Origin of the sequence: Cryobacterium psychrophilum (assembly GCF_004365915.1) — a bacterium.
Lineage (GTDB): Bacteria > Actinomycetota > Actinomycetes > Actinomycetales > Microbacteriaceae > Cryobacterium > Cryobacterium psychrophilum.
Map to the genome: position 1 here is coordinate 2,973,041 of NZ_SODI01000001.1, position 113,398 is coordinate 3,086,438.

Here is a 113,398-nt window from a genome sequence, read left to right on the forward strand (position 1 = left end):
GAGGATCAGACAGCATCGTGGGGGCGATTGAGCACGGACATCACAGATTATGTTTCATCTCTGCGTGACAGCTCCTTCATCCTCAGGGAGATGTCCGATCCCCAAGCTGCATTCGAGTCGTTCGAAAATAAGCAGGAAAAAGAGCAGGCGCGCCTCAATTTGGCAGCGCTGAGTCGTACGAGAATAGTTGCGCCGTACCGTCCGTTGTTGCTGGCGGCGCGGTTGCGGCATCCGCAGAATGGCGCGTTCTATGCGGAATTGGCCGATCTCTGCGAACGATACTCGGCAAGGGTCTTCGTCATCGAACAACGACGTGCGAACGCCGGTTCCGCGGGCCTAGCGAGAATCGCTCACAAACTCTACCGAGGAATCATCGGTCCATCGGATGCGATTGATCAGGTTACAGCTTTGCTATGGCGCTACGCGCCTGATGGGCGCCTTGCCACAACGCTCTATTCAACCGAAGAGGACTGGTACGGCCGACGCGGTCACAAGTACTTCCTCTACGAATATGAGCGAAGCTTGTGGGGTTCGCGGCCAGGATTGAAACTGCCTGCGTTCACGGAGTTCTCTTCCTCGCAGGCTTCCCAACGAACGACGGAACATATTCTGCCTCAGCACCCTCGCCGGGGGCGTGGCTGGAGCAAATTCTTCACTTCCCGGGAGCGGGCCTTGCTCGTGAATTCGTTGGGAAATCTGATTTTGACACTCGACAATTCGGTCTACTCCGACAAGGGTTTCGCTGGCAAGCGGGGGATACCTGGCCAAGTCGGCGTTGCCTGCTACGCCAACGGCAGGCTTCAGCAGGAACGTGCACTGGCTGCCTTTGTCAACTGGACTCCGGAGACGATCGCTGCCCGGCAGCAATCCCTTGCGGCCTGGGCGATGGAGCGGTGGGCGGTTACCGCGCCCTCGTCGATGGCTATAACTGCAACGGACGACGACGATGACGGCGAGGAGGAGGTTGAGGACGAGGCTGAACTCGAAATTGAGGTCCAACCCGATTGAACGTGCGTGCCAATCCGATCCTCACGCTGGACCGTCTGTTGGATCAGGAGCACGGCTGCCGTCGCCTCCTCACACACACGCAGAACTGGAGAATTCTCCCTCCAGACGTCTCGAACATGACGTCGTTTCCTGATCACGAATCCGATCAGCAGATCGCCGAGACGCTCGCTATTCCCGGGATGGTTGCGACCCGCCGATCGGTGGGAACCAGAACTAGATCGTCTTGAGCCCGGCGATTGCAGCCAGAAGGTCTTGTCGGGCGGCATCGCATGCCGCCGTGTCCTGGTCTTCGACGTGGTCGCGAGCGAGAACGGTGGCGGCTGCGGTGAGTAATTCCGTCATCGTCGTAGTACCGCCGACGGGCCGAGGGGCACCAGCGCGCGGACGCTTCGCAGGCGCGACCCTTCCGCCCGGGCGCTGCTCGAGGCGAGCGGGCGCGATGATCACGGGAATGCGGCCGTCGGCGTCGGGTGCGTCGCGCTCGCCGAGGATCTGACACCGTTCCAGTCCGAACTGGCCCCATAGCGCGGCCGTCCACGCGCAGAGTGCGGCGTCGAGCAGATCCTCCCGGTGCTTGTAGGCGGTGTCCTTGAGCGGCGAGCGCTCGTCTATGAGCGCGGCCGTGACCGGGTGGGAGCGGAGGTCGAGGGCCGGCCGCACGTCGTTGAGGCGCAGCATCCGGCGGAGGAGCTCGTCGCACTCGGCGGCGCGAAAATCGCGTCGGGCGGCCGGAGTGGGGAGCGCGGGGTTGAAGCGTTTGTAGCGCGGCCGCTCGGTGTCGTACCCGAACTCGGCCGCGCCGACCAGGGTCGTGTATGGGTAGCACTCGAAAAACTGCACCTGGTGGGGGAGGGGCGGCGCGCTGCCATCCGTGTAGAAGAACCCGGCGGCCTCGAGTCGCCGACGAAGCGTGACGCCACCGAGGATCGGACGCCCCAGATTCGAGGGGTTGGCGGCGACCCGCCACTGCCCGTAACGCTGCGCGACTTCGCGTTCGCACTCGCGCATGCCGGTCGCATTCTCGATGACCAGCGGCGCATCAATCGCGATCACGTCGCCGGGAGCACACCGCGCGATGACCCAATCGGCGACCGCGCCGATGCCCCGGGCCCAGCCCGCGTCGAGAACGGTGCCCGCCTCGTCAATGTGCACGAGCCCGGTTTCGTTGGCAGCCCTGGTCGCGGTGCCCTCGCCCCACGCGAGGTCGACGCCGATGTAGTTCATCTGCTCACGGTACACAGCCGAACTTCGCCGCGCGCCAGCCGGTTGGGGGAGGCGGCGGGCTGACCCTGCACCGTTTCGACCTCCCGCACGCAGCGGATGTGCACGCCCCGGTTGAGAGCGGAGCCGCCGGTAACGTGATGTTCGATGTCACGGCCGACTACCTGACGCTGGGGCATCCCGAGCATGGCTTACGGCATATCGACGATCTGCTTGCCCAGCGGCATCAGCGCGACTGGGATCATTTTGAAGTTGGCAATCCCAAACGGGATGCCGATGATCGTGATGCACAGTGCGATGCCGGAGAGCAGATGCTCGAGGGCGATCCACCAGCCGGCCAGCACCACCCAGATGACGTTGCCCAGGAAAGACCCGACGCCTGCGGTTGGTGTGGGGACCACGGTCTTGCCGAACGGCCAGAGCGCGTAGACGCCGATGCGCGCCGCCGCGATACCCCAGGGGATGGTGATGATGAACACAAACATGATGACCGCCGCCAGCATGTAGCCAAGGAACAGCCAGAAGCCCGAGAGCACGAGCCAGATGATGTTGAGAAGGGTCTTCATGGTGGTCCTATTCTCTCAGATAGCGTTGCTCGGCCGTCGGATTCCTGAGGAAGACGCCGATCGACATCACCGCAGAACGGCGGCGCGATGTCACACCGAGATGGCGACCTTGCCCCGCGCGTGGTGCTCGATGAGATGACTCACGGCGGCTTTGGTCTCGGCGAGAGGGTAGGTGCGCTCGATCGCCGGGGAGACTCGACCGGCCTCGATGTGCTCGCGCAGCACGTCGAGGTCAGCGGCGCTCGCCGTGGCCACCAACGGGCGTAGTGTCTGCTCGACAAACATCGACCGCACCGAGGCCCCGAGAATGCGACCCATCGGCCCGAAAACGCGGCCACCTGCTCCGGAGGACAGCACGAGTGTTCCGTGCCGTTTGAGAGCTCGGCGGCACTCGTTAATGGTGCGGTTGCCCACGAGATCGAACACCGCGTCGTAGGTCGTGTCGCCCGAGGCGAAATCCTGCGTCGCGTAGTCGATGACGTGATGGGCGCCGACGGAACGCACCAGGTCGACGTTGCGGGTGCTGCATACGGCGGTGACTTCGGCTCCGAGCGCCCGGGCGAGCTGCACCGCGAACGACCCCACTCCACCCGCTGCCCCGTTGATGAGCACGGAGTCTCCCGGCCGCACTCGCGCCACATCGCGCAGACCCTGAAGCGCCGTCGTTCCGGCGACGGGCACCGTTGCCGCGGACTCGAAAGAGACCGTGGTGGGCTTACGGGAGACCACGCGCTCCGGCGCGACGGTGTACTCCGCGAAACTCCCCGCGCTCACCTCCGCGAACACCTCGTCGCCGACCGTGAACCGGTGCACGGCAGATCCCACCGCTTCGACCACGCCCGCGGCATCCCTCCCGCGGATCGTAACGCGCGGTCCGCGCAGGCCGAAAGCGAGGCGTAAGAGATACGGCTCACCGCGCATCAACAGGATGTCTGCGGCGTTGAGTGATGCCCCGCGCACCCGGATGAGCACTTCGTCGGTGTCCGGTACGGGCTTCGGCAGGTTCGCCTGTTCGTAGGTTTCTGGCCCACCGTATTGCCGCTGGATGATCGCTTTCACCATTGCTCCTTCGCGAGTAACACTATAGTGTGTGAGACACAGTACCAAATAATCTCTGAGACCGAAAGGACCCACCATCATGACCCGCACCCTGATCACCCCTCTGCACCGCCCCACACTGCTCTCGACCCTCTGGATCGTGCTGATGTTCAACTACATCTACGCCGATGTGCTCGGGCTGAACGATCCGGCACACCTCATCGCCCTCGAGTCAGGCACAATCGGTGGGCTGCCCTTCTCGCCCGACAAGCTTGTTGCTGCGGGTCTGCTGATGCAGGTGCCGATCGCGATGGTCTTGCTGTCACGCGTGCTTCGTCAAACCCCGAACCGGGTGCTCAACATGCTCGCGGCTGCGTTCATGGCGGTCACCCAGGTGGCCACGCTGTTCTTCGGCACTCCGCCGACTCCCGTCTACTACCTCTTTTCCGCAATCGAGATCATCCTTCTCGTCGTGATCCTGGTCGTTGCGGCAGCCTGGCGTCGTACCGCCCCGGCGACCGTGCCCGACAAAGCGCTGGCCACCGCGTGAACCAGTAGCGTGAGACCGTGCTTAAAGATGAGGAACTGGCTACCCACCGGCAGGAATTGCGCCGTGGCACCGTCGTGCTCGCCTGCCTCATGCTCCTGGAGAAGTCGAACTACGGTTACGCCCTACTCACGGCGCTCGATTCCTCCGGGTTCGCGGTCGACGCGAACACCCTTTATCCGCTACTGCGGCGCCTCGAAAAGCAGGGGCTGGTGCAGAGCGAATGGAATACCGACGAGTCCCGGCCCCGCAAGTTCTATGCCACGAGCCCCGAAGGCAGGCAGCTTGCCGCTACTCTTCGCGGAGACTGGGACGAACTCGCTGCTGCGATTACGGCACTGACGGAGGAACCATGACGACAGCATCCACGCTCACCGATCGCTACGTTGCGGAAGCCGTTCGCAGCCTGACCCGTGGCCAGCGTCGGGACATCGAAGCGGAGCTGCGCGCCTCGATCGCCGATGCCATCGAGGATCGCCTTGGGGCGGGAACGGATGCTGCCGCTGCGGAACGCGAAGTGCTCACGGAACTCGGTCCGCCAAGAAGCCTCGCAGCGAGCTACTCGGACAGACCCACCCACCTGATCGGGCCGGATTTATTCAGCGACTATGTGCGCGTGCTCGCGGTGCTGCTCTCGACAGCCGTTCCACTCTGGTTCGTGTTCAGCGGCGTCGTCACCTTCGTGGCCGGTTCATCGCCACTCGACTCACTGTGGAGCGCCCTGTGGGGCTCGCTGGAGACAGCAATGTCACTCGTCTTCGCCGTGACACTGGTGTTCGCGATCATTGAACGCACGCCGGCATTGCGCTCGCGCCGCACAGCGAAGTGGGACCCGCACTCCCTCCCGGTCGTGCCCGACCAGCGGGGCTATGTGAGCGAGCTCGTCGGCGGGGTGGTCTTCCTGGTGGTGATTGCGAGCGTCATCATCGTGCTGCAGTCCGTGGGTGCCGTGGACGGTCCCGCTGGAACGCCGATTGGGCCCTTCGACGCTTCGTTGTGGGAGTCGGGCGTGTTCTCGGTTGCCCTCTTCTATTCAGCGGTGAGTATCAGCTTCCACGTCTTCGCCCACTACACAGGATGGTCGGTCGCCAACGCCGTGGCCACGATCGCGCTCGATGTGCTCTTCGTGGTTCCCGCCGTCTGGATCGTCGCCGGCGACCGACTGCTGAATGCCGACTATTTCGCGGCGATCGGGTGGCCGAACGGAGTGGAGGTCGTCGGCCTCATTGCACTGGCTGTGGTCGTGCTGTTCCCTCTGCTCGACACGGTCGATGCGATTGCCCGCACGGTGCGCACACGACGTGTTCGACCAACGGCCGACGTCAGCGGCTGAGGTCGGTCTCCTTCGCCAGCGATTCGAAAAACTGGAGTATTTTTCATGGTCACACCACAACCCCCATCCGCCTCGCCGTCGACCTCCAGGTCGAAGTTCTCCGCCACGGACTTCACCAGGAAGCTCGACCGACATCTTGACCGGATCACCCGGGCTCGCGGTGAGCTCGGGGCACCCCAGGTGCTTGTTCGGTCGCGTCTGCATGGAATCGACTATTCCTACGGTGCGCGCAGAACCCCGTTCCACGCGGCGAGCATCGGCAAGGTCGCGACGACAGCTCTCATGATGCAGCTCGTCGACGAGGGCGCGGTGAGTCTCGATACCTCTGTGCAGTCTGTTCTCGGTCCTCTCGACGGTGTGCTGATGGCCGAGACCACGGTGCGCCAGCTCCTGGACCATACGTCCGGTGCCGCGGACTATTTCGAAGGGCCGGTTACCTCCGGACCTCCGTTTCTCGAGCTCGTCGTGGGCAACCCAGACCGCTTCTGGGAACCGCGCGACCTGGTCGAGTTCAGCCGCACACGGCAGGTGCCGATCGGGATGCCTGGTGAGCGATTTCACTATTCGGATACCGGGTACATCCTCGCGGGGCTCGTGATCGAGGCCGTGGCGGGCGCGCCATTTCACGAGGTGCTGCGCGACCGGATCTTTCGCCCACTCGGGATGAACGACAGCTGGATGATGTGGCGTTCGGATCCGGTGGCATCCGCTGGGCGGAATAATGGCACGATCGCGCCGCTGTGGCTCGGTCGCGTCGAGGCGAGCGGCTTCCGGAGTGTGAGCTGCGACTGGGCGGGCGGCGGAATCGTGTCGACGGTCGATGATCTCGCGACGCTCAGCGAGGGACTCCAGTCGGCATTGATCAGCGCGGGGGCGCTCGTCGAGATGCGGCGGATTCGCCATCGGTTTCGCCGCGGCATTCACTACGGAACGGGGCTCATGGAGCTGCGATTCGGCGAATTCTCGTTCCTGCTGCGCGGATTTCCCAGCCCGACCGGGCACATCGGAGTGCTGGGCACCCACATGTTCTACGACGCGGTGCACGACGCCCACATCGTGATGAACTTTCATTCAACCCGTGAGATGGTGCGGAGCTTTCGCACGCTAATCCGCATTGAGCAGCTGCTGAGTCACCGGTGAGGATGCGCCCGGACAATTTCGCTTTCCATCGAGCCCGAGCGTGTCGGACTCGTCACTGTGCGCAGTCCCGGTGCCGACGTGCTTGGAGTCAATCTTCTCGCCGTTTTTGATCACATGCACCTTGGTCAGGATCATGTTCGTGCTGGCGAGCGTAGCGAACATTGCTTATCGTGTCGGTGGATCATGATGCAGAGATCGTCTCAGCACTCGCCGAAGCTGCCGCCACCCTTCCCAAGTGGACCGTAGTCGAGCGGCGGCTCGGGGACACTCAAACCCGGGGCCGCTGGATTGCTGGCCCGCCCGGTGCGTGAAGAGGCCCAAGTCGAGGTGTAAAAGCTACGGCAACGAGTCGACTCAGGGGGGAGACGAAGTCTAACCAGCCAGCCTAGTGCCGTCGTTGGCGATATCCCCGGCACGGTTCTGATCGCGAAGCAGGGCTATGCCGTTGACGTGCTGCATCGTCTCCCGTGGCTTTCCACCGCCAGGGTCCTGTACTGGGGCGATCTCGATACCCACGGATTCGCCATTTTGAACCGTTTTCGCACTTATTTTCCGCGGGCCGAGTCCATCCTCATGGATGAGGCTGAGTATTAGCGCTTCTGGGGGCCACCGATATTGACTTTGGGGGCCACCGGGCCGTGTGGCCAGTAGCGCGCTCGGGAGCCACCGGATATTTGTGTTGGGGGCCACCTGCTTACCTCCTTTCGTCCAGAGCTCGCAGAGGCCTGGTAGCTGGCCCGCGGCAGACCCTCTGCGGCCACGAGATTCTTGAACAAGCACGCCGCGTCGTCGCGGTTTGTGATCGATGGGTCGTGGCCCGCAGTAGGAGGTGACTGGTCAGGCGCTCGTCAGCCCGATAGACCTCAGCATCGTGTCTGTCGTGCGAAGGTCAAGATGGGCGCCGATATGGGTGACATCGACTCGCGGCTATTGACGAGCGAGGACTGAGCGAGTTCAGCCGGACTGATTACCTCAACTAAAGAGTTGAAAGTCTCCTTGTCAGAGGAGAGGAGGCACCAGACGAATTGTGCGTGACCAGGCGATTACTCAAGAGGCATTCGGCTTAGGGTACCGCAGCTAGCCAAAAGTGGCCGCCCACGTCCGCCCGTCCGCCTCAGCCCGCTGCCGCAGGCCGTCCCACGACGGCGGACCGGACGCGACAGCATCGAGGTCCTGGTCGATCGCGGACAGAGCTGCCTGAACGAACTCGGACCTCAGAGCGGTTCCGTCCTCGTTCGGATCGGCGTCCGGGTTCGCCTGCCAGAACGCGTAATCGGCCGCCTCGTACACCTGCAGGGCCGCCCAAACAGCGTTCTGCGGATCATCCGTACGCCATGTACTGAGCGCGTAGGAGACGGCCGCTGCACCGTTCTGACCGTATGCCGACTCGGGGACCCACCCATCCTCGTCTTCGTCGGGAACCATCGACGTCGCGTCGGCCTCCATCGCCATCACTTCGCCCGCTGGTTGTGATGTGAGATCCCAGGCGGCGGCCAAGATGGACGCCAACCGGTCGGCTGCCGCTGGGACACCGGCGGCCTGCGCGTAACGCTCGAACAGCGGGGACAGCCGTTGGGCGCAGGACGCGGCGAACGCTGTCCTTTTGCGTCGGTCCAATGGCTCCAACCGCGCCATTAGGACGCGCTCGTCGTACGTTCTCATGGGTTCCATCTTTCTCACCACCACCACGCTGTTGTCGGACTTGTGATGGTGGCGCCGGACTGCTTGAGGAAATCTTGGCATGAACCACAGATCGGCCGGGATATTCCCAAGCCTTTCGGAGTCAAACCTGCGTTGAGAGCACCGTTCACAGCGGTCACTTCAGCGTGCGCCCTTGGAGAGGTGGCGACGATGTCATCTACGCCAGCCAACGCCCGTTGTGCCGGGCTCAAGTCGCGACCGCCTGCAGCGAGTACGTTGACGCCCTGATTCGTGCTGAGAACGGCCGTGGATCTCGAGTTCCGGGCTATGGGGTCGAGGACACTGTGAATCGTTGTGGCTCTCGTAGCTAGGCTTCCAGCCGCTCCACCCATGCCGAACTTGCCAGCACCCGCGACGATAGCGGCACTGACAAGAGCCTCGGGACTGGATGAGTGCCCGGAGAGGCACGAGTCGGTCTGTTCGCTGGTGGCGACTGCGACGGCGGAGGCAGCCCAAGAAAGCGGGGCTGCGATGGGGACGACTTCGCCGCAGATCACCAAAGCGATCGTGCAGGTGACGGCGACAACACCGGCGACGCCCGCGGTGCCTTCCGCGAGTTGGTTAACCATCTCGCGCCAGTCGTAGTCGCTGAGGCCACTCGGGTCGAGGTTGGCCATCGGGTTCCCACCGGCGTAGGTGTCGCCGCGTCCGGGGATACCGGCCGGGTCGGGGGCAAGGAACCGGCCGTCGACGGGGTTGTAGTCCCGGGCGCCCATTTGTAGCAGTGGTGTGGTCAGGTAAGCACCGGTGAACTGCAGCGGATTCTGCAGCGCGGTCTTACCGATGGTGGTCGCTCGCGTGTCCCCGAACGGGTTGTAGCTATAGCTGTGGGTAAGTGTTCCGGTTGAGGATGTGACTCCGCGAACTGACCCGAGAGCGTCGGTGATGTAGCTGTTCGCGGCGGTCCCGGCTGTCATGCTCAGCAGGCCTAGACCGTAGTCGTACCTCCGGAGGGTCTTAGTACCGCTCTGTTCGAGCGCCAGACTCCCGTTGAGCGGGTCGTAGGAGCTGGTCGTGGTGGTCCTGCTGACAGTGCTGCTCGTGCGGTGGTTGTCACCGTCGTATGTGTAGCTGGTCGTGCTGGACCCCGCGGTGACCTTGGCCAGCTGACTGGCTGCGTTCCAGGTGTACGTGGCGGCGCCGTCCGATGTCGTGTTGCCATCGGCGTCGTACTGGTACGTCACAGCACCTTTGAGCCCGGATCGGCTAATGGCGCGTCCGGCGCTGTCATAAACGTAGGTCGTTGTCCCTGTTGGCTGGATGACCGAGGTGATGTTGCCATCGCCATCGAAGCTGTATCGGAAGGCTGCTGTCGACGTGCTCGGCGAGCAGGTCGCGGCGTTAAAGCAGACTGCGAGCAGTCTGCTTTGGGGGCTGTAAGCGTAGCTGTCCGAGCTGCCGTCAGCGTTCAGTATCTTGGTGGGGTTGCCAAGTTCGTCGAGGGTGTACTGGCTTCGGGTTAGTGTTGTCGTGCCCTTCTGGGCTTGCGTGGAGACCGGGCGCCGCGCGGCGTCGATTTGTAGGGTGCTGACCACGCCGCCAGGCAGCGCTGTCGTGACCGCCCCCGTAGCATTGCTGTAGGTGTAGGCGGCCAGCGTTGCGCTGCCGGACTTCACGCTGGTAAGGCGGCTATCCCGGTCGTAGGCGTACTGCGTTGCTGCGCTCCCGTCGGGGAGCGTCCGTGTTGACAGCTGGCCGGCCTCGTCGTAGGTGTACTGGAACGCCGCCGTGCCGCTCGTAACCGAGGTGACTTTGTTGATCACGTTGTACGAGTAGGACGTGAAGCCACGGGCGTCAGCCATGCTCTTGCGGTTGCCTGCCGCATCGAACGTGTAGGTGACGGGTGGCGTGCCGTCATTGTAGGTGAGCTTGGACACTTGACCCTTTGATGTGCGCATCAGGGTCATGGTCCGATTGCTGGGCGCTGTCGACTTGGAGAGCCGTCCCGCGGCGTCATAGTCGTAAGTCCACGTCCCGGTGCCTGAGGACGAAACAGTCCGCTGCGTGTTGCTGGCGGTGTACGTGTACGTGGTGGTGACACCGGCCGATGACGTTGCCGTGGCAATGTTGCCGTTCGGGTCATAGGTGTACCGCTGTGGGGCGATTGCAGGGTCAGATCCTTGGACCGTGAGCGGGCTTGCCGAACTGCCGTAGCTGTACGTAACACGGCCACCCTTGGCGTCGACGGTGTAGCTCACCCTGCCACCCGGGTCAAAAACCGTGGCTGAGGTGTGCCCCAAAGCGTCAACGGTGCTCGAGATTCGGTCCAAAGCATCCCAAGCCTGGGTGCTGCGGTATGTAGCAGCGTCAGCCCCGGCAACGTTGCCACGCGCTTCGACGGTGGACAGTGTCCGTCCCGCCGCGTCGACCGCAGCAGTGGTCACCCGACCCTCTGGACTGGTGGTTGATGTCAGGTCCCCGTTGGTGTTGTAGCCGTACTGGGTCGTCCGGCCGAGCGCGTCTGACGCCGCTTGCAGCGTCCCGTCAACGTTGTAGGTATAGCGCATGGAGACCACGGGACTGGCGGCGCCAGCGATGCTGGCGCGGCTCACTGTTGCGAGATTTCCCGCCGGGTCGTAGCTGAAGGTGGATTTCCTACCGTTGAAGTCGGTGGAGGCGGCGATGTCGTTCTTGCTGTTGTACGCGAAAGTCTCGCTGGCGAAGTCCGGACCGCGTCGCAAGGCGAGATTGCCGTTGCCGTCATAGCCGAAAGTGGTGGTGTTCCCGAGCTGGTCCACAGTCGATGAGAGCTGCGCATCGCCATCCCACACGAACCGGGAGATGTTCCCATCGGGGTCGGTCCGCGAGACCAAATACCCACTCTCGTAAGCGTCGGTGATCGTCATCCCCCGCGCGTCGGTGACGGCTGCGTTGCCGGTTCGGCTGTCGGAGCCGGACTGCGTCCAACCGAACCTGCTCATTTGGCCGTCCGGGCCCTGCTGCTGAGTTACCCGGCCCGTTGACGAGTCGTAGGTGCTCCGGATGGGGAAGTTGCCGTTGGGGTCTTGCACGGATGCAAGAAGACCATTCGCGTCGTAACCGTATGTGGTGGTGAAGCCGGCGGCATCAGTGAACAGGTGGAGTTGGCCGGTTGCGTCGTACTCGTACGCGACGGATCGCCCGTCGGATCCTGTGAGGCCGCTCACGAGCCCGGCGGCGTTGTACGACAACGTCACGGTCCGCCCGGATCCAGAAACGGAACTGAGCCTCCCAGCGTTCCAGCTGAGGGTGGTCCCTTGGCCGCTGCGGTCCAAGATACTGACGAGTAGGCCGTTACTGCCGAACGAGTAAACGGTTTGGTCCTTCAGCGTCAGCGTCCACCCGGAGCCAGACGCCTTGAGGGCAGACCTCACCCCGAGTGGTGGCGCGTAGGATAAGCCGGTTTTGGTGAAGACCTGAGTCGACCCACTCGGGTCGTGGTAGGCCACCTTTCCCGTGACCCCGTCCACCACGAGTTTCGCGTCGGCTGAATCCGACCATCCAAGACCGAAGCGGTTCGCGCGCGTGGCGTCTGACGCGTAGCTGCGTGCTAAACCCACACCGCCGCCCCGCGCCTCGTACGCCAAATCCGCGCGGTCCGGGTGGTAGTTGAACGCTCCGGTCAACGAGTCGACCGGGTCACCCTGCGGGGAATGCCATGGGCTGGCGTCGCCTGTGGTCTGTTCAGGGTCAAGCGGCGGTGGCGGAGGTGGCGGGCTGGTGTCCACTTGGAGGCCGTAGGTCTCGTTCACCGGCGTCCCGCTGAGGGTGGAACCGGAGAAAACCAGTGTCAAGGTCCAACCGGCCGAACATCCGCCCCAACGCGGGGTGAATATGCCACTTGCGATCCCGACGAGGTCGTCCAGGGAATTTGAGGTTGTGTTGTACACGTTGGTTCTGGTCACGTCCGAGACGATCGACCCACAGCCGTCCCTGATTGTGAATCTGGATGTGTTGACCGGTGAGAAGGTTGTGGGTGCTCCGGAGGCGTCCCGCGGATCAGGCACCGCACAAATGACGGTGGACCGACCTTGGACCAGTTTGACGTACGCGCTACCCCAGCAGATGACGGGGTTCTGGCCGTAATACTCCCGGCTTTCAAAGCTCAGTCCAAGAGTTGGTGCTCCGGCGGCCAATGCGGTCAGCCGCTGGGCCTCCACACGCACCTGGCCGTCGCGGGCTTCGGGGTCCTTACTTTTCGATCTAGTCGCCTTGGGGCTGACAGGTTCGTTGGGTGGCTGCTCGACCGAACTCGGTGCGCTGACATTCTGGGACGAGATGGAGTCAAAAGGTGCGGGCGGCGACGCTTGCGCCGTGGTCGCCACCCCCAGAACTAGTGAGAGGGAAGTGATGAGTGCCAGGGCGCCAAGGAGCTGACGGCCTTTTACGCGTGCCAAACCGGTCCGTCTTTGTCCACGCATGAACTAGCCCCCCCCCCCCCCCCCCGCATTAATGCATCCATGAAGTCGCGTAATGCGGACATGCTACTCGGGAACGCAGCCGCGTCAATGGGGGTTACGTTTCTGTCAGTGGTGTGGTTTCCGGCTCTTGAGTGTTGCTTCGTCAACGTGAAGAGCCACCGTGGGGTGGTTACGCCGTGAAACGCAAGTGGGACACCGGATCTTCCACTCGGATTATGCCGGGGATGACGTTAAGCCGAGGAACCGTGCCGATCCTTGTTGTTTGCTGGGGAGAGACATGGTTTTGTCGGCTTAGCGTTTTGGCACTCGCGCGGTCAGGCTGTGCCACTGGCCCCCGACCGCGCGACTGCGTGGCGCCCAAAGGCGATACCGGTGGCCCCCAAACGCAATATTCACTGGCCCCCAAACCCGCAAATACTCATGAGGCGACTCTCCTCGACAACCGGGAACTGTGGAGTATCGAGGGGAAGCAGAGCGTACAGTCACTCTCGCTCCTGACAGAAAGCGAAATGGAGGCTGCGGACTCCCTGCGGTCTGATCGCCACGGGGTAGGCGTTCGGCTGGAGCAGGAACGAATCCCTTGGGCCAGCGTTGATGCCGCCGCCGCGGAAAAGCTTGCGCAGCCTCCTGAATCGAGTTTCGCAAGCGCTGCGAAATAACGGGCTATGCTCCGAACTTTCCGAGTTGCAGTGGCAAAGACATGACCGCCAAGTGGAGGCGAACGGCTTGGACGTGCCCCGAGCGGATGCCGTGGGCTGGTTCTTCCCCTGTGGTACTCCGGTCGATGGACGGGGTGGCCGTGCAGTCAGCCAGATACTGAACGTTGCAACTCCCAAACCTGTGTGATTTTAACGGCAACAACGGTACGCAGACAGTGTGGGAAGGAACGGATGCGATCGTGGACTTCTCTACGCGTAGCGGCCACGGCCCGACCCGAACATTCATCGACCGAGCCGGCATCGCCTCGTTCTAACGCGGAATGAACCGTCCGGATGCAATGTCGGCCGCACACCCCGCGAGCAACAGCCCGACGGCCGCCGCGACAAGTGCCGCGGCACGCATGCGCCGCCACCGGGTCCGACTGCGCGGGTGCATCGACGTGGGACATTGCGCCGCTGGAGGTTGTCCGGTAACGCTGCAGGCGAGCGGGATCGCGGTTCCTTTGTCACGGCCAACGTTCGGCAGGGCCATCTTCCCGTTTCGGCGCCGGCGTTACCTGAAGGGGGGCCGAGGGAACTTCGCCGTGGTCGGTCGGTGGCGTTGTGGAGGTGGTGCCGCGCAGGAAGTAGGCGCCCAGGGATCCGGCCAGGGTTGCGAAGACGGCGACGGAGTAGACGGCTAAGACCACGTGAAGGATCCTCGAGAAGGGATCGGCTGTGGTGATGCCAGTTCCGGTGACCGTGGCCAGGGCGGTTTCGTAGAGGGCGTCTCCGTAGCTGGTCTGTGATCCGAAGGCGTACAGAAGTTGGCTGGCCGCCAGCACGACGACGGCGGTTAGCGCTATGAGCCATCCGATCCGGCTGGACAGCAGGCGCGCCGCCGAGCGGGACCCCCGAACGCTGGCGGAGAGGATTCCCCCGACCCGAGCGACGCGCACCACCCGCGCGAGCCGAAGGATCTGCAGGGTGCGGAAGAAGCGGAGGAAGGGCACGAGCAGGAAGACCACCTGCCACCAGTTGCGCTTCCAGAAGGCACGCTGGAAGCCGGCGACGTAGGCCCGCAACAGGAATTCCGCCACGAAGATCGCCCAGAATGTCCATCCCAACAGCGCGAAGACGAGACTCCAGCTGGCTTCGCTGATCAGCACCTGGCCGAGGACAACGAACAGGAACATGATGCCCAGAAACCCCATCGGGCGGTCCAGCCGGTGCGACAGGATCTCGGCCGACCTGAGCCGGTCGGGGGAGGCACCGCTCTCATCGGGCTGCCTCACAGCTGAGCGCCCCCTTGAACGTCATTCAGTGCCGAGCCGTCATGCATCGTGCTCGAGGCAATCACGCTCAACGTGCCGTTGGTCTCGAGGGCCACGGCGGCGATCGCTGAAAGGTCGCTGCCGCTGCCTCGCGCCGCGTGGCGAATTTCCGACTCCGTCGGACGATTCGTCTTCAGCGCCTCGCGCCGCAGAACTCCATCGGCTCCGAGGGTGCGCTTTCCCGAGAGCCGGAGCACGACCAGGAGGGTCAGGTACGCCGCCGACCCGACGATGAGGATCTGAAGGACGTCTGCCCGGTTGTCGAACCCCATGGCGATCACCTTTCTTCTGTTGGCAGACCAGACGGCACCCTTACTGTTCATCGGTGCTGTTTCTGCTGATGAAGCTTGCCGACCGGGTTTCGAAGGGTCGTCCTGATAGTAATCCGCCCGGCGCTCCGGTGCCGAGCGAATCCGTTCCGCACATCAGGCAGTGACCGTCTGAAAAGAGAGAAGTTTCGAGCATGAGCCACCAAACTCCGACCAGGTGGCCGGGATCGTCCACGAGTTAGCTCCACAGGCTCTCCGCCCTCTCTGCGTTTGGAGGAAAACTGCCGGGCCGGGAAACATTCTGCGCCCGGATGCGTTGCCCCTGACATGAGAGCCATTGTGTACAGCCAGACCGGTGAACCGTCCGTGCTTCAGTTGGTCGATCGGCCGGTGAACGAACCCGGAGCCGGGGAGGTGCGGGTGCGCCTTGTGGTGGCCGGCGTGAACCCCACCGACTGGAAGTCGCGCCGCGGCTCGGCACCGGGCCAGGCGCTTGCGTTCGAGGACGTCGTGCCCGGCCAGGATGGCGCCGGAATCGTGGAAGCGGTTGGCGACGGCGTTGAGAACGTCGCGGTGGGTGACCGGGTGTGGCTGGCGCTCGCCGCGTATCAGCTGGCGCACAGTGGCACGGCGCAGGAACACTCCGTGCTTCCCGCCGACCGCGTCTTTCCGCTGCCAGCGAATGCGAGCTTCGACCAGGGGGCGAGCCTCGGGGTTCCGGCGATCACGGCGTACCGCGCGTTGACGGTGGCCGAAGACGGTCCAAGCCGACTGCACCCGGGCGCCCTGCACGGCAAAGTCGTGCTCGTGGCCGGCGGTGCCGGCGCGGTCGGGCACGCCGCGATTCAGCTCGCCCGGTGGGCGGGGGCAACCGTCATCACGACCGTGAGCTCTCCGAGCAAGGCCGAGCTCGCCACGGCCGCCGGCGCGCAGCACGTGCTCACCTACACCGATTCGGACATTGTCGGCCAGATCCGACGGATCGCGCCGGAGGGCGTGGACCTCATCGTGGAGGTCGCCCCGGCCCAGAACTCGCATCTTGACCTTGCCGTCATCCGTAATCGCGGGTCGATCGCGGTCTACGCCAACAACGGCGGCGACCAGGTGACTCTCGACGTGCGCCGGCACTTCAGCCTCAACGTGCGCTACCAGTTCGTGCTGCTCTACACCGTGGGCGCCGACGTGATTCGTGCGGCGGCTGAGGCCATCAACGCTGCGCTCGTCGATGGCGCCCTGGCTGTGGGGGAGGAGACGGGGCTGCCCCTGCACCGCTTCGACCTGGCACAGACAGCGGATGCCCACGCCCTGGTGGAGAGCGGAGCGGTCGGGAAGGTACTGATCGACGTCACTGCCGAGTGACGGCACGCCACACTTAGGGCAGGGCAGGGCAGGGCAGATCAGACGCCGCTCTCATCGACCCGACCGCAGCGGTGCCGGCGGGAATGCTGAGCGGCAGCGTCGAGGCCAAGGGAAGTCGTGGAATGTGTCCCTAGTTGGTGACGAGTTCGGGGGGTCCGTGCGGCGTGGTGGGGTCGCCGGCGGGCGTGGCGAGGGTGGCGTGCGCTGCCGTGATCACCGCATCGAGGTGGATGCCGCGGCGGCGGAGTACCTCGGGGCCGCTGCCCGATTCGCCGAACTGCTCCACCGACACCACCCGTCCGTCGAGACCCACCCAGCGGTACCAGGCGTCGCCGCGGCCGGCCTCCACGGCGACCCGGGCGCGGAGTGCTGCGGGCAGCACGGACTCGCGGTAGTTGGCGGTCTGCCCGGCGAACCACTCGACGCAGGGCATCGATACGACGCGTGCGGAGATGCCCTCGTGTGCGAGGTGGGCGGCGGCGTCGATGGCGAGGTGAACCTCGCTGCCGGTGGCGAGGATCGCCAGGTCGCTGCCGTCCCCGTGCTGCCAACGCACGTAGCCGCCTGCCGTCACACCGGCGGGCGTGACCTCGGTGCTCGCCAGCACGGGCAGGTCCTGCCGGCTGAGGATGAGCGCCACCGGGTGGTCGGGGGAGGCAAGGATGCGGCGCCAGGCCGCGACGACCTCCACGGAGTCGGCGGGGCGCACCACATCCAGCCCCGGAACCGTGCGCAGCGACGCGAGCTGCTCGACCGGCTGGTGGGTGGGGCCGTCTTCGCCCACGGCGACGGAGTCGTGGGTGTAGACGTACACTGCGCCGAGCCCCATCAGCGCGCCGAGGCGGATGCTCGGGCGCATGTAGTCGCTGAACACCAGGTAGGTGGAGGCGAACGGCCGCCACGGGCCCTGCAGCGCGATGCCGTTGAGGATGGCGGCCATGGCGTGCTCGCGGATGCCGAACCTGATGAACTCGCCGCCCGGGTTCGTGGCCGAGAAACGATCGCCGTGGACCTCCACCGTGGTGGACCCGGCGAGGTCGGCGGACCCGCCCCACAGGGGAGCGGTGCCGTTCAGGGCACGCAGCACGGCGCCGTTGGTCTTGCGGGTGGCGATCTGGTCTCCGGTGCTGCCGACGTTTACCGTGTCGAGAGCGGTGGTGCTGAACTCGCCGCCGCGGAAGGCGCGCCAGCGCGCCACGGCATCGGGCTCGCAGGCGCCCCAGGCGGCACGGTCGGCCTCCCACTCGCGGTACAGCTGCTCGCCGCGGGCGACCGCACCCCGGGTGTACTCGAGGGTCTCGGGGGCGACGAGGTCGTGGAGCGGAGCATTGGGCGCGAACCCCAGGGTGGTTTTCACTGCCGCCAACTCGTCGGCGCCGAAGCCGCCGGCGTGCGCAGCCGAGGTGCCGCCGAACCGCACGGAGGGAGCGCCGATCACGGTGCGGAGGGCCACAAGGGTGGGGCGGCCGGTGCGCTCCACCGCCGTCCGCAGGGTGGTCTCGATTGCGTCGAGGTCGTCGGGGGTGTCGATCTCGAGCACGCGCCATCCGTAGGCCCGATACCGGGCCCGCACATCTTCGGAAAAGGTCTCGGCGGTGCCGGAGTCGATGGTGATGCCGTTGTCGTCCCAGATCAGCACCAGGTTGTCGAGGCCGAGGGTGCCGGCCAGGCTCGAGGCCTCACCCGAGACGCCCTCCTGCAGGCAGCCGTCGCCGGCCACAACCCACGTGGTGTGGTCGAGGAGGGCGGATGCGGGGGTGAACACGGCGCTCTCGTGCCGCGCGGCCATGGCCATGCCGACCGCCGAAGCGACGCCCTGGCCGAGTGGACCGGTGCTCATTTCCACGCCGACAGTGTGGTGCACCTCGGGGTGCCCCGGCGTTTTCGAACCGAGCGTGCGGCTTTTGGCGAGGTCGTCGAGGGTGAGTCCGTAGCCGGTGAAGAAGAGCTGGGTGTACAGCAGAAGACTGGCGTGACCGGCAGAAAGAACGAAGCGATCTCGGCCAAGCCAATCTGGGTGGGCGGGGGCGTGCCGCAAAACTCGGGAGAACAACACGTGGGACAATGGCGCCAATGCCATGGCAGTGCCGCCGTGTCCATGCCCCTTGGCCTGCACGACGTGCGCGGCCAGGGCGCGGGCGCTCGCGACGGCGCGAGCGTCGAGTTCGGGATGCGTCGTCAGTGACGGGGAACTCGTTGATTCAGTAGCCATGCGAGACACTTTGGTGTACTAATGTACTTAAGTCAATAACAGGCTTGGCGCCGCCTGCAGCACCGGCGGCTTCCTCTGAAGGTTGGGAATTCCATGGCACACGCTCTGTCCACCGGCTCGGGTGTGGTGCTTGACCTCATTCGGTCAGGCCGCGCCACCACTCGCACCGACCTGATCGAGCACCTCGGCTGGTCGCGCATCACACTGGCGCGCCGCCTCGACGAGCTGCTGCTCGCGTCGATTGTGATGAGCGTGGGGCAACTCGATTCCCGTGGCGGCCGCCCGCCCGAGGAGTTCGCCGTCAATCCGAACGTCGGCCTGCTGCTCGCCGTGGACATCGGCGGGTCACACACCCGGCTGGCCATCACCGATCTGGTCTCCACCATCCTCAGTGAAGATGAGGCCGATATCGGATTGGACGAAGGGCCGGCGGAGATTTTCGAATGGGCCGGGCAGGTCTTCGACCACATGCTCGATCGGCTCGGCAAAACCCGCGCCGACGTGGTGGGGATCGGGGTGGGGGTGCCCGGCCCTATTGACTTCGTGACCGGGCGGCTCGCCACCCCGCAGGTCGACGCGCAGTGGGACGGCGTGCTGGTGAAGGACTATTTCGCCGGACGCTACGACCACGCCGTCTTCGCCGTGGACCGAGACGTGAACATCATGGCGCTCGCCGAGGCCCGTCGCGGGTGGAGCGAATACCGAGACGTTGCGGTGCTCAAGGCTGGCATTGGGGTGGGCCTCGCCTTCGTGCTCGACGGATCGATTTACCACGGCTCCCGAGGCGGAGCGGGGGACCTCACCTGGGTGCGTGCCCGTGGTGAGCGCACCGAGCGGCTCGAGACCATCGCGAGTGGCGCGGTGATCCGCCGTGAGCTCCTCCGCACCGGCCGCCGCGTGCGCACGAGCGGCGACATCGTGAGCCTGGCAAGCCAGGGCGACCCGGAGGTGTTGAGGCTGCTCGCCGAGACCGGCACCGCCATCGGGCAGAGTCTTGCGCATGTCGTGGACCTGTTGAACCCGCAAGCCGTGGTGGTCGGCGGCAACCTGGCCCAGGCCGGCGAGCCCTTCCTGGGGGCGATTCGGGAGGCGATCTTCGCCGGAGCCCGGGACTTCGCCCTGCAGGACCTGGTGGTCGAGGCGTCCCGACTCGGACGCATTGCCGGTGTGACGGGTGCGTCGCTCATCGCGCAGGACGCGCTGTTCGAGGCCGACCGCATCAGCCGACTCACGCGCGGAGGCGCGCCACGAGAGTCGCTCAGCTCCCTGTCGATCTGATTCTGCACGGGTGTTGGGGCGGGTGTTGGGGCGGGTGTGCCGTCGTGTGCGCCCGCGTTTCGCTGCCGCTGGTGACATCTCAGAAAACTTTGGTTTACTTATAGACATAAGATCGTTTACGTAATAAAGTCATCCCAGTCGCCTTTGCTGGCAAAGCGGCTCGAATCCAAACAAGGGAGTTCATTCGTGGCATTCAACCTGACCGAAGCGCTGTCGTCGATCGTGACTCAAGCGAATGCGGCCGACTGGCGTGCCGCCATCCGTCTTGCCGGCGATGGGCTGGCTGCCAGTGGGGCAACGACTGAGACCTACACCGACGAAATGATTGCGGCCGTCGAGAAGCACGGGCCGTACATCGTCATCGCACCGGGTGTCGCCCTCGCCCACTCCCGTCCGTCACCCGCGGTTCTCACCGGCGGACTCAGCTGGGTGAGCCTGGCAACCCCCGTGGAGTTCGGCAACGCGGCCAACGACCCCGTGAACCTCGTGATCGGACTCGCCGCAGTCGACCACGACGCTCACCTGCAGGTGATGCGAGCGCTCGCCGGAGTGCTCTCCAACAGCTCGGCCATGGAGCGGCTGCGCGCCGCCAGCACACCCGATGACGTTCGGGCCGTGCTCGGCGACCTCGCCGCCGCCTCGTAACGCCTGCCACCGGCATCCGCCCCTCTTTTCTCACATAACTCACTCAATCGAAAGGCACCCCATGAAGATCGTCGCCGTCTGCGGAATGGGCATCGGAACGTCCGTGCTCCTGAAAATGAACGCCGAGAAGGTTCTCGCCAAGCTCGGTATTGATGCGGATGTTGAAGCCGCCGACATGGGCGTTGCCCGCGGCGCCGCGCAGACGGCCGAAATCGTGCTCACTTCTCAGGAGCTCGCCGAAGAACTCGGCGATGTTCCCGCCGAGGTCATCGTCATCAAGAACTTCTTCGATCTCGATGAGATCACCGAGAAGCTCACCGCTGCAGTCGAGTAACCCCGTCACTGTCTCTCTCTCACAGAATAAGGAGCACCCACAATGGAGTGGCTCGTCGTCATACTGAATTTCATTGGCCAGCAGATCCTCAATGTACCCGCCTATCTGATCGGTATCATCACCGCCATCGGGCTCATGGCGCTCAAGCGCAACGCCGGACAGGTTGTGGGCGGTGCTCTCAAGGCGGCCCTCGGCTTCCTGATCCTCGGCGCCGGCGCCGGCGTTGTGGTGGGGTCCCTCGATCCCCTCGGCAAGCTGATCCTCGCGGTGACCGGAGCCCAGGGCGTCATCCCCACCAATGAGGTCATCACCGCCATCGCGCAGGAGCAATTCGGCGCCCAGAGCGCCTACGTGCTCACGCTCGGGTTCCTGGTGATGCTCGCCCTGGCGCGCTTCACGCCCCTCAAATATGTGTTCCTCACCGGGCACCACATGGTCTTCATGGCCACCATGCTCACCGTGGTGCTGTCCGTCGGTTTCGGCGACGGATTCAGCTGGCTGGTTGTCATCATCGGTGCCCTCCTGCTCGGCGTGATCATGGTCGTGATGCCCGCCTTCGTGCACCCGTGGACCAAGAAGATCACCGGCAACGACACCATCGCCATCGGCCACTTCGGCACGCTCGGGTACATCGCCGCCGGTGCCGCAGGCCAGGCTGTCGGCCGCCGCAGCAAGTCGACGGAAGACATCAATTTCCCGCAGGGGCTCAAGTTCCTGCGTGACTCGATGGTGTCCACCTCGCTGTCGATGGTGCTCATCTACATGGTTTTCGCCATCTGGGGACTCATCGCCCTGCCGCTCGAGGAAGCACTCGCCATCTTCGGCTCCGCCGACGCCGGCGCGTTCATCATGGCTGGCTTCGGTCAGGCCCTGATGTTCGGTGTGGGTGTTGCGGTCATCCTCTACGGTGTGCGCACCGTGCTGGGAGAGTTGGTGCCCGCCTTCCAGGGAATTGCCGACAAGGTCGTGCCCGGGGCGCGCCCCGCCCTCGACATCCCGATCGTGTTCCCGTTCGGCGCCAACGCCGTGCTCATCGGGTTCCTGAGTTCCTTTGCCGGTGGTCTCATTGCGCTCGGGATTCTCGCGATCTGGCTGAACCCGGTCTTCGGACTCGCACTCATCCTCCCCGGCATGGTGCCGCACTTCTTCACCGGTGGTGGAGCCGGTGTCTACGGCAATGCAACCGGTGGACGCCTCGGCGCCATGATCGGTGGCTTCGTGAACGGTGTGATCATCACCATCCTCCCCGCCATTCTGCTGCTGGTACTCGGCGACCTGGGCTTCTCCAACAGCACGTTCGGCGATGCCGACTTCGGCTGGTTCGGAACGCTCGTGGGCGTCAGCGTCAGTGGCGGCGTCGGCATGGGCGTTGCGCTTTCGGTGCTCATCGTTGTCGTGCTCGTCAGCGCCGCCATCATCTACCAGATCCGGGTTGTGGACAAGGGGTGGGTGCCCGGTGCGAAGCGGGACGCCTGGATCGCGGAAGAGAAGGCAGCCGAGAAGGCCATCCTCGACGCCGAGAAGGCGGAACGGAAGGCTGCAAAGGAAGCGGCGGCCAGCGACAACTAGCTCGACAGAATCTCCGTTGCGTCAGAGAGGGCGGCTCCGCACGCGCAGCCGCCCTCTCTGGTGTTTGGCGGAAAACTGCCGGACAGGGAAACATTCTGCGCCTGCATGTGTCGCCCCTGCCATGAGAGCCAATGTGTAGAGCGCGGTGAACCGTCCGTGCTTCCCGCCGTCCGCGTCTTCCCGCTGCCGGCGAATGCGAGCTTCGACCAGGGGGCGATCCTCGAGGTTCCGGTGATCACGGCGTGCCGCGCGTTGACGGTGGCCGAAGACGGTCCGAGCCGTCTCCGCCCGGGCGCCTGGCCGGCAAAGTCGTGCTCGCCACGGCCGCTTCGGCGACGGTGTTCAACTCGCATCCCGAGGATGGCTTACGGTCTGTCGACGATCTGCTTGCCGAGCGGCATGAGCGCAACCGGGATCAGCTTGAAGTTGGCAATCCCGAACGGGATGCCGATGATCGTGATGCACAGCGCGATGCCGGAGAGCAGATGCTCGAGGGCGATCCACCAGCCGGCCAGCACCACCCAGATGACGTTGCCCAGGAAAGACCCGACGCCGGCGGTCGGCGTGGGGACCACGGTCTTGCCGAACGGCCAGAGCGCGTAGACGCCGATCCGCGCCGCCGCGATTCCCCAGGGAATGGTGACGATGAGCACGAACATGATGAGCGCCGCCAGCATGTAGCCGAGGAACAGCCAGAAGCCCGAGAGCACGAGCCAGATGATATTGAGGAGGGTCTTCATGATGCGCCCATCCTCTCAGGTCGCGGGGATACTGCCACGGCCAGCGCAACAACCCGGCCTTTATCGACCTGCTCGGCCGCTCGGAACCGGGTGGCGGGCTTGTCGTCAGTGGCCGCCCGCCGGGCCGAAGGAGGAGACACGTCCTACTGCGGCTCGCCTGCCAGGGTGTTCACCAATTTCTGGAGCGACTCCTGCAGCTCGCGGAACGGCGCGGGTTTGAGAGCCAGGGTGTCCTCATCCATGTAGAGGTCACGGCGAATCTCGAGCATGACCGCGTTCACGCGGGAATCCGTTCCGTAGTGCTCGAGGGGAACGTAGGCGCCAGCGAAGGGGCCGTTGGGGAGGGCGTGAAGGTGGGCGAAGGCATCCGTTACGGTGTGCACGAAGTCTGCCGGGGCGTGGAATTGTTCGAAACCGATGCACAGCTCGGGGCGGGGCCGGTCGGCGTGCAGCTCGTAGGCCAGCGCGTGTTCGGGGTAGGAGTGCATGTCGATGATGAGGGCCCGGCCGTGCTGGCGCAGGGTGGCGTTCACGAGGTCGGTGAGGGCCGCGGAATAGCTTTTGAAGTGGTGCATGAGTGCCGTCTGGTCAGTGCGGGCAAGGTCGCGAATTTCCTGCCCGTGGGAGCCATGCGTGTAGAGCACGCCCATGCCGACCGCGTTCATCTTCTCGGCCTCGAGCTCGGCCGAGGAGATGACGTAGGCAGGGAGGTGCTCGGTTGGGATCAGCTGGCCGCCGTGCGGGGCGTGCAGAATGACCGGCGAGGTGGCCGACAGGTCAGTGACGCGGAAATACGTGGATGACATAAGAGTTCTCCTTCGCGCGGGCAGTGCCCCATCGTTTCGCCTACGAGCCCGGCTGAGGTGAGCATGCCCAGCGTGGCCGCGCCCGTTTTCGGTGGGCGCTACGCCGGTTACCGTAGCGACCACCGATTTTGGGGGCGCCGACGTGGGCGCGGCACGTGCGGCGTGAGAAAATCCGAAACGGATGCCGCGGGTTCCCTCGGCCATGCGCGGCTTAGCTTTCGACGACCTGCTTGAGCGAGGACAGCCCCTTGGCCAGGTCGGAGCCGATCATTTTCTCCATGTTCATCATGACCCCGAAGGCGCGCGAAGCGACCGTCTTCGGGATCGTCATGGTCCACACCACGGTGGTGGCGCCGCTGTGTTCGGAGAGCGAGAAGTGCACGGCGCTGCAGGACTTGAACGGGCGCGTGAACGCGAGCTCAACGTCAACGGCCGTGGGCGTGATGGCGGTCGCCGTCATCGTGCCGGCGCCGGCCTTGCCGCTGCCGTCCCAGGCATACGTCGCACCGACCGTTCCCTGAACCCCGCCGTAGGTTCGTTTGAGGTCGGGCTCACGGCCGTCCCACGGCGACCAGACGACCCATCGGCTGAAGTCCGAGACGAAGGGGTTGATCGAGTCGGCGGACGCGTGAATCACTGTCGATCGCTCGAGCGTGGTGTAGCTGGTCATGTTTGGCTCCAACGCTAAAACAACAAATATGCACTCATGTTAAATCAGTCGTGGGCCCAATGTCCGCTGCTGAATTCGTGCCATGGTGACATATTCTAATCCCGGGCCGCGTGAGTTCGATGCGGTGATCCAGTGCTCTGACGCGTCAGGGTCGGTGGGAATCGTGCATTTCCCGTGGAGCGTCTCGGATTTCCGCCGTCGGGCCGACATGGTCGCCACGGGAAAACGCGCCACGCAGCGTACCTAACGTCGCCAGCTGTACTCGTTCTCAGGGCGACCGGGGGTGCCGAAACGTGGGGCCCGCAGCACTGGGCCCGAGTCGGCCAGAAACTCCAGGTAGCGCCGCGCCGTGACGCGGGACATACCGAGCGCCTCGGTCACCTCGCTCGCCGATACGGGGGAGCGCTGCGCCTTGAGGTGGTCCGTCACCCGGTGCAGCGTGTCGTCGGCGAGGCCCTTGGGGCGTGGCACGTCGGTGGGGGAGCGCAGGCTCGCGAACGCCTGGTCGAGGTCCGTCTGCGTGGTCACGCTCGACGATGCCTCCAGCTGCTGCCGAAAATCGCGGTAGCTCACGAGCTTTTTCGCAAACGTGGCATACGTGAACGGTTTGATCAGGTACTGCACCACACCGGCCGCAATCGCCCCGCGCACGGCCTGCAACTCTCGCACCGCGGTGATCGCAATGATGTCCGTGGCCAGTCCCGCCGAACGGATGCGCCGACTCACGTCAAGTCCGTGCAGGTCGGGCAGGTTCATGTCCATGAGCACGAGATCGATCGGGGTGCCGGCGGCGGCCTGTTCGGTGAGGATGCGCAGCGCGTTCTGCCCGGTGCGCACGGTTCCGGCGAGCACGAAACCCTCGAGGCGGCCCACGTAAGCGGAGTGCGCCTCGGCGGTGAGCGGCTCGTCTTCGACAACGAGCACGCGAATCGGTGGGGTCATGAAGGCGCTCCCTGCGGCGGTCCGGCCGGCCCGGCGGCACGCTCGACGGCAGGGCCACCGATGTCGGTCCCGGCGGTGGCCAGCGGCACGGTGGGAGCAGTGGTCGTGGGGATCGTCACGGTGAACACGGCACCGTCGCGGCGGCTCACGGCGAGGGTTCCGCCCAGGCGCTCCACGGCCTGCCGCACGAGCGCGAGTCCGAGACCGCGGCCATAGCCGGCGCTGTCCTTGGTGCTGTAGCCGAGCTGCATCACACGCTCCGCGGCATCCGTTTCGATGCCGGGCCCGCTGTCGGCGACTTCAACGGTGACGCAGTCGGGTGAGCGGCTCACGCTCACGGTGACCCGGCGGGGTGGCGGGGCGGATGCCGCGGCATCGAGCGCGTTGTCGATGAGATTTCCGAGAACGGTCACCAGGTCGTGCACCGACAGTTCGGAGCCGGAGATCGTTCCTTCGGCCGTGACGGTGAGGGTGATTCCCAGCTCGTTGGCCTGCGCCGCCTTGCCCATGATCAGGGCGCTGATCACGGGTTCGTCGACGGAACTCACCATGTCGTCGGTGAGCTGCTGGCTCAGCTCAAGGTCGGTCGTGGCGTAATCGAGGGCTTCCTGCGTGCGACCGAGCTCCATGAGCGACACGATCGTGTGCAGGCGATTGGAGTGCTCGTGCGTCTGCGCGCGGAGGGCATCGGAGAGCGTGCGCATGGATTGCAGCTCGGTGCCGAGCGTCTGCAGGTCGGTGTGATCGCGAATGGTGGCGACCGAACCGATGCGAGCCGCTGGCTTGTTCTTGCCGGTGCTTGACGGGGGCACGGCCGGTTCCTGGTTGACGACCAGCACACGCGTGTCGGTGACAAAGACCTCGTCCTGCGTGCGGCGTCCACTCTGCAGTAAGGCGCCGAGCGCCGGTGGCAGATTGAGTTCGCCCAGTGCCGTGCTCGGGCGGTTCGTCTCGCTGGGCGGAATGCCGAGCAGGTGCGCGGCCTGGTCGTTGTAGAGCACGAGCTTGCCGGTGAGGTCCACGAGGACGAGGCCTTCGCGCACCGAGCGCAGCACCGAGTCGTAGTACACGAAGAGCTGGGCGAGCCGCTCGGGACCCCAACCGAGCGTCACCCGCTGCAGGTAGCGACCGAGCGCCAATGATATGAGCGAGCCTGCCACCAGCAGCCCGGCGGCGAGGGCGAGTAGGGCCGGCAGTCGGGCATTGAGAGCGATGGTGACGTTACTCGTGGTGACCCCAGCGGCCACGAGCGCCACGACCGACCCGCTCGCGTCAACGACGGGGGCCACGGCGCGAACGGATGGCCCGAGCGTTCCGGTATTGATCTCGGTGAACGGGCGGCCGGCGAGGGCGCGGGCAATCGTGCCAGAGTACGGTCGACCGATCTCGCTCGGGGTGGGGTGCGTCCACCGGGTTCCGTCCGGCGCCATGATCGTGATGAAGTCGAGCTTGGCGTCCTCCGTGACGGCGACCGTGTACGCCTGCAACACAGCACTCGGGTCGGCGGAGGCGCTGGCCTCCAGGGTGAGGGGGTTGTCGGCGATTGTTGCGGCGACCGACAGCATCCGTGTCCTGGTCTCGTCGAAGCCATGGTCGCGCGCATCGACGAACATGGCCGTGCCCACGAACATGGTGAGCACCACGATCGACAACGCGTGGGCGACGAGCAGGCGACGGGCAATGCTCCACTCGCGGCTCACAGATCTCGCCTCTCACGTGGAAAACAGAACATACCCGTGAACAGTATGACCGCAAGATCGGGCAATCGCACTGCGTCGGCCAGTGTGGGAGCCAATCAGGAAAGCCGCCCCGGGTGGGTGCGGTAGCGAACCAAGACAAAGGAGTCTGACATGGCGTTGTCGTCATCCCCTCGATCGGTCAAGCCGCGCAAGCGCATTGACCGGTCCCACTACCTCTACATGGCGGTCGTCGTCGCCGTGCTGCTCGGCATTGTCGTCGGGCTTGTCTGGGGCGGCCCGGATGGCTTCGCCGTGAAGCTCAAGCCCATGGGTGACGCCTTCGTCAGCCTGATCAAGATGATGATCGCCCCGGTGATCTTCTGCACGATCATTCTGGGCATCGGCTCGATTGCCAAGGCCGCAACGGTGGGCCGGGTGGGCGGACTCGCCCTCGGCTACTTCGTGATCATGTCGACGTTCGCGCTTGGCATCGGCCTCGTGGTGGGCAACATGATTCAACCCGGATCAGGCCTCGACCTCTCCGACGCGAGCTACGTGGCCTCGACGGCTCCGGAATCCAGCTTTCTGCTGAGCATCATCCCCACGACCCTGGTCTCCTCGCTCACCTCGGGCAGCATCCTGCAGACCCTGCTCGTGGCCCTCATCGCCGGTTTTGCCCTGCAGCGGATGGGGCCGGCCGGCCTGCCGATCCTTCAGGGCATCGCACACGTGCAGGCCCTCGTCTTCCGCATTCTCATCATGATCATGTGGATGGCGCCGCTCGGTGCCTTCGGTGCCATCGCCGCTGTGGTGGGTTCCACCGGAATCCAGGCCATCGTGAGCCTCTTCACCCTCATGGGTGCGTTCTACGCCACCTGCATCCTGTTCATCGTGGTCATCCTCGGGGGGCTGCTCAAGATCGTCACAGGCGTGAACATCTTCAAGCTCATGCGCTACCTCGGCCGGGAATACCTGCTCATCGTCTCGACGTCTTCGTCCGAAGCAGCCCTCCCGCGCCTCATCGCCAAGATGGAGCACCTCGGAGTGTCGAAGCCCGTCGTGGGCGTCACCGTTCCCGTGGGTTACTCCTTCAACCTTGACGGCACGGCGATCTACCTCACGATGGCGTCGCTGTTCATCTCCACCGCCATGGGCAAGCCCATGAACCTCGGGGAGCAGGTTGCCCTGCTCCTATTCATGATCATCGCGTCGAAGGGTGCGGCCGGCGTCTCCGGTGCCGGTCTCGCCACGCTCGCCGCGGGCCTGCAGTCGCACGCTCCCGACCTCGTGGGCGGAGTTGGTTTCATCGTCGGCATCGACCGCTTCATGAGTGAGGCGCGTGCGCTCACCAACTTCACCGGCAACGCGGTCGCCACCGTGCTGATCGGAACCTGGACGAAGGAGATCGACCGTGACCAGGTGGACCGCGTTCTGGCCAGGCACGACCCGTTCGACGAGACCACGATGGCGGCGCACCACTCGTTCGAAGCCCCGGTCGACGTAGACGCGCAGACCCTCGCGGAGAGACACAAGTCGGTAACGATTAACGCCTAGTCCCGCGTGAAACAGGGGTTCTGCCGGGCGTTTGTCTCCGGTGGTGCCCCGGTTTCGGGTGCACTAAAAATACCCTTGTGCTACCATCAGGGAATGGATTCACGACCCATTCACCAGAACGCGCCCACGCCCTTCCGCCGCGTCACATGCGGTGGAATCGACGTGGACGTATGGTGCGGCCTTGACGGACGCGATCCCATGATCGCCCCAGCCCACGCCCGACTGTCGGCGTCCGGCCGGTCACGACCCACCCGTTCGACACGAGCGAGTACCCGATGCATCGACCGAAAAACGTCGAACTCGGAGTGCCCCGGAGAACTTTGACCGAAACAATTGCCGTTAGAGCAGAACATCTGTACAAGGCATTCGGCCGACGCCCGAATGAGATCGTCAAGCAGCTTGAGGCCGGAAAAAGTCGCGCCGAAATCTCACACCTCGGAGTCGCTGCCGTCATCGACGCATCTTTTGAAGTGAAGAAGGGTGAGATCTTTGTGGTCATGGGCCTGTCCGGCTCCGGAAAATCCACGTTGATCCGCATGCTCAACGGTCTGTGGGACGCCACTTCAGGCAGCGTCACCATCGGTGACACCAACATTGCCGGCGTTTCAGGCGCGGAACTGCGCGACGTGCGACGCAAGAGCGTCTCCATGGTGTTCCAGCACTTCGCCCTGCTGCCGCACCGCACGGTGATCGACAACGTTGCCTACGGCCTCGAGATCCAGGGCATGTCCCGCGAGCAACGCCTGACCAAGGCGCGCACCATCATCCATCTCGTCGGGCTCGACGGCTGGGCCGACCGCCTGCCGTCCGAACTCTCCGGTGGAATGCAGCAGCGGGTCGGCCTCGGCCGTGCGCTCGCCGCCGACACCGATGTGCTCCTGATGGACGAGGCCTTCTCGGCTCTCGACCCGCTCATCCGCCGCGAAATGCAGGAACAGCTCGTCGAGCTGCAGGCCGACCTGGGCAAGACCATCATCTTCATCACTCACGACCTCAACGAGGCCATGTTCCTCGGCGACCGCATTGCGGTTATGCGCGACGGCCGGATCGTTCAGATCGGCACGCCGGAAGAGATCCTCACCGACCCGGCCAACGACTACGTTGCCCAGTTTGTGCAGGACGTCGACCGCGCCCGGGTGCTGACTGCTGCCAGCGTGATGGAGCCGGGACGCGCCGTGGTCACGACCAACGGTGGCCCGCGTGCGGCCCTCCGCACCATGCGCGATTTCCAGACCTCCGCCGCTTTCGTGCTCAACCGCGACGGCAGCTTCGTCGGCATCGTGCGCGACCAGGACGTGCTCAAGCTCGTCAAAGCGGGAGAGACCGACCTGCGCAAGATCATTCTCGACAACGCGGTCTCCGTCAGCCCGGACACCCCGCTGGTCGACCTGGTCGAACCGTCGGTCGAGAGTGCCATGGCCATCGCCGTCGTCGACGAGAAGAAGCGCCTGCTCGGCGTCATTCCGCGGGTGACCTTGCTGGCCGCGCTCGGCAACGTGAACACGAACACGGGCACTCTGCCCGTGATCGAACCGCCGTCGACCATCTCCACCAGCGTGATGACTGAAACCCTGCTCGAAACAGACTCGGAAGGAAACGACCTGTGAACGACTTCCGCATTCCCCTCGGAACCTGGGTTGAAGGTTTTGTTGACTGGGTCACCAACACCTTCGGCTTGCTCTTCGACATCATCCGCGCCGTCTTCAAGGGCGCCTTCGAGGGCGTCGACTTCCTGCTGGTCTCACCGCCCTTCTGGGTGATCATCGTTCTCGCTGCCGCGTTGGCCTATGCGACCCGAGGATGGAAATTCGCCGTCGGTACCGTCGTCGGGCTGACCCTGATCCTGGGCGTCGACCAGTGGGAGAACGCGATGGACACCCTCGCCCTGGTGCTCGTTGCCAGCGTTATCGCGATCGCCATCAGCGTTCCGCTGGGAATCCTGGCCGCCAAGTCGTCCGCCGCGTCGGCCGCCATTAGGCCGGTGCTCGACTTCATGCAGACCATGCCGGCCTTCGTCTACCTGATCCCGGCGCTCATTCTGTTCAGGATCGGTGTCGTCCCCGGAATCGTTGCAACCATCATCTTCGCGATGGCACCGGGCGTGCGCCTGACCGAACTCGGCATCCGCGGCGTCGACCATGAGGTCGTCGAGGCGGGGCAGGCCTTCGGAGCGTCGCCGTCGCGCATCCTGCGTCAGATTCAGCTGCCCCTTGCCATGCCGACCATCATGGCCGGTATCAACCAGGTCATCATGCTGTCCCTGTCCATGGTCGTCATCGCCGGCATGGTCGGTGCCGGAGGCCTCGGCGCACAGGTCGTCGCTGCCCTCAACCGCATCGACGTGGCTCTCGGCTTCGAAGCCGGTCTCGCCGTGGTGATCCTCGCGATCTACCTCGATCGTCTGACGGCAGCGCTCGGCAAGGGTGGCACTCCACTGGGCCACTACCTCACGGCACGCAAGCGACGCCGGCAGACCGCCGCGGCTGCAACTGAGAAGGCGCAGGACCAGCAGGACCAGCAGGACCAGCAGGCCCCTCAGCTCGCCGGCACGACAGCCCGAGCCTGACCCCAACTTCACGGATGCACCCGTATTCGTGGCAAAATGTGCGGTTTCCGCATGCACCAGGAAGTATCCCGGTCGCCCGCAGCAGGGCGACACAAGAAAGGAAGACACATGAACAAGCGTTCACGTACTCTCATAGCGATGGGAGCCGCTGGGCTCCTCGCTTTGACCGGCTGTGCGGCAGAAGCCGATTCCACGGTCGGAGACGGAAACTCCGACAAGAAAGACATCAAGATTGCCGTCTTCAACGGCTGGGACGAGGGCGTCGCGTCCTCCGAGCTGTGGAAGGCCATTCTCGATGAGAAGGGCTACAACGCCGAGCTGAAGTATGCGGATGTCGCACCCGTGTTCTCTGGTCTGTCCACCGGTGACTATGACTTCACCCTCGATGTCTGGGCGCCCAACACCCACGCGTCGTACATCGAGGAATACCAGGACGGCATCACCGACCTCGGCGCGTGGAACGATGAGGCCAAGCTCACCATCGCGGTGAACGAGGATGCCCCCATCGATTCCTTGTCCGAGCTCGCCGCGAACGCGGACAAGTTCAACAACCGCATTGTCGGTATTGAGCCTGGCGCCGGTCTGACCAAGGCAGTGAACGAGGAAGTCATCCCCGGCTACGGCCTGGAAGACATGGAATTCCTAACGTCCTCAACGGCAGCCATGCTGACCGAGCTGACCGCCGCAACGGAAGCCGGCGAGAACATCGTCGTCACCCTGTGGCAGCCGCACTGGGTCTACAGCGCCCTGGGCATCAAGAACCTTGAAGACCCTGAGGGAGCGCTCGGCGACGCCGAGGGCCTGCACGCGTACGGCAAGTCGGATTTCGCGACGGACTTCCCCCAGGCCGCAAAGTGGCTCGGCGACTACAAGATGGACCTCGACCAGCTCGGTTCGCTCGAGAAGGCCATGTTCGTCGACTACGACGGCAGCGATTATGAGCCGATCGTAGCGAAGTGGATCGAAGACAACCAGGAGTACGTCGACTCGCTCACGAGCTAGTCACCTGATTGTCTGAGAAGGCCCGCGTCGTATGACGCGGGCCTTCTCAGTGCCCGGCCCAATAACACAGAGTCCGCGTCGTATGGCGCGGGCGCTGTGTATGCCCGGCACACAACACAGAAGGCCCGCGTCATACGACGCGGGCCTTCTGTGTGTACCTGGCTCGGATGCTGGTTCCTGTGAACCAGACCCGCCAGAAGTGGCTTATTCGGCCTGGAGCTCGCTGATCTGGTGCAGCCAGCCGTCGAACAGGGTGTCATCGAGGTCGTCGGGGCCGTGCAGCTTGAACTCGCTCATCTCGGCTGATCCGCTCGCATTGAGCTTGCCTGAGGCATCGCTGATCGCCTGGCCGCGCCAGAACAGCACGGTGACGAACGTGGGGTACGCCTTGATGCCAGCGACCGGAATTCCGTCATCCAGCCAGACCGGATGCCCGTGCCACAGCTCCGTGGAGGTCTCCGGCAGCCCCATGTCGAACTTCGCCCGCAGGGCGGTGACGACGCTCGCAAGCGGCTCGCTCTGCTTCTCGACGTAAGCGGCTATGGTCGTTGCCGCCGGGATGGGGGCAGTCATAGCGGGGAGAGTGGAGGGTGTGGGGTCCAGCGTGGATGTCAGGTGATCCTCTTTCGTTAGTAAATAGTTGTCTCCTAACACTCTGTCATGGATGCGCAAGAAGACTCTGACCGCACACTCAGGTTTGCAGTCAGTTCTCACGCACGGCTGGTAGCCGTCGTGTTCCAGGGCATCTCCCACACACCGGACAGTCTCTTAGACTTACAGGTCTGAGCCTCTATTGAAGGGTTGTACGTGCCCGACGCTGTTAGATCACCCATTCACGCCCGCCGCAACCGGTTTCGCCGGGTGTTCGCCTCCCGGGGAGTGTTGCTGGTGGCATTCGCCTTCTCCGTGATGGCTGACCCCGTGTCGTCTGTCGCCTATGCGGTTGAGGCGGCCCTGCGGGCGCTGGGCGGCGACCTTTCGCTGTTGCTGGCCACGATGGGTCTCGTGGTCGCGATCATCGCCCTCGTCATCGTGAATTACCGCCAACTGATCTCGCGCTATCCCAAGGGCGGTGGGGCATCCGCCGCAGTCGGTCAAGCCTTTGGCGACGGCTGGTCGTTCATCCCGATTGGCGCTCTTGTGGTGGACTTCGTCCTGACGATCGCCGTGAGCGTTTCAGCCGGAGCATCGGCTGCAATCGCCTACTTTCCGGCGCTCGCCCCGTGGCGGATCGAAATAGCCACTGTTTTGTTGCTCGTCGTCGCAGCGGCGACGCTGTTCGGACATCTCGGTCGCGTCATCTTCGCCGGAATGACCCTCACTTTCATCGTGCTGACAGCCGCGGTCCTGCTCTACGGGCTGGGAGTCACGCCACAGGCGATGGGAACGATCACCGACACCGCTCCCCACGTACCGATCGTGGCCGTGCTGCTTGCCTTCCCGGTCGCTATGGCCCTGGCCACCGGGGTCGAGGCCCCATCCACGGCCATCGCCGAGCTCGGCCAACTCGACGATGCCGGCCGGCGGCGGTTCGGGAGGCTCACCCTGTGGCTGACGCTTGGCGTGGTCGGCACCATAACAATCGGGCTCGCCGTCGAGCTGGTACACCTCAGGATCGGAATCCCGGGGCCGAACACAACCCAAATCGCTGAGCTTGCCCGGGTGGTGGCACCCGCGCCGCTCTTTGGCGCCTTCCAGCTGGCCACCGCCTTGCTGTTGCTCGCGGCCGCGAGTTCGGCGTTTCAGGCCGGGCCGGGGATGCTCAAGGCGCTTGCTCGGCACGCCCGATCGGACGGCCGGATCGTCGGGATCCTGCCGGCGGCCCTGGGACGTACCAATAGTCGGCAAACACCGTTTTGGGGAGTGGCGACCTTTACCGTCCTGTCGGCGGCGATCGTGATCATCGCCGGCGCCAGTGATCAGAGCCTGGTCTTGTTCTATGCCGTGGCCGTGTTCTTGAGCTTCCTGGGCGGGCTGCTGGCCATGGCCAGGTTCTCGTTTCGGGAGGGGCGGCGGGCCTCCCTCTTCTTGAACGTTGTGGGGGCGGTCGTCGTGTTGTTCACGCTGATCATGAACCTGTCGCGCGGCCTGCCGCTGATCAGTCTCGGGGCAGCCCTGGTGATCTCAACCGTCTTGCACCAGATTTGGGTTCGGTCGGGCCGGCCCGAGGGCGTGCGCAGCATCCAGGCGGCCAGCACCGTCAAGTCCTGACTCCAGGCATCGTCGGCTCAGTGTCGGTGGGTGCTGTCACACTTGTTTCATGACAACCACCATTGACGGTGTTTTCGTTGATCTGACCGGGTCTCTGGCCCGGTCAGGTATATCCGCGGCGTCTTTCGCGGAGTTGTCCGACGACGAGTCGGAGAACACCCACCGGGCCATTGCCCAGCTCGCTCGCGAGGTCGCCAAGTACGTCGCACTGTCGGCCGCGAACGTCGCCTGCCGCTCCGACTGGGCGCTCGGCCGGGAAGGCCTCGCGCGCAAGAAGGGCTACGCCAGCGCAGAGGACTACGTGCAGGCCTTGGGTGGTGGCGGCGGCAGCACCAAAGCGGACACCCGCCGCCTGATCGAGGCCGGCACGATGGCCGCCGAAGCCGAAACCGCCCGGGCCAGGCAGGAGCAGGCCGACCGGCTGGCCCTGGCGCATCCGGAAGCGCCGCCGGTAGCCGTGCACACGCCGTGGTTCGCGCCGCTCGGCTCCGCCGTCACCGACGGAACCCTCAGCACCGACGCCGCCACGGCCATCCGCCGGGGCCTCGGTGAACCGGCGATCGGGGTGACCGATGAGATGCTCGCCGACGCGGTCGTCGCCCTGATCGCCGAGTGCCGCAGCGTGAACGCCGACCAGGCGGCGAAGGTGGCGCGGCAGTGCCGAGACTCCATTGATGCCGCTGGTGTCGCCTCTCGCGCCGACGCCATGCGCGCCCGGCAGTACCTCCGGGTCTGGGACAAGCCCGACGGGATGCTGCACGGCAGCTTCGAGTTGGATCCGGAGAACGGTTCGTATTTCAAGGACTTTCTGTTGCAGATCACCGGCCCCCGCCAAGGTGGGCCGCGGTTTGTGGAGAAGGGTGAGAAGGAGCGGGCGCAGCGCATCATCGCCGACCCGCGGTCAACGGACCAGATCGCCGCCGAAGCACTGATCGAGGTGATCAAGGTCGCCGCGGCCGCCGACCCCGGCACGCTGTTCGGCCGTATCCGTCCCTCGGTCAAACTCGTCCTCACTGAGGCGCCAACACCGGCCCCCAGGCCGGACACCCCGGGCCCACTGCTTCTGCGGAACGGGTTCATCGAAGGAACCCCGGACGCGGTCCCGGCAACCACGATCGACCGAACCATGTGCAACACCGGCTTCACCCCGGTGCTGTTCAGCCGAGACGGCACGGTGCTCGACGTCGGACGCGAACAGCGTCTCTTCACCCAGGCGCAACGCGCGGCACTCGCGCTCCGTGACGGCGGGTGCATGTGGCCGGACTGCCACCGACCACCCTCCTATTCCGAAGCCCACCACCTGCACGGATGGGACGGTGGGGGCCTGACCAACGTCGAAGACGGCATCCTGCTCTGCGCCCGCGATCACCTCCGCCTGCACAATGATGCATGGGAGGCCACTCGCATCGGCAGGGAATACTGGCTGATCCCACCACCGGCCGCCGATACCACCCGAACCCCCATCCGCCTGGTCAGCAAATCAGCACTCTTACCAGGTTCACCACTCCGTCAACACGCCTGAACACGAGCGCAACGTCGCGGTAGTCGGCCGCACCACCAACGCGCCGGCCGGTTGTGGCTAGGCCTGAAGGTCGGCGGCCTGCCGCTCGCGGAACGCGATCATGTTCATGCGGTTGCCGCAGCGCACACTGCAGAACCGCTTGGAGCCATTGCGGGAGAGATCCAGCACCAGGCCGATGCAGGCATCCGCCGCGCACATTCGCAGGCGCCCCATTTCGTCGCTGCGGATCACGTCGATCAGGGCCAGGGCCGCCTCGACGCGCATGCGCTCCCCGAGCGGCGCCTCGGGAACGGTCGCGTGCAGGTGCCAGTCCGACACGTCGTGGCGCGCGAGCTGGGGGAGAGCGTTCGCCTCGAGCAGCATGCGGTTTACCTCGAGCACGGCGCTGTCTCGGTCGAGGGTCCAGACCCGGCGCATCAGGGCGCGGGTCTGCCGCACATCAAACAGCTCTGCCTCGTCGCCGTCAATGCGGCCGGTGAAGGGAATCGAGGTGAGAAGGGCGGCGAGATCGGCGACCGTCTCCAGCTCGTCGCGACCGCTCGGGGAGGCGCCGGGATCGCTATTGCCGAGCGCCACCAGGAATTCGAGAGCCTCCTCGGTGTCAGGGGCAAAATGCAAGTTGACTCCTTATAGCTTCGGTTGTACTGTCAGTGGCATCAGCCAGTTTAGACCATGACGGGCTTGTTCGAAGGGCTCCTCATGAAACTGGAAACGATACCCGGTGGGCTGAGCATCGCGGTCGTGGCCGCGATCTCGTTCGGCACCTCCGGCGCGCTGGTCAAACCGATGCTCGAGGCCGGCTGGTCGCCGACGGCGGCGGTCACGGCGCGCGCGTTGACGGCAGGGCTTGTGCTCCTGCCGTTCGCGCTGTTCTCGCTGCGCGGGCGCTGGGCCGCGCTCTGGCTGGGCCGCTGGCGAGTACTCGGGATGGGCATCGTGGGCGTGGCGTGCACGCAGCTGGCCTATTTTGCTGCGCTGCAGACGATCCCGGTCTCTACCGCGCTGCTGATCGAATTTCTCGCCCCGCTGATTCTGGTCGGCTTCGTCTGGGTGACCACGAAACGGATGCCGCGGCGCGCGGTTCTTCTCGGCTCGGCCCTCGCCGTGGCCGGCCTCGTGCTCGTGATCGGTCCCGGCGCGATTCGCGCCGTCGACCCGGTGGGCGTGCTGTTCGCGTTCGGGGCGGCGATTGCCTGCGCGGTGTTCTTCGTCGTTGCCGCGCGCCCGGCGCGGGGGCTGCCGCCGATCGCGCTCGCGGCGTTCGGACTGCTGGTCGGTGGCGCAGCGCTCGGACTGCTCGGTGTCACCGGTCTGCTGCCGTTCACCGCATCGTTTGCGGACCTGGCGTTGCTCGGAGCTGAGACGCCCTGGTGGGTACCGCTGCTCGCGCTGGCGCTCATCAGCACGGCGATCGCCTACGCCGCGGGCATCACCGCGGCCGGGGTGCTCGGGTCGCGGCTCGCGTCGTTCGTCGGGCTGCTGGAAGTGATTTTCGCTTCGTTGTTCGCGTGGCTGCTGCTCGGCGAACTGATCACGCCGCTGCAACTGCTCGGCGGGCTGCTCATCCTCGGCGGCATTGCAGCCGTGGGCGAGGAGCGCGTTGAGCTGGCCGCCGAGTCCCTGTTGCCGGACGAGCCCGGACAGCATCCTGTGGAACCACATGAGCCAATGAACGACGGCCCGGCCGCCGCCTCCGGGGAGGCAACGGCCGCGGCATCCGCTCTGATCGGGCGACCGTAAACGGCGAACGTGTCCGGACTACTGCGCGGGAGCGGCGGGGGTGGGGCCGGTACCCAGAATGTCGACGACGAACACGAGTGTGTCGGTGCCGCTGATACCCGCCTGGCTGTTGCCGTCGGTGCCGTAGCCGTCGACCGGCGGGATGACCGCGAGCACCTGCGAGCCGACGGTCTGTCCCACGAGGGCATCGGCGAAGCCCTTCACCACATTGGCGGTGGGCATGGCCGCCGGGCCATCGGTCTTCCAGGAGGAATCGAACTCTTTACCGGTCGCCCAGAGCACACCGGTGTACTCGATCTGCGCGGTGTCACCGGCGGCGACGACGGCGCCGTCGCCCTTCTTGAGCGTGGCGATCGTCAGGTCGCTCGGAGCATCGGTCTTGGGGATGCTGATGGTGGGTTCACCGTTGTCGGCGAGCGTCACGGTCGGCAGGCCGGCCTGGACAGGCTGATCCACGCCGTTTGCCTTGGCCGGCTGAATGCTGTTGATGTCGATGACGAAGATCATCGAGTCGGTGGTGCCGAGGCCGAGGTCGCTCCAGCCCTTGTCGCCGAATCCGTCGGAGGGAGGCATAACGGCCACGACGCGGTCGCCGGCCACGGAGCAATTCACGGCCCGCACGAGTCCGGGGACATAGTTGTCGGCCACGGTCAGGGAGACCGAGGAGGATTCGGCGCCGTAGCCGGTGGAATCGACCTTCTCACTCGTCGCGCCGTTGAAGGCAGAGAACGACACGTTCACGACCGATCCGGCCTTGGTCTTCTCGGTTCCCGTGCCCTCGATGGCAACGGTGCGCTCGGTGGCGGTGGTCTTGACCGGGGAATCCATCGTCACGGTCGGTTCGGCCCCGAAGTCGCCGGTCACATCGATGGCGTCGGAAACGCTGCCTGCATCCGTGCACTCGGAGGTCGGAGAAACCGTGCGGTCCGCGTTGGCGGCATCCGTGCTGTTGGGGGCGCTGCTGCTTCCGCTGCAGGCGGTGAGTGCCGCCGTGAGGCCGAGCGTGGTGACAAGAAGGGCAAGTTTTTTGGACACAGGGCTCTCTCTACGCGAAGGATGTCTGGGTCAACCCTCCCACGCCGCGGCTATGAGCTCGCTGAATGGGGCGGCGCGGCGGCGTCAGTCGTCGAGCCCGCGCGCGGCGAGGGCTTCGCCGAGGGCATCCGCCGCGTAGAGCGACCGCACGACGACGGGCACCGCGAGGGCCAGCAGTGAGCCGCGGGTTCCCCGCGCCTTCCTGGCCTCCAGCACCTCGCGCACGATGTCGGTGACAAGCGGAATGCAACGGATGGTCAGGGCCACGAGCAGTCCGATGCGCTCGGAATCGATCCAGCGGGAGAACGGCTTGAGCAGTGCCTCGAAGGCCTCGAGCACGGCGGTGACCGTCGTGGTCATGGTAAACAGGGCGGCGAGGGTCACCGCGAGCAGCAGCCGGCCAGCCATGAGCGTGGCGACGACCCACCCCGCCAACAGGCCCTGAACGGGCACCGCGATGACCAGGAGCCAGAGGATCGGAGCGATCTGCGCCACCGCGGCCCTGAGCGGTACGCGAGCGCCCAGCACGAGAATGACCACGAGTACGGCCGCGACGCCCAGCATCCGCAGATCGCTGGTGGCGCCGAGAACCACCACAAATATCGACAGCAGCAGCAGTTTGAGAAGCGTGGGAGCCCGATGCACGAGGGAGGTGCCGGGGCTGTAGAGACCGATCACGGGCGGCGGCTCAAGACACCAGCGCGCGGTAGACCGACAGGGCCTCGTCGGGGCGGGCGTCGGCCACCACGCTGCCCTCTTCGATCACGATCACCCGGTCAAAGTCATCGAGCAGCTCGAGATGATGGGTGACCATGATCACCTGCTGGCTGAGCGTGGCCACGAGCTCAGAGATGCGTCGCGCGTTACGCGCGTCGAGCAGGGTGGTGGGCTCGTCGGCCACGATGATGTCGGGCTCCGACACGAGCACGGCGGCGAGCGAGAGCAGCTGCTTCTGGCCGCCGGAGAGACGATGTGCGGGATGCTCGGCATGGGCCGACAGACCAAAACGTTCGAGGGCGGCAGCGGTGCGCTGGGTGATCTGGTCTGCGCTCAGCCCCCGACGACGCAGGGTGAACGCCACGTCTTCCTGCACGGTGGGCATGACAATCTGGTTGTCGGGATTGGTGAACACGAACCCCACCCGGCGGCGCACCTCTTTGCCCCGCTTGGCGACATTCAGTCCGTCGACGGTGACCGTTCCGCTATCGGGGGTGACGAGTCCGTTGATCATTCGGGCGAGCGTGGATTTGCCGGATCCGTTGGCGCCCACGATGCCGATGCGTGCTTCGGTCAGGCGCAGGGTCACATCGCGGAGCACGGTTCGGTCTCCGAAGGCGTGCGAAACCGCGTCAAACGTGACGGTGCTCATGCGTTCTACTCGGCGCCGGCCGCGGCCGTGTTGTCGAGCGCAGCGGGGACGGTGGCGGCGCGGCGCTTCACCGGCAGAGCGATCAGGCCGGGATACGCGCGGTGTACCTGGCGGGCAACGAGAACCGTGATCACAACCTTCAATATATCCCCGGGTAGGAATGCGACGTTGTTCGCCGCGGCGACCCAGAGCGGAAGCCCGAGGTTGAGCGCCAGGACGGGGATGCCGAGAAGGTAGACGGCGACGATTCCGCCGAGGGCCGTGGCGCCGAGTGCCTTCCAGAGCCGGTAGCGGGGGAGTAGCCGACCCGTGAGGTATCCGATGACGACCACGCCGAGCAGCCAGCCGTAGAGGTAACCCGCCGACGGGCTGATCGTGAAGGCGGCGAGCCCGCCTCGACCGCCCGATAGCAGGGGCAACCCGGCCAGGGTCAGCACAAGAAAGAGCAGAACGGCGAAGAAGCCCTTGCGCGCGCCGAGAACCGCGCCGGCGAGCATCACCCCGAGGGTCTGAAATGTGATGGGGACCGCAATCGCCCCGATCGACAGGGCTCCGGGCAGGCCGAGGGCCGCGATGAGGGCGGCGAAAATGGCGATCTGGGCGAGATCGCGGGCCGAGAGGATGCGTGTGGACATGAATCTCAATCTAGAATCCGAGCACCCCCCGATTCCAGAGAAAACCTCCAAAGAATGGGAACGGAGTTTGTACGCCGTCCGGGGTCAGTGCGAGATGCTGCGAATGGGGGAGCCCTCGCCGGACGCGATGGCGTCGGCGGCCCGCACGAGGGCGAGGTGTGACAGCGCCTGCGGTGTGTTGCCGGCCTGATGCCCGTTCGTCACGTCATATTCCTCGGAGAGCAGGCCCACGTCGTTGACGAGGCCGACGAGCCGATCCATCAGGGTTAACGCGTCGTCGAGCCGGTTCGACGTGGCGAACTGTTCCACAAGCCAGAACGAACAGGCGAGGAACTGATTCTCCCCGGGCGGCAGCCCGTCCACCGATATCGAAGCCACGGCCGATGCGCGGTACCGCATCAGCAGGCCGTCGCGCATCAGCTCGGACTCGATCAGGGCGACCGTGCCCAGCATGCGCGGATCGGTGGGGGCGCAAAAGCCAACCTGGGCGAGCACGAGCAGGGAGGCATCCACTTCACTGCCGCCGAAGTACTGCGTGTAGCTGTTGCGGGCCACGTTGAACCCGCGGGCCTCGATGTCGGCTCGCACCTCGTCGCGCAGCTCGGTCCACTTCGTGAGCGGGCCCGGCAGTCCGAACTCGGTGATGCCGCGCACGGCCCGGTCGAAGGCCGCCCAGACCATGACCCGCGAGTGCGTGAACTCGCGGGCCGCTCCGCGCATCTCCCAGATGCCCTGGTCGGGGCGCTGCCAGTTGTCTTCGAGAAACTGCATGAGGGCTCGTTGCAGCGGCCAGGAGAATGTGGTTTCGCCCACCCCGGCGACGCGGGCGGCATGAAGCGCCACCATCACCTCACCGATCACGTCGGACTGGAACTGGTCGACGGCGCCGTTGCCCACGCGCACCGGCCCCGCGCCGCGGTAGCCGGGCAGGCTCGTGAGGTCGCGCTCGGTGAGGTCACGCTCGCCGGAAAGGCCGTACATGATCTGAACGTCATTCGGGTCGCCCGCGATGGCCCGCAGCAGCCAGGATCGCCAGTCCTCGGCCTCTGCCTCGTAGCCGTGCGACAGCAGCACCTCGAGGGTGAGGGAGGCGTCTCGCAGCCACACATAGCGGTAGTCCCAGTTGCGCGTGCCGCCGAAGTCCTCGGGAAGCGACGTCGTGGCGGCGGCCACGATGCCGCCGGTGGACTCGTGGGTGAGGGCCCGCAACACGAGCATCGAGCGCAGCACCTCCTCGCGGTAGGGGCCCTGATCGGTGCAGCGAACCGCCCAGCGCGCCCACCAGTCCGCGGTCGTGCGGTAGGCGGCATCCACGTCTACGGCGCTCGGCGTGTTGAGCTCAGCCTGATACCACGTCATTTGCACGTCGACCGTGTCGCCGGCCGACACGGTGAAGTTGGAGGTGTGCCGGTGATCGGCGGCCTTCAGGCGCGGACCGCGAATCACGACGGCATCCGGGCCGGCCACCGCGATGAGACCGTGTGTGTTCTCGTTGGTCATCTGACGTACCCACGGCATGGTGCCGCCGTACCCGAAGCGGATGCGCAGCTCCTGCGTCATCACGACGCTTCCCGAGAGGCCGCGCACCCGGCGCACGAGGTCGGCCCGGTTGTCCCCGTGCGGCATGAAGTCGAGAACCTCGACGGATCCGGTGCCGGTGGTCCAGATCGTCGAGAGTATGAACGTGTCACCCAAGTACGAGCGGGTGACCGAGGCCTCACGGTCGGCCGGGGCGAGAAGCCAGCGGCCGTTGTTTTCGTCGCCGAGCAGCGCACCGAACATCGACGCAGAATCATAGCGGGGCAGACAGAGCCAATCGATGCTGCCGTCGCGGCCCACAAGCGCGGCCGTGTGGCAATCGCTGATGAGCGCGTAGTCCTCGATGTCTAGTGCCATCAGGCCATGCTGCCATCAGGCATTGATGTCAGCGCGGTATTCATTGCCTACACCGTTAGGCGACGAGGCGCGCCGACTCCGAAGTGGATGGTGCGGTGGACGGCAGCTGCACCGGCCCGGTGACCGTGGCGCGGGCGGGCTCGGCCCACACGGAGATCGGCGCGGGTGTCCAGGACAGGGCCGTGGGCTCAATCACGGCTTCGTCACCGATGACGGCGGCCCGCGCCTTCGCCAGGCGTCCCGTCTTCGCGGGGACGACAACGGCAGGAACGATGCTGGGGGCGGAGGAGCCGGCGAGCCTGGCGGTCTCCACCCGCAGGGCGGTGGACAGGGCGGTGGCGATCTCCGCGGCCTTGAGCCCGTGGAAGAAGACGTCGGTATCGTCCGCGCTGCGAGGGACCAGGGTCCACAGCCCGTTCACGCCCACGAGTTCAGCAACTTTGTCGTGCAGAAGCTCGAGAATCTGCTCGTCGCTCAGTATCGGCGTGGGTACCGGGGTGGGTGCCGGTGCCGACACTGCCAGTGCGGCTGCGACACGACGTCGACGACCAAACATTCGGGGCCCCTTTCAGGCGAAAAACTGCTCGTCTCCAGTCTCGATGACGAGCCACCCCAGACCGGCCTGACACGCCGGGACTCCGCTGGTTACTTCTCGATTTGGCGCTTATTCGCGTCTTCGATCACGTTTCCGATGGTCACCGCGGCACTGAGTGCCCAGCCGAGCCACAACATGATGAGCCGCCAGTCGCGGGGTCCATTTCGGGTCGCCTGCACGGTGTGCCACCCTCCAGCGACAACGCCGATCATTGCACTGTTGAAAATGAATTTTCGCATCAAGACCTCCGCGGCCCAGAGTACCGGTCAGACGCTCCAGCCTGCGAATCTGACCGATCGTGCAGAGTTTGACCGATCGGTCAGGTAGTGTGCTGTCGTGACCCCCGACTTCCCACTCCCACCGGCCGCCAGCATCCGTCCCCGAACCGGTGACGAACTGCGCAGCATCGCCCTCGAACTCTTCGCGTCGGCCGGATTCGCCGCAACATCGTTGCAGCACATCGCCGACGCCGCGGGCTACTCCAAATCGAGCGTGCTGTACCACTTCGCGTCCAAGGAAGCGCTTCTCGCCGAGCTGCTCACCCCGGCCGTCGACAGGCTGACCGAAATTCTCGAACGCTACCTCGACGCGGGCCAGACGGAGTCCTCCCGGAGCGATTTCATCGACGATTTCATCGATTTCCTGCTGCAGTTCCGGCTCGAGTTGCACACCTTCATCAACCAGGGCCAGTCCCTCGGCGGCATCCCGGTCGTCGACCGGGCACGGGACGTCATCGTGCGCCTCTCCGACACGCTGTGCAGCACCGACGCGAGCGTCGAAGATCGCCTGCGCTTCGCCATCGCCCTCGGCGGCGCCGCCTACTCGCTCGTGGCCGGGATGACTTTCCTCGGCAAGGACATCGCCCCGATTGACGAGCTGCGGCCCGCCCTGCGCACCGTGATCATCGAACTCCTCGTCCCCGTCGCCCTGCACAACCCCACCGGAAAGCAGTAACCGTGGCCACCGCGCTGTACCGCATCGGTCATTTCGCTTACCGCCGAGCCTGGCTTGTGATCGGGGTGTGGGTCGTTCTCCTCGGCGCCATCCTCGGCGGCGGCGTCGCGCTCGGCGGACAGACGCAGGAGTCGTATGCCATTCCGGGCACGGAATCGCAGGACTCCATCGACAAGCTCGCCGCGGTGTTTCCCGCGGCCGCCGGCGCTCAGGTGCAGGCGGTGTACACGGTGCCGAGTGGGGCATCCGTCACTGATGCGCCGTACCGCACCGCCATCGAAGACATGGCCACGGTCATTGAAGGCATCGCCGGCGTCAACGCCGTCATCAGCCCGTACTCCGAATATGCGTCAAACGCCATATCCAGCGACGAGCAGACGGCCTTCACGCAGGTGCAGCTCACCGGACCGTCAACGGATGTCGTCCCCTCGACCCTGCAGGACCTCACCGACACGGCAACCCTCGGCGAAAAGGCCGGCCTCGAGGTGGCCTTCGGCGGTCAGGTTTTCCAAGACAACACGTTCGGCATCACCATCACCGAAATCTTCGGGGTGCTCTTCGCCGGGGTGGTACTGCTCATCACGTTCGGCTCGCTCATGGCCGCCGGAATGCCCCTGCTGATGGCCCTGATCGGCGTCGGCGTGGCCATTGGCGGCATCACCACCATTTCGGCCTTCGTGCCCGTCTCCAGCACCGCGCCGATGCTCGCGCTCATGCTGGGACTCGCGGTGGGAATCGACTACTCCCTCTTCATCTTGTCGCGGCACCGCACCCAGATGGCCACGGGGGAGAGCCCGCACGAATCGGCGGCGACCGCCGTGGCCACGGCCGGCAGCGCCGTGGTCTTCGCCGGACTCACCGTGATCATCGCCCTGCTGGGCCTACTCGTGGTGGGGATCCCCTTCCTCAGCGTGATGGGCGTTGGCGCGGCCTTCGCCGTGCTCGTGTCGATCGCCGTCGCGGTCACCCTGCTGCCCGCCCTCCTCGGGCTGGCCGGCGCCCGGCTCGCACCCAAGCCCGGTGGGCGTGCGCACCGCCGCGCCACAACACCGGATACCGGTCGCCCGACGCTCGGACGCCGCTGGGTGGGCCTCGTGCTCAAAGCCCCGATCGTGGCCGCCATCCTCGTCGTCGGCGTGCTCGGCACCCTCGCCATTCCGGCGCTCAGCCTCGACCTCAACCTGCCGGACGGTGCGTCAGAACCCGCCGGATCCACGCAGCTCAAGGCGTACCAGCTCATCGAGCAGGGCTTCGGTCCCGGCTACAACGGGCCGCTCATCGTCGTGGTCGACATCACCCAGACCACCGAAATCTTTCCGAGCCTCGACGCGATCGGCGCCGAGATTCGCACCCTGCCCGACGTCGCCTATGTGGGCACGGGCACACCGAACCCCTCCGTCGACACCGCCATCATCCAGGTCATGCCCGGAAGCGCGCCCGACGCCCCCGAAACGAAGGTCCTCGTGCAGGCCATCCGAGACCTGGGACCGGGCATCGACCAGAAATTCGGAACACCGATCACCGTCACGGGTGCGACGGCCGTGGGCATCGACATCTCCAACCGGTTGACCGGGGCGCTCATCCCCTTCGCCCTGATCGTCGTGGGCCTCTCGATTGTTCTTTTGACCATGGTGTTCCGCTCCCTCTTCGTGCCGATCAAGGCGGCCCTCGGCTTTCTGCTATCCGTCTTCGCCGCCCTCGGCGTGACCGTGGCGATCTTTCAATGGGGCTGGTTCGCCGACGTGATCGGCGTCGAGAACCCCGGCCCGATCCTGAGCTTCCTGCCCATCCTGCTGATGGCCGTGCTCTTCGGGCTCGCCATGGACTACGAGGTCTTCCTCGTATCTGGCATGCGCGAGGAGTTCGTGAAGACCGGCAACGCCCGGCAATCCGTGATCCACGGGTTCTCCCACGCGGGGCGCGTGGTCACCGCGGCGGCGCTGATCATGTTCTTTGTCTTCTTCGCCTTCGTGCCCGAGGGGACCGGCGCGATCAAGGGCATTGCGTTCGCGCTCGCCATCGGGGTGTTCCTGGATGCCTTCCTGGTGCGCATGACGCTCGTGCCGGCAGCCATGGCCCTCGCCGGGAAAGCCGCATGGTGGATTCCCGCCTGGCTCGCCCGACTGCTGCCGAACGTCGACATCGAGGGGGAGGGCCTCCGGCGCCACCTGCTCGACAACGCCTGGGCCACCGAACAGTCCGCGGCGATCACGGCGGAGGAGGCGGTGTTCGGCGTCGCCGACACCACCATCGGTCCGCTGTCATTCAACGCGGCGCGCGGATCGGTCCTGCGCCTCGGCGCACCGGCATCCGCTCGACGAGTGATCGCGGCCACGTTCGCCGGCCGGCTCGACCCGGTGAGCGGACGCCTGCAGGTGGCCGGTTCCCCGCTGCCCTCCGAGCGAGGTCGAGCCCTGCGTTCCGTGGCGCTCGCCGAGGTTGCCGCCGATACCGGCCAGACGCTGGGCGACGTCGTCACCGAACGGGTGCTGCTCTCCCGGCCGTGGTACCGCGGCCGCACCACCAGGGCAACCGTGAACACCTGGATCGGCCGGCTCAACGCGGTTCGTGACTCCGGCCTCGAACCGGCCGAACCGGTGACCCGCGACACCCTGCTGGCGTCGCTGAGCGGGCACGACCGGGCGCTTGCCGCCGTGACCGCGGCGCTTGCCGAGAACCCCGCCGTGCTCGTCGTTGACCTCGGCGACGCGCTGCCGGAGGATTCGATGCAACGCGACCTGCAAACCGTGCTGGCCGACCTCGTGCCGAGCGCCGTGACCCTCGTGATCGCGGCTACCGCGTTCAACGCCGAGGCCCTCGCCTGGAGCAGCCGGCGCGGCACCAGCACCCTCACCCTCACGTCAACCCCGGCCGACGACTCTGCGTCCGTGGATGGAAAGGTCCTGCGCTCATGAGCCCGCAGCTTGAACGACTCTTCACTCGCACGCCCGGCCAGCGCCGCTGGGTGGTGCGCGGCCTCGTGGCCGCTCTGATCGTGGTTCCGCTCGCCGTCGCGGGCGTCTTCACCGCGGCGCTCACCTCGGCGAGCGACCGCGTCGACACGATTCACGCGATCGTGGTCAACAACGACGAGTTCGTCACCCTCACGCTGCCCGACGGAACCGACCAGCCCGTTCTGGCCGGCCGGCAACTGGTGACCCAGCTCACCGCCCCGAACCCCGGGGCCGCCGGCTTTGACTGGACGATCTCGAACTCCGAAGACGCCCAGGCAGCACTCGCGTCGGGCGAAGCGTATGCGGTGCTCACCATCCCACCGGACTTCTCCGCCTCGGTCACCTCGCTCTCCGGCACAACGCCCACCCAGGCCGACCTCGACATCCGCACCGATGACGCGCACTCCTACCTCGCCGGATCGGTGGCCCAGTCGGTTGGAGGCGCCCTGACCGGCGCCTTCGGCCGCGAGGTGACGTCCCGATATCTCACGGGCCTGTACGACAATCTTGCCGTGCTCGGCGAGTCCCTGCAGAGCGCAGCGGATGGCGCGGCCCAGGTCTCCACCGGCATCACGGGTGTCGCCACCGGGCTCGATTCCCTCGCCGACGGAGCCAACTCCGCGGCGACCGGCGCGGCATCGGCCGCCACCGGCGCCTCCTCGTTCTCGTCCGGCGTTGGCACGTACACGCGCGGGGTGGATTCGCTCAGCACCGGACTCGGCACGCTCAGCTCCGGAGCGGCCGGCCTGTCGCAGATCAGCGGCGGCTGGTCGGGTTACACCGGCGGCGTCACGCAGACGGCGAGTGGTTTCGAAGACCTCGCGGCCGCGCTCCTGGCCAACCCCGCCAACGCCCCCTATGCCGGGGCGCTCGCCGACTTCCAGGCCGGGCTCGACACCCTCTCCAGCCAGGGAGCCGCCCTCAGCGGCCAGACCACCTCCGCGATCTCCGGCGTGGCGTCGGGCATCAGCCAGAGCGCATCCGGGGCCGCCGCGCTGTCGAACGGATCCGACGGGCTGCGCAGTGGGGCAGCGAATCTCGCCTCCGGCGTCTCCGGCCTGTCCGGCGGCGTCGCCGACCTTGCGACCGGCGCCGACGCGGCCGCGTCGGGTGCCCACGCCCTGGAATCCGGAGCCGGCGACCTCGCAAGCGGTCTCTCGGAGGGCGCCGCCGGGGCCGCCCCGTTCACGACGCTCGACGCGACAGCCACCGCGGAGGTCGTCTCTGAGCCCGTGGCCGTGGCGACCGATCGGGACCACCCCGTGTCGAGCGTCGCACCGATCATGGGCGCGCTCTTCGTGCCCGTGAGCCTGTGGATCGGCGCGCTCGCCATCTTCCTTCTGCTGCAGCCGCTCACGCGCCGGGCCCTGGCCTCCACCGCGAGTACCGGCCGAATCGTGCGCCGCGGCCTCGGCCGGGCCGTCGCCATCGCGGCGGCGCAGGCCGTGCTCGTCACCGTGCTGCTGCACGCGGCCCTCAAGGTTGACTGGGTTCTGCTGCCGACGACCCTGTCATTTGCGCTGCTGCTCGCCGTGACGTTCGTGGCGGTGCACCACGCCCTGACCGTGCTCTTCGGTCGCGGCGGCATCCTCGTCTCGCTCGTGCTGCTGGTGCTGCAACTCGCCTCGGCCGGCGGCCTGTATCCTCTCGAGCTCGTGGCGAAACCATTCCAGGTCATCAGCCCGTTCCTGCCGCTCACCTGGGCCGTTGACGGAATGCAGGCCATCGTGTCCGGTGGCAGCGCGGCATCCGTTGCCTCGGCCGCCGCGGTGCTCAGCCTCTTCGCCATCATCGGTGTGCTGGTGAGCTGGTGGGCCGTGGCGCGGCAGCGTGGGGCCATGGCGTGGTCCCACGCGGCAGCGCTGGCGTAGCGGCTCCCGCGGAGCGTCGCGGCACCCCTGGGATCCGATGGCACGTGCTCCATCGAGTGCCGGGGGTACCAACGCGTGCCGCGGCCGTGCACCCGGCCAATCGCGACGGGCTAGGGCGTCAGACCGGTGCGCAGCGCGGCAATGGCGCGGCGCGAGCGTGCGAACCGCCGGCGCGGCTGCGGCTGCGTATGCCGCCGGGCGAAGGCGAGCGTCTCCCGCAACAGGTCGAGACGCTCCCGATCCGTCTGTGCCTTGCGGGTGTTGACCTCGGCCACGATCGCCCCCGTCCAGTGCGCTGCCGTGAGCATCGCGAGCACCTCGGCCACCGGTTCGGTGCCCCGGCCCGGCAGCAGGTGCTCGTCGAACACCCTGCCCTCCTCGAGGGAACCGGTGCCATCACAGAGGTGAATGTGGCGAAGCCGGTCTCCCAGGGCGGTCGCCATTTCGAGGCTGTCGTAACCGCTCAGGGCGCAGTGGGAGAAATCCAGGGTGACCGCGTCGCTGTCCATGATCGTGGTGTCCCACGACGGTGCGTAGGCGCGGAGGCTTCGGCCGGCCCACATCCACGGAAACATATTCTCGACGGCAATCTCAATGCCGGTGCTCGCGGTGATCTCCCGCACGATGTCAAGAAAATCGTCCGCATACCCGGCCTGCCAACGAAAGGGCGGGTGAACGACCACCGTCGACGCGCCCACATCCTGCGCCAACTGCGCCGAGCGTTCCAGCTTCACGCGTGGGTCCCTGCCCCAGACGAAGTGCGTGAGCAGTAGTACGGGCGCGTGGATCGAGACGATGGGAAGACCGAATTTGGGCGACAGCTCACGCAGCGACGCGGCATCCTGGGTGCCCTCGTCGCGGGTGACCATTACTTCGATGCCATCGAAACCAGCGAGCCTGGCCAGTCGAAAGGCCTGCTCGGGCGGAAGCGGATAGACGCAGGTGGTGCTCATGCCGATGCGAATCATTGGCGTCAGCATAGTGGCCGCGAATAACCGGAAGATGAACCGGTGGGAGTAAAAGCCGGGCCTAATTAGGGTGCCTGATATTGTCGTAATGCCGCACAGGCGGTCAACCAGATGTGCACTTGGGTGCACCCGGAACGGATGCCTCATTTCTCCCTCAGTCGAACCAGCAGCCCCGATCGGCACCTTCACCTTTGTCGTTGTCTCCAATCGCCTTCCGGTCGATTTTGAGGAAGCCCCCGACGGCAGCACGATCTGGCGCACGTCTCCCGGGGGACTCGTGACCGCGCTTGAGCCGCTCATGCGCTCGTCCGGTGGAGCGTGGATCGGCTGGCCCGGCGTCGCGGACTGTGACGTTGAACCCTTCGAGAATGACGGCATCTCCATCGTTCCCGTGTGCCTGAGCGCCCGCGAGCTCGAGGAGTACTACGAGGGATTCTCCAACGACACCCTCTGGCCGCTGTATCACGACGTCATTGCCTCGCCGAGCTTCCACCGCGAAACGTGGGACGCCTACGTCACCGTCAACCGCCGCTTCGCCGAGGCAGCCATGGCCTCCGCCGCAGAGGGCGCGACCGTCTGGGTGCACGACTACCAGCTCCAGCTCGTGCCGCGGATGCTGCGGGACGCCCGTCCCGACCTCGTTATTGGGTTCTTCAATCACATACCGTTTCCGTCATATGGCATCTATGCCCAGCTGCCGTGGCGCAAGCAGATCCTGCACGGACTACTCGGCGCCGACGTCATCGGATTCCAGCGATTGGAAGACGCGGGCAACTTCACCCGGGCCGTGCGCCGGCTGTACGGCTATCCCACCCGAGGCGTCGTCATCGATGTTCCCACCGACACTCGCCAGACCCGCCGGGTAGTCGCCAAGCACTTTCCGATCTCGATCGATGCGGCCGGCTACGAAGAAATGGCTCGGCGCCCCGAGATTCAGGCCAGGGCCCGCCAGATCCGGGAAGACCTCGGTAATCCGAAAACCGTGATCCTCGGTGTCGACCGCCTCGACTACACGAAGGGCATCGGGCACCGCATCAAGGCCTTTGGTGAACTGCTCGCCGATGGGCGCCTGAGCGTTGAGGATGTGACGCTCGTGCAGATCGCGAGTCCGTCGCGTGAGCAGGTCGGCAGTTACATGGCCCTCCGCGACGACATCGAACTCGCTGTGGGACGCCTGAACGGCGACTTCTCCACCATCAGTCACACGGCGATCAGCTACCATCACCACGGCTACCCGCGCGAAGAGATGGTCGCCATGTTCCTGGCGGCCGACGTGATGCTCGTCACCGCGCTGCGCGACGGCATGAACCTCGTCGCCAAGGAGTACGTGGCCGTTCGCTTCGATGGTGACGGTGTTCTCGTGCTGAGTGAGTTCGCCGGTGCCGCCGACGAACTCAAACAGGCCATCCTGATCAACCCGCACGACATTGAGGGCATGAAGGATGCGATTGTGCGGGCCGTTGAGATGCCTCGCCGTGATCGCACGCGACGCATGCGCGCCCTGCGGCGTCGGGTCTTCGACCACGACGTTGCGGCCTGGTCAGCATCGTTCCTGAGTGCGCTCAGCGGGGGAGCGGCCGTGAAGGCTGGCATCTCCGATGCTCTCGGCGCAACCCTTGAAGAACTGGCCAATTCGGAGTCGCTGCTCGTCGCCCTCGACTTCGATGGCACCCTGGCCCCGCACGTTGACCGGCCCGAAGATGCCAGGGCTGTGCAGGGAACCCGCGAGGCCGTGCAGCGCCTTCTCGACCTGCCCGAGGTCCGCGTGGCGTTCGTGTCCGGCCGGGCGCTGGTGAGCCTGCAGCAGGTTGCCGAACCTCAGCCGGATGTTTTGCTCACCGGCTCCCACGGCATCGAGATGAAACTGGACAACCCCGAAATCGAACTCAACCTGGTCTCGGCTGAGCTCGAGCATCTCGACACGCTCGTGCGGGTGCTGACGGCGATTTCTGACTCGGTCACCGGCACGTCGATCGAACGCAAACCGGCCGGAATGGCCCTGCACACGCGCCTCGCCACGCCCCAGGACGGGGAACAGGCCCAGGCGGAGGCCCGTCGGCTGCTCGGGGACGAACTCCCCGGCCTCACCGTACGGGAGGGAAAGAACGTGCTCGAGTTCTCGGTGCGCTCCAGTACGAAGGGTGACGCGCTGCAGCTACTCCGCGCTCACGTCGGAGCCGAACGCGTGCTGTACGCCGGTGACGATGTGACCGACGAAGACGCCTTCGCAGTGCTCGGCCCCGACGATGTCGGGATCAAGATCGGTCCGGGGCCGACCCTGGCCGGCTACCGGGTGCGCAGCCCCAACGAGGTCACGCAGTTGATCAACCGACTCGCTGACCTGCGGGTGGCACGGGACTGGCGACCCCGCGAGACGTTCTAGACTCTGACCATGCCTGAGATCGATATTAAGCCCCGGAGCCGCGACGTCACTGATGGGATTGAGGCCACCACTTCGCGTGGCATGCTTCGGGCCGTCGGGATGGGAGACGTCGACTGGGACAAGCCCCAGATTGGTATTGCGAGCTCGTGGAACGAGATCACGCCATGCAACCTGTCCCTGGACCGACTGGCCCAGGGAGCGAAGGAGGGCGTGCACTCCGGCGGCGGCTACCCGCTGCAGTTCGGAACCATCTCCGTCTCCGACGGCATCTCCATGGGCCACGAGGGCATGCACTTCTCGCTCGTATCCCGTGAGGTCATTGCCGACTCCGTCGAGGTCGTCATGCAGGCGGAGCGCCTCGACGGCTCCGTGCTCCTGGCCGGCTGCGACAAGTCGCTGCCGGGGATGCTCATGGCTGCGGCTCGCCTCGACCTCGCCTCGGTCTTCCTCTACGCCGGTTCCATCGCCCCGGGCTGGGTCAAACTCTCCGACGGCACCGAAAAAGACATCACCATCATCGACTCCTTTGAAGCCGTCGGCGCCGTCAAGGCCGGCCGGATGAGTGTGGAAGACGCCAAGCGCATCGAGTGCGCCTTCGCCCCCGGCGAGGGTGCCTGCGGTGGCATGTACACCGCCAACACCATGGCCAGCGTCGCCGAGGCCCTGGGCATGAGCCTTCCCGGCTCCGCATCGCCGGCCTCCGCCGACCGCCGCCGCGACTACTTCGCGCACCGCTCCGGTGAGGCCGTGGTCAACATGCTGCGCCTCGGTATCACCGCTCGCGACATCCTCACCCGCAAGGCCTTCGAGAACGCGATTGCCGTCGCCATGGCCTTCGGCGGTTCCACCAACGTCGTGTTGCACCTGCTCGCCATCGCCCGTGAGGCCGAGGTCGAGCTTACCCTCGACGACTTCAACCGCATCGGCGACAAGGTTCCGCACATCGGTGACCTCAAGCCGTTCGGCAAGTACGTCATGAACGACGTCGATCGCCAGGGCGGCGTTCCCGCCGTCATGCGCGCGCTCCTTGAGGCCGGACTCATCCACGGCGACGCGCTCACCGTGACCGGCAAGACCGTCGCCGAAAACCTCGCGGAGATCGACCCGCCCGCCCTCGACGGCGAGGTGCTGCGCACCCTCGACAACCCCATTCACAAGAGTGGCGGAATCACCATTCTCAAGGGCACCTTCGCCCCGGAGGGTGCCGTCGTGAAGACGGCCGGTTTCGACGCCTCCGTGTTCGAGGGCCCCGCTCGGGTGTTCGAGCGGGAGCGCGCGGCCATGGACGCCCTCACCGAGGGAAAGATCTACCAGGGTGACGTTGTCATCATCCGCTATGAAGGCCCCAAGGGCGGCCCCGGAATGCGTGAGATGCTCTCGATCACCGCGGCCATCAAGGGTGCTGGGCTCGGTGCCGATGTACTACTATTAACCGATGGTCGATTCTCAGGCGGCACAACCGGACTGTGCATCGGCCATATAGCACCCGAAGCAGTGGACGCTGGTCCAATTGCATTCGTGCGCGATGGTGATCTGATACGGGTCGATATCGCAGCTCGCACGCTTGACCTACTGGTCGACTCTGCAGAGCTCGACGCTCGCCGCGACGGCTGGGCCCCACTGCCCGCCCGCTACACTCGCGGCGTTCTCGCCAAGTATTCCAAGCTTGTGCATTCCGCCGCTGAGGGCGCAATCACCGGCTAATCAGAATCTCCATTCGCTACCGATTTAGGGACTCGACCTCTTATGACCACGGAACCCTCTCCCGTGCCCCTGCCCGTACCCACCGCGCCGCTGACATCGGCTGAGCCGGAGATCCTGACGGGCTCAGGGGCCATCATTCGCACGCTCGAACTCCTCGGCGTGACCGACGTCTTCGGCATTCCCGGCGGCGCGGTCATTCCGCTCTACGACGAGCTGATGAGCCAGACCAAGATTCGCCACATCCTGGTGCGTCACGAGCAGGGTGCTGGCCACGCCGCGCAGGGTTACGCCTCGTCGACCGGTCGTGTCGGTGTCGCCATCGCCACCTCGGGCCCCGGGGCGACGAACCTCGTCACCGCGATCGCCGACGCCTATATGGACTCGGTGCCGATCCTCTGCATCACCGGCCAGGTCTTCTCCACGTCGATGGGAACGGATGCCTTCCAGGAGGCCGACATCGTGGGAATCACGATGCCGATCACCAAGCATTCCTTCCTTGCTCGCACTGCGGAGGAGATTCCCGCGGCGATTGCGGCGGCCTACCACATCGCATCCACCGGGCGTCCCGGCCCCGTGCTCGTGGACATCACCAAGGATGCCCAGCAGAACAAGGCGCCGTTCATCTGGCCGCCCAAGCTGGATCTTCCCGGATACCGCCCCATCATCAAGGCCCACGGCAAGCAGGTGCAGGCGGCCGCAGCGCTGCTCGCAGCGGCCACCAAGCCCGTTCTCTACGTGGGTGGCGGAGTCATCCGTGCGCACGCCTCGGCCGAACTGCTGGCCCTGGCCGAAACGACCGGTGCCCCCGTGGTTACGACGCTCATGGCCCGCGGAGCATTCCCCGACTCGCACCAGCAGCACCTCGGTATGCCTGGCATGCACGGGACCGTTCCCGCCGTGCTCGCCCTGCAGGAGGCGGACCTGATCATCTCGCTCGGTGCGCGCTTCGACGACCGCGTGACGGGCAAGATTTCGGAGTTCGCGCCCAACGCGAAAATCGTCCACGTTGACGTTGACCCGGCGGAGATCTCCAAGATCCGCACGGCCGACGTGCCCATCGTCGGCGATGCCAAGGACGTCATCGCCGACCTGACCGTTGCCTTCAGGGAGGCAGCGGCGGGAACCGAGCGCAACACAAACGAATGGTGGACGTACCTCAACGGCCTGCGGGAGGAATTCCCGCTGGGCTATTCGGAGCCCGCTGACGGCCTGCTCGCGCCGCAGTTCGTCATCAAGCGCATCGGGGAGCTGACCGGCCCGGAGGCCGTTTACGCCGCCGGAGTGGGACAGCACCAGATGTGGGCCGCCCAGTACATCAAGTACGAGCGCCCCAACTCCTGGCTGAACTCGGGGGGAGCCGGCACCATGGGCTACTCGGTACCGGCCGCGATGGGCGCCAAGGTCGCCAACCCCGACCGCGTTGTCTGGTCGATTGACGGTGACGGATGCTTCCAGATGACAAATCAGGAGCTCGCCACCTGCACGATCAACCAGATCCCGATCAAGGTTGCGATCATCAACAACTCCTCGCTCGGAATGGTGCGCCAGTGGCAGTCACTCTTCTACGACGGACGGCACTCCTTTACCGACCTCAATACGGGTCACGGCACCGCGATGGTGCCCGACTTCGTGAAGCTGGCGGAGGCGTATGGTGCCCTGGGCATCCGCGTCACGAGCGCCGACCAGGTGGACGACGCGATCAAGCTCGCCCTCGCCACCAACGATCGCCCCGTCGTCATTGACTTCGTGGTGAGCCGGGACTCGATGGTCTGGCCCATGGTGCCACAGGGCGTCAGCAACAGCTACGTTCAGTACGCCAAAGAGCACGCACCGACCTGGGGAGACGAATAATATGACGACTCACATTCTCAGTCTGCTGGTTGAAGACAAACCCGGACTGCTCACGCGTGTCGCCGGGCTGTTCGCCCGGCGCGGGTTCAACATCGAGAGCCTTGCCGTGGGGCACAGCGAGATCAAGGGCCTCTCCCGCATCACGATCGCCGTGGATGTCGAAGGCGTGCCGCTTGAGCAGGTCACCAAGCAGCTCAACAAGCTCATCAACGTGATCAAGATCGTGGAACTCGACTCTTCCCAGTCGGTCCAGCGCGAACATCTGCTCATCAAGGTGCGTGTTGACAATGTCACCCGTTCCCAGGTGCTCGAGGCCGTCGCGCTTTTCCGCGCCCGCGTCGTCGATGTTTCCACGGATGCCGTCGTGATCGAGGTCACCGGCGACACCGGCAAGACCCAGGCTTTGCTTCGAGTGCTCGAACCCTACGGAATTCGGGAGCTTGCCCAGTCGGGACTGCTCGCGATCGGCCGCGGTTCCAAGTCGATCACCGAACGAGTCTTCAAAAACTAGGTCTCGACAAGCTCGACCACCGAATTGTTTTCGGCGATTGAGCCAGTCGGGACGAAACCACAACACAAGGAGAGAAACACATTGTCTGAGATTTACTACGACAAAGACGCCGACCTGTCGATCATCCAGGGCAAGAAGGTAGCCGTCATCGGCTATGGCTCTCAGGGGCACGCCCACGCGCAGAACCTGCGCGACTCGGGTGTCGAGGTCGTCGTTGGCCTCAAGGAAGGGTCGAAGTCGATCGCGAAGGCCGAAGAGGCCGGCTTCAAGGTTCTTCCCACGAACGAGGCCGCAGCCTGGGCCGACGTCATCGTCATCCTCGCGCCCGACCAGGTGCAGCGTCACCTGTTCGCCGATGATGTGCTGCCGAACCTGGCCGAGGGTAAGGCCCTCGTCTTCGGACACGGTTTCAACATCCGCTTTGGCTACATCGAGGCACCTGAGGGCGTCGACGTGGTCATGGTCGCCCCCAAGGGACCGGGCCACACCGTGCGCCGCGAATTCGAAGCCGGCCGCGGCGTTCCCGTGATCGTGGCCGTGGAGAAGGATGCCTCGGGCCAGGCCTGGCCGCTCACGCTCAGCTACGCCAAGGCGATCGGTGGCCTCCGTGCCGCCGGCATCAAGACCACCTTCACCGAGGAGACCGAGACCGACCTGTTCGGCGAGCAGGCCGTTCTCTGCGGTGGCGCGTCGCAGCTGATCCAGTACGGTTTCGAGGTTCTCACCGAGGCCGGCTACCAGCCGCAGGTTGCCTACTTCGAGGTGCTGCACGAGCTCAAGCTCATTGTTGACCTGATGTGGGAGGGCGGCATCGCCAAGCAGCGTTGGAGCGTCTCCGACACCGCCGAGTACGGCGACTACGTCTCCGGCCCGCGCGTCATCGACCCGAGCGTCAAGGAGAACATGAAGGCCGTTCTCGCCGACATCCAGAACGGCGCCTTCGCTGACCGGTTCATCAAGGACCAGGACGCCGGAGCGCCCGAGTTCCTCGCGCTGCGCAAGAAGGGCGAAGAGCACCCGATCGAGGCCACCGGCCGCAGCCTGCGCAAGCTCTTCTCGTGGAACGCGTCGAACGACGACGACTACGTAGACGGCGAAGCCGCGCGCTAAGCGACGCCTGGCAAGCGCACTCAGCACGTCAGCGACAGGGTCGGCCGTTCTCGGCCGGCCTTGTCGTCGCGTTCGGCATGGTCCTGAACCTGAGCGCCCTTGACCCTGACAGGCGCGCGCCTGGCGGTCGAGTCGCTCGGATTTCTGGCCGGCTCGCCGGCGGTAGCCGTGGCACTGCACGGGTGCCGAACTTTCGGGGAACTTTGGGTGAACAGACCCCGAAAGCGCGAAGGCGTCCGGACAGGCGCCCCCAGACTTGAGGGCATGAGTCCTCTTAATCGACGTGATCTGCTGCGCTCCGCTGGCGTCCTCGCCTTCGCCGGGGTCGCCACCACGACGGGCCGCAGCGAGGCGGCCCAGGCCGCCTCACCAACGGGTGCCGCCGTTCCAGGCTTCCAGCACGGCGTTGCATCGGGGGACCCGCTGCCGAGCAGCGTGCTGCTGTGGACGCGAGTCACCCCAACGACTGAAGCCGTGCCGGGGTCAGGGATCGGCCCCGACGTCACCGTGAGGTGGGAGGTGGCCGAGGATTCGGGCTTCCTCCGGATGGCGGCCCGTGGATCCGTCCGGACCGGCTCCGCGCGCGACCACACGGTCAAGGTCGTGCCGGGCGGGCTGCGACCCGGCACCGCATACTGGTACCGCTTCATAGCGGCCGGCGCGACGTCGCCAACGGGACGCACGCGCACCGCACCGGCCGCCGGAGCCGCGGTGGATCGGCTGCGCATGGGTGTGGTGTCCTGCGCCAACTGGCAGGCCGGGTATTTCTCGGCGTACCGCTATCTCGCGGACCGCGGCGACCTGGACGTCGTGCTGCACCTCGGCGACTACCTGTACGAGTACGCCCCCGGCGAGTATCAGGCCAGGGACATCGTCGTGCGACCGCATGATCCGGCCGTCGAGATGACCACGCTCTCGCACTACCGACGCCGCCACGCCCAATACAAGACTGACCTCGATCTGCAGGCACTGCACTCGGCGGTGCCGTTCGTGGTGACCTGGGACGATCACGAATTCGCCAACGATGCGTGGTCGGGCGGAGCGGAGAACCACACGGAGGGTGCCGAAGGCACCTGGTCGGCCCGCCGAGCGTGGTCCCAGCAGGCGTATGCGGAATGGATGCCGGTGCGGTTCGAACCGGCCGGGCATATCTACCGTCGCTTCGAGTACGGCTCCCTGGCCAGCATCTCCATGCTGGACCTGCGCACCTACCGCAGCCAGCAGGCGTCGAGCGTCGTCGACCCAGCGATCGCCAGCCCGGCGCGTACCCTGACGGGTGACGCGCAGATGGCCTGGCTGCTCGACGGCTTCTCCTCGCAGAAGACACAGTGGAAACTGATCGGCAACCCGGTCATGATTACGCCCGTGCGATTCCCCTCCACGCTCAGTGCGCAGGAAATCGGCGCGGTCGGGCAACTGCTCGGATCGACCACGATCGACGGCGTCCCCTACAACGTCGACCAGTGGGACGGCTATAGCGCAGACCGGAGCAGAGTTATCAGCCACCTGCGGGACAACGCGATCACGGATACGGTCTTCCTCACGGGGGACATCCACTCCGGTTGGGCGTGCGACGTTCCGGCTGATCCCCTGACCTACCCGTCCAATGGCGCCTCCGTGGCCGCGGAGCTGGTCTGCACATCCGTGACCAGTGACAATCTGGACGACATCCTGGGGACGCAGCCCCGCACCGCATCGGTCGCTGTGGAGGAGGCCTTCAAGGGGGCGAACCCACACGTGAAGCATCTGGACTTCGACTCGCACGGATTCTCGGTGCTCGAGGTCACACCGGGTGCCCTGCGAATGGACTGGTACGTGCTCTCTGAACGCACCAGCCGTGCGGCGACGAGCGCGCTGTCCGCGTCGTGGCAGGTTGCCGCGGGAACCCAGTCCGTGAGTCGGATCCTGTGAACGCCGCTTCGGGTGGCGGGGATGCCGGATTCCCGGTCTCCGACCGCCGCCAGTTTCTGACGCTGTTCGCGGCCGGCGGCGCCTCCGTCGTGCTCTCCGTCGCCGCCGGAAACGCCCTCCCAGCTTCCGCACGACCGGCCGTCACGTCAGCGCTGCCGACAGGCACACGGGTTTACGTGCTCGTCGTGGACGGGTGCCGACCCGATGAGATCACGGCGGGCCTGACCCCCCGGCTGGCGGCCCTGCGCGCCGGCGGCACAAACTTCCCCGGAGCCCGCTCGCTGCCGATCATGGAGACGATTCCCAACCACGTAATGATGATGACCGGGGTTCGACCGGATCGCTCCGGTGTGCCGGCCAATTCGATCTACGACCGAGCGGCGGCCGTCGTGCGGGACCTGGACCGACCGACCGACCTGCGCTTCCCGACGCTGCTCGACCGGCTCAGGGAGCAGGGCCTCACGACGGGATCGGTGCTGAGCAAGAGATATCTCTTCGGCATTTTCGGCGAGCGCGCGACCTATCGCTGGGAACCGTCCCCACTCGTTCCCCTCACGGAACACGCGCCCGACCCTGCCACTATGGATGTGCTGATCGCGATGGTCGACGGAGTGGATCCCGATTTCGTGTTCGCGAACCTCGGCGACGTCGACAGGGTGGGACACGTCGATGTCACCGGCACCACGGTGCAGGCCGCCCGGACCGCGGCGTTGAAGGCCACCGACAACCAGGTCGGTCGTTTCGTGGACCATCTCGTCGCCGCCGGCACATGGGAGAGCAGCGTGCTCATCGTGCTCGCCGACCATTCGATGGACTGGTCCATCCCCTCGAACGTCATTTCCGTGGATCAGATCCTCTCCGCGCGGCCTGACCTGCGCGCGCACGTTGAGATCGCCCAGAACGGCGGGGCAGACCTGCTCTACTGGAGCGGGCAGTCCGCGGCCCGTGATGCCGGACTGGCCGAGGTTCGCGCGCTTGTGGCGGCGCACCCGGGTGTGCTGTCGATCGCGAAACCGGCCGAGCTGCGGCTGGGCGGGGAAGCGGGTGACCTGGTGGCGTATTGCCGGGCCGGGTGGCGTTTCTCCGATCCGTACGTGGCGTCCAATCCCATTCCGGGCAACCACGGCCACCCGGCCACCGAGCCCATTCCGTTCTTCGTGGCCGGCGGCAGTCCGCGGGTGGCTACCGGGGTCTCCTCCGAGCCTGCCCGCACACTGGATGTCGCACCCACGGTGGGGGCGCTATTCGGGCTCAGGGCTCCCGCCGGCGGCTACGACGGTACGGCGCGGACCGTAGCTTTCTCCGACTGAAACGCTCGCCCGTAGTTCTTGTCGTCAGAGCGTGACAGAGTGGGATCGGTCGAACACGACCGGTCCCACTCTTTTTGTGAGCCACAGGAGCGGCATGACCGTGACAGACCCGGGTTCTGGAACCGCCGAACAGCGCGGCGTGCGTTCGACGGGCCGAACCGCCGCGCGCATCGCAATGGTAGGTGTCGTCGTCTACGTGCTCGTCGACGTCGTGCTGCAGTTTCTTCCGCCACACTACAGCCCGATCAGCGAGGCAGAGAGCAATCTCGCGGTCGGCCCGTACGGCTGGATCATGAACCTGAACTTTGTGGGACGCATGATCACCTGCCTCGCCGCCGCGACGGCGCTTGCGACCCTCGGCGAGCGTGGAGTTCTGCGCCGGATCGGGCTCTGGCTCTTCGTTCTGGGCGGTGTCTGCTCCGGTATTCTCGCCTTCTTCCCCACGGACGTTCATGAGGCGGGTGCCCCGGGACTCACGACGGAGACGTCCGTCGGCGCCGTTCACCTCGCTGTGGCCACCGTTGGTTTCGTGGCGGTACTGGTCGGAATCTGCGTCTTGACCGTGTGGCTGTCGACCAGCCCGGTGTTGCCGCGGGCACGCCTCGTCGCGCTTGTCTTCACCGGCGTGGGTGTGGCCGGCATCGTATTCCTGGCGCTGACCATCGCCGTGCTTCCTGATCTGCTCGGGCTCGCCGAGCGCGTGTGCCTGCTGGGGATTCTCGGCTGGGTCTTTGGCGTGTCCCGTTCGATTGCGTCCAACGGCACGTCTACGCAGTCCGCGCGACCGGCGCGATAACGCCGCAGTAACGGGGCCGGGTGTTCACTGGCGCGATGAGCACCAATTTCGGTCGCCGGGCATGCCTCCTGACGGTGGCGGCGGGTGCGGCACTGCTCGCGGCCTGCGCCGGAAGTCCCGCAGGCGCTCCCGCAGGCAGCACCACCGGTTCCTCGTCTGCTGATCCGGGTGCCGACAGCGCCGAACAGCTCCCCGGCCCGATCAGCCCCGACGATCCGGGAGCGGATGTGGCGGCGCCACCGAGCTGGCTGCCCATCGGCCCCGCAGGACCAGCGGATCCCGCTCCCGACATGTGGTATTCGCGGTTGCAGAACAAGGATTGTCCGGGGCTGGCCGACCTCAATCCGGACACCTCGCAGCTGTGGACGGCCGCGTTCACCCTGTGCGCCGCCGTCGTGAGCCAGGATGCGGGGGACTGGCAAGTGGGGGCGGAGCAGCTCGCGGCCGTGTCGCGCCCCGGACCGTCTGACTGCCTCGAACGCGCCACCTACGACACACTCACCGCGCTCGTCGCGTTCCGGACAACGCACCCGGGCACCCGGATCAACCCCGCATCGCCGCAGACACTCGCCTGCGCGCTCGAACTGACCGGGTTGTCCACCCTCGGCGGCACCCAGACCGACACTGGCCCTGTCTGCACGAGCGGCGGCGCCAGCATCCGCCTGCTCGGCCGTCTCGTTTCGGTGACCACAGTCACCGTGGGGGCTCGAAGTGTTCCGGCCGAGCAGCAGGCCGAGAACACGGTGTTCTTCGTGGCCCCGCCAGCGGATGCTCCCGGCACCGTGTCCGTGACGGTCGGCGATGCCGCGGGCCGGTTTCCCGGTTCGGCGACACTTCAGTACACGAGCGACTCCGGTCTGGCCGTTGACGGGCCTTGCTCCTCCTCCGGAACCAGCCCGGACGCGCCCTCCAACCCAGACCAGCCCTCGGATACGAACATGAACACGGACCCACCGTCCAGCACGAACCCGGACCCGAGCTCGGACGCGCCCGTGGGTACGAGTACAAGCTCGGCGGGCTGGGGGTAGGCGGGGTGATGCGCTTGAGGCGCGCACCCGCCAGGGTGATGCCGGGGCGGCCGCCCGCAAACGACCCCGGCCGGTTCGGCACGAACAGTCCAGGCCCGAGCGACCCTCACCCCGGCACTCCGGCGCCGCCGCCGACGTCGCCCGTTCCGACCGGAACGTCGCCGAGCGTGCGGTCGCCGATCGCTCGCGCCATGGCTGTCGTGTTGGCCGTTGGGCCACCCGTCACCCTCATCACGGCCCTGCTGTTCTATTTCGGGTGGGCACGCGCCGACGCACAGGCCCGGATGATGGGACTCGATGTGAGTCTGTTCGGTTACACGGGCCAAGACTACATTTTGCGCAGCGTCACCTCACTCTTCCTGCCGCTCATTGGACTGCTGGTGGTGGCCATGGTGTCGGTGTCACTCGAACGGGCCCTGCACCGACGGGCGCATGACGGGCGCGGGAGCGCCGCCATCGCCCGGGGAGCACTATTCGTGATCACGGCCGGTGGTCTGGGAGCAGCGGTCCTTGCGGTGGCGCTCGTCACGCTTCCGGGTAACACCCGCATCGTCGGTCCCTACGTGCTGGCCTCACTCGTGTGGATTGTCGCAGCGGCCGTGCGCCTGCGCCGCCACGCGCTCGGCGTGCTCACGGGGGAGCAGCAGCGCGTCGTGGACACGACCCTCGTGATCGCCCTGATCACCATGCTGCTCTTCTGGGGCACGACCGATTTCGCGCAGATCGTGGGGCGTGGCCTGGCCGCCAACTATGAGCGCTCGGTGCCGACCCTGCCGCACGCCAGCGTCTACAGCGAGGGCCGATTGTCGATCGACGTGCCCACGGTGACGGAGACCAACGTGGGCACGGCGGATGCCCCGTTGTACCGCTACTCCGGACTTAGGCTGCTCGTCGTGAGCGGCGGCCGATACTTCTTTCTGCACGATGGCTGGACCCTGAACGACGGAACCGTGGTGGTTCTGCCCGACAACACGAGTGTGCGGGTCGAATTCGGCAACTGACCCGCCGCTTGCAGGAGTACGCAGCACAGGCACGTAGGGTGGAGCGGGTGTGCCAGAGCCGGCGCAGCACCTCACAATGACCTCAGGACCCCAACACATGAGCTCCTCTGGTAACTCCGGCGTTGGCCTCGCCGTCGCCGATCCGGCCCTCGCCGACGGGCGTGGGAGCCGCCGACATGGTGGCCACCCTCGTGGCGGGTTCGCAGTACGGGTACGCGCTGTTGTGGGCGGTGGCGCTCGGCGTCATCCTGAAGATCGTTCTCGTTGAGGGCGCCGGCCGCTTCACGCTCGCCACCGGCAAGACCATCTTCGAGGGCTGGCGCTCCCTCGGAAAATGGAGGACCTGGTACTTCGGTCCGTACATTATGCTCTGGGGCTTCGTCTATGGCGCCACGGCCATGTCGAGTGCCGCGCTTCCGCTCGTGGCTCTCTTTCCCGTGGTGCCGCTTCCCGTCTGGGCGGTCATCATGGGACTGGCCGGTCTCGCCATCACCCTGCTCGGCCAGCTCAACGGCAAACGCATCCCGGCGGAGTGGAAGAACACGCTGCCGACGAATATTGCGCTCGTCGTGTGCGCCCTGCTCTTCATCGTGCTCGGTGTGCAGCAGCTCGTGACCGCGCTGGAACCCGTCTTCGGCCGATAGCGCCCTGCGCCAAACCCGTGGAGGGATATTCTGGAGGCATGAATGCGAATCGGGACAATGACGCACTGAGCTGGGGCGGCGAGAACGACCCCACGCTCGAGCAAGGGACCGGCGCACTGCCCGACGGGTGGACCGTTCCGCGCGGCGCCGAGCCGGCGACGGCGGCGCCGACCCGCGCGGGTAAGACGCAGACGCCCGAGCAGGCGGATGCCGCGGGGTCGGTTGTTCTCGTTGTCCTCGGCATCCTCGCCGGTTTCTACCTGCTGTACACCGTTGGCTGGTTCATCGGCGCCTCCCGCATCGAGAACCCGCTCACGGGCGACCCGGTGAGCAGCTTCATGTTCACGCTCGGCGTCTGGCTGTCCGTGGCCGCACCGTTGCTCTGGTTTGCCGCAGCCTTCTGGCTCACCAGCGGGCACCCCCGGGCGCGCCTGGTGTGGCTCATCCTGGGCGTCATCGTGCTGGCACCCCTGCCGTTTATCTTTGGAGCGAGCGCATGACCGACCAGACCGGCGACCGCACCGACAACAGCGAGCGGCCGCGCGCCGGTGCGGACACGACGACAACGACATCCGCTCCGACGCGCCGGCGCACCCCGCGCTGGCTCGGTCTCAGCCTCGCCATCATCTTCGGGCTGGTCTACGCCTACGACGTGTGGGAGGCGATCGGCAACATTGTGGGTGTCAGCCTCGCCGCCCAGAGCCTCGACACGACCCTGAGTGGCTTCGGCTGGCTGGTGCTCGTGTGGGGCATCGCCATGCCCGTGGTGGTCTTCGCGCTGGCCTTCTGGATCGGCCGCCGGCGAACCGCCGTCATTCAAGCGCTGCTGTACCTGGCGGGACTGGCCGTCGTGGCCGCCCTCGCCCTCGACCTCTTCGTACTGTTCGGTGTCGGTCGCCTCATCGTCTAACGAGAGGCGCATCGATTCGTCGGATCAGACGACGGCGAGCACGATCAGGGCCATGAGAACGAGCTGGGCGACCAGCCGGGGGACCAGGGGAATGGCGATGCGACCGAATCGTTTGCGGTGTCCGGCCGCGTAGGCGTTGGCCGGAAACACCGCGGCGAGGAAGACCACGAGGGCGAGGCCGGCGGCGAACGCGGTCGGGGGAAAGAGCAGCCCGAGCCCGCCGAGAATCTCACACACGCCGGTGAAGATCACGAGGTTGATCGGACTTGCCAGTCCCGCCCGGCGTATCCGTGGGGGGATCATTGCCGACATGGTGCGCTGCACCGATGGCAGGAAGTGGGCGATGCCCGCGCCGATGAAGAGCACGGCTAGCGCGATGCGCAGTGTGAGCTGCAGGTCAAGAAACGTCATGGTGCTCATAGGCCTATTCTGCAGCCAGTAGGCTTGATGTGCTTGGCGCCCTTGGTCGCGCCGCCCATTATTTACGTACTCTAAGCAATCTAAGGAACCGATTTAGTGTCGAAGCCCGTAGTCTTGATCGCCGAAGAACTGTCCCCCGCCACCGTCGACGCCCTCGGGCCAGACTTTGACATCCACCAGGTCGACGGCACGGATCGCTCCGCGCTCTTCGCCGAGTTGGCCACCGCGCACGCCGTTCTGCTTCGCTCCGCCACGAAAATGGATGCCGAAGCAATCAAGGCCGCGCCCCTCTTGAAGGTCATCGCCCGTGCCGGCGTTGGCCTCGACAACGTCGACATCAAGGCGGCCACTGCGGCCGGCGTGATGGTCGTCAACGCGCCCACCTCCAATATCATCTCGGCTGCCGAGCTGACCGTTGGCCACATCCTGAGCCTCGCGCGCCACATCCCCGCCGCGAGCGGCGCCCTGGCCGACGGCCAGTGGAAGCGCTCCAAGTACACCGGCGTCGAACTCTACGAAAAGACCATCGGCATTATCGGGCTGGGCCGTATCGGTGCCCTGATCACCGCTCGTATGCAGGCCTTCGGCACCAATGTCATCGCCTACGACCCCTACATCACGTCGGCGCGCGCCCAGCAGCTCGGTGTGACCCCGGTCACGCTTGAGGAACTGCTGGAACGTTCGGACTTCGTGACGATCCACATGCCGAAGACCCCGGAGACCACCGGCATGATCGGTGTGGAGCAGCTGAAGCTCATGAAGCCGAGCGCCTTCGTGATCAACGTTGCCCGCGGTGGACTGATCGATGAGGACGCCCTCTTCGACGCACTGACCGCAGGCACCATTGCCGGCGCCGGACTCGACGTCTTCGTGAGCGAGCCGCCCACGGATTCCCGTCTGCTCGGCCTCGAAAACATCATCACGACGCCGCACCTCGGGGCGTCGACCGATGAGGCCCAGGAGAAGGCCGGCGTCTCCGTCGCCAAGTCCGTGCGCCTGGCCCTGTCGGGCGAGCTCGTTCCGGATGCCGTCAACGTGGCCGGCGGAGTCATTGACTCCTACGTGCGCCCCGGCATCCCGCTCGTCGAGAAGCTCGGACAGGTCTTCTCCGGCCTGGCCGCGCACAGCCCGCTCACGAGCGTCGACATCGAGGTTCGCGGAGAACTGGTTGAGTACGACGTGAGCGTTCTCAAGCTCGCCGCGCTCAAGGGCATCTTCACGAACGTCGTGAGCGAAACCGTGTCCTACGTGAATGCACCGCATCTGGCGGAGCAGCGCGGCGTCACCGTGCGCATGATCACCGACCCGGAATCGCCCGATTACCGCAACGTGATCACCCTGCGCGGCGCCCTGGCCGACGGTTCACAGGTCTCCGTCTCTGGAACCCTGACGGGTACCAAGCAGATCGAGAAGCTCGTGGAGATCAACGGCTACGACATTGAGGTTCCGTTCGCGAAGAACCTCATCGTGATGCTGTACACGGACCGCCCGGGAATCGTGGCCGTGTACGGCCGCGAGTTCGGCGACGCGCAGATCAACATCGCCGGCATGCAGATCGCCAGGGACGAAGCCACGGGCAACGCGCTGAGCGTGCTCACCGTCGACACCGAGGTTCCGGCTGGCCTCCTCGCATCCGTTCGCGAAGCGATCTCAGCCGAGATCATGGTGGAGATCGCCCTCACGGAGTAGCGCTCACGGGTGGTGGCCGGGGTGAAGCCCGGCCACCACAAGTGCGTGGCGACGGTTAGTCGCGTGTATAGAGCCGTGCCAGCACGGTGATGAGACGGTTCAGGCTCTCTGCTTCCGCCGTGATGGCGGGAGCAGAGGGCATTCCGGCCAGCGACGAATTGCCATAGAGCCCGTCGCTGACGAGCATGATCGCCACGGCGGTGTCGTGGTCTCCCACGGCGTCCTCGATGACGTTGAGCCAGCCTCTGCGAATCTGTTCGAGCACGGCAATGGCCTGCTCGTGGCGGCCCTGGGCCAGGCGCGTCGTGGCGATGAAGGACCGGTCGAGGGGGCTCCCCATATTGACTGAGCTGCGAATGAGGTAGTCAACGGGGCCCGCCGGCGCGGTGCGGATGTTTTCGGTGTCGGTCGCCGCGCCCTCGATCAGTCGTGCGAGCTGCGCCTCGACGAGTGCGTCTTTGGACGCGAAATGGTAGAGCAGACCGCCCTTGGAGACCGCGGCGGCCGCGGCCACCGCGCCGAGCGTGGCCGAACGTTCTCCGCCTTCGATGAGCAACTCTTCGAAGGCGTCGAGAAGGCGGTCTCGGGTGGACGCTGCGGGGGGTATCGAATCATGGTTGTCAGGCGGGTGGGGAATCATTAGCCAACTATACCGTCCAGACGGTACAGTTAAACAATCCAGCCTGAACTCGTCACCGCACACAGAGAAGAGCCCGATCGTGCCATCCGCCGCCTTCGACCCCACCCCCCGCGGACAGGTCGCCGTGCGTACGGCGTCGCCCACGGCATCTGCTTCCGGGTCGGCGCGCCGATGGTGGGCGCTCGTGGTTCTGATGCTCCCGGTGCTGCTCATCTCGATCGACAACACCGTGCTCAACTTCGCCCTGCCGGCCATCTCCACGGCGACCCGGCCCAGCGGAACGCAACTCCTGTGGATGATCGACATCTACCCGCTGGTCCTGGCCGGACTCCTCGTGGCCATGGGAAGTCTGGGGGACCGGGTGGGGCGCCGTCGGCTCCTGCTGATTGGCGCCACCGGGTTCGGCCTCGTTTCGATCGGCGCCGCGTTCTCGCCCACGATCGAGTGGCTGATCGTGGCGCGAGCGGTGCTGGGTTTCTTCGGGGCCATGCTGATGCCCTCCACCCTGTCGCTGCTGCGCTCCACCTTCACCGACCGGGACCAGCGGCGCCTCGCCATTGCCATCTGGGCGACCGGGTTTGCCGCCGGCAGTGCGCTCGGACCCGTCGTGGGTGGGATCCTCCTCGAGCACTTTGCATGGGGCTCGGTGTTCCTGCTGGCCGTTCCATTGCTCGTTCCGTTGCTGGTGCTCGCTCCGGTGTTGGTTCCGGAGTCTCGTGACCCGCATCCGGGCCGGATTGACGTGCCAAGCATCGGGTTGAGTCTCGCGACCATGCTGCCCACCGTCTACGGCATCAAGGCCATTGCGCAGCACGGTGTAACGGTGCCCTCCGTCTTGCCGGTCGTGATCGGTCTCGTTCTCGGGGTGCTGTTCGTGCGCCGTCAACTGCGGCTCCCGGTCCCCATGCTCGACATGAGTCTCTTCCGTGCCGGGGCGTTCAGCGGCGCCGTCGTGGTGAACCTGCTCAGCGTGACGGCCCTCGTTGGGTGCCTGTTCTTCATCTCCCAGCACCTGCAGCTCGTGCTGGGTCTCTCGCCGCTCAGTGCCGGCCTTGTGCTCGTGCCCGGGCTCGCGGCCATGATCATCGCGGGGCTGCTCGTGGTGCCGATTGCGCGGCGCGTACGGCCGTCCCGCGTCGTTCCCCTGGCCTTGCTCGTGTCGGCGAGCGGGTTCGCCCTGATCGCCCTGAGCGGCGCAACGATTGACTCCGTGGGAATCGGGATCGCGTTCGTTCTGCTGGGGGTGGGCATTGGAGCGGCGGAGACCGTGTCCAATGAACTGATTGTGGCCAGTGCGCCGGCGGAGAAGGCGGGCGCGGCATCCGCCGTCTCCGAGACCGCCTACGAGCTCGGAGCGGTGCTGGGAACGGCGATTCTCGGCACGATCCTCACGGCCTCCTACCGCCAGGCGGTGCAGCTGCCCGACACGCTGACCGCCGCGCAGCAGCACGCGGCGGGGGAGACCCTCGGTGGAGCGGTTTCGGTCGCATCGGACCTGCCCGCCGAGACGGCAGCCGAGCTGCTCGATTCGGCACGCCACGCCTTCGACAGTGGCGTGGGGCTGAGCGCCTGGATCGGCGTTGCGCTCGTGATCGCGGCCGTTGTCGTCGCGGCAACGGCCCTGCGCCGAGCGCGCTAGCTCGACGTCGGGCCCCTATCCTCGGACAATTCGCCCACACGCCGTGCTGCGTGGCCCGAGGCGCGGCGTGTCGCGACAATGTCCGAGGTTACGCCCACCGGGGGCGCAGCCGCAGCGTTACCTGTCGTCGATAGAGGTGTCTTTACGCGTGACTTGCTGGCTGCTCTCGGGATCCGCAATCGTGCGCACGGTGCTGATGCTCTTGCGGCGGCGGAACATGAACACGAGTCCGATGACGAAAATGAGTGCGCCTGCGCTCATCAGGATGTAGCCGACGAGATCGAGATCGATCCAGGTGACACTGACGTTGAGCGCCCAAACAAGGACGGCGCCCACGACAAAGAGGAAAATACCCAGGCCAACACTCATGATTCCTCAATTCGATAGGGTGGTGTGGTTTCTTGAGCCTAACCGCAACTTTGTGCGCAGTAGGGTTTGACTACAGGTTTTTTTCAGACGCTCGGAGTCGCATGTCTCGCAGAATCAAGCTCGCCGTTATTCCCGGAGACGGAATTGGCCCGGAGGTCATCGCCGAAGCCGTCAAGGTTCTCGATGCCGTCACGGCCGCAGAACCCGTGGAATTCGACAAGACGCCGTTCTCGCTCGGCGCCGCACGGTTCCTGGAGACCGGGGATGTGCTCACGCCCGATGACCTCGCCGCCATCGCAGCGCACGACGCCGTTCTGCTCGGAGCCGTCGGCGGAGTGCCGGGAGACCCCCGGCTCGCCAACGCCAACATCGAGCGCGGCCTGCTGCTGACACTGCGTTTCTCGCTGGACCACTACGTGAACCTGCGCCCGACGGTTCTCTTCCCCGGGGTGCCGAGCCCGCTCGCCGCGCCCGGCAACGTGGACTTCGTCGTCATTCGCGAGGGAACCGAGGGCCCCTATGTGGGCAACGGCGGCACCATCCGCCAGGGTACCCCGAACGAGATCGCCAATGAGGTGTCGGTCAACACTGCCTTCGGTGTGGAGCGTGTCGTGCGTTACGCCTTCGGTGTCGCGGCGGGTCGCCCGCGCCAGAAGCTCACCCTCGTGCACAAGACGAACGTGCTTGTCTTCGCCGGCAGCCTGTGGCAGCGCACCGTCAACGCGCTCGCCGCCGAATTCCCCGAGGTCACGGTGGACTACCTGCACGTCGACGCGGCCACGATTTTTCTGGTCTCAAACCCGAGTAGATTTGATGTCATCGTCACCGACAACCTGTTCGGCGACATCCTCACCGACCTTGCAGCCGCCATCAGCGGTGGCATCGGTCTCGCCGCCTCCGGAAACATCAATCCGGAAGGTCGCTTTCCGAGCATGTTCGAACCGGTACACGGATCGGCACCGGATATTGCGGGCAAGCAGCTCGCCGACCCGACCGCGGCCATCCTCTCGGTCGCGATCATGCTCGATCACTTTGGTCTCACGGATGCCGCGGCCAGGGTGAACGCGGCCGTCACGGCCGATCTCGTCGCCCGCACCGAAGCCACCGCCCCCGGGTCGCGCAGCACCGCCAGCGTTGGCGATGCCATTGTGGCCCTCCTGACTCACGAAGGACTCGCATGACAGACACAGCGTCCACCACGCCCGGCGCCACCGCACCGAGCCACCCGCTTCAGTTTTCGCTCGTGCCGTCGACGAGCAAGCGCGTCCAGGCTGAACGGGAGAGTATCCTCGCCGACCCCGGCTTCGGCCAGCATTTCACCGACCACATGGTGACCATCGACTGGAACATTGACGGAGGCTGGCATGACGCCCGCGTCACCGCGTACGGTCCGCTGATGCTTGACCCGGCGTCGTCCGTGCTGCACTACGCGCAGGAGATCTTCGAAGGCCTCAAGGCCTATCGGCACGCCGATGGGTCGATCTGGACGTTCCGTCCGGAGAAGAACGCCGAACGGATGCGGCGTTCCGCTCGCCGTCTCGCCCTGCCGCAGCTGTCCGTCGAGAACTTCATCGAATCGATCAAGCAGCTCGTCGCGGTCGACGGTGACTGGGTGCCATCCGCTCCCGAAACGAGCCTGTACCTGCGACCGTTTATGATCGCCAATGAGACGTTCCTCGGCGTGCGCGCGGCGCACAACGTGGGCTACTACGTGATCGCGAGCCCGGCGGGCGCGTACTTCCACGGCGGTGTCGCCCCGGTGAAGATCTGGTTGGCCACCGAGTACTCGCGTGCCGGACGCGGTGGCACCGGTGCCGCCAAGTGCGGCGGCAACTACGCGTCGTCGCTGCTTCCCCAGATGGAGGCGCACGAGAATGGTTGCGCGCAGGTACTCTTCCTGGACAGCGAGACCGGAACCCGCATCGATGAGCTCGGTGGAATGAACGTGTTCTTCGTGCACGGCAGTGACACCCTCGTGACGCCCCGGCTCACCGGATCGATCCTCGAGGGCGTCACCCGCGACAGCATCATGCAGCTCGCCCGCGACCGCGGCATGACCGTGGAGGAACGCGAGGTGACTCTCGAGGAGTGGCGACTCGGCATCGAATCCGGCGACATCACGGAGGTTTTCGCCTGCGGAACCGCTGCCGTGGTCACCCCGATCAGCCAGCTCAAGGGTGCCGGCGTTAGCATTGGAGATCCCGATGCCCCGGCGGGAGAGATCACGATGGCTCTTCGCCAGGAGCTCACCGACATCCAGTACGGCCGCATGCCCGACCGGCACGGCTGGCTCACCCGGCTCGACGCCTAGCGTCTCGCCCAGAACGGACTTCATGAAGATTGCGCGTTTCAGCCACGAAGGAACGATTGCCTTCGGCATCGTTGACGACGACGAACTGGTGGTACTCACCGGCGACCCGATGTTCGCCGGTTACGACACCACGGGTGACCGGGTCGAGCTCGTCGACGTGAAGCTGCTCGCGCCGGTTATCCCGCGTTCGAAGGTCGTCGTGCTGCGTGAGGGGTCGGGGCACGAGGGCGCTCGGCCCTCCTTCGCCCTCAAGCCCAACACCGCCGTTGTGGGGCCGGGCGATCCCATCGTGATCCCCGCCCAGTCCAATGACGTCACGGTCACCGGGGCGCTTGGCATCATCATCGGCACGTTCGCCAAGAACGTTTCGATAGCGGATGCCCCCGGTGTCATTTTTGGTTATACCGTCGCCGCCGATGTGACCGCCCGTGATCTCGAGCAGTTGCCCGACCAGGCCGCGACCGCGTCGGCCTTCGATTCCTTCAGCCCGCTGGGCCCGATCATCGACACGGCGTACGACCCCGCCACCGCCGTCATCCACGGTCGCATCAACGACGGCCAATTCCAGAACAGCTCAGCGGCCGTCATGGAGCACAGCGTCGCCGAGATTGTGTCCTTCGCCTCGAGCATTTTCACGCTCCTGCCCGGAGACGTGATCCTCACCGGTGTTCCGGGAAGTTCGGGAACGATCGAAGCCAATGATGCCGTGCAGATCGAGATTCCCGGTATCGGTGTGCTTGTGAACTCGGTTCGATCGGCGTAACCGTCGCCTGATCGGCGTTCCCCGGGCGTCGGCCTCTGAACCCAGTGTGCCGGGAGTCAGCCGGTCGGTGCGGGGTACTGGGGGAACCACGACTGGATCTGGTCGAGCGCCGTCGTGAGCAACGCCACCGATTCGATCGCGTTGACCCTGGCGAGAAGCATGGCGCTCATTGCGAGCGACGCCAGCGTTCTGGCGCGCTCGGGGGCGCGTTCCGACGCGGGGTGCCCCGGAGTGGACCCGGCGGCCCCGAGGGCGTCCCGCAGGGCGTTTGTCAGCTCTGAGCGGTAACCCTCGACAATCTGGCGGGCCAGGTCGTCATGGCCGGCCAGGCCGGCGGCGCAGTTCACGAGCAGGCAACCGCGGCGAGGGGAGTCCTCCGGCAGCGCGGACACCACCGATCGGAGTTCCTCGAAGTAAGCGATCAGCGAGGAACGGCCGCCCCCGCCTTCGGTCAGGATGCTCAGACGTGGCCGGATCACAGTGTCCTGGTAATCCTCGACAGCGGCGTTGAAGAGGCCGCGTTTGCTGCCGAAGGCGTGATACAGGCTGGACCGTTTGAGTCCGGTCACGGCTTCGAGGTCGGCGAGGGAGGCTGCCTCGAAGCCCTTGTCCCAGAACAGGTCCCTGGCGGCTTGCACGACGGTCGTGCGCTCGAAACTCTGCAGCCGTCCCATGGTGTTTCCTCCGCTTTTGCTGTGAGTGGTTTTGTGTATCGGTCGGTACACAATATATATTAGACCATCCGTTACGAAATAACAGAGGAGCCATCAATGGCCGCGTCCAGCACCAGCACCCAGATCCAGCTCGCAGCCCGCCCCACCGGCTGGCCGGCGGATGGCGACTTCAGTAACGTTCGCATCGACCTGTCCGACCTGGCCGCCGGCGAGGTTCGCGTCGCCAACGAGTTCATCTCCGTCGACCCGTACATGCGCGGCCGGATGAACGACGTCAAGTCCTACGCCCCGCCGTACTCGCTGGGCGAGACCATGACCGGCGGCGCCGTTGGCCGCGTGGTCGCATCCGCTTCGGACGCGATCAAGGTCGGCGACGTCGTCGTGCACCAGTTCGGTTGGCGCGACCTGGTGCAGGAGGATGCCGCCGGCTTCCGCGTTGTCCCCGAGGTTCCCGGCGTGCCGCTTTCCGCCTACCTCGGCGTGCTCGGTATGACCGCCCTCACGGCCTATGTCGGCCTGCTCGATGTCGCCGCATTCAAGAAGGGCGACACCGTCTTCGTCTCCGGCGCCGCCGGGGCGGTGGGCAGCATGGTGGGCCAGATCGCTCGCCTGAAGGGCGCGAAGCGTGTCATCGGCTCTGCAGGTTCGCCCGAAAAGGTCGCCCTGCTCACCGAGAAGTACGGCTTCGACGCCGCATTCAACTACCGGGACGGCGACATTGCCGGCCAGCTCGCCGCCGCGGCCCCCGACGGCATCGATGTCTACTTCGACAACGTTGGCGGAGAGCACCTCGAGGCCGCTCTCGCCACCTTGAACGACGGCGGGCGTGCCGCCCTCTGCGGCGCGATCTCCATCTACAACAACACCGAGGCAGCCGCAGGCCCCCGCAACATGGCGAACATCATCGGCCGCGGGCTCACGCTCAAGGGCTTCATTGTGGGCAACTACGTGCAGCACTTCGCCGAGTTCTCCGCCGACATGGCGGGCTGGCTTGCCTCGGGCGAGGTCGTCTTCGACGAGACCGTCGTCGATGGGATCGACCACGCCGTCGACGCCTTCCTCGGCCTCATGCGCGGTGAGAACACCGGCAAGATGGTCGTCCGCACCCACAGCTGAGCCCCAAGGCCCTGCCTCGCCACCTCACTCGTTCCAATCTCACTAACCTTTGGAGAAACAATGAATTCCGTACTTTTTGTCGTCAGCGCCGCTGACCACTGGACCCTCAACGACGGCAGTCTGCACCCGACCGGGTACTGGGCTGAAGAACTCGCCGAGCCGCACCGCCTGTTCAGCGAGGCCGACTGGGAGATCACCATCGCGACGCCGAACGGCGTCGCCCCCACCGTCGACGCGGGCAGCCTGTCGGCCCAGGCCGCCGGCGGCGAAGACCGCCTCGCAGCCATCGCGGCCTACCTCGACGTGATCAGCAGCGAGCTTCAGAAGCCGCGCTCGATCGCCGACGTCACCGTCGCCGACTATGACGTCGTCTTCTACCCCGGAGGACACGGACCGATGGAAGACCTCGCCGTCGACGCCGTTTCCGGACGCATCATGACCGAGGCCCTCGACTCCGGTCTCATCCTCGGCGTGGTCTGCCACGCCCCGGCCGCCCTGCTCGCCGCGAAGCGCGACGACGGCAGCTGGCCCTTCACCGGTTACCGGATGACCGGGTTCACCGATGAAGAGGAGACGCTCGGCGGCCTCGCGCCCAAGGCGCCGTGGCTCGTGCAGAGCCGCCTGGTTGAACTGGGCGCCGACTTCGTTGCCGGCGAAGCGTGGGCACCGCACACGGAAATCGACCGCAACCTCTACACCGGTCAGAACCCCGCCTCCTCCGTCACGCTCGCATCCGCGATCATCGCCGAGGTCTCCGCCCGCGTATAGCCAGCCGCACTCACACAGAACACCCTCGTTCCCCTCGGAACGAGGGTGTTTTGCTGGGTATGCGTGCGTGCGGCCAGAGGCTGACCCGCCACGCGCCGCCTGCAACTAGAATCGTGGGTAATGTCTGAGACAATTGCGCACCCGTTTTCAACCGCCACCGGAACCGACGTTCGAGTCCGGTTCTGCCCCTCACCCACCGGCACGCCCCACGTGGGCCTGATCCGCACGGCCATGTTCAACTGGGCCTACGCGCGTCACACCGGCGGCAAGATGATCTTCCGCATTGAAGACACGGATGCGGCACGCGACACCGAGGAAAGCTTCGACCAGATCGTGGAGGGGATGCGCTGGCTGCACCTCGACTGGGACGAGGGCGTTGAGGTCGGCGGACCGCACGGGCCGTACCGTCAGTCCGAGCGCTACGACATCTACCGGGACGTCATCGCTCGGCTGGTGGAGTCCGGCCACATCTACGAGAGCTTCGCTACCGGCGTTGAGATCGAGGCCCGCAACATGTCGCTCGGACGCGACCCGAAACTGGGCTACGACAACTACGAGCGCGACCTGACCGACGAGCAGAAAGCCGCCTACCGCGCCGAAGGGCGCTCCCCGGCACTGCGCCTGCGCGTGCCGGACACCGAGCTGTCGTTCGACGACCTCGTGCGCGGCAAGATCACGTTCCCGGTCGGCTCCTTCAGCGACTTCGTCGTGGTCCGGCCCAACGGGCATCCGCTTTACCCCTTCGTCAACCCGGTTGATGACGCGCTCATGGGCGTGACGCATGTGCTGCGCGGCGAGGACCTGCTGTCGTCAACGCCGCGGCAGATCGCGCTATACCACGCACTCATCGACATCGGTCTCACCACGTTCGTGCCGCGCTTCGGGCACCTGCCGTTCGTGCTCGGTGACAAGAACAAAAAGATGTCCAAGCGCGAGCCGGAGTCGAACCTGTTCCACCACCGCGACCGCGGTTTCATCCCTGAGGGCCTGCTCAACTACCTGGCCCTGCTCGGCTGGTCGATCTCACACGACCGCGACGTGTTCTCGATCGAGGAGCTCGTTGCCGCGTTCGACGTGGTGAACGTGAACCCGAACCCGGCACGCTTCGACCAGAAGAAGGCCGAAGCCATCAACGGCGACCATATTCGACTGCTCGCCGCGGAGGATTTCGCGGCGCGCATCGTGCCGTACCTCACGGCCGCGAACGTGCTCAGCGAGCCGCTCAGCGACGACGACCGGGCCATTCTCGTGCAGGCAGCACCTCTCATCCAGGAGCGCATCGCGCTGCTCGGCGAGGCCCCGGCAATGCTGGGTTTCCTCTTCGTCACGGCCGACACGCTCGTGATCGAAGCGGATGCCCTCAAGTCGCTCCCGCAGGCCGCCGGCGAGATCCTGGCCGCGTCCGGTGCCGCGCTTCGTGCCGTTCCTGAGGAGGAATGGGCAACCGATCGGGTTCACACCGCGCTCAACGAGGTTCTGCTCGAGGGGCTCGCCCTCAAGCCGCGGGTCGCGTTCGGCCCTCTTCGTGTGGCGGTCTCCGGCCGCAAGGTGTCACCCCCGCTGTTCGAATCGATGGAGATCCTCGGGCAGGTCGAAACCCTCGATCGCCTCGATCGCCTCGCGAACCACCTGGCGGCCGTGGTTCCGAGCGCCTGAGGCGCCCCCGCACCGGCGAACACGCCGGTGCGGCCGCCCGTTTTGTGGTGGGCGGCCGCAGTAGGTTAGAGTGGACCACGGCCCGGTCATAGATCAGGCATTGGGGTATGGTGTAATTGGCAACACGGCTGATTCTGGTTCAGTTGTTCTTGGTTCGAGTCCAGGTACCCCAGCACTAACAGGCGCAGGATTCCGCGGCGAAATCACCTTTTGCCCGTTCTCTCCGTCAGGCCCAAAACAGTGCCAATTACCGTAAACGACACCAAGAACCCCGTGCGGGGTGGCGTCAGCGGTGTTTTTTACGGATCGGTACGGGCCTGTCACGACACGGGCGGGTACTCACGGCATCGGTCGTGCACCTCTTGGGTATGGACGTCGCAACCCAGAACACGCCAACGTTTCTCACTCAGCTCGAGCTCGCCGAGCTGCTCCGACTGCCCGAGCGCAGGTTGGAAGACTGGCGCCTCATGCACACCGGACCGCCCTACCGGAAGCTGCGCGGCCGCTGTGATGACGGCGCTGACGTAGTAGGCGCTGTCGGCGCGCAGAAGAAGCAGTCCGGTCGCGGTCGGGTTGCGGAGGCGTTTCACGGTGGCGAGGGTGTCGGAGACGAACTTCGCCGCTCCGCGGGCGGAGTTGGTGGGGCCTTTCCGCTGCCGGCAGGCGACGATGATCGGTGCAGCAGTCCGGTGCTGATGATGGCGAACAGGGCGTTGAGGCCGCGGACGCCGCAAGTAGCCAAATCCGGCGCGCTGTTTCTGGTGCCCGTGCACTTCTTTGATGGTGTCGTCGATATCGACCAGGGCGCACTCGTCGATGCCGGCCACGATCGGGGTTACGGCGGCGAGGTTGCCCAGCCACCGGGACGCGGCGGCGTCGAGTTGGCGGACATGGCCGAACAGGAACGCGCGCAGGAACGATCCCAGCGTTGAGGGTGCGTAGGTTCCGGTGAACAGTTTCCGCAGCGCCCCGTGCCGCAGGACCGCCATATCGTCGATGGAATGGGCCCCGGTGAGCATTCCTGCGACTAACGCCATCACTTTCATGCCCGCGTTCGCGCCGAAGTATCCGGGTAGTTTCACCCACTCATCGACGAGGGTACTGAGGCCAGTTTTCGCCGCCAACGCCATCACGGGAACAAGCCCGGCAGACGACACGAGATTCGGGTCATCGAAGGAAGCGGACAAGGACCGGTGAGTGTGAGAAAGTTGCATCTACGAGATGCCTCCCTGGTCGGTCGATAGTTTGTCTAAGTAACAACTATTTTACCTGATCAGAGGGGCATTCTCGGCTTAACTCGCCGTCACCGAATCAAAGCCGACCGGTGGATTGAGGCTTAGTATTTGCAACGGCTCCTCCGGAGCAGCGAAAGTAAGACCAGATACACTGTACGTGTAAAGATTTTTGTTGAATGGGAGGTGTGATGACTGCAAACCCGCTGCCGGCGCTGCTCCGGTATCGAGACTTCGACGACTTGGGGCTGACCCGACACCGTTTCGAGCGTTTGGTCGGCGAGGGTGAGTATGAACGCATCGCGCCCGGCTTGTTCCTCCGGGCCGGCGAGACCGACGATACGACGGCGGCCTGGACGGCGATCGCCGTCAAACGTCCGCAGGCCACGATCTGCCTTCTGTCTGCGTTGGCTCTGCACGAGTTGACGGATGAGATTCCGACGCGAACCGACGTCGCGATTCCGCGTGGCATGCAACCGATCGCGATTTTGTCCGCGCCGATCGCGTGGCATCGGTTCGACCCCGAGACATTCTCCATCGGTCGAAACGAACACCCTCTGCCCGGTGGCCTAACGATCGGCCTGTATTCGGCCGAGCGAACGATCATCGACTTGTTCCGTCTGCGCCACGACTGGGGGAGCGACCTCGCCGTGTCGGCACTCAAACGATGGCTCGCGTTGCGCGGCAGCAGCCCCGCAACGCTCCTGACACTGGCAGCATCATTCCCGAAGGCTCGGCCGGCACTGCGAAATGCCCTGGAGATAATCCTATGAGCCCGAACCCGAACCCGAACCCGAACCCGAACCCGAACCCGCAGCACGGCACGCCGGCCGGCGACGCGACGCTGGCGATCCGCAAACTCGCCCGGGCGACCGGCGGTGACGTGCAGGAGCTGCAGACGCTCTATGTGCTCGAGGCATTCCTGGCTCGTATCGCCGAGTCAGTGTTTCGCGATGATTTCGTGCTCAAAGGCGGCGTTCTCCTCGCTGCTTTCGCGCTGCGCCGCCCCACCAAAGACATCGATCTGCAGGCGACCCGCATGCCAAATGATGCCAAAGACGTCGCCGAACGGATGCAGCAGATCGCTACGATCGACCTGCCGGATGGTGTCGTCTTTGACGTCGAGAGCGTCGGCGTTGTAGCGATCCGCGACGCAGACGAGTATGCGGGTGTCCGTGTCAAGATCGTTGGTCTGCTCGGTAGCGCTCGAATAACAATCGGCATTGACGTGAACTTCGGCGATCCGATCTGGCCGGCAGCGGAGCTCATCGAGCTTCCCCGCCTCGTGGCGCTCGGACATCCGCCGATCACCCTGCTTGGATACCCGTTGACCATGGTCCTCGCTGAGAAGATCTTGACCGTCCTCGATCGAGGCGAGGCGAACACCCGCTGGCGCGACTTCGCCGACGTCTATACGGCAACACGTGCGCGCGTATTCGTTGCCAAAAAGCTTCGCACCACTCTTGAGGTCGTCGCCAAGTACCGGCAGGTTGAGCTCACGCCCGTGCTACCTCGACTGGCGGCCATGCCAGCCCTCGCGCAGCCGCAATGGGCAGCCTGGCGCACGCGGACCAACCGTTTTGAAGACCTCCCGGCTACGTTCGACGAGGTTCTGGCTGCGGTTTCGCGATTCGCGGACCCTATTCTCGAGCGAGCCCTATCGGGAAGCTGGAATCCGCAGACAGAGGCCTGGGAGCGAACCGCACTCGGATGACCGGTGTGCGTGATGGGCGTCTCGAGGAGCCAGTGACGGGCTCGTCGGCGTCCGATAGGTGCGCAACTCGGTCAACTGGTGGATGCTGCACCGGGATCGGAACAAGATAGCCGACAAGCTCGAAAGGCTCGGTTCCTGATACCGAAGCAAAGAGGGCGCGCGCCGGTGCAGAGGATGATGGGGCGCGCGGTACTTTCGCGCGCGGGCATCCAGTTCTAAAGTGTTGGTAGGCAACCTCTATTACGCGCTGTCGCTCGTTGCGATTCATCGACGCCGACGCCGACGGCACTCAGCTGAATCTGATTGAGGATGCAGCCTGACTTGAATGCGCTGCCTCACGGTCAACGGGCGCTCGGTTACAGCCGGGATGTCCGCGCATGTGCGAGCGGAGGATTCGGCCGCCGGCGCCGGACAGGCGGCCTCAGATTCGGCGCTTACACGTCTTGACGGTCTTCCAGCCCGAACTGGGGCATAACGGCCGACCGTTCGCAGCGGTCAAGATGAGTCATGACTGATTCACAAGTTCCATCGAACGACCCCGATAATACGAAGGCCTCACTGCCATCCACCCCGGCATCGGCGCAGTCGACAGCCCCTCTTGTCTCACCGCAGAGCACGACGAAGCCAAAGCGGTCCTGGTATAAGAAGAAGCGCTTTCTGATCCCGATTGCAGCCCTCCTTATCGTCGGCTGGCTCGGGTCATTAGGAGGGGACGACACCGAACTGGTCGGATCAGCGAAGCCAACCGCGATCGCGACCGAAGCACCGCTGACGCCAGCGGAGATTGCTGAAGAGGAAGCTGCCGTCGCCGCTCAAGCGGAAAAGGACGCTGCCGACGCCGCCGAGAAAGTCGCACAGGAGGCTGCGGCCGCCGAAGCGGCTGCTGCTGCAGAAGTTGCAGCCGCTGCCGAAGCTGCTGCTGCCGCTGCAGCCGAAGAAGCCGCCCGTGGCACTGTTTCGCAGCAGAATGCGCTCCGGTCCAGCGCAAGCTACCTTGACTACAGTGCGTTCTCGCGCTCGGGACTAATCGGGCAGCTTGAATTCGAAGGCTTCTCCACGGAAGACGCGACCTGGGGTGTCGACCGCGTGACCGTGGATTGGAACGAGCAGGCGGCGGCATCTGCCAAGAGCTACCTCGAATACACGTCCTTCTCCCGTTCCGGCCTCGTCGACCAGCTTGTCTTCGAAGGATTCACAGCAGAACAAGCTGAGTACGGCGTCAGCCAGACGGGACTGTAGCCAGAGCTTGCAGCGGTTTTCTAGGCACGGGCTACGTTGGTTGACGCGTGCACGTCGTTGAGCGTGGGTGCAACCGCGAGTATGAAAGCTCGTGGGGTGCAGCCCAAGCTTCAGTTCGTCCCCTACGCCGGCAAGATGCGCCAGCACATCGTGAGGTCATAATGCCGTCATTGACGCGCAGCTGAAAGCGCGTCACGGTCGGCGTACCTCCTGGTAGCGGCATGATTGGCTCACACACGTCCGCGCACAGGAGGCTTCACCATGACGATCCCGCAAGAGCAGTTCGACGACCTGCTCAGCCGCACCGCGCTGGCTGCGCTGTTCTACTATCCGGAGGTCGAAGTCGACGATGACGGCCACAACCTGCCAAACGACATCGCCTACTGCCTGGAGCCCGTCGCCGGGATCGCGGACGAGGATGCCGAGCGGCTTCGTGTCGTGGTCGGACGCGTGATCGCGAATCCGACCGCGCATCGCTCGGAACTTCTTGCGCTGGTTATCGAGCTGGCTCCGCCGCCTGCCGAGTAGCCGCGATCATGAACGACCCATCTGAGGAAGACGCCGCGTCGCGGAAGGATCTGGCGGAGCATCCGTCTGACGAGGCGGAAAAGCGGCGCCAGTATGTGGCGGCTAACCGTGACCGGATCCGCGAGCTGAATCGACTCTGGCGGGCGGAACACCTCGATCGGGCCCGGGAGCTCAACCGTGACTCGATGCGTCGTGCCGCGACCCGCCGGCATCGTGAGGCGGAGGTGCGGGCGCGGGGAGGGAGCGGGCGAAACGCTGGCGGGAGGAGCATCCGGAGCGCAAGCGTGAGTATCAGCAGCGGTGGGTGGCGGAGAATCGCGAGAAGGTGCGCGAATACTACAACCGCTACTACGAGGCCCATCGCGACGAGGTGAATGCCCGGGCCGCGGCCAGGCGGGATGCGGACCCCGAGCGCACGAAGCAGATCACCCGACAGTTGGCCGACCGCAACAAGGAGCGCCGGGCTGAGCTGCAGCGCAACCGGCGCAGTGATCCCGAGGTCTACCGGGCCGAGCTGGAGGCCAACGCCGCAGCGAGACGCCTCAAGCGGAGCCTGAATCGGGCCGGCCTCCCGCTGAAGCGCATTCACATGGCGACTGCGGCCGAGCGTCGGTCCAATGAGCGTGAGGCCGACGCGTATTTCAATGACCCGTCGCGGCCCGAGCATCTACGGCAGTTCACCGTGTTCGCCGAGTCGCTGACTGAGCATATGCTCAAGAACGGCGCCCGCATGCGCGAGTTCGCCGAGGCTTATGTATCGTCCAGAGCGCGTGTTGGCCTTCCATCGGTTCCGGTGGAAGACGTCCTGTACGCCCGAGCCGTCGAAATAGTCGCAGAGCGGATGCGCCGGGTCGACCTGCTGACCGGCCGTGACGTGGCGGCGGCCGTACGGAGCACGAAGGCCGAGGTCCGGCGCGCAGAGCGGCAGCGGCAGTTCACTGGGCTCGTGAAAGCCATCGTGGTGCAGGTGAATCGCAATGGCGAGAGGTATCGCGTCGATGCAGAGATGCAGAGATGCAGAGATGCAGAGATGGAGAATCGGGCAAGAGCCTTCGGGGGAAGCCTCGCGCGCCGGTCGAGTCACTGATGACGCGGCTCGCTCTACAGCATGTCTTGCAGCGAGTTTCAACGAGCGGGCTGACGATCCAAGATGCTCAGAGTGCTGCGAGAGTCGCAGGGCAGCGAGTAGTGCTGTCGTTCGGCGCCAGTCAGGACGGGGCGCTGAATCGGGACCACCGGCGTTCAGCCATATAGCCGGTCGAGCCCACTGCAACACGGCGGTTATGGATCGGAACGGCGGTGCAGAGGGCCGCGCGACGGTCCGTGAGCGTAGCTATGCGGAGGCTCTGAGGGGCTCGAGGGCGGCGAGGACGAGGTCGAGGCCGAAGATGAACTCCTCCGCCGGGTCGTAGCCGGCAGCGACGAGCGCCGCGGCGGACTCGTTGAGGTAGGGGAACTCGTCAGGAGGAAGCTGGGGCAGGAAGACGTCCTCGGCCATGTCCGCGAACTCATCGGCGGTGTCGAACGGCAGGCTGGCTGCTTGCAGGGCGAAACCGTAGACATAGCTGTCGAGCAACCAGTTGGCGTGCGTCGCCATCAAGACCGGGAAGCCAGCCCTCCGCAGGCAGGCGGTGACCGCTTCGTGGTGGCGGAGGTTCGCGGGCCCCGCCGATGTCCGCGACTCCATCAGGCCGATCGCCCACGGGTGGCGTGCGAGAACCTGTCGGGCGGATACCGCCCGCCGTCGCATCGCCGACTGCCAGTCGGTCTCTTCGGGCGGGAGCTCGATCTCCTCGAACACGATGTCGATCATGGCGTCCAGCAACTCCTCCTTGCTCGCCACGTAGTGGTAGAGCGACATCGCGCCCGCGCCGAGCGCGCCAGCCAGCCGGCGCATGCTCAGCCCGTCGACCCCCTCTCGGTCGGCGAGCCGGACCGCCTCGACCACCACCCGTTGCTTGCTCAGCCCCGCGTCTGACGCGACCTGGTGTTGTTTCCTTGCAGACACGGGTCTCCTCGATCGCTCGAACGGCTTAGGAAACGTCTAGCGGATCTTCATCGTACAGTGTACGCTCATCGTACAGCGTACGACGTACGGTGTACGAGTCAGCGAGAGTCGCAGCTCGGACGTGAGGAGGCTTCTGTGGGAATCGAACAGCAATCGAATGAAGGAGCACGCCTGGTGCCGGGGGCGAGTCCGACCGGGGCGGCGACGATGCGGGCCGCCGTACAGCACCGCTACGGCCCGCCCTCAGTGCTCGAGTTGTCCGAGGTCAGGCGGCCGCTGCCCGGTCGAGGCGATGTGCTCGTCCAGGTGGGCGCGGCCTCGGTACATCCCGGCGACTACTTCGTCATGACCGGTGAGCCGTACATGGTGCGCCTGGCGTTCGGGCTCCGCCGGCCGCGCCATGGCATCCCTGGCAGGGACCTCGCCGGCGTGGTGGCAGCGGTCGGGAAGGATATCACCGCTCTCCGCCCCGGCGACAAGGTGTTCGGCTGGAGCACCGCTGGAACGCTCGCGGAGTACGCCTGCGTCCCGGCGGACAACCTCGTGTCCGTGCCTGCCAACCTGTCGGTCGTGGACGCGGCAGCGGTGCCCACGTCGGCCCTGGCCGCGTTGCAGGCATTGCGCGAGATCGCGAACGTTCGACCGGGCCAGACGGTGCTGGTCACGGGCGCGTCGGGCGGCGTGGGCTCCTTCGCCGTACAGATCGCCAAGGCGTTTGGCGCCGAGGTGACGGGTGTGTGCAGCACCCGCAACGTCGACTTGGTCCGGTCGCTCGGTGCCGACCACGTCGTTGACTACACGAGGACCGACTTCACCCGCACCGAGAAGCGCTACGACGTCATCCTCGACAACGTGGAAGTCCAGCCCCTGGCGGCTGTCCGACGCGCGCTGACGCCCACCGGCACCCTCATCCCCAACAGCGGACGCGGCGGCCGCTGGATCGGCCCCCTCGGTCGGATCGTCAAAGCGCGCGTGCTGTCCGGGTTCACCCGTCAGCAGCTGAAGCCCTTCCTGTCGGTCGAGAAGCGCCAGGACCTGCTCACCCTGGCCGACCTGCTCACGACCGGGCAGGTCACGCCCGTCATCGACCGCACCTACCCCCTCGGCGAAGCAGCCGACGCCCTCCGCTACGTCGGGGCCGGTCACACCCGAGGGAAGGTCGTGATCACCGTCTGACGACCGGACCGACGAGAACGACCCAACCCGTGCGTATGCACGCCCAGACCTGCCGCCACTCCGGCGGACGGACCGCACCTCTTGAAAGAAGAACCGATGACCATCCAAACGAAAACCCCGAACCTGCTCGGCAACCCGCCGATCCCCGTGCAGGCTAAGCTCGCGGCAGCCTGGACCAGCCTCATGTTCCTCGTCATCTACATCGACTACTTCCACCTCTACCAGCCCGGCGAAATCGACGAAATCCGGGGTGGCGTCATCTTCGAGTTCGACATCAGTGGGACATTGATGTCCATCTTCTTCGCGATCATCGCGATCCCGGCCCTGATGGTGATGCTCTCCATGACGTTGCCCGCCCGTGTGAACCGCGCCACGAACCTCGTCGTTGCATCGCTGTACATCCCCGTCATGGTGTTCAACGCGGCAGGGGCGTCCTGGGACTGGGCCTTCTACTACGGCCTCACCATCGGAGTCGAGGTGCTGCTCCTTGCCTTCATCCTGCGCTCCGCCTGGACATGGCCTCGAACCCCCGCCGTCCCAGCCGGTCCCGCGACGACCGACCTTCGACAGGACCTTCGACAGTAGGTATCCGTGTAAAGTCCTACGGCGTGAAGCCCGCCGCTGCGGACACCGGACCGTGACCCGCTCAGGCGCGGTATGCGCAGAGAACCTGCTCACGAACGGTCCAATGTCCGCGTGGGGGGCTCGCAGGCCGGATGTCGGCGGCTAGAAAACGCCCTGCCCGTAGGTGGCCACGGAATTGCCTGCTGACGGTCAGTGAAACTGCCCGTTGGTGGGGCTTATGTTCTTGGTTCGAGTCGGGGCAACCGCAGGTCGCCGCATTCAGTTTTTGAAGCCAGATCGCGTTTCGTTGTCAAGAGCTTCACATCGTGAGATGGTTCTGACTTTTGGCAGTGGTGGCGAAGCTGGGGCTATCCACTGCCGCCGGTGCCTGTGACGCAGTACGCCTTGGCAACGCGTCGGTGGCTTGTCCGGTTGCGCGATTGCGTCCGTGGTGAGAAAATGTTTACAGATATGGGTTATGCGTAAACAATTTGTCACCGAGTAGGGGAGGGTATGAAATTGACATCGGAATTGGACGGAGCGATTCTTCGTCGCAGGGATCTTGCCCGAGCGGGCATTAACTGGCGTTCCGTCGACGCGCTGGTCGACGCGGGCGCGATCACGCGCATCGCCCCAGGTGCCTATGCCCGCACTGACCAAATTGACGATGACACCGCAAGCTTGGCCTCGATCGCGCTTCGCAAGCCGCAGGCAACGCTTGCCCTCGCGAGCGCCCTCGACCGGCACGACCTCACCGACGCGATTCCTTCTCGCATCGACATTGCGCTCCCACGAGGATCCCGGACGCTAAAGACGCCCAACGCCCACATCCGATGGCATTCTTTCGACGCCGCGACCTTTGAGATCGGCCGCGAAACTATCGAACTTGCCGATGGCATCCGAATTGGTTTATACGGTGCCGAACGAACAATCATCGACGCCTTCCGAACACGACACACGAACGGCCCTGAACAGGCGAACGAAGCACTCAAGCGCTGGCTGCGCCGGCCAGGATCTCAGCCATCGGAGCTACTCAGCATGGCGAAAAGCTTCCCCAAAGCGCTCCCGGCAATTCGCTCGGCGTTGGAGATTCTGCTGTGACCGTCGGCGTATCCTCGACCTTCCTGCGGATCCAGAGGCTGGCACGCGCGCAAGGTCGGAACGTCGATGAACTGGCGCGCCTCTACCTGTTGGAGGGCATGCTCACTCGAATCGCAGCTTCTCCCTTGGCCGGAGACTTCGTCCTCAAAGGTGGCGTCCTCCTCGCGGCTTTCGCACTCCGCCGGCCCACGAAGGACATCGACGTCGAAGCGTCAGGCGTCAGGAATGACGTGACCGACGTCAGCGCGCGCATCCACGAGATAGCAGCTATAGACCTTGATGACGGAATCATCTTTGATACCGGTTCTATTCGCGCCGAAGCAATCCGGGAGGGGGATGAATATCAAGGAATTCGGGTGCGTCTCGAGGGCGGCATCGGTCGATACCACTCCGTTGTCGGGCTCGACGTCAGCTTCGGTGATCCCATCTGGCCTGCACCACAGCAGGTCGAGGTGCCACGAATCCTTGAAGCCGGGGGTATCAACCCTGTCAAAGTCCTCGGCTGCCCGCTGGCAATGGTGATCGCTGAGAAGACAGTTACGATGATGCAACGCGGAGAGGCGAACACACGGTGGCGCGACTTCGCCGACGTCATCGTCATCAGCCGGAACCACACCTTCACATCTGGCGGGGTTCGTTCGGCCATGGACGCCGTGGCGGGCCACCGCACAATCGAATTGTCGGCGGTTGCTCAAGCCCTTAAAGGCATGGCTGTGATCGCTCAGGCGAAATGGGGACGCTGGCGCGGCGACCAAGCCAACGCTGACGATCTGCCCGCGTCCTTTGCCGATGTTATTGCCCCAGTAGGTCGGTTTATCGACCCGCTCATCCAAGGAATCGGATCTGACATGGAATGGGAGCCAATTACAGGCACCTGGAGGTGAGTGCCTGAAATGATCGCTGATCGCTGATCGCTGATCGCAGAAGTGGAGTCTGACGCACGAGTGCCAATTTGGGTGACATAAACCGTCCAAATTGCCAGAATCAGTCCGTTTCAACACGGAGTATTAGGTAAGCTGTGGTTACCAACTTCCGCATAATTACGCGGAACTTGGGGGATGGGTACCATCTAACAGGCAGCCCGGCTCGCATCATTTGTTCTTGGTTCGAGTCCAGGTACCCCAGCAATAACCCTTGCGTTTCTTCGGAAACCAGGGGTTCTTTTGTTTCCAGGCGCACCGTCGTGATCGTTACACCGGCGGCTGACGGTCGAGGAGTACCGGCCACAATGGAGACATGACGATGCCAGTACCCCAGCTCATCGTGGCGGCAGTGCCCCTCATGCTCGTTCTCGTCGCCTGCGGTCAGGCCCCTGGCGACGGAACGGCGCCGGTTCCGACTGATGCGGCCGACGTCGCGTCGTTGGAGAACCGTCTCGAAACCATCGACGCTGCGGTTGCGCAGTGGCGGACGGCATCATCGCTCAAGGCCGCCCACACCGCCGCCGAAGGGGCCGCGAACCTGGTGGTCGGGCGCAACGGTCCCGGCTATGGTGATCGCAATGGTGACGGCGTGATTGGTGGTGAGACTGTCGCGGGAGTTCTGCCCGGGCGGGATGGCACTCCCGCCGGACTCGACACGGCGCTCGCGAGCAATCGGTGTGTCGTCAACGACGTGTTGGGTGGGGCCCGGACCGACCCGGCCCGTGAATGGGGACAGATGCTGTCCACCATCGACCTGTGGCGACCGGCCAACAACACCATGCCCTCACTGGGCAGCCATCCGATGCGCATAGTTGGATGGGCCACCTTCACCCTGGAATCGGATTCCCTGGACGACGTCCATGAATACGCCGGACACGCCAAACTCCACGTCGATGTCTCGGTGCGTGCCCTCGACTGCTGACGGTCCAGGATCGAAGCCGCAGGACTCCTCGGTCCGTGGGGTTGTCGGGACTACTGTGCAGTGCCGGGCCCAGACGGTCGCCCGCCGTGAGCTGGTGCGCCGCAGCGCCTGGTCGGGTTCGCTATGAGTTCTCGCCGAGCACCCGAATCTGCTCCCGGTACTGCTCGGCCGTGAGCTCGCCCGTGGCGTATCGTTCGTCAAGAATCTGACGAGCGCGGCTCGGGCCAGGTGTCGGCCCAGATGCGCCAGGACCTCCGCCCCGGCTGCCGGCTCCGCTGGACACGCGCACAAGCAGCACGACAAGCAACACGACCCCGACCAGCAGAAGCAGCCCAGACAGCCACCACCAGCCCATGTCCCAACCGTATCCCCACATCATGCGAACTCCTTTTCCGCCGGCGCGTTGCACCCGTCACGCGACATGGTAGCCCAGGAGGGTGTCGCGAGGAAGGATGTGATCATGGGGTAGTTCGATTCGACAGCGAAACAGGAGAAAATACCCGCATGGGTATACGCTGGCTGGGTGCCAACGTTCGACATCACAGGAGAAACGTCTGACGAGCCCGATGCCGGATCGCCAAGCTGCCAGAACGCACGTACCGTAGACCAAAACTCATAAGGAGCCCCATGAACTACGCACACTCGATCACGCTGTCCGCTCCGTTTGACGAAGCCGTCCGATTGACGAGGGAGGCCCTGGCCGCCCAAGGCTTCGGGATTCTTACCGAAATCGACGTCAACGCCACGTTCGCCGCGAAGCTCGGGCCCGAGGTCGCAGCCACCCTGGGCGACTACCTCATCCTCGGTGCCTGCAACCCGCCGCTCGCGCATCGGGCCATCACCGCGGACCCCAATATCGGGCTTCTCCTGCCGTGCAACGTCGTGGTTCGCCGCGGTCCCGGAGCCACGGAGACGCTCATCCAGGCGATCGACCCCGCGACGATGGTGCAGCTCAGTGGCCAGGAGGGCATCCAGGCCGTTGCCGACGAAGCCGACACACGCCTGCGCGCCGCCCTCGATTCCGTTCAAGCTACCGCCGCAGAGTAGCACGGCGGCCCTCGCCAAGACTTGCCACGGCAGCCGCTCAGGATGCCGCGGCGAGAGTATGAAACGTGTTCGGGCGAATCCGGCGCCCACGTGAGGAGCATCTGTGGGTGCGAATTCCCATATGGAACGGTACGGGCAGGTCGCCGAGATCCTGGCCCGTCACGGACTCGGTTTCTTGGTGGGCGTGTCCGGACCGCAGCGGTGGGTTCCCTCTCACCACGGCATTCTGGGACACGAGCAGCGCGAGCAGCCATACACCAATCCGGAGCATCTCCGGCTGGCGCTCGAGGAACGGGGTGCCACCTTCATCAAGCTCGGACAGTTGTTGTCCACTCGATCCGATCTGCTGCCGCCCGAATACCTGACCGAGCTGTCCCGGCTCCAGGACGCGGCATCGACGGTCCCCGGAGAAACGATTCGGGAGCTTATCCGGCTGGAGCTTGGTGCGAGTCCGGAGGACCTGTTCGGAGCATTCGACTCGACCCCGTTGGCGAGCGCCTCGATCGGCCAGGCGCACCTGGCCAGGTGAGGGACGGCACTCCTGTCGTTGTGAAAGTCAGACGGCCGGGTGTCGTCGCCCAGGTCGAAGAGGACCTCGAGATCCTGCAGAACCTGGCCGCCCATGCGAGTCGGCGCTGGGAGGCAGCGGCCGAGTTTAACCTGACCGGCATCGTTGCCGAATTCGCGAGAACCCTGCCGGCCGAGCTGGACTACCTGCAGGAGGGGCGAAACGCGGAGCGTTTCGCGGAGAACTTTGCGAAGGATCCGTACATCCGGATACCGCGGGTCTTCTGGGCCACCACAACCTCGCGCGTGCTGACGCTGGAGCGCATGACCGGTTTGAAGGTCGATGACCTCACCCGGCCACCGACAGCGACTCAAACCAGTGGCGTCCAGGTGCCGCCCTTGTCGGTGCTCACCTACACCGCGGCGTTGTTGCCGCTGAGCGCCGCGGCGTCGAGCGTAGTCACGAGGTCAAACGTCGCGTCGACGACGAGCGAGAAGCACGGCGAGGATCATGCCGACGAGTCCAAGACCGGAGACAGCGAGTTCGATTCCCCGCCCGGCAACCATGGCAAGAGTGACCGTTTGGCTCAGCGGCACGTCCTGAACCATTGCACCGGGTTCGAATGTCGGCAGGCGATCAATTGTGCCGCCATCGGGGGCGATGATCGCCGAGGTTCCCACGGTTGACGTGTTGACCAGGCTGCGGCCGGTTTCGATCGCTCGCAATCGAGCGATAGCCAGCTGTTGCACACTCTGATCGGTTCGGCCGAAGTCCGCGTTGTTCGTCGGCGCGAGGATGATGTCAGCACCACCGGCAATCATCTGCCGGATGAGATTGTCGTCCACGATGTCAAAACAGATCGCGAGCCCAGCGGTCACACCGTTGATATCGAACACATTGTCGCGAGTACCGATTGTGAAATCGCGTGGGATCAGGGCGAACAAATCTGGGGCCAGGGGGGACCAGAACTCGCGGTCAGGGATGTACTCGGCAAAGGGAACCGGATGTATTTTGTCGTACTGATCGACCGCGTTGTCCCCGCCCTTCCACAGGAGGAGACTGTTGAACGTGCGGCTACCATCGGTCGTGATGGTTCCGGTCACAATCGGCGCGTTCATTTCTTTGGACACACGGTTGAGAAGTGCGGCAGACTCGCTGCGTTCCAGCGGGTTGAGGTCGGAAGCGTTCTCCGGCCACACCACAAGGTCGACGGTCCTCCCGTAGAGAGGTTCAGTGGCCGCGACATGGTCCTGCAGGATCTGACCCGGCGTGTATTCGGCGAACAGCGCGGCATCCGCGTTTCCCTGAACGGCGGCGACACGAATGGTCCCCGAGGTGACCACCGGAAACGCTGGTATGGAGAGCATCAGCGCGATCAGCCCGACTGGAGCCATGCTCCGGATGACACGTTTTCGAGCGACCGGCTCCCGCGCCACCTGTACGATAAGGGCGCTGATCCACGCGAGCAGGAAAGACAGCCCTGAGATACCGACCCACGCCACCAGCTCACCGAAGGGGCTCTCCGACTGGGAAAACGCGAGCCGACCCCATGAGAATCCACCATACGGCCAGTTGCTCGTGACGTACTCCCGCAGGGTCCACAGTCCAGCAATGACGACAGGGGTCAGGCCGAGGCGCCCCCATGGTCCGGCAAACGCACGGTCGGCGAAGCGCCAGGCGAACGCCATGATTGCGCAGCCCAGTGCGAAGAAGATCGACTGCAGTCCTGCCAGAGCCAGCCAAGGCACGGGCCCCAGATAGATTGTGATCCACAGGATGTGAGTTCCCCAGAACGCGAAGCCACCGAGCACACCAACTGCGAGTGCCCCCCACCCCCGTCGGCCGACGAGGGCGAGGAAGATGAGCGGGGTGCCGACGAAGATGAGCGGCCACCAGCCCAGGCCCGGGAACGCGAGGGCGTTCAGCACTCCTCCGACCCCGGCGACACCGGTGGCGATCCAGAGCGGAAGCCCATTCCGCTGATCGGTCACCTTCGGCGAGGGGAGCTGTGGCAGCGCAATCGTCCGGTCGTGCTCAATTTGTGTAAGCAAGGACACCCATCATTCCGGCTTCGCCATGGTAGAGGTTGTGGCAGTCGGTGAGCCACCGGCCGGGGTTGTCTGCGTCGAAATCGACGCTGAGGGTCCGACCTGGGAGCACGATCGACGTGTCTTTGCGGGGGCCACCGTTGGAATGCTGGTAGGTGTGTCCGTGCAGGTGCATGGGATGCCACATCTCGGTCGTATTGACGAAGTTAACACGTACCCGTTCGCCGGCGCTAATCGGGTGTGCGTCGTTCATCGGGTTGTCGTGCGAGAACCGTCGACCGTCCAAAGACCAGTTGTATGTGGTCATGCTGCCTCGCAACCTGATCGTGAGCTCACGGTCAGGCGATCTGGTGGGCAAGGCGACGTCGGATGCCGCGCGCAGTTTGTCGACGGTTGCCAGGCGGCCTGACAGTTCGGGGACGATGACAGTGGTCGGCGGTGTGGTGCCAGCGCTTGTTCGAACGACCGCGAATGCCCGGTTCTGCTTCCCCTCAGCTTCGGCGACGAAGGCGAATACCCCGTCTCCCATGGCGACGATCACGTCGTAGCGCTCACCCATACCGAGAAGGACCGAATCAACCTCGACCGGGTCAACAGGGAACCCTTCGGTGTGGGTGACGGTCAAGTGATGGCCGGCCAGAGCGACCCGGAACGCAGTATCGCCCCCGGCGTTGATCAGGCGGATGCGCACACGCTTTCCCGGCGCCGATGCGTATGTTTCCGGGTCGGCGGGTGGACGACCGTTGATCAGGTAGTGCGGGTAGTACACATCGCCGGCATCGCCGCCAAGGACATTTGATTTCGCGCCCATCAGCATGTTCCCCATTCGGATACCCATGTCGTCCATGTAGCCCATGCCCTTCGACAGGTCGGCGAGAACCTCCGGCGGAGTTGCCGTGACACCGTCGAGCCAGTCGTCGAGGATGACGACCCATTCGTCGTCGTAGGCCAACGGTTCCTTCGGATCTTCGACGATCAGGGCACCGTAGAGACCGCGGTCCAGTTGAGTCCCCACGTGGGGGTGGAACCAATAGGTACCCGCGTGCGGCGCGTGGAACTGGTAGCGGAACGACGATCCCGCGGCGATGGCCTTCTGGGTGAGATTCGGCACACCGTCCATGTCATTGCGCAGCGCGACCCCATGCCAGTGAATTGAGGTCGGTTCCGGTAGGGCATTCTCGATGGTGGCGCCCAATGCGTCGCCCTTCTTCAGGCGGATGATGGGGGAGGGGATGGAACCATAGCTCCACGTCGGGGCGGTGGTGCCGGCCAGGTCGAGGGTGCCCGTTCCAGCGCGCAATGCGACTCGTGTGGTCGCTCTCGACCCCTTCCGTGCAGCTTCAGTTTTGCCCACCGACGATGATGTGGGCGAGACGAACGTGGGTGCGGGGGTGCACGCGGACAAGGCAAGAAGCGTCGCGCCGGACATCCAGTTCAGTCCGAGCGCTTCGAGAAAAAACGGAATGCCGGGCGCGAGGCGGTAGAACCGGCCGCGCCGAGCCCCGCACCACGGCGAACCGGAAGAGGGAGATAGAGCAGAAGTCGTTCATGCTCATTTCGGTTCGTGTCCTGCGACGATGGCCCCGGCCATCAGGAGCAGACCACCGGTCGGGTAGCCGGCGACAGCGTCGGCTTCGTGTGGCGGTCGGTCTTATCGTGTGGGCTTGTCATGGTTAGGTCTCCGTGTCTCGAGGGGGTGTGGCTGGTTTTACAGGCCGGATCCTGAATGCAGGCCCTGGAAGAAAAAGTTCACGATGCCGAGGATGAACATCACCACGGAGCCGCCGCCCCCGTTCGTACCCGCCGTGCCGCTTGCGCAAGCACTGAGCGTCAGGGCCGCGGCCAGCGCGGCGGCCGTGAGGATGGACGAGCATGTTTTGAGCATTGCTCTTCAAATCAGTGTCAATCGTTTAAGAAACCGAGCGGCCGTTGGACACGGCAAAGTCACGCAGCCAGGTGCTGGCGCGTGAGCGGGTTCGTCTAAAGGCGACTGATGGAGAGCAGGGTCAGGCTGGGCCGGTACACCTGGAGCGGGATGATGCGGACTGAGCGCACAACGAGACCGCCGGCGTCAAGCAGACGCGCGTACACCGACGGCTGCCGCGCGAAACGGATGAGAGCCATGACGATGAGCAGCGCCGCACATGTCACCTCAGCTCGGACGGGTTGGCTACGCACAGTACAGACCTCTCGACAGTGCCCGAGGGTCTGCCCGGCCGGAAACGACGCAGCCTCAGACTGTTGCCCACCACAAAGACCGACGACAGCCCCATCGCAGCCCCCGCGACCAGGGAGTTGAGCAGGCCGAGCATGGCCAGCAGGCCGCTGCGCACGAGGGTCAGGTCGCTGGCCTCGATCGCGATATCCGTTCCGGTGCCCCTCGCGATGCCGAGGTCTGCCGGCGAGGCGCAGAGCAGTATTCATGATGCCGACGAACATCGGGGGGCTTGCGCACTCACGAGCACCTGCTTGCGTCCCCGCCCCGACTATCGCGCCGACGTTGACCCGGGACGCAGGATTCAAAGAGGAGTACTCTCTGCACTAACGGTCCGGTATGGACGGGCGGCTCGGTCCGAGGGGAAGAAGAACATGACTACTGATCCAGCTCCGAGCTCATCGACGGGGCCCCACCCCGCCTCACAGCCGGAAACGACTCCCACGCCCCAGCGTGATCGCTCTCCCGGGAAACCAATCGCGAAACAGGGCGGTTCCCCGGAGCGGCCCGCGGTCGATGTGACGAGGGCCGGGATGATCTGGGTTGCCGTGATCGCCGGGCTGGCCGTGCTGGTGCTGTTGATCATTTTCATCCTGCAGAACGAGGATCGCGTGACCGTGCACTACCTTGGCGTGGCAGGCGAGTTGTCACTGGGGATGGCGCTGTTCATCGCGGCCGTCGCGGGCGGAATTCTGGTCGCGATCGCCGGGGCGACGCGTATCCTCCAGCTCAGAAGTCAACGCCGCCACTCGAAGGGCAATCCGGCGGCCTCGCCGGGGCCTGCGGCAACCGATGGGCAGGAACCGAAGTCCGCGTCCTGAGCCTTTGCATGCCGCGGGACCGCGGTTGGTTCGTGGTCGGCGCCGGGTTTTCCCCGAGGCGAGCAGCCGACGGGCGCCTTCCGCGACGGTGAGGTTCTCCGGCAGGGAACGTTCGAACGTTTCCATGACCGAGCGAAGCTCAGAGCGTTCGCAGGGTGCGACGCAGAAGCTGTGACGTGGACGCGAGCGTTTCGGCCTGGTCTTTGCCTTCGTTCCGGATCCAGCGCATCGCCGTGTAGCGCAGTACGCCGAGGATCGCGTGGGTGAGCAGGTCGGCCTGGTCTCGCAGCTCGGCCTCGTCGCCGTCCGGTCCGGCTTCCCGCCGACGACGCAGGTAGATGAGATCCCCGACGTCGGCCGTGATCCGGTTCATTCGGTCCATCTGCTTAAGCAGTAGCCGAGGGTCCGTCTCAAACAGCCGCAACCGGTCGGTCAGCAGTTTCTCGTCGGAGCCGCCCGTCATGGAGCATGCGGCCACGAGCTCAAGCACCTCGGCAAGCAGGTCCGGCCCATCGGCCGCGATGAATGCCCGGGCCTTGCCCTCATCAATTTTCGGCGGTTCGGCTCCGACAACAGCCGCTTCCTTCGTCTTGAAATAGTTGAAGAACGTGCGCTGCGAAATACCGCTCGCCTCGCAGATCATGTCAACGGTAACCCGGTCGAAGCCGTGCTCGAGGACGAGGGAAACCGCATTGCGTTCCAGGCGTTGCCGGGTCGCTTGATGCTTCTCCTCGCGGGGCGTTGCGGTCATGGGTCTGCCTCGTCCTTCGGTTCTACTCGTAGCGCAAAGACTCGATGGGGTTGGCTTTCGCCGCTCGCTGAGCGGGCAGGGTGCCCGACAGGAACGCGATCGCCATCACGAGCAGTATGATCAGCGCCACGGAGGTGGGTTCAAAGAGCAGGATATTGAGCCCGGGCAGGTCGGCCAGGAGTCCGGTGGAGAGAACGTTGCTGAGGATCGAACCCGCAGCGATGGCCACACCCGCACCGAGCGCGCTACCGAGGAACCCGATCACGATGGCCTCGAGGCTGAACAGCATGTACACCTTGCCGCCGCCCATTCCCATGGCCTTCATCAGGCCGATTTCCCGCGTACGTTCCTGCACGCTCATCAGCAGCGTGTTGATGATGCCAAAAGCGGCGGCGACGAGCGCGATCACGGCGAAGGCGTTGAGCACGCCGACGATGCCGTTGATGACGGTCTGCACCGTGCCGAGCTGGTCCGCAACCGTTCTGGCCGTCAAACCGTCATCGGCGAGGGTCGACTGCAGCGCGAGCACGGCGTCGGGGGAGAGGTCCTTGTCGAAGCGTGCCGTCGCCCCGGCGTAGCGGGCCGATCCGGTGTCGATGCCCGCCGACTGCACGGTGGCGAGCTCATCGGTCAGTGCCGCATTGGCTCCGGCTCCGGAGGCGAGAATGCTTTCGAGGGACACGCCAACGACCGTGGCATCCACGCTCTGGCGCTCGCCGAGCACGTCGGTGATGCCGATCTGCACGGTGGAGCCCACGGCTGCCGAGTCCGATGCGAATCCGAACGGTTTCACGTAGCTGTCCGGAAGAATGAGCTGAAAATCGCTCGCCCCATGGTCGAGCTGGGCGCCGGCGGTGAGGTCGGCCGTGGTGACACCGGATGCCGGGTTGATCGTGAACTCGTACTTCGTGCTGTCGCCGCTGGCCACATAGTCGGGTGCGAGACCGCGGATCGGATCAACGGACTTGATGCCGTCCGTGCCGGAGATGGTTGCCAGGTCGGCGTCTGTCAGCGCGCTCGTCGCTCCCGGAGGACCGCCGAAACCGCCGCCGGTTGCGGCCCCTGAGGTGGCCGGGTCGTACTCGACGGGTCCGGCATCGGCGGGAGCGGCATCCGCTTTCGGCGTCACGATGAACACGTCGGCGGCGCCGAGCGACCCCACCTGCGCATCGACGTACTCGGAGACGCCGGCGCCGACGGCGGTGGTGAGCGTGAGGGTGAACGCGCCCACGAAGATGGCAAGAACCGTCAGCGTCGTGCGGAGCTTGCTGCGGAAGGTGTTGGAAATCGCGGTGGCGACGAGGTCGGTGGCTCTCATGCCGCACCTCCTTCAGTCTTGACGGCGGCGTGTGCGGCGGCGTGTTTGTGTGTGGCGCGGGTGGGGGACGACGTGGTCTCGTTGATGATGAGACCGTCGCTGATGTAGATCTGGCGGTCACAGCGCGCGGCGAGCTCCTCGTCGTGGGTGACGATGACCAGCGTGATGCCCTGGTCGCGGTTGAGCGCGAACAGGATGTCTTCGACCGTGCGGCCGGTCGCGGAGTCGAGGTTTCCTGTGGGCTCGTCGGCAAAGATCACCCGGGGGTTGTTGACGAGGGCGCGGCCGATGACCACGCGCTGTTTCTGGCCGCCCGAGAGAGTCGTGGCCTTCTTTGCGGCCTTGTCGTCTAGTTCGAGCTGGCGCAGAACTTCCATGCCCCGTGTGCGGCGGGCCTTGCCGCCAATGCCGGCAATCTTCAGCGGCAGGATCACGTTGTCGAGAACGCTCACGTTGGGCGTGAGGAAGAACTGCTGGAACACGAAGCCGAATTCCTTGTTGCGCAGTTCATTGACGGCCCGCTTGGAGAGGCTTCGTGCGTCCTGGCCGGTCACGCGAATCGTGCCCGTTTCTGGCGCGTCGAGGAGGGCGAGCAGGTGCATGAGTGTGGACTTACCGGATCCGCTCTTCCCGACGATGGCGATGCTCTCTCCCGGCGCCACCTGTAGGGAGACCCCCTTGAGCGCGTCGAAACGGCTCGACCCCGACCCATAGGATTTCTCCAGATCATGCGCGTCGATTACCCAATCGGCTGGCATTGTGCCCCGTTCCCCGTTGTCTGTCACCGCGGTCCGGTGATTTGCAGTAACTGCACTCTAGATTGCAGAAGCTGCAAATTGGCTGAGATTGAGGGGAATGTGGCCAGAATTCGACTACAGGTCGAGCACGTCTCCCGGCTCGAGCGGGAAGAACTCACCGTCGCCCTGTTGCGTCGCTGCCTTGATTCTCGCGTTGGACAGGTCCTTCCCCGCGCGGGAGAGCACCATCTCGTGGGTGGGAAAGCTGCGCCGCGGCCGCACGGCGAGAACGTAGTCGATCACCTCGCTGATCTTCAACCAGGGAGCCCCGGCGGGAACGGCGAGTGTCCCCACCTGCACGTCGGTCGGAATCGTGAAGGAATCACCGGCGTAGTAGAGCTCCTCGTTCACGAGCACGCCCACGTTGTCAACGACCGGGATCGACTCATGAATCACGGCGTGGGTCTGGCCGAAGAAGCGCAGCGTGAACGGGCCCGCGGTCACCGTGTCGCCGTCCCGCACCACAGTGATGTGCGGGGGTGGCCCGCGCGGTGCGTCGTCACGAGCGGATGCCGTGGCGACGGCCGCAGCCACGCCGGCGGGGGCATAGATGGGCACGCCCTCGTTCACTTCGAGAATGCGACGCAGTTGGTCGGGTGTCCAGTGGTCGGGGTGCTCGTGCGTGATCACGACGGCCGCGGCCCCCGCCGTCTCGGTGAGCGCCGTGGTGAACGATCCGGGGTCGATGTAAAGCTTCTGGCCTCCGACTTCAAGGATGAGTGCGGCATGCTCGAGCTTGGTCAGTTTCATGACCCGAGCTAATACCTAATCGGGCCGGTGCGCAACGTGAATCGCTCGCAAGCTCAGCCGAGGGTGCCCTCGGTTTGGTTGCGCACACATCCTGTGGCATACTCATAAAGTTGCAAAAACGGCCCCATCGTTTAGCGGCCTAGGACATCGCCCTCTCACGGCGGTAACGCGGGTTCGAATCCCGCTGGGGTCACAACTGCCCGGCACTCTTCCATGTGAAGAGAGCCGGGCCTTTTTTTCGTTAATCGCCTTGTCCCTGGCGGAGCGGAGCACCGCGCGGCCCTTCGGATGTCGCGGGTCGGCGATCCCGGGTTTGTCCCCTCCGTTGATCTGTACCCTCAGATGAATCAACAGCAGGAAATCAGGAAAGATTGAGGAGTGCCTCACCGGGACTCACATCGCCGCGACAGCGGAACGCTCGGCGCAGGCGTCAGGCACTGTTATGATTTCTGCAGCGAAGGGGAGTATGCCTCAGGGCCCACTGGGACCTATATCGCGATCGTTAATGCGGGCTCCAGAGCTACAGCCCCGGTCGCGGTGGTGTTGCTTTCCTCAGGAAAACAGCGCGGGAGAGACTTTCGGGTTCACAGCTGTTCGCAGCACCCCGTCATAGTGAAAGGCCCCCGTGGAACTCGCTCTCCCGCTCTGGTTTGAAGTTGGATCGCTCGTCGTGCTCACGCTCATACTCGTGGCCGACCTGCTCCTGGTGTACAAACGCCCGCACGTCCCCTCCATCAAGGAAGCCACCCTCTGGGTGGCCTTTTATGTGGGACTCGCCCTCGTGTTCGCGTTGCTCATGCTGATTCTCGGCGACGCGGAGCATGCCGGGCAGTTCCTGGCCGGGTGGCTGACGGAATACAGCCTCAGCATCGACAATCTCTTCGTGTTCGTCATCATCATGGCGCGCTTTTCCGTGCCGAGGAAATACCAGCAGGAAGTGCTCATGGTGGGCATCATCATCGCCCTCGTGCTCCGCGGAATCTTCATTCTGCTCGGTGCGCAGCTCATCGAGAGCTACAGCTGGATCTTCTACATCTTCGGGGCCTTTCTGCTGTACACGGCCATCCGCCAGGCGCTCAACAACGAAGAAGAGGATGAGGATCAAGAGAACGGCTTCATCCGCTTGCTGCGCCGTAGAATCAGCATCTCGCCGACCTACGACGGGTCCACGATACGCACCATCATCGACGGCAAGAAGATCTTCACCCCCATGCTCATCGTGTTCCTTGCCATCGGCACGACCGACCTGATCTTCGCGCTCGACTCCATCCCCGCGATCTTCGGCATCACGACGAGCCCCTTCATCGTCTTCACCGCGAATGTGTTTGCACTCATGGGACTGCGCCAGCTCTACTTCCTGCTTGGCGGGCTGCTGGAACGTCTGGAGTACCTCAAGTACGGGATCGCGCTCATCCTGGCCTTCATCGGAGTCAAGCTCGTGCTGCACGCCCTGCACACGAACGAGGTTCCGTTCATCAACGGGGGCAACGGCGTGGAATGGGCGCCGGAAATCGGCACGTGGACCTCGCTGGGCGTGATCGTCGGCTCGATGGCCGCAGCCACCATTGCGAGCCTCATCAAAGCCCGCTACGAGGCCCGCACGCGGGGGCACACTCTTTCCGAAGAGATCTCCCAGCAGATCGAGCACTAGAACGGTCCGTCGGCTTGGTACGGTTATGTCTGCCGTCCACCAGGACGCACGACGACGACGCCGTATTCGAAGGCGAGAAGGATGCGGGTCAGCTTGGGAGCTTTATGGTGCACGTTCCCGTGACCGGTGTGAGCGAAATCACTCTTCTGGGTGGTACCGCGGTATGCCGGTACAGTGCGCGTACCGACGTGGGCCGCGTGCGAAAAATCAACGAGGACAGCGTGATGGCGCAATCCCCGGTCTTCCTCGTAGCCGACGGAATGGGTGGACACGCGCAGGGCGACGTGGCAAGCCAGACCGTGGTTCGGGTCTTTGACGAGCACATTGAGCGCGATGTGCCGTCTACCCCGGAGAGAATTCTCGACGCCATCCATTCCTCCAACGACGCGGTGCGCGACCTGAGCGCGGTCGATGACTACGGCGCGTCGGTCTCCGGCACGACACTTGCCGGCGTCGCACTCGTGGACGCGGGCGACGATGTGGGCTATCACTGGATGGCCTTCAACGTGGGGGACTCCCGCATCTATACCTGGGACGGCGAGGAACTCCTGCAGCTCAGCGTTGATCACTCGGCCGTGCAGGAGATGTTCGACGCCGGACTGATCACCTGGGAGGAAGCGGAGAAGCACCCGGAGCGCAACGTGATCACCCGTGCCATTGGTGCCGACGAGTTCGTCGACGCCGACGTGTGGCTGCAGCCGGCATCCGGTTACCACACCTTCCTCGTGTGCTCCGACGGCCTCACCAAAGAACTCGAACCCAGCGACATCGCGCAGATCCTGAAGACGCACCATCCGAGCGAAGAGGATGCGCGCGGCCTTGCTGATGTACTCGTGGATGAAGCGCTTGAGCGCGGCGGCCGGGACAACGTCAGCGTCGTCGTCATCGAGGCCACCTACGTGGTGTGAACCCGGTCATGGCAGGGCGGTGGGCATGGAGCTACCGTTTCCGAGGTGTTACCCTCTAGGAATGCTGCCAGTTCGACTTCTTCTTCTGTGCCGCGGCGAGACCCAACTCTGAGGCCTCTCTCGTCGCGGCGTTCAGCGTCGGCTGCTATCTATTCGTGAGGAAGACGCACAGACATGACGACAGACACCACAACACCTACCGCCGCCCCGCGGACCCTGGCCGAAAAGGTCTGGGACAAGCACCTCGTGGCCAAGGGCGAGGATGGCACGCCCGACCTGATCTACATCGACCTGCACCTGCTGCACGAGGTCACGAGTCCGCAAGCCTTTGATGGTCTGCGCCTCGCCGGCCGTCCGCTGCGACGCCCGGACCTGACGATTGCCACGGAGGACCACAACACTCCAACGCTCGCCATCGACAAGCCGATCGTCGACCTGACGAGCCGCACGCAGATCGAGACGCTGCGCCGCAACTGTGAGGAATACGGGGTTCGCCTGCACTCTCTGGGTGACATCGAACAGGGAATCGTGCACGTCGTCGGACCGCAGCTGGGACTGACCCAGCCCGGTATCACCGTGGTCTGCGGCGACTCGCATACCTCCACTCACGGCGCCTTCGGGGCGATGGCCCTCGGCATCGGTACGAGCGAGGTGGAGCACGTCATGGCCACCCAGACGCTGCCGCTCAACCCCTTCAAGACCATGGCCATCACCGTCAACGGCGCCCTGCGTCCCGGCGTCACCGCGAAAGACATCATCCTCGCCGTGATCGCGCGCATCGGAACCGGCGGAGGAGCCGGCTACGTTCTCGAATACCGTGGGGAGGCCATCCGCTCCCTCTCGATGGAAGGCCGGATGACGGTCTGCAACATGTCGATCGAGGCCGGCGCACGAGCCGGAATGGTCGCGCCCGACCAGACCACCTACGACTACCTCAAGGGCCGCGCGCACGCGCCGCGCGGCGCCGACTGGGACGCTGCGGTGGCGTACTGGGACACGCTCGCGACGGATGACGGTGCTCGCTTCGACGCGGAGGTCATCGTGGACGCCTCCGAGCTCGAACCCTTCGTGACCTGGGGCACGAACCCCGGCCAGGGAGTGTCGCTGAGCGGCTCCGTGCCTGACCCCGCCACGATCGATGACGCCAACGAGCGTTCAGCCGCCGAACGCGCCCTCGAATACATGGACCTCGCCGCCGGAACCGCCATGAAGGACATTCGCGTCGACACGGTGTTCCTCGGCTCCTGCACGAACAGCCAGGTCGCAGACCTCCGCGCCGCCGCGGACGTGATTCGCGGCCAGCGCATCGCCGAGGGCGTGCGGATGCTCGTGGTGCCGGGCTCTGCCCGGGTGCGCATCGAGGCCGAAGCCGAGGGCCTCGACAAGATCTTCACCGATTTCGGCGCCGAATGGCGCTTTGCCGGCTGCTCCATGTGCCTCGGGATGAACCCCGACCAGCTCGCCCCCGGCGAGCGGTGCGCTTCCACGAGCAATCGCAACTTCGAAGGCCGCCAGGGCAAGGGCGGTCGCACGCACCTCGTGTCGCCGATCGTGGCCGCAGCCACCGCGATTCGCGGTACGCTCTCCGGCCCCTGGGACCTCGCGCCGCACGCCACTTCGGATGGAGACAAGTAATCATGCAAAAATTTACGAGCGTCACCGGCATTGCAGTTCCGCTGCGCCGTTCCAACGTCGACACCGATCAGATCATTCCAGCCGTCTACCTCAAGCGGGTAACGCGCACCGGATTTGAGGATGCCCTGTTCGCCGCCTGGCGTTCGGACCCCGACTTCGTGCTCAACCAGAAGCCGTATGCCGGCGGACGGGTTCTCGTGGCCGGAGCCGATTTCGGCATCGGATCCTCACGCGAGCACGCCGTCTGGGCGCTGCGTGACTACGGTTTCGACGTTGTCCTGAGCCCTCGGTTCGGCGACATCTTTCGCGGAAATGCCGGTAAGCAGGGTCTTCTCGCCGGCCAGATCACCCAGGAGGACGCCGAAACCCTCTGGAGGGTGATCGAGTCGGATCCCGGACTCGAGCTCACGGTGGACCTCGTGTCGAAGACCGCGCGTGTCGGCGATCTCACAGTCTCGTTCGTGATCGACGATTACACTAGATGGCGGCTGCTCGAAGGTCTCGATGACATCGGGTTGACCCTGCGCGATGAAGCGCGAATTGCAGAATTCGAATCGGGGCGCCAAGCGTGGTTGCCACGCACTCTCCCCGCACTCTCTCCCCAAGGCAGGTAATTCTTGAGCACTCTCACCAACGACGCGCAGCCCAAGGGCGTGCTCGACGAGTCAGCGCAGAACCGCGGTAGCGGCCAGAACCACGGCGCTGCCGTGGGACTGACCGCCGACAAGGTCACCATTCGTGGTGGCATCCCCCTCGTGGGGCGCATCGAAGTCAAGGGTGCCAAGAACCTCGTCACCAAGGCCATGGTCGCCGCGCTCCTGGGCGAAACACCGAGCCTGCTCAAAGACGTGCCCAACATCAGTGACGTGCGCATCGTGCGCGGCCTGCTCGAGGTGCACGGTGTCAAGGTCACCGAGGGCGACCAGCCCGGCGACCTTATCCTTGACCCGGTCGACGTGGAGAGCGCGCATTTCGCCGCCATCGACGCTCACGCCGGCTCCTCCCGCATCCCGATCCTGTTCTGTGGACCGCTGCTGCACCGCCTCGGCGAGGCGTTCATCCCCGACCTCGGTGGCTGCCACATCGGCGACCGCCCGATCGACTTCCACCTCGACGTGCTGCGTACCTTCGGCGCCGTCGTCGAAAAGCAGCCCAACGGCATCCGCATGTCCGCCCCGAACGGGCTCAAGGGTGCCAAGGTCGAACTGCCCTACCCGAGCGTCGGAGCCACGGAGCAGGTGCTGCTCACCGCGGTTCGTGCCGAGGGCATCACCGAACTCAAGAACGCCGCCATCGAGCCCGAGATCATGGACCTCATCCACATCTTGCAGAAGATGGGGGCCATCATCACGGTCGACACCGACCGGGTGATCCGCATCGAGGGTGTCGACCATCTCGACGGGTTCACGCACCGTGCCCTGTTCGACCGCAACGAGGCCGCCAGCTGGGCCGCCGCGGCTCTGGCCACCGAGGGCGACATCTTCGTCGGCGGCGCCCGCCAGCCCGAAATGCTCACCTTCCTCAACGTGTTCCGCAAGGTCGGCGGGGCATTCGATATCCACGACGACGGCATCCGCTTCTACCACCCGGGCGGGGACCTCAAACCCGTCATCATTGAAACGGATGTTCACCCCGGCTTCATGACGGACTGGCAGCAGCCGCTCGTCATCGCCCTCACGAAGGCGCACGGCACGTCGATCGTGCACGAAACCGTCTACGAGCAGCGCTTCGGTTTCGTCGACGCGCTCCAGGACATGGGCGCCACGATCCAGATTCACCGCGAGTGCCTCGGCGCGCACCCCTGCCGTTTCGGCCAGCGCAACTTCAACCACTCGGCCGTCATCACCGGCCCGACGAAACTCCACGGCGCCGACGTTGTGGTTCCCGACCTGCGCGGCGGTTTCAGTCACCTGATTGCGGCGCTCAGTGCCGACGGCACCTCGACGGTCAGCAACGTGGGAATCATCAGCCGTGGGTACGAGAATTTCATCGCCAAGCTGCGGCTTTTGGGGGCGGACTTCGATCTCGAAGGATAATGGGTCTGTGTCAGACCAAAATCGAGACCACAATCGAGACCAAAATACAGCCGATAAGGCAGCAGTAGTTCCCCCGTCACCGAGTTTCTTCCGCTCGGAAAAGAGCCGCCCCTCGGCGTTTTGGATCCTGGCCGGCATCCTGTTGCCCGTCATGAATACGGCCGCACGCTTCAAGATCGTCGACGGCGAAAAGTTTCCCCGCACCGGAGCCTTCGTTCTCGCGCCGAATCACTACAGCGAAATAGACCCCGTGGTGATGGGGGTCGTGTCGTGGAAGCTTGGACGCCAGCCTCGGTTCCTGGCGAAGGCATCCGTTTTCAAGATCCCGATCGTGGGACGAATCCTGCGCAGTTCGGGGCAGATACCGGTGCAGCGCGGGGGATCGGTGCGTGGCAGCGAGCCCGTGAAAGCGGCGCAGCGGCTCGTGGAACGCGGCCAGATGGTGGTCGTGTACCCCGAGGGCACTCTCACCCGTGACCCGGACCTGTGGCCCATGCGCGGCAAGACCGGCGCAGTGCGTATCGCCCTTGAGCAGGGCATTCCGATCGTGCCGGCTGCTCACTGGGGCACCCAGCACGTGATGGAGCGGTACTCCAAGAAGATCAGCTTCTTTCCGCGCAAGACGATCTCGGTGAAGATCGGCGACCCGGTCGACCTGAGCGCCTTCCAGGGCCGCGGCCTCGACACGGCCACGCTCAACGAGGCCACGGCCGTCGTGATGCACGCCATCACCGGCCTGCTCGAAGATCTACGAAACGAGAAGGCCCCGGCCACGCGCTGGAACCCGGCCGAACACAACCAGAAAGAGACCGGCCGTTTTGAAGCCTAAGATTTTGCCCGGCACCCGCGTTGCCGTACTCGGAGCGGGCAGTTGGGGCACCACCTTTGCGAAGATCCTCGCGGACGGTGGAGCTGACGTCGTGCTCTGGGCGCGCAGGCCCGAACTGGCGCGGGAAATCTCCGAGGCGCGTCGCAACAGCGACTACCTGGCGGGAATCAACCTTCCCGTCGGGCTGCGCGCGACCGCTCGACTCGACCTGGCCCTCGCCGGCGCCGAGTACGTGTTCGTCTCGGTGCCCAGCCAATCGCTGCGCGAGAACCTGATCCTTGCCGAGCCGTTCCTGGCGCCCGGCGCCGTGATCGTGTCGCTCATGAAGGGTGTTGAGCGCACGACCGGCATGCGCATGAGCACGGTGATCGAGGAGGTGCTGCCGATCTCCCCGGAGCGCATTGCCGCGATCTCCGGTCCGAACCTGGCTCTCGAAATTGCCAAGGAGCAGCCGACGGGCGCCGTGGTGTCGTCGATCAGCCTTGAGACCGCGCAGGCCGTGGCCAAGCTCGCCACCAACAAATACTTTCGTTCCTATGTGAACACCGACGTCATCGGTACCGAGTTCGGCGGGGTGTTGAAAAATCTCATCGCCGTCGCCATCGGAATCGTCGACGGCGTGGGATTCGGGGAGAACACCAAGGCCTCGATCATCACCAGGGGTCTCGTGGAAATGACCGACTTCGCGGTGGCCTATGGCGCGCATCCGGAAACGCTCTCCGGCCTGGCCGGGCTCGGTGACCTCATCGCCACCTGCCAGTCGCCCTTGTCGCGCAACAATACGGCCGGGCGGCTTCTGGGACAGGGCTACAGCATTCACGATGTGGTCAAGCAGATGCAACAAACCACGGAAGGGCTTGCGTCGGTCAAGCCCGTCCTGGAACTCGCCGCCGCCAAGGGGGTCGCCATGCCGATCGTCGAACAGGTTCGCCAGGTGCTCGATGGCACGCTGAACCCGCGGGATATTGCCCCGCACCTCACCACCGATTCCAGCGAACCGCAGGGCGAAAGGACGAAAGATGGACAAGCTCACGGTAGTGCTGCTCTTTGGGGGGCGTTCAAGCGAACATTCGATCAGCTGCGCAACGGCGGGCGGGGTCCTGGCAGCGATTGACCGTGATCGGTATCGCGTCATCCCCGTGGGCATCACGCGCGCGGGAGCCTTCGTGCTCGAAGAAGACACCCCGGCCAAGTTCGGCCTCGACGCCGCGGCGCTCCCCGAGGTCGTCGACAACGGCACGCGGGTGCAGTGGCCCGACAGCACGAGCAACCGTGAGCTGACCGTCACGGATGCCGCCGGCTCACGTTCGCTGGGCAGCATCGACCTGGTCTTTCCGATCATGCACGGCCCGTTCGGCGAGGACGGCACCATCCAGGGAATGCTCGAACTTCTCGGGCTGCCCTACGTGGGTTCTGGCGTGCTCGCGTCAGCGCTCGGCATGGACAAGCACTTCACGAAAACCGTTTTTCAACAGGCCTCCCTTCCGGTGGCTCCCTGGCGCACGATCACGGCCGACGACTGGGCCGATGCCCCCGGCATGGCCTACGCGGCCCTGGAAGAACTCGGCGCACCCGTGTTCGTCAAGCCCGCGCGGGCCGGCTCGAGCGTGGGCGTCAGCCGGGTGTCGTCGGCCGAGCAACTTGCCGAAGCGATGGCGGTGGGCCTCGCCGAAGACAATAAGGTGCTCATTGAGGCCGGTCTCAGCGGACGCGAACTCGAGGTCGCGGTACTGCAGGGTCGCCCCGGGGAACCGGCGAGGGCATCCGTTGCGGGGGAAGTCCTGGTGACCGGCCGCGACTTCTACGACTTCGAAGCCAAATACCTGGGCGCAGCGGGCATCGAACTCGTGTGCCCGGCCGTTCTACGCCACGACGAACTCGCGGAGATGCAGCGGATGGCGATTCGCGCGTTCGAGGCGATCGACGGCGCCGGTCTCGCGCGAGTGGACTTCTTCCTCACCAGCGACGGCTGGGTGATCAACGAGATCAACACCATGCCCGGGTTCACGCCGATCTCGATGTTCCCGAGCTGCTGGCTGGCGAGCGGCTACACCTACCCGCAGCTCATTGACGAGCTCATCGCCGTCGCGCTCGCGCACGCCAGGCACGGCTCCTAGCCCGGCACGCGCCGCTACGGGGCTGTGGAGGGCGCCGGGGTGGGGATGGCCACGTCGTCGGCGCCGACACACGCCGCCGTGGCCGGGATGCCGGAGATGGCACTGGCCAGGTCGACGAGGGTGTTCGTCCCGCTGACGGCTGTCGAGTCGATCACGATCTCAACGGCGGGGTCGCGACCGTAGGTCGTGTAACGGTAGAGGGGGGCATCCGAGTCGTCTTCGATCCAATCGATGCCGTTGACGTTGAGGCACGGCAGCGTCGTCGGGCCAGGTACCGTCACGCCGCAGTGGAGCAGAACCGTTGCTGGGTCGCCCCATGCGCCGGTGGCCTGCGCGTTCGTCTCGCGTTCGGGCTGGTCGGATACCGACTCCGGCAGGTGCACGATGACATCCGCGCAGGCCGGATTCGTGGCGTCGGCCGCGGGGTCCAGGGGAACAGCGGGGGCGCATGCGGTGAGCAGGAGCGTGCCAAGCAGCACGGTAGCGGCGGCGCCGGAGCGCAGGGCCAGGGATCGGGGAATCATCACATTCAGGCTACCGTTTGAAGCATGATGATTGCTGCCGATGAGAGTACACGTTCGACCGAGACGCTCAATGATGTGAGTGAGATCGCGGTGCTCGAGCGTCTGTTTCCCCGGCTGCCCGCCTCCTCCGCCCAGCTGCTCGGCCCTGGTGATGATGCCGCCGTTGTCGCCGCCCCCGACGGCCGCTTCGTTGTGACGACGGACATGATGATCCAGGGCCCCGATTTTCGGCTCGCCTGGTCGACGCCCCACGATCTCGGATGGAAGGCTGCGGCCACGAACCTGTCGGACGTGGCCGCCATGGGGGCACGACCCACCGCCCTGGTTGTGGCGATTGCCGCCCCGCCGTCGACGCCGGTCTCGGTGCTCGAGGGCATCGCCGACGGACTGCGCGAGTGCTGCGAGGCACTCGCGCCCGGCTGCGGAGTGGTGGGCGGTGACCTGTCGGCCTCCGACGCCCTCACGCTCGCCGTCACGGCGTTCGGCGACCTGGAGGGGCGTGACCCCGTTCGACGATCCGGCGCGCGCGTCGGCGACGTCGTGGCGCTTGCCGGACGGTTGGGGGAGGCCGGACTCGGCCTCGAACTCCTGTTTCGCTTCGGCGTCGACGACGGGGGCGTTCCCGACGCCGAACGGGCCCGAGCGGCGAAGGCGCAGTACCCCGAACAGATTGCCGCGCAGCTCACCCCGGTGCCGCCGCTCGAGTGCGGCCCGGCGGCGGCGCTGGCCGGGGCAACGGCGATGCTCGATGTGTCGGACGGCCTGGCGATTGACGCGGGCCGCATCGCCCGTGCGAGCGGCGTCGGAATCAACTTTGTGTCTGGCGCCCTCGGCGCCCGCGTCGAGGTTGCCCTCGGCGGGGGAGAGGACCACGGCCTGCTTGCGACCTTCCCGCCCCACGTGAGCCTCCCGGACGGGTTCCGCGCCCTTGGGGTCGTGACCGCAGCCGCGGGCGAGGTGCTCGTGGACGGCGAACCACACACCCAGGGCGGCTGGGACCCCTACCGCGGCTGGGACGGAGCGGCGGGGTAGTTCTAGCTGCGGGCAGGCTCAACCGGGCGGGCGTACCAGACCGTGGTGTCGCCATAGTCCTTGCGACGTTCGAGTTCGAGGGCGGGGCCCCAGCCGGGCTCGGGGGAGCGGGAACTGCGCTCAACGATGACGAGCGCATCCTCGGACAGAAGCGGCGCGAGGGCGGCCAGGTTGTGCGTGAGCTCGGTCTCACCGAGGTCGTAAGGCGGGTCGATGAACACCACGTCGAAGCCGTCAGGTGTCGCAGCCAGAAAAGATTGCACGGCCTGGGCGGCCACTTTGATCGTGAGGTCGGCGCCCTTGGGAGCGGCGCGCTTGACCGCGTCGCCATTCTTGCGGCACAGCTGCGCGGCGCCGAAGCCGTTCTCCACGAGAGTCACCGACCGGGCACCGCGGCTCGCGGCCTCGAGGCCGAGGGCCCCTGACCCGGCATACAGGTCGACCACGCGCGTGCCGGCCAGGGCGTCGCGGGCATCGAGGGCAGAGAAGATCGCTTCGCGAACGCGGTCGCTCGTGGGGCGGGTGCCGGACTTGGGGACCGACAGGGTGAGGGAGCCGGCAAACCCGGAGATGATGCGCGTCATGATTGGCTAAGCCTACGTTGCACGTGAGTGGTCCAGAGGGCTGTCGGCGGTCACGCTTACGATTGAGACATGACCGGTTCGAGTGATTCCACCTTCACCCTCGATACCGCTCTCGTTCTGGCCGTGGGCAAGCCCACCGCCACCGCGCTCGGCAAGGCCTTCGGCATGCTCACCGTGGCAGATCTGCTCGGGCACTATCCGCGCCGTTATGTGCAACGCGGTGAGCTTGACCCGGTCACCGGGTTGTTGCCGCTGGGCGAACACGTCACCATCACCGCCGAGGTGGTTTCGTCCACGCAGAGTGAGATGAAGAATCGTAAGGGCTGGATCGTGTCGGTCAAGATTCGTAACGGCCAGGGAATGCTCAGCCTCACCTTCTTCGGCAAGACCCGAATGGACTGGCGAACCCGGGAGCTTGCCCCCGGGGTGAAGGGCATCTTCTCCGGTCGGGTCTCGGAATACAACGGCGCCCGGCAGCTCGCGCACCCCACGTACCGCACCTTCGAGGGGGAGCGCGAGGAGGCCGAGAAAGACCCGAACAACGAGTGGCTTCAGCGCGCTCTCATCCCCATTTACGCCGCCACCGCCTCGGTCTCGAGCCTCATCCTCGAGCGGTCCATCGACCTCGTCCTGCCGCATCTGGGCGATATTGACGACCCCGTACCCGCAGACCTGCGGGTCGAGCGCGGCCTGCTCGGCCACAAGCAGGCGCTCCAGCTCATTCACCGCCCGGAGCTGCCCGCGGAATGGCAGGCCGCTCGGGACACCCTGCGATTCACTGAGGCGTGGATTCTGCAGGCCGCCCTGGCGCAGAAACACACGAAGTCGAGGGAGTCGCACACGACCCCGCGCGTGCCGGAGCCGGGTGGGTTCCTGGAGCGCTTCGACGCCATGCTGCCCTTTGTCCTCACCGTGGACCAGGAGATCGCTGCGGCAGAGATTGCGGTCGAACTTTCCGCTACCTCGCCGATGAACCGCCTGCTCCAGGGCGAGGTGGGATCGGGCAAGACCATCGTGGCACTGCGCGCCATGCTGGCCGTGGCAGAGAGCGGCGGCCAGGCCGCTCTGTTGGCGCCCACCGAAGTGCTCGCCGGGCAACACCTTCGGTCGATCACGGCCATGCTCGGGCCAGACCTCGCGGCCGAACTCATGCCGACGCTGCTGACGGGAAAGCTGCCGGCCGCTGAGAAACGCAAGGCACTGCTCCGTGTGGTGTCCGGGCAATCGCGCATAGTCATCGGAACGCACGCGCTCCTGAGCGATAATGTCACCTTCTTCGATCTGGGACTCATCATCATCGACGAGCAGCACCGTTTCGGTGTGGATCAGCGCGAGTCCCTTCGGCTCAAGGGCGCCCAGCCGCCGCATGTGCTGGTCTTGACCGCCACTCCCATCCCACGCACCATCGCGATGACCGTCTTCGGTGACCTGGACGTGAGCACCATCCGCATGCTTCCCACCGGGCGGCAGGGGATCACAACCGTTGTCGTTCCGCTCGCGGAGCATCCCGACTGGTTCTGGAATATTTGGAGGCGCATCGGGGAAGAGCTGGCCCTTGGGCGCCAGGCCTTCGTCGTATGCCCGGCCATCGCCCCGAAGGAGGTGGAAGAGGGAGCGGAGACCGTGCCCCTTCCGCCGGAGGACGCGCCGAAGGCACTCACCAACGTGGAGACCACCCTCGCCGGTCTGCGCCGGGCACCGGTGTTGCACGGGTACCGGCTGGAGGCGTTGCACGGGCGCATGACGAGCGACGAGAAAGACCAGACCATGCGCGCGTTCGCGGCGGGGGAGATCGACGTGCTCGTCGCCACGACTGTCATCGAGGTGGGCGTTGACGTGCCGAATGCCTCGGCGATGGTGGTGATGGACGCCGACCGTTTCGGAGTGTCGCAGCTGCACCAACTGCGGGGACGAGTGGGGCGAGGGCCGGTGCCCGGTCTCTGCCTGCTCGTGACCGACGCGGCCCTGGGCGGGGTCTCGCGCGAACGCGTGGACGCTGTGCAGGGCACCCTCGACGGGTTTGAACTCGCCGATCTCGACCTGCGACTGCGCCGGGAGGGCGATGTGCTCGGCGACAGCCAGTCGGGCGCACATTCCTCCCTGCGTTTTCTGCGAGTGGCCGTGGACCGCGAAATCATCGAATCGGCGCGTGCCGCCGCGTTCGCGCTCGTGAGCGGCGACCCCGACCTGCGCACCTTGCCCGCGCTCCGCGATGCCGTGAGCCGACGGCTTGACGAGTCGGAACGCACCTGGCTGAGCAAGAGCTAAGACTGAGCTGCCCGGGCAGACTGCGCTTACCGAGGCAGCCCCGGCGCGATAGGGTGTTTGTATGCGCAGGATCGCCGTCGTACCCGGTTCATTTGACCCCGTCACCCTTGGTCACCTGGATGTGATCGGTCGTGCCGCTGGCCTCTTCGATGAGCTTCATGTTCTTGTCGTGCACAACCCCGACAAATCGGCACTGCTGCCGATCAGCCAGCGGGTCTCCCTGTTGGAGCAGGCGATCAAGGAAGCCGGACTGCCCACCAACATTGTTGTGGAGTCATGGAGCGTCGGTCTTCTCGTGGACTACTGCATGGACGTGGGGGCGAGCGTACTCGTGAAGGGCGTGCGATCCCAGATCGACGTGGCCTACGAAACGCCCATGGCCATTATTAATCGCAACCTGGCGGCGGTCGAAACCGTGTTTCTGCTACCCAACCCGGCCAACGCACACGTGTCGAGTTCCCTTGTGCGCCAGGTGGCCGCTCTCGGTGGGGATATTTCGCCCTACGTGCCCAAGGTCGTCGCCGACTACCTTCAAAAAGCCAGCGTATGACCCCATCCTCATCCCAGGTGCCCGCCCCGATCGTCGCCGGATCGCGCGTCGCGGTGGGCCATGGTCGTGAGGAACCCGCATCCGCTCCCGAGCAACC

Annotated in this window: 107 protein-coding genes, 2 tRNA genes and 3 pseudogenes (2 of these 112 cut by a window edge); 70 read left to right on the forward strand and 42 right to left on the reverse strand. The window is 65.4% G+C overall.

Going from position 1 to position 113,398, the window contains the following annotated elements:
• Nucleotides 1–1,008: the 3' portion of a DUF262 domain-containing protein gene (locus EDD25_RS13970; RefSeq protein ID WP_134174047.1), read on the forward strand. Its footprint begins 975 nt before the window's first position; only the last 1,008 of its 1,983 coding nucleotides appear in the window; the start codon falls outside the window, past its left edge; its stop codon occupies nt 1,006–1,008.
• Nucleotides 1,009–1,221: 213 nt separating this feature from the next.
• Here the strand turns inward: EDD25_RS13970 and EDD25_RS13975 are convergent, their stop codons facing one another.
• The 3 genes from EDD25_RS13975 to EDD25_RS13985 form a co-directional block, all read right to left on the reverse strand.
• On the reverse strand, nt 1,222–2,232 hold the full coding sequence (locus EDD25_RS13975) for a DUF429 domain-containing protein (protein ID WP_134174049.1): 1,011 nt from the start codon (nt 2,230–2,232) through the stop codon (nt 1,222–1,224).
• A 188-nt stretch (nt 2,233–2,420) separates the two neighbouring features.
• Complete coding sequence (locus EDD25_RS13980) at nt 2,421–2,795, reverse strand: YccF domain-containing protein (RefSeq protein WP_134174051.1); 375 nt, start codon at nt 2,793–2,795, stop codon at nt 2,421–2,423.
• A 90-nt stretch (nt 2,796–2,885) separates the two neighbouring features.
• Entirely contained in the window at nt 2,886–3,857 is a 972-nt protein-coding gene (locus tag EDD25_RS13985; RefSeq protein ID WP_241986424.1) for an NAD(P)-dependent alcohol dehydrogenase, read from the reverse strand.
• A gap of 76 nt (nt 3,858–3,933) precedes the next feature.
• Here EDD25_RS13985 and EDD25_RS13990 point away from each other — a divergent pair, with 76 nt between their 5' ends.
• The 4 genes from EDD25_RS13990 to EDD25_RS14005 are packed head-to-tail and all read left to right on the forward strand — an operon-like array spanning nt 3,934 to nt 6,853.
• Nucleotides 3,934–4,383, forward strand: a complete 450-nt coding sequence (locus EDD25_RS13990; RefSeq protein WP_134174053.1) for a DUF6326 family protein — start codon at nt 3,934–3,936, stop codon at nt 4,381–4,383.
• A 17-nt stretch (nt 4,384–4,400) separates the two neighbouring features.
• On the forward strand, nt 4,401–4,736 hold the full coding sequence (locus EDD25_RS13995) for a PadR family transcriptional regulator (protein ID WP_134174055.1): 336 nt from the start codon (nt 4,401–4,403) through the stop codon (nt 4,734–4,736).
• Entirely contained in the window at nt 4,733–5,713 is a 981-nt protein-coding gene (locus EDD25_RS14000; RefSeq protein WP_134174057.1) for a permease prefix domain 1-containing protein, read from the forward strand. Before EDD25_RS13995 ends, EDD25_RS14000 begins: the two co-directional genes overlap by 4 nt.
• 45 nt (nt 5,714–5,758) lie before the next feature.
• Nucleotides 5,759–6,853, forward strand: a complete 1,095-nt coding sequence (locus EDD25_RS14005; protein WP_134174059.1) for a serine hydrolase domain-containing protein — start codon at nt 5,759–5,761, stop codon at nt 6,851–6,853.
• On the opposite strand, the gene EDD25_RS14010 is transcribed toward EDD25_RS14005, so the two are convergent.
• Complete coding sequence (locus tag EDD25_RS14010) at nt 6,818–7,015, reverse strand: hypothetical protein (RefSeq protein ID WP_134174061.1); 198 nt, start codon at nt 7,013–7,015, stop codon at nt 6,818–6,820. The genes EDD25_RS14005 and EDD25_RS14010 overlap by 36 nt on opposite strands.
• A 243-nt stretch (nt 7,016–7,258) precedes the next feature.
• Between EDD25_RS14010 and EDD25_RS14015 the strand changes: the two genes are divergently transcribed.
• Complete coding sequence (locus EDD25_RS14015; protein WP_134175533.1) at nt 7,259–7,447, forward strand: Wadjet anti-phage system protein JetD domain-containing protein; 189 nt, start codon at nt 7,259–7,261, stop codon at nt 7,445–7,447.
• A 483-nt stretch (nt 7,448–7,930) separates the two neighbouring features.
• On the opposite strand, the gene EDD25_RS14020 is transcribed toward EDD25_RS14015, so the two are convergent.
• Together EDD25_RS14020 and EDD25_RS14025 are read right to left on the reverse strand one after the other, a co-directional pair.
• Complete coding sequence (locus EDD25_RS14020; protein ID WP_166671314.1) at nt 7,931–8,515, reverse strand: DUF416 family protein; 585 nt, start codon at nt 8,513–8,515, stop codon at nt 7,931–7,933.
• Nucleotides 8,516–8,529: 14 nt separating this feature from the next.
• Nucleotides 8,530–12,438 (reverse strand): RHS repeat-associated core domain-containing protein, encoded by a 3,909-nt coding sequence (locus EDD25_RS14025; RefSeq protein ID WP_134574441.1) that lies wholly within the window; start codon nt 12,436–12,438, stop codon nt 8,530–8,532.
• 740 nt (nt 12,439–13,178) lie between these two features.
• On the opposite strand from EDD25_RS14025, the gene EDD25_RS18395 reads away from it, so the two are divergent.
• Nucleotides 13,179–13,613: a Wadjet anti-phage system protein JetD domain-containing protein gene (locus tag EDD25_RS18395; protein WP_424948555.1), complete on the forward strand. Its 435-nt coding sequence runs from the start codon at nt 13,179–13,181 to the stop codon at nt 13,611–13,613.
• 506 nt (nt 13,614–14,119) lie between these two features.
• Here the strand turns inward: EDD25_RS18395 and EDD25_RS14035 are convergent.
• Both EDD25_RS14035 and EDD25_RS14040 read right to left on the reverse strand, forming a co-directional pair.
• Nucleotides 14,120–14,887 carry an ion transporter gene (locus tag EDD25_RS14035; RefSeq protein WP_241986422.1) on the reverse strand — a complete coding sequence of 256 codons (768 nt, stop codon included), beginning with the start codon at nt 14,885–14,887 and terminating at the stop codon, nt 14,120–14,122.
• On the reverse strand, nt 14,884–15,249 hold the full coding sequence (locus EDD25_RS14040; RefSeq protein ID WP_243834559.1) for a DUF421 domain-containing protein: 366 nt from the start codon (nt 15,247–15,249) through the stop codon (nt 14,884–14,886). Before EDD25_RS14040 ends, EDD25_RS14035 begins: the two co-directional genes overlap by 4 nt.
• A gap of 273 nt (nt 15,250–15,522) precedes the next feature.
• Between EDD25_RS14040 and EDD25_RS14045 the strand changes: the two genes are divergently transcribed.
• Nucleotides 15,523–16,554, forward strand: coding sequence for an NADPH:quinone reductase (locus tag EDD25_RS14045; protein ID WP_134174069.1), 1,032 nt, complete (start codon nt 15,523–15,525; stop codon nt 16,552–16,554).
• Nucleotides 16,555–16,684: 130 nt separating this feature from the next.
• Here the strand turns inward: EDD25_RS14045 and tkt are convergent, their stop codons facing one another.
• Nucleotides 16,685–18,766 (reverse strand): transketolase, encoded by a 2,082-nt coding sequence (tkt, locus tag EDD25_RS14050; protein WP_134174071.1) that lies wholly within the window; start codon nt 18,764–18,766, stop codon nt 16,685–16,687.
• Between the two features lie 93 nt (nt 18,767–18,859).
• Between tkt and EDD25_RS14055 the strand changes: the two genes are divergently transcribed.
• The 4 genes from EDD25_RS14055 (at nt 18,860) to EDD25_RS14070 (ending at nt 22,592) form a co-directional block, all read left to right on the forward strand.
• Nucleotides 18,860–20,044, forward strand: a complete 1,185-nt coding sequence (locus tag EDD25_RS14055; protein ID WP_134174073.1) for an ROK family protein — start codon at nt 18,860–18,862, stop codon at nt 20,042–20,044.
• Nucleotides 20,045–20,230: 186 nt separating this feature from the next.
• Nucleotides 20,231–20,689, forward strand: coding sequence for a PTS sugar transporter subunit IIA (locus EDD25_RS14060; RefSeq protein WP_134174075.1), 459 nt, complete (start codon nt 20,231–20,233; stop codon nt 20,687–20,689).
• A 61-nt stretch (nt 20,690–20,750) separates the two neighbouring features.
• A complete protein-coding gene (locus EDD25_RS14065) occupies nt 20,751–21,023 on the forward strand; it encodes a PTS sugar transporter subunit IIB (protein WP_134174077.1) in 273 nt (90 codons plus the stop codon).
• Between the two features lie 42 nt (nt 21,024–21,065).
• Nucleotides 21,066–22,592, forward strand: coding sequence for a PTS ascorbate transporter subunit IIC (locus EDD25_RS14070; protein ID WP_134174079.1), 1,527 nt, complete (start codon nt 21,066–21,068; stop codon nt 22,590–22,592).
• 365 nt (nt 22,593–22,957) lie between these two features.
• Here the strand turns inward: EDD25_RS14070 and EDD25_RS14080 are convergent, their stop codons facing one another.
• The 5 genes from EDD25_RS14080 to EDD25_RS14100 form a co-directional block, all read right to left on the reverse strand.
• Nucleotides 22,958–23,332, reverse strand: coding sequence for a YccF domain-containing protein (locus EDD25_RS14080; protein WP_134174081.1), 375 nt, complete (start codon nt 23,330–23,332; stop codon nt 22,958–22,960).
• 143 nt (nt 23,333–23,475) lie between these two features.
• Nucleotides 23,476–24,138 (reverse strand): N-formylglutamate amidohydrolase, encoded by a 663-nt coding sequence (locus EDD25_RS14085; RefSeq protein WP_166671316.1) that lies wholly within the window; start codon nt 24,136–24,138, stop codon nt 23,476–23,478.
• 211 nt (nt 24,139–24,349) lie between these two features.
• Entirely contained in the window at nt 24,350–24,808 is a 459-nt protein-coding gene (locus EDD25_RS14090) for an SRPBCC family protein (RefSeq protein ID WP_134174085.1), read from the reverse strand.
• 243 nt (nt 24,809–25,051) lie between these two features.
• The gene (locus tag EDD25_RS14095; RefSeq protein WP_134174087.1) at nt 25,052–25,750 is read right to left on the reverse strand and encodes a response regulator; all 699 of its coding nucleotides are present in this window, start codon (nt 25,748–25,750) and stop codon (nt 25,052–25,054) included.
• Nucleotides 25,747–27,450, reverse strand: coding sequence for a sensor histidine kinase (locus tag EDD25_RS14100; protein ID WP_134174089.1), 1,704 nt, complete (start codon nt 27,448–27,450; stop codon nt 25,747–25,749). The genes EDD25_RS14095 and EDD25_RS14100 overlap by 4 nt, the downstream gene beginning before the upstream one ends.
• Before the next feature lie 150 nt (nt 27,451–27,600).
• Between EDD25_RS14100 and EDD25_RS14105 the strand changes: the two genes are divergently transcribed.
• The 4 genes from EDD25_RS14105 to EDD25_RS14120 all read left to right on the forward strand — a co-directional run bounded on the left by EDD25_RS14105 (nt 27,601) and on the right by EDD25_RS14120 (nt 32,551).
• Nucleotides 27,601–28,983, forward strand: a complete 1,383-nt coding sequence (locus EDD25_RS14105) for a cation:dicarboxylate symporter family transporter (protein ID WP_134174091.1) — start codon at nt 27,601–27,603, stop codon at nt 28,981–28,983.
• Nucleotides 28,984–29,303: 320 nt separating this feature from the next.
• Nucleotides 29,304–30,590 carry a quaternary amine ABC transporter ATP-binding protein gene (locus tag EDD25_RS14110; protein WP_241986421.1) on the forward strand — a complete coding sequence of 429 codons (1,287 nt, stop codon included), beginning with the start codon at nt 29,304–29,306 and terminating at the stop codon, nt 30,588–30,590.
• Nucleotides 30,587–31,549, forward strand: a complete 963-nt coding sequence (locus EDD25_RS14115; RefSeq protein ID WP_134174095.1) for an ABC transporter permease — start codon at nt 30,587–30,589, stop codon at nt 31,547–31,549. Before EDD25_RS14110 ends, EDD25_RS14115 begins: the two co-directional genes overlap by 4 nt.
• A gap of 108 nt (nt 31,550–31,657) precedes the next feature.
• Nucleotides 31,658–32,551, forward strand: coding sequence for a glycine betaine ABC transporter substrate-binding protein (locus tag EDD25_RS14120; protein ID WP_241986420.1), 894 nt, complete (start codon nt 31,658–31,660; stop codon nt 32,549–32,551).
• A 204-nt stretch (nt 32,552–32,755) separates the two neighbouring features.
• Here EDD25_RS14120 and EDD25_RS14125 read toward each other — a convergent pair whose 3' ends face one another.
• Nucleotides 32,756–33,124 carry a DUF1801 domain-containing protein gene (locus EDD25_RS14125; RefSeq protein WP_134174098.1) on the reverse strand — a complete coding sequence of 123 codons (369 nt, stop codon included), beginning with the start codon at nt 33,122–33,124 and terminating at the stop codon, nt 32,756–32,758.
• A gap of 234 nt (nt 33,125–33,358) precedes the next feature.
• Between EDD25_RS14125 and EDD25_RS14130 the strand changes: the two genes are divergently transcribed.
• Both EDD25_RS14130 and EDD25_RS14135 read left to right on the forward strand, forming a co-directional pair.
• Entirely contained in the window at nt 33,359–34,762 is a 1,404-nt protein-coding gene (locus tag EDD25_RS14130) for an APC family permease (protein ID WP_198418867.1), read from the forward strand.
• Between the two features lie 49 nt (nt 34,763–34,811).
• Nucleotides 34,812–36,284, forward strand: coding sequence for an HNH endonuclease signature motif containing protein (locus EDD25_RS14135; protein ID WP_134174100.1), 1,473 nt, complete (start codon nt 34,812–34,814; stop codon nt 36,282–36,284).
• Nucleotides 36,285–36,341: 57 nt separating this feature from the next.
• On the opposite strand, the gene EDD25_RS14140 is transcribed toward EDD25_RS14135, so the two are convergent.
• Complete coding sequence (locus EDD25_RS14140; protein ID WP_134174102.1) at nt 36,342–36,902, reverse strand: CGNR zinc finger domain-containing protein; 561 nt, start codon at nt 36,900–36,902, stop codon at nt 36,342–36,344.
• An 81-nt stretch (nt 36,903–36,983) separates the two neighbouring features.
• On the opposite strand from EDD25_RS14140, the gene EDD25_RS14145 reads away from it, so the two are divergent.
• Entirely contained in the window at nt 36,984–38,024 is a 1,041-nt protein-coding gene (locus tag EDD25_RS14145; protein ID WP_134174104.1) for an EamA family transporter, read from the forward strand.
• Between the two features lie 18 nt (nt 38,025–38,042).
• Here the strand turns inward: EDD25_RS14145 and EDD25_RS14150 are convergent, their stop codons facing one another.
• The 7 genes from EDD25_RS14150 to EDD25_RS14180 form a co-directional block, all read right to left on the reverse strand.
• On the reverse strand, nt 38,043–39,059 hold the full coding sequence (locus tag EDD25_RS14150) for an FKBP-type peptidyl-prolyl cis-trans isomerase (protein WP_134174106.1): 1,017 nt from the start codon (nt 39,057–39,059) through the stop codon (nt 38,043–38,045).
• 84 nt (nt 39,060–39,143) lie between these two features.
• Nucleotides 39,144–39,737 (reverse strand): energy-coupling factor transporter transmembrane component T family protein, encoded by a 594-nt coding sequence (locus tag EDD25_RS14155; RefSeq protein ID WP_134174107.1) that lies wholly within the window; start codon nt 39,735–39,737, stop codon nt 39,144–39,146.
• A 10-nt stretch (nt 39,738–39,747) separates the two neighbouring features.
• Nucleotides 39,748–40,428, reverse strand: a complete 681-nt coding sequence (locus tag EDD25_RS14160) for an energy-coupling factor ABC transporter ATP-binding protein (RefSeq protein WP_134174109.1) — start codon at nt 40,426–40,428, stop codon at nt 39,748–39,750.
• 5 nt (nt 40,429–40,433) lie between these two features.
• A complete protein-coding gene (locus EDD25_RS14165) occupies nt 40,434–41,063 on the reverse strand; it encodes a biotin transporter BioY (protein WP_134174111.1) in 630 nt (209 codons plus the stop codon).
• 84 nt (nt 41,064–41,147) lie between these two features.
• Complete coding sequence (locus tag EDD25_RS14170) at nt 41,148–42,962, reverse strand: glycoside hydrolase family 15 protein (RefSeq protein WP_338419624.1); 1,815 nt, start codon at nt 42,960–42,962, stop codon at nt 41,148–41,150.
• A gap of 52 nt (nt 42,963–43,014) precedes the next feature.
• Complete coding sequence (locus EDD25_RS14175) at nt 43,015–43,515, reverse strand: hypothetical protein (protein ID WP_134174115.1); 501 nt, start codon at nt 43,513–43,515, stop codon at nt 43,015–43,017.
• An 89-nt stretch (nt 43,516–43,604) separates the two neighbouring features.
• Nucleotides 43,605–43,793: a hypothetical protein gene (locus EDD25_RS14180; protein ID WP_134174116.1), complete on the reverse strand. Its 189-nt coding sequence runs from the start codon at nt 43,791–43,793 to the stop codon at nt 43,605–43,607.
• A 97-nt stretch (nt 43,794–43,890) separates the two neighbouring features.
• Between EDD25_RS14180 and EDD25_RS14185 the strand changes: the two genes are divergently transcribed.
• From EDD25_RS14185 to EDD25_RS14195, 3 genes are read left to right on the forward strand one after another with little or no spacing between them, the layout of a single operon-like run.
• On the forward strand, nt 43,891–44,508 hold the full coding sequence (locus EDD25_RS14185) for a TetR/AcrR family transcriptional regulator (protein WP_241986419.1): 618 nt from the start codon (nt 43,891–43,893) through the stop codon (nt 44,506–44,508).
• A 2-nt stretch (nt 44,509–44,510) separates the two neighbouring features.
• The gene (locus EDD25_RS14190) at nt 44,511–47,423 is read left to right on the forward strand and encodes an MMPL family transporter (RefSeq protein ID WP_134174118.1); all 2,913 of its coding nucleotides are present in this window, start codon (nt 44,511–44,513) and stop codon (nt 47,421–47,423) included.
• Nucleotides 47,420–49,333 carry a YhgE/Pip domain-containing protein gene (locus EDD25_RS14195; protein WP_134174120.1) on the forward strand — a complete coding sequence of 638 codons (1,914 nt, stop codon included), beginning with the start codon at nt 47,420–47,422 and terminating at the stop codon, nt 49,331–49,333. Before EDD25_RS14190 ends, EDD25_RS14195 begins: the two co-directional genes overlap by 4 nt.
• A 110-nt stretch (nt 49,334–49,443) precedes the next feature.
• Here EDD25_RS14195 and EDD25_RS14200 read toward each other — a convergent pair whose 3' ends face one another.
• On the reverse strand, nt 49,444–50,286 hold the full coding sequence (locus EDD25_RS14200) for a sugar phosphate isomerase/epimerase family protein (protein WP_338419620.1): 843 nt from the start codon (nt 50,284–50,286) through the stop codon (nt 49,444–49,446).
• 103 nt (nt 50,287–50,389) lie between these two features.
• Here EDD25_RS14200 and EDD25_RS14205 point away from each other — a divergent pair, with 103 nt between their 5' ends.
• From EDD25_RS14205 to EDD25_RS14265, 13 genes and pseudogenes are all read left to right on the forward strand, one after another.
• Nucleotides 50,390–52,684 carry a bifunctional alpha,alpha-trehalose-phosphate synthase (UDP-forming)/trehalose-phosphatase gene (locus EDD25_RS14205; RefSeq protein WP_134174124.1) on the forward strand — a complete coding sequence of 765 codons (2,295 nt, stop codon included), beginning with the start codon at nt 50,390–50,392 and terminating at the stop codon, nt 52,682–52,684.
• Between the two features lie 9 nt (nt 52,685–52,693).
• The gene (gene ilvD / locus EDD25_RS14210; protein ID WP_134174126.1) at nt 52,694–54,388 is read left to right on the forward strand and encodes a dihydroxy-acid dehydratase; all 1,695 of its coding nucleotides are present in this window, start codon (nt 52,694–52,696) and stop codon (nt 54,386–54,388) included.
• A 42-nt stretch (nt 54,389–54,430) separates the two neighbouring features.
• Nucleotides 54,431–56,239 carry an acetolactate synthase large subunit gene (locus tag EDD25_RS14215; RefSeq protein WP_134174128.1) on the forward strand — a complete coding sequence of 603 codons (1,809 nt, stop codon included), beginning with the start codon at nt 54,431–54,433 and terminating at the stop codon, nt 56,237–56,239.
• A 1-nt stretch (nt 56,240) separates the two neighbouring features.
• Nucleotides 56,241–56,750 (forward strand): acetolactate synthase small subunit, encoded by a 510-nt coding sequence (gene ilvN, locus EDD25_RS14220; RefSeq protein WP_134174130.1) that lies wholly within the window; start codon nt 56,241–56,243, stop codon nt 56,748–56,750.
• A gap of 81 nt (nt 56,751–56,831) precedes the next feature.
• On the forward strand, nt 56,832–57,860 hold the full coding sequence (ilvC, locus tag EDD25_RS14225) for a ketol-acid reductoisomerase (RefSeq protein ID WP_134174132.1): 1,029 nt from the start codon (nt 56,832–56,834) through the stop codon (nt 57,858–57,860).
• Nucleotides 57,861–58,124: 264 nt separating this feature from the next.
• On the forward strand, nt 58,125–59,771 hold the full coding sequence (locus EDD25_RS14230; protein WP_134174134.1) for an alkaline phosphatase D family protein: 1,647 nt from the start codon (nt 58,125–58,127) through the stop codon (nt 59,769–59,771).
• Nucleotides 59,768–61,081 (forward strand): alkaline phosphatase family protein, encoded by a 1,314-nt coding sequence (locus EDD25_RS14235; RefSeq protein WP_134174136.1) that lies wholly within the window; start codon nt 59,768–59,770, stop codon nt 61,079–61,081. Before EDD25_RS14230 ends, EDD25_RS14235 begins: the two co-directional genes overlap by 4 nt.
• A gap of 94 nt (nt 61,082–61,175) precedes the next feature.
• Entirely contained in the window at nt 61,176–61,877 is a 702-nt protein-coding gene (locus EDD25_RS14240) for a DUF998 domain-containing protein (protein ID WP_134174138.1), read from the forward strand.
• A 35-nt stretch (nt 61,878–61,912) separates the two neighbouring features.
• Entirely contained in the window at nt 61,913–62,905 is a 993-nt protein-coding gene (locus EDD25_RS14245) for a hypothetical protein (protein ID WP_134174140.1), read from the forward strand.
• 14 nt (nt 62,906–62,919) lie between these two features.
• Nucleotides 62,920–63,906, forward strand: a complete 987-nt coding sequence (locus EDD25_RS14250) for a hypothetical protein (protein WP_241986418.1) — start codon at nt 62,920–62,922, stop codon at nt 63,904–63,906.
• A 176-nt stretch (nt 63,907–64,082) separates the two neighbouring features.
• Nucleotides 64,083–64,412: pseudogene (locus tag EDD25_RS14255) on the forward strand (Nramp family divalent metal transporter); the annotation flags it as partial.
• Between the two features lie 176 nt (nt 64,413–64,588).
• Nucleotides 64,589–65,050 (forward strand): hypothetical protein, encoded by a 462-nt coding sequence (locus EDD25_RS14260; protein WP_134174142.1) that lies wholly within the window; start codon nt 64,589–64,591, stop codon nt 65,048–65,050.
• Complete coding sequence (locus EDD25_RS14265; RefSeq protein ID WP_134174144.1) at nt 65,047–65,460, forward strand: hypothetical protein; 414 nt, start codon at nt 65,047–65,049, stop codon at nt 65,458–65,460. Before EDD25_RS14260 ends, EDD25_RS14265 begins: the two co-directional genes overlap by 4 nt.
• Nucleotides 65,461–65,484: 24 nt before the next feature.
• Here the strand turns inward: EDD25_RS14265 and EDD25_RS14270 are convergent, their stop codons facing one another.
• Nucleotides 65,485–65,880 (reverse strand): DoxX family protein, encoded by a 396-nt coding sequence (locus EDD25_RS14270; RefSeq protein ID WP_134174146.1) that lies wholly within the window; start codon nt 65,878–65,880, stop codon nt 65,485–65,487.
• Between the two features lie 96 nt (nt 65,881–65,976).
• On the opposite strand from EDD25_RS14270, the gene serA reads away from it, so the two are divergent.
• Nucleotides 65,977–67,569, forward strand: coding sequence for a phosphoglycerate dehydrogenase (gene serA / locus EDD25_RS14275; RefSeq protein WP_134174148.1), 1,593 nt, complete (start codon nt 65,977–65,979; stop codon nt 67,567–67,569).
• Nucleotides 67,570–67,624: 55 nt separating this feature from the next.
• Here the strand turns inward: serA and EDD25_RS14280 are convergent, their stop codons facing one another.
• Nucleotides 67,625–68,209, reverse strand: a complete 585-nt coding sequence (locus EDD25_RS14280; RefSeq protein ID WP_134174150.1) for a TetR/AcrR family transcriptional regulator — start codon at nt 68,207–68,209, stop codon at nt 67,625–67,627.
• Nucleotides 68,210–68,333: 124 nt separating this feature from the next.
• Here EDD25_RS14280 and EDD25_RS14285 point away from each other — a divergent pair, with 124 nt between their 5' ends.
• Nucleotides 68,334–69,848 (forward strand): MFS transporter, encoded by a 1,515-nt coding sequence (locus tag EDD25_RS14285; RefSeq protein WP_241986434.1) that lies wholly within the window; start codon nt 68,334–68,336, stop codon nt 69,846–69,848.
• Between the two features lie 117 nt (nt 69,849–69,965).
• Here the strand turns inward: EDD25_RS14285 and EDD25_RS14290 are convergent, their stop codons facing one another.
• Complete coding sequence (locus tag EDD25_RS14290) at nt 69,966–70,217, reverse strand: DUF6458 family protein (RefSeq protein WP_134174152.1); 252 nt, start codon at nt 70,215–70,217, stop codon at nt 69,966–69,968.
• A gap of 101 nt (nt 70,218–70,318) precedes the next feature.
• On the opposite strand from EDD25_RS14290, the gene EDD25_RS14295 reads away from it, so the two are divergent.
• The 3 genes from EDD25_RS14295 to EDD25_RS14305 are packed head-to-tail and all read left to right on the forward strand — an operon-like array spanning nt 70,319 to nt 73,291.
• A complete protein-coding gene (locus EDD25_RS14295) occupies nt 70,319–71,398 on the forward strand; it encodes a 3-isopropylmalate dehydrogenase (RefSeq protein WP_134174154.1) in 1,080 nt (359 codons plus the stop codon).
• Nucleotides 71,395–72,528, forward strand: a complete 1,134-nt coding sequence (locus tag EDD25_RS14300; protein WP_134174156.1) for a branched-chain amino acid aminotransferase — start codon at nt 71,395–71,397, stop codon at nt 72,526–72,528. Before EDD25_RS14295 ends, EDD25_RS14300 begins: the two co-directional genes overlap by 4 nt.
• Nucleotides 72,529–72,550: 22 nt before the next feature.
• Nucleotides 72,551–73,291, forward strand: a complete 741-nt coding sequence (locus EDD25_RS14305; RefSeq protein ID WP_134174158.1) for a fumarylacetoacetate hydrolase family protein — start codon at nt 72,551–72,553, stop codon at nt 73,289–73,291.
• A gap of 56 nt (nt 73,292–73,347) precedes the next feature.
• On the opposite strand, the gene EDD25_RS14310 is transcribed toward EDD25_RS14305, so the two are convergent.
• Nucleotides 73,348–73,965, reverse strand: coding sequence for a TetR/AcrR family transcriptional regulator (locus EDD25_RS14310; protein ID WP_134174160.1), 618 nt, complete (start codon nt 73,963–73,965; stop codon nt 73,348–73,350).
• Nucleotides 73,966–74,061: 96 nt separating this feature from the next.
• Between EDD25_RS14310 and EDD25_RS14315 the strand changes: the two genes are divergently transcribed.
• The 4 genes from EDD25_RS14315 (at nt 74,062) to EDD25_RS14330 (ending at nt 77,678) form a co-directional block, all read left to right on the forward strand.
• Nucleotides 74,062–75,081: an NADP-dependent oxidoreductase gene (locus EDD25_RS14315; protein ID WP_134174162.1), complete on the forward strand. Its 1,020-nt coding sequence runs from the start codon at nt 74,062–74,064 to the stop codon at nt 75,079–75,081.
• A 60-nt stretch (nt 75,082–75,141) separates the two neighbouring features.
• Nucleotides 75,142–75,849 (forward strand): type 1 glutamine amidotransferase domain-containing protein, encoded by a 708-nt coding sequence (locus EDD25_RS14320; RefSeq protein ID WP_134174164.1) that lies wholly within the window; start codon nt 75,142–75,144, stop codon nt 75,847–75,849.
• A 120-nt stretch (nt 75,850–75,969) separates the two neighbouring features.
• Entirely contained in the window at nt 75,970–77,505 is a 1,536-nt protein-coding gene (gltX, locus tag EDD25_RS14325) for a glutamate--tRNA ligase (protein WP_134174166.1), read from the forward strand.
• A gap of 101 nt (nt 77,506–77,606) precedes the next feature.
• Nucleotides 77,607–77,678: transfer RNA gene (locus tag EDD25_RS14330), tRNA-Gln, on the forward strand.
• A gap of 147 nt (nt 77,679–77,825) precedes the next feature.
• On the opposite strand, the gene EDD25_RS14335 is transcribed toward EDD25_RS14330, so the two are convergent.
• On the reverse strand, nt 77,826–78,719 hold the full coding sequence (locus tag EDD25_RS14335; protein ID WP_134174168.1) for a transposase: 894 nt from the start codon (nt 78,717–78,719) through the stop codon (nt 77,826–77,828).
• 209 nt (nt 78,720–78,928) lie between these two features.
• Between EDD25_RS14335 and EDD25_RS14340 the strand changes: the two genes are divergently transcribed.
• The 5 genes from EDD25_RS14340 (at nt 78,929) to EDD25_RS14360 (ending at nt 83,305) form a co-directional block, all read left to right on the forward strand.
• Nucleotides 78,929–79,510: a type IV toxin-antitoxin system AbiEi family antitoxin domain-containing protein gene (locus tag EDD25_RS14340; RefSeq protein WP_134174170.1), complete on the forward strand. Its 582-nt coding sequence runs from the start codon at nt 78,929–78,931 to the stop codon at nt 79,508–79,510.
• Nucleotides 79,507–80,451, forward strand: a complete 945-nt coding sequence (locus EDD25_RS14345) for a nucleotidyl transferase AbiEii/AbiGii toxin family protein (RefSeq protein ID WP_134174172.1) — start codon at nt 79,507–79,509, stop codon at nt 80,449–80,451. Before EDD25_RS14340 ends, EDD25_RS14345 begins: the two co-directional genes overlap by 4 nt.
• Nucleotides 80,452–80,958: 507 nt before the next feature.
• A complete protein-coding gene (locus tag EDD25_RS14350) occupies nt 80,959–81,690 on the forward strand; it encodes an Ltp family lipoprotein (protein ID WP_134174174.1) in 732 nt (243 codons plus the stop codon).
• A 261-nt stretch (nt 81,691–81,951) separates the two neighbouring features.
• Nucleotides 81,952–82,218 (forward strand): hypothetical protein, encoded by a 267-nt coding sequence (locus tag EDD25_RS14355; RefSeq protein ID WP_134174176.1) that lies wholly within the window; start codon nt 81,952–81,954, stop codon nt 82,216–82,218.
• Nucleotides 82,219–82,522: 304 nt separating this feature from the next.
• On the forward strand, nt 82,523–83,305 hold the full coding sequence (locus EDD25_RS14360) for a hypothetical protein (protein ID WP_134174178.1): 783 nt from the start codon (nt 82,523–82,525) through the stop codon (nt 83,303–83,305).
• Between the two features lie 246 nt (nt 83,306–83,551).
• On the opposite strand, the gene EDD25_RS14365 is transcribed toward EDD25_RS14360, so the two are convergent.
• Nucleotides 83,552–84,226 (reverse strand): TetR/AcrR family transcriptional regulator, encoded by a 675-nt coding sequence (locus EDD25_RS14365; RefSeq protein WP_134174180.1) that lies wholly within the window; start codon nt 84,224–84,226, stop codon nt 83,552–83,554.
• Between the two features lie 135 nt (nt 84,227–84,361).
• On the opposite strand from EDD25_RS14365, the gene EDD25_RS14370 reads away from it, so the two are divergent.
• From EDD25_RS14370 to EDD25_RS14390, 5 genes are all read left to right on the forward strand, one after another.
• A complete protein-coding gene (locus EDD25_RS14370; protein ID WP_198418866.1) occupies nt 84,362–85,402 on the forward strand; it encodes an NAD(P)-dependent alcohol dehydrogenase in 1,041 nt (346 codons plus the stop codon).
• A 96-nt stretch (nt 85,403–85,498) separates the two neighbouring features.
• Complete coding sequence (locus EDD25_RS14375; RefSeq protein ID WP_134174182.1) at nt 85,499–85,987, forward strand: DUF6326 family protein; 489 nt, start codon at nt 85,499–85,501, stop codon at nt 85,985–85,987.
• A 492-nt stretch (nt 85,988–86,479) separates the two neighbouring features.
• Nucleotides 86,480–87,067 carry a type IV toxin-antitoxin system AbiEi family antitoxin domain-containing protein gene (locus EDD25_RS14380; protein ID WP_134174184.1) on the forward strand — a complete coding sequence of 196 codons (588 nt, stop codon included), beginning with the start codon at nt 86,480–86,482 and terminating at the stop codon, nt 87,065–87,067.
• The gene (locus tag EDD25_RS14385) at nt 87,064–87,951 is read left to right on the forward strand and encodes a nucleotidyl transferase AbiEii/AbiGii toxin family protein (protein ID WP_134174186.1); all 888 of its coding nucleotides are present in this window, start codon (nt 87,064–87,066) and stop codon (nt 87,949–87,951) included. Before EDD25_RS14380 ends, EDD25_RS14385 begins: the two co-directional genes overlap by 4 nt.
• A 352-nt stretch (nt 87,952–88,303) precedes the next feature.
• On the forward strand, nt 88,304–88,912 hold the full coding sequence (locus tag EDD25_RS14390) for a hypothetical protein (RefSeq protein ID WP_134174188.1): 609 nt from the start codon (nt 88,304–88,306) through the stop codon (nt 88,910–88,912).
• Nucleotides 88,913–89,033: 121 nt separating this feature from the next.
• On the opposite strand, the gene EDD25_RS14395 is transcribed toward EDD25_RS14390, so the two are convergent.
• On the reverse strand, nt 89,034–89,291 hold the full coding sequence (locus EDD25_RS14395; RefSeq protein WP_134174190.1) for an SHOCT domain-containing protein: 258 nt from the start codon (nt 89,289–89,291) through the stop codon (nt 89,034–89,036).
• A gap of 248 nt (nt 89,292–89,539) precedes the next feature.
• On the opposite strand from EDD25_RS14395, the gene EDD25_RS14400 reads away from it, so the two are divergent.
• Entirely contained in the window at nt 89,540–89,959 is a 420-nt protein-coding gene (locus tag EDD25_RS14400) for a DUF302 domain-containing protein (RefSeq protein ID WP_134174192.1), read from the forward strand.
• Nucleotides 89,960–90,080: 121 nt separating this feature from the next.
• A pseudogene (locus EDD25_RS18050) lies at nt 90,081–90,763 on the forward strand (ABC1 kinase family protein); the annotation flags it as partial.
• 171 nt (nt 90,764–90,934) lie between these two features.
• On the opposite strand, the gene lnt reads toward EDD25_RS18050, so the two are convergent.
• The 5 genes and pseudogenes from lnt to EDD25_RS18060 all read right to left on the reverse strand — a co-directional run.
• The gene (gene lnt, locus EDD25_RS18055) at nt 90,935–92,518 is read right to left on the reverse strand and encodes an apolipoprotein N-acyltransferase (RefSeq protein WP_241986416.1); all 1,584 of its coding nucleotides are present in this window, start codon (nt 92,516–92,518) and stop codon (nt 90,935–90,937) included.
• Nucleotides 92,502–93,815 carry a multicopper oxidase family protein gene (locus EDD25_RS14415; protein ID WP_241986415.1) on the reverse strand — a complete coding sequence of 438 codons (1,314 nt, stop codon included), beginning with the start codon at nt 93,813–93,815 and terminating at the stop codon, nt 92,502–92,504. Before EDD25_RS14415 ends, lnt begins: the two co-directional genes overlap by 17 nt.
• Before the next feature lie 408 nt (nt 93,816–94,223).
• On the reverse strand, nt 94,224–94,400 hold the full coding sequence (locus EDD25_RS17630) for a hypothetical protein (protein ID WP_166671317.1): 177 nt from the start codon (nt 94,398–94,400) through the stop codon (nt 94,224–94,226).
• 95 nt (nt 94,401–94,495) lie between these two features.
• The gene (locus tag EDD25_RS14420; RefSeq protein WP_134174198.1) at nt 94,496–94,693 is read right to left on the reverse strand and encodes a hypothetical protein; all 198 of its coding nucleotides are present in this window, start codon (nt 94,691–94,693) and stop codon (nt 94,496–94,498) included.
• Nucleotides 94,663–94,914: pseudogene (locus EDD25_RS18060) on the reverse strand (heavy metal translocating P-type ATPase); the annotation flags it as partial. The pseudogene EDD25_RS18060 and the gene EDD25_RS14420, both read right to left, overlap by 31 nt.
• Nucleotides 94,915–95,263: 349 nt before the next feature.
• On the opposite strand from EDD25_RS18060, the gene EDD25_RS18065 reads away from it, so the two are divergent.
• Nucleotides 95,264–95,551 (forward strand): LapA family protein, encoded by a 288-nt coding sequence (locus EDD25_RS18065; RefSeq protein ID WP_241986414.1) that lies wholly within the window; start codon nt 95,264–95,266, stop codon nt 95,549–95,551.
• Between the two features lie 139 nt (nt 95,552–95,690).
• On the opposite strand, the gene EDD25_RS14435 is transcribed toward EDD25_RS18065, so the two are convergent.
• The 4 genes from EDD25_RS14435 to EDD25_RS14450 all read right to left on the reverse strand — a co-directional run bounded on the left by EDD25_RS14435 (nt 95,691) and on the right by EDD25_RS14450 (nt 99,167).
• Nucleotides 95,691–96,302 (reverse strand): TetR family transcriptional regulator, encoded by a 612-nt coding sequence (locus EDD25_RS14435; protein WP_134174202.1) that lies wholly within the window; start codon nt 96,300–96,302, stop codon nt 95,691–95,693.
• Between the two features lie 22 nt (nt 96,303–96,324).
• A complete protein-coding gene (locus tag EDD25_RS14440; protein WP_134174204.1) occupies nt 96,325–97,620 on the reverse strand; it encodes an ABC transporter permease in 1,296 nt (431 codons plus the stop codon).
• Complete coding sequence (locus tag EDD25_RS14445) at nt 97,617–98,378, reverse strand: ABC transporter ATP-binding protein (RefSeq protein WP_134174206.1); 762 nt, start codon at nt 98,376–98,378, stop codon at nt 97,617–97,619. Before EDD25_RS14445 ends, EDD25_RS14440 begins: the two co-directional genes overlap by 4 nt.
• A 114-nt stretch (nt 98,379–98,492) precedes the next feature.
• A complete protein-coding gene (locus EDD25_RS14450) occupies nt 98,493–99,167 on the reverse strand; it encodes an MBL fold metallo-hydrolase (protein WP_134174208.1) in 675 nt (224 codons plus the stop codon).
• Nucleotides 99,168–99,287: 120 nt separating this feature from the next.
• On the opposite strand from EDD25_RS14450, the gene EDD25_RS14455 reads away from it, so the two are divergent.
• The 9 genes from EDD25_RS14455 to EDD25_RS14495 all read left to right on the forward strand — a co-directional run bounded on the left by EDD25_RS14455 (nt 99,288) and on the right by EDD25_RS14495 (nt 108,343).
• A tRNA-Glu gene (locus EDD25_RS14455) sits at nt 99,288–99,360 on the forward strand.
• A gap of 432 nt (nt 99,361–99,792) precedes the next feature.
• Nucleotides 99,793–100,818 (forward strand): TerC/Alx family metal homeostasis membrane protein, encoded by a 1,026-nt coding sequence (locus EDD25_RS14460; RefSeq protein WP_134174210.1) that lies wholly within the window; start codon nt 99,793–99,795, stop codon nt 100,816–100,818.
• 104 nt (nt 100,819–100,922) lie between these two features.
• A complete protein-coding gene (locus EDD25_RS14465) occupies nt 100,923–101,726 on the forward strand; it encodes a PP2C family protein-serine/threonine phosphatase (protein WP_134174212.1) in 804 nt (267 codons plus the stop codon).
• Between the two features lie 174 nt (nt 101,727–101,900).
• Complete coding sequence (gene leuC, locus EDD25_RS14470) at nt 101,901–103,361, forward strand: 3-isopropylmalate dehydratase large subunit (RefSeq protein WP_134174214.1); 1,461 nt, start codon at nt 101,901–101,903, stop codon at nt 103,359–103,361.
• Between the two features lie 2 nt (nt 103,362–103,363).
• A complete protein-coding gene (gene leuD / locus EDD25_RS14475; RefSeq protein ID WP_134174216.1) occupies nt 103,364–103,975 on the forward strand; it encodes a 3-isopropylmalate dehydratase small subunit in 612 nt (203 codons plus the stop codon).
• Between the two features lie 93 nt (nt 103,976–104,068).
• A complete protein-coding gene (gene murA / locus EDD25_RS14480; RefSeq protein WP_134175547.1) occupies nt 104,069–105,397 on the forward strand; it encodes a UDP-N-acetylglucosamine 1-carboxyvinyltransferase in 1,329 nt (442 codons plus the stop codon).
• Between the two features lie 151 nt (nt 105,398–105,548).
• Nucleotides 105,549–106,226, forward strand: coding sequence for a lysophospholipid acyltransferase family protein (locus tag EDD25_RS14485; RefSeq protein WP_134174218.1), 678 nt, complete (start codon nt 105,549–105,551; stop codon nt 106,224–106,226).
• Entirely contained in the window at nt 106,216–107,340 is a 1,125-nt protein-coding gene (locus EDD25_RS14490) for an NAD(P)H-dependent glycerol-3-phosphate dehydrogenase (protein ID WP_241986413.1), read from the forward strand. The genes EDD25_RS14485 and EDD25_RS14490 overlap by 11 nt, the downstream gene beginning before the upstream one ends.
• Complete coding sequence (locus EDD25_RS14495; RefSeq protein ID WP_134174219.1) at nt 107,246–108,343, forward strand: D-alanine--D-alanine ligase family protein; 1,098 nt, start codon at nt 107,246–107,248, stop codon at nt 108,341–108,343. The genes EDD25_RS14490 and EDD25_RS14495 overlap by 95 nt, the downstream gene beginning before the upstream one ends.
• 14 nt (nt 108,344–108,357) lie before the next feature.
• Here the strand turns inward: EDD25_RS14495 and EDD25_RS14500 are convergent, their stop codons facing one another.
• Nucleotides 108,358–108,867 (reverse strand): DUF3515 family protein, encoded by a 510-nt coding sequence (locus EDD25_RS14500; protein ID WP_134174221.1) that lies wholly within the window; start codon nt 108,865–108,867, stop codon nt 108,358–108,360.
• A gap of 24 nt (nt 108,868–108,891) precedes the next feature.
• Between EDD25_RS14500 and thiL the strand changes: the two genes are divergently transcribed.
• Nucleotides 108,892–109,899 carry a thiamine-phosphate kinase gene (thiL, locus tag EDD25_RS14505; protein ID WP_422386779.1) on the forward strand — a complete coding sequence of 336 codons (1,008 nt, stop codon included), beginning with the start codon at nt 108,892–108,894 and terminating at the stop codon, nt 109,897–109,899.
• 2 nt (nt 109,900–109,901) lie between these two features.
• Here the strand turns inward: thiL and rsmD are convergent, their stop codons facing one another.
• The gene (gene rsmD, locus EDD25_RS14510; protein ID WP_134174223.1) at nt 109,902–110,483 is read right to left on the reverse strand and encodes a 16S rRNA (guanine(966)-N(2))-methyltransferase RsmD; all 582 of its coding nucleotides are present in this window, start codon (nt 110,481–110,483) and stop codon (nt 109,902–109,904) included.
• Between the two features lie 69 nt (nt 110,484–110,552).
• On the opposite strand from rsmD, the gene EDD25_RS14515 reads away from it, so the two are divergent.
• From EDD25_RS14515 to EDD25_RS14525, 3 genes are all read left to right on the forward strand, one after another.
• A complete protein-coding gene (locus tag EDD25_RS14515) occupies nt 110,553–112,751 on the forward strand; it encodes an ATP-dependent DNA helicase RecG (protein WP_134174225.1) in 2,199 nt (732 codons plus the stop codon).
• Between the two features lie 61 nt (nt 112,752–112,812).
• The gene (gene coaD, locus EDD25_RS14520; RefSeq protein ID WP_134174227.1) at nt 112,813–113,301 is read left to right on the forward strand and encodes a pantetheine-phosphate adenylyltransferase; all 489 of its coding nucleotides are present in this window, start codon (nt 112,813–112,815) and stop codon (nt 113,299–113,301) included.
• Nucleotides 113,298–113,398, forward strand: the 5' portion of a protein-coding gene (locus tag EDD25_RS14525) for an AAA family ATPase (RefSeq protein ID WP_134174229.1). 979 nt of this gene lie beyond the right edge of the window; only the first 101 of its 1,080 coding nucleotides appear in the window; its start codon is at nt 113,298–113,300; its stop codon lies beyond the right edge, outside the window. The genes coaD and EDD25_RS14525 overlap by 4 nt, the downstream gene beginning before the upstream one ends.

What these genes read in the sequence shown, in the direction of transcription:
- EDD25_RS13975 (WP_134174049.1), bottom strand. Translation starts at nt 2,232, where the DNA reads ATGAACTACATCGGCGTCGACCTCGCGTGGGGCGAGGGCACCGCGACC.
- EDD25_RS13980 (WP_134174051.1), bottom strand. Translation starts at nt 2,795, where the DNA reads ATGAAGACCCTTCTCAACATCATCTGGCTCGTGCTCTCGGGCTTCTGG.
- EDD25_RS13985 (WP_241986424.1), bottom strand. Translation starts at nt 3,857, where the DNA reads ATGGTGAAAGCGATCATCCAGCGGCAATACGGTGGGCCAGAAACCTAC.
- EDD25_RS13990 (WP_134174053.1), top strand. Translation starts at nt 3,934, where the DNA reads ATGACCCGCACCCTGATCACCCCTCTGCACCGCCCCACACTGCTCTCG.
- EDD25_RS14000 (WP_134174057.1), top strand. Translation starts at nt 4,733, where the DNA reads ATGACGACAGCATCCACGCTCACCGATCGCTACGTTGCGGAAGCCGTT.
- EDD25_RS14005 (WP_134174059.1), top strand. Translation starts at nt 5,759, where the DNA reads ATGGTCACACCACAACCCCCATCCGCCTCGCCGTCGACCTCCAGGTCG.
- EDD25_RS14010 (WP_134174061.1), bottom strand. Translation starts at nt 7,015, where the DNA reads ATGTTCGCTACGCTCGCCAGCACGAACATGATCCTGACCAAGGTGCAT.
- EDD25_RS14020 (WP_166671314.1), bottom strand. Translation starts at nt 8,515, where the DNA reads ATGAGAACGTACGACGAGCGCGTCCTAATGGCGCGGTTGGAGCCATTG.
- EDD25_RS18395 (WP_424948555.1), top strand. Translation starts at nt 13,179, where the DNA reads ATGACGTTAAGCCGAGGAACCGTGCCGATCCTTGTTGTTTGCTGGGGA.
- EDD25_RS14040 (WP_243834559.1), bottom strand. Translation starts at nt 15,249, where the DNA reads ATGAACAGTAAGGGTGCCGTCTGGTCTGCCAACAGAAGAAAGGTGATC.
- EDD25_RS14045 (WP_134174069.1), top strand. Translation starts at nt 15,523, where the DNA reads ATGAGAGCCATTGTGTACAGCCAGACCGGTGAACCGTCCGTGCTTCAG.
- tkt (WP_134174071.1), bottom strand. Translation starts at nt 18,766, where the DNA reads ATGGCTACTGAATCAACGAGTTCCCCGTCACTGACGACGCATCCCGAA.
- EDD25_RS14055 (WP_134174073.1), top strand. Translation starts at nt 18,860, where the DNA reads ATGGCACACGCTCTGTCCACCGGCTCGGGTGTGGTGCTTGACCTCATT.
- EDD25_RS14065 (WP_134174077.1), top strand. Translation starts at nt 20,751, where the DNA reads ATGAAGATCGTCGCCGTCTGCGGAATGGGCATCGGAACGTCCGTGCTC.
- EDD25_RS14070 (WP_134174079.1), top strand. Translation starts at nt 21,066, where the DNA reads ATGGAGTGGCTCGTCGTCATACTGAATTTCATTGGCCAGCAGATCCTC.
- EDD25_RS14080 (WP_134174081.1), bottom strand. Translation starts at nt 23,332, where the DNA reads ATGAAGACCCTCCTCAATATCATCTGGCTCGTGCTCTCGGGCTTCTGG.
- EDD25_RS14085 (WP_166671316.1), bottom strand. Translation starts at nt 24,138, where the DNA reads ATGTCATCCACGTATTTCCGCGTCACTGACCTGTCGGCCACCTCGCCG.
- EDD25_RS14090 (WP_134174085.1), bottom strand. Translation starts at nt 24,808, where the DNA reads ATGACCAGCTACACCACGCTCGAGCGATCGACAGTGATTCACGCGTCC.
- EDD25_RS14095 (WP_134174087.1), bottom strand. Translation starts at nt 25,750, where the DNA reads ATGACCCCACCGATTCGCGTGCTCGTTGTCGAAGACGAGCCGCTCACC.
- EDD25_RS14105 (WP_134174091.1), top strand. Translation starts at nt 27,601, where the DNA reads ATGGCGTTGTCGTCATCCCCTCGATCGGTCAAGCCGCGCAAGCGCATT.
- EDD25_RS14120 (WP_241986420.1), top strand. Translation starts at nt 31,658, where the DNA reads ATGAACAAGCGTTCACGTACTCTCATAGCGATGGGAGCCGCTGGGCTC.
- EDD25_RS14125 (WP_134174098.1), bottom strand. Translation starts at nt 33,124, where the DNA reads ATGACTGCCCCCATCCCGGCGGCAACGACCATAGCCGCTTACGTCGAG.
- EDD25_RS14135 (WP_134174100.1), top strand. Translation starts at nt 34,812, where the DNA reads ATGACAACCACCATTGACGGTGTTTTCGTTGATCTGACCGGGTCTCTG.
- EDD25_RS14145 (WP_134174104.1), top strand. Translation starts at nt 36,984, where the DNA reads ATGAAACTGGAAACGATACCCGGTGGGCTGAGCATCGCGGTCGTGGCC.
- EDD25_RS14160 (WP_134174109.1), bottom strand. Translation starts at nt 40,428, where the DNA reads ATGAGCACCGTCACGTTTGACGCGGTTTCGCACGCCTTCGGAGACCGA.
- EDD25_RS14165 (WP_134174111.1), bottom strand. Translation starts at nt 41,063, where the DNA reads ATGTCCACACGCATCCTCTCGGCCCGCGATCTCGCCCAGATCGCCATT.
- EDD25_RS14175 (WP_134174115.1), bottom strand. Translation starts at nt 43,515, where the DNA reads ATGTTTGGTCGTCGACGTCGTGTCGCAGCCGCACTGGCAGTGTCGGCA.
- EDD25_RS14180 (WP_134174116.1), bottom strand. Translation starts at nt 43,793, where the DNA reads ATGCGAAAATTCATTTTCAACAGTGCAATGATCGGCGTTGTCGCTGGA.
- EDD25_RS14195 (WP_134174120.1), top strand. Translation starts at nt 47,420, where the DNA reads ATGAGCCCGCAGCTTGAACGACTCTTCACTCGCACGCCCGGCCAGCGC.
- EDD25_RS14200 (WP_338419620.1), bottom strand. Translation starts at nt 50,286, where the DNA reads ATGAGCACCACCTGCGTCTATCCGCTTCCGCCCGAGCAGGCCTTTCGA.
- EDD25_RS14205 (WP_134174124.1), top strand. Translation starts at nt 50,390, where the DNA reads ATGCCGCACAGGCGGTCAACCAGATGTGCACTTGGGTGCACCCGGAAC.
- ilvD (WP_134174126.1), top strand. Translation starts at nt 52,694, where the DNA reads ATGCCTGAGATCGATATTAAGCCCCGGAGCCGCGACGTCACTGATGGG.
- EDD25_RS14215 (WP_134174128.1), top strand. Translation starts at nt 54,431, where the DNA reads ATGACCACGGAACCCTCTCCCGTGCCCCTGCCCGTACCCACCGCGCCG.
- ilvN (WP_134174130.1), top strand. Translation starts at nt 56,241, where the DNA reads ATGACGACTCACATTCTCAGTCTGCTGGTTGAAGACAAACCCGGACTG.
- EDD25_RS14230 (WP_134174134.1), top strand. Translation starts at nt 58,125, where the DNA reads ATGAGTCCTCTTAATCGACGTGATCTGCTGCGCTCCGCTGGCGTCCTC.
- EDD25_RS14240 (WP_134174138.1), top strand. Translation starts at nt 61,176, where the DNA reads ATGACCGTGACAGACCCGGGTTCTGGAACCGCCGAACAGCGCGGCGTG.
- EDD25_RS14245 (WP_134174140.1), top strand. Translation starts at nt 61,913, where the DNA reads ATGAGCACCAATTTCGGTCGCCGGGCATGCCTCCTGACGGTGGCGGCG.
- EDD25_RS14260 (WP_134174142.1), top strand. Translation starts at nt 64,589, where the DNA reads ATGAATGCGAATCGGGACAATGACGCACTGAGCTGGGGCGGCGAGAAC.
- EDD25_RS14265 (WP_134174144.1), top strand. Translation starts at nt 65,047, where the DNA reads ATGACCGACCAGACCGGCGACCGCACCGACAACAGCGAGCGGCCGCGC.
- EDD25_RS14270 (WP_134174146.1), bottom strand. Translation starts at nt 65,880, where the DNA reads ATGAGCACCATGACGTTTCTTGACCTGCAGCTCACACTGCGCATCGCG.
- EDD25_RS14280 (WP_134174150.1), bottom strand. Translation starts at nt 68,209, where the DNA reads ATGATTCCCCACCCGCCTGACAACCATGATTCGATACCCCCCGCAGCG.
- EDD25_RS14290 (WP_134174152.1), bottom strand. Translation starts at nt 70,217, where the DNA reads ATGAGTGTTGGCCTGGGTATTTTCCTCTTTGTCGTGGGCGCCGTCCTT.
- EDD25_RS14295 (WP_134174154.1), top strand. Translation starts at nt 70,319, where the DNA reads ATGTCTCGCAGAATCAAGCTCGCCGTTATTCCCGGAGACGGAATTGGC.
- EDD25_RS14300 (WP_134174156.1), top strand. Translation starts at nt 71,395, where the DNA reads ATGACAGACACAGCGTCCACCACGCCCGGCGCCACCGCACCGAGCCAC.
- EDD25_RS14305 (WP_134174158.1), top strand. Translation starts at nt 72,551, where the DNA reads ATGAAGATTGCGCGTTTCAGCCACGAAGGAACGATTGCCTTCGGCATC.
- EDD25_RS14310 (WP_134174160.1), bottom strand. Translation starts at nt 73,965, where the DNA reads ATGGGACGGCTGCAGAGTTTCGAGCGCACGACCGTCGTGCAAGCCGCC.
- EDD25_RS14315 (WP_134174162.1), top strand. Translation starts at nt 74,062, where the DNA reads ATGGCCGCGTCCAGCACCAGCACCCAGATCCAGCTCGCAGCCCGCCCC.
- EDD25_RS14320 (WP_134174164.1), top strand. Translation starts at nt 75,142, where the DNA reads ATGAATTCCGTACTTTTTGTCGTCAGCGCCGCTGACCACTGGACCCTC.
- gltX (WP_134174166.1), top strand. Translation starts at nt 75,970, where the DNA reads ATGTCTGAGACAATTGCGCACCCGTTTTCAACCGCCACCGGAACCGAC.
- EDD25_RS14335 (WP_134174168.1), bottom strand. Translation starts at nt 78,719, where the DNA reads ATGCAACTTTCTCACACTCACCGGTCCTTGTCCGCTTCCTTCGATGAC.
- EDD25_RS14340 (WP_134174170.1), top strand. Translation starts at nt 78,929, where the DNA reads ATGACTGCAAACCCGCTGCCGGCGCTGCTCCGGTATCGAGACTTCGAC.
- EDD25_RS14345 (WP_134174172.1), top strand. Translation starts at nt 79,507, where the DNA reads ATGAGCCCGAACCCGAACCCGAACCCGAACCCGAACCCGAACCCGCAG.
- EDD25_RS14350 (WP_134174174.1), top strand. Translation starts at nt 80,959, where the DNA reads ATGACTGATTCACAAGTTCCATCGAACGACCCCGATAATACGAAGGCC.
- EDD25_RS14355 (WP_134174176.1), top strand. Translation starts at nt 81,952, where the DNA reads ATGACGATCCCGCAAGAGCAGTTCGACGACCTGCTCAGCCGCACCGCG.
- EDD25_RS14375 (WP_134174182.1), top strand. Translation starts at nt 85,499, where the DNA reads ATGACCATCCAAACGAAAACCCCGAACCTGCTCGGCAACCCGCCGATC.
- EDD25_RS14380 (WP_134174184.1), top strand. Translation starts at nt 86,480, where the DNA reads ATGAAATTGACATCGGAATTGGACGGAGCGATTCTTCGTCGCAGGGAT.
- EDD25_RS14390 (WP_134174188.1), top strand. Translation starts at nt 88,304, where the DNA reads ATGACGATGCCAGTACCCCAGCTCATCGTGGCGGCAGTGCCCCTCATG.
- EDD25_RS14395 (WP_134174190.1), bottom strand. Translation starts at nt 89,291, where the DNA reads ATGATGTGGGGATACGGTTGGGACATGGGCTGGTGGTGGCTGTCTGGG.
- EDD25_RS14400 (WP_134174192.1), top strand. Translation starts at nt 89,540, where the DNA reads ATGAACTACGCACACTCGATCACGCTGTCCGCTCCGTTTGACGAAGCC.
- EDD25_RS17630 (WP_166671317.1), bottom strand. Translation starts at nt 94,400, where the DNA reads ATGCTCAAAACATGCTCGTCCATCCTCACGGCCGCCGCGCTGGCCGCG.
- EDD25_RS18065 (WP_241986414.1), top strand. Translation starts at nt 95,264, where the DNA reads ATGATCTGGGTTGCCGTGATCGCCGGGCTGGCCGTGCTGGTGCTGTTG.
- EDD25_RS14435 (WP_134174202.1), bottom strand. Translation starts at nt 96,302, where the DNA reads ATGACCGCAACGCCCCGCGAGGAGAAGCATCAAGCGACCCGGCAACGC.
- EDD25_RS14440 (WP_134174204.1), bottom strand. Translation starts at nt 97,620, where the DNA reads ATGAGAGCCACCGACCTCGTCGCCACCGCGATTTCCAACACCTTCCGC.
- EDD25_RS14445 (WP_134174206.1), bottom strand. Translation starts at nt 98,378, where the DNA reads ATGCCAGCCGATTGGGTAATCGACGCGCATGATCTGGAGAAATCCTAT.
- EDD25_RS14450 (WP_134174208.1), bottom strand. Translation starts at nt 99,167, where the DNA reads ATGAAACTGACCAAGCTCGAGCATGCCGCACTCATCCTTGAAGTCGGA.
- EDD25_RS14465 (WP_134174212.1), top strand. Translation starts at nt 100,923, where the DNA reads ATGGTGCACGTTCCCGTGACCGGTGTGAGCGAAATCACTCTTCTGGGT.
- leuC (WP_134174214.1), top strand. Translation starts at nt 101,901, where the DNA reads ATGACGACAGACACCACAACACCTACCGCCGCCCCGCGGACCCTGGCC.
- leuD (WP_134174216.1), top strand. Translation starts at nt 103,364, where the DNA reads ATGCAAAAATTTACGAGCGTCACCGGCATTGCAGTTCCGCTGCGCCGT.
- EDD25_RS14485 (WP_134174218.1), top strand. Translation starts at nt 105,549, where the DNA reads ATGAATACGGCCGCACGCTTCAAGATCGTCGACGGCGAAAAGTTTCCC.
- EDD25_RS14495 (WP_134174219.1), top strand. Translation starts at nt 107,246, where the DNA reads ATGGACAAGCTCACGGTAGTGCTGCTCTTTGGGGGGCGTTCAAGCGAA.
- EDD25_RS14500 (WP_134174221.1), bottom strand. Translation starts at nt 108,867, where the DNA reads ATGATTCCCCGATCCCTGGCCCTGCGCTCCGGCGCCGCCGCTACCGTG.
- thiL (WP_422386779.1), top strand. Translation starts at nt 108,892, where the DNA reads ATGATGATTGCTGCCGATGAGAGTACACGTTCGACCGAGACGCTCAAT.
- rsmD (WP_134174223.1), bottom strand. Translation starts at nt 110,483, where the DNA reads ATGACGCGCATCATCTCCGGGTTTGCCGGCTCCCTCACCCTGTCGGTC.
- EDD25_RS14515 (WP_134174225.1), top strand. Translation starts at nt 110,553, where the DNA reads ATGACCGGTTCGAGTGATTCCACCTTCACCCTCGATACCGCTCTCGTT.
- coaD (WP_134174227.1), top strand. Translation starts at nt 112,813, where the DNA reads ATGCGCAGGATCGCCGTCGTACCCGGTTCATTTGACCCCGTCACCCTT.